Source organism: Streptomyces sp. NRRL S-37 (genome assembly GCF_000721605.1).
GTDB lineage: Bacteria > Actinomycetota > Actinomycetes > Streptomycetales > Streptomycetaceae > Streptomyces.
In genome coordinates this window covers 1-113690 of sequence record NZ_JOIZ01000018.1, presented here as the reverse complement: position 1 = coordinate 113690, position 113690 = coordinate 1, and the positions used below count along the sequence as shown (strand labels likewise).

Sequence of the window (113690 nt, the reverse complement as noted above, 5' to 3'; positions counted from 1 at the left end):
GCGGGCGCCGCCGGTGACCTTCTCGCGCCCTTCGCGGCGTTCGGCCGGAGCGCCCAGCGCGGTACCGGTGCCGGTCATGAGTCCTCCGTGAGGTGTCGGGGGCGCCGGGCCTGCGGTGCGAGCCGGGTCAGGACGTCCACGGCGAGATTGCGGGCGAGGGGCACCTTGTGGCCGTTGTCGCGCAGCGGCCGGGCCGCCTCGAGTTCGAGGTCCACGGCGCGGGCGAAGGAGTCCGGGGTCGCCGGGGCGCCGCGCAGTGCCGTCTCGGCGCGTTCGGCCCGCCACGGCTTGTGGGCGAGCGCGCCGAAGGCGAGCCCCACATGGGCGATCGTGCCGTCGTCCGCCGTGTCCAGGACGGCGGCGACCGACGCCAGGGCGAAGGCGTACGAGGCGCGGTCGCGGGCCTTGCGGTAGGCGGAGGGCAGGGACGCCGTGGCGGCCGGCAGTACCACGCCGGTGATCAGTTCGCCGGGCCGGATCTCGGTGTCCCGCTCCGGGTGGTCGCCGGGGAGCCGGTGGAACCGGTCCGCCGGGACGTCCCGGGCCCCCTGGCCGCCGTACAGTTCCACGCGTGCGTCCAGGGCGGCCAGGGCGACCGCCATGTCCGAGGGGTGGGTGGCGACGCAGTGCTCGGAGTGGCCGAGGACCGCGTGGTCGCGGTGGGTGCCCTCCCGGGCGCCGCAGCCGCTGCCGGGCGCACGCTTGTTGCAGGGTTTGGACAGGTCCTGGAAGTGGGGGCAGCGGGTGCGCTGGAGGAGGTTGCCGCCGGTGGTGGCGGCGTTGCGCAGCTGCCCGGAGGCGCCGGCGAGGAGCGCCTGGGACAGGGCGGGGTAGCGGTCGCGGACCAGAGGGTGGGCCGCGAGGTCGCTGTTGCGGACGGTGGCACCGGCGCGCACGGAGCCGTCGGACAGTTCCTCCACCGTGTCCAGCGGCAGCCGGCTGACGTCGACGAGGACGTCGGGGCGTTCCACGCCCAGCTTCATCAGGTCGACCAGGTTGGTGCCGCCGGCGAGGCAGCGGGCGCCGGGATGCGCGGCGAGCGCCTCGGCCGCCTCCTCGACGGTGCCGGCCCGCACGTATCCGAAGGGCTTCACTCAGATCACGTCCTCGACGGCCTCGACGATGTGCGGGTAGGCGCCGCAGCGGCACAGGTTGCCGCTGAGCCGCTCGCGGATCTCGGCGGCGTCCAGCGCGACGGGCCGCCCGGAGGGGGCGGCGGGGTCGGTGACGTGGGAGGGATGGCCTGCCTCGGCCTCGGCGAGGGCGCCGACGGCGGAGCAGATCTGCCCCGGTGTGCAGTACCCGCACTGGAAGGCGTCCCGGTCGAGGAAGGCCTGCTGCAGGGGGTGCAGACCGTCGCCGCCGTCGGTGAGGCCCTCGACCGTGGTGACGTCGCGGCCGTCCAGGGAGACGGCCAGGAGCAGGCAGCTGTTGACGCGGCGGCCGTCGACCAGGACCGTGCAGGCCCCGCACTGGCCGTGGTCGCAGCCCTTCTTGGCGCCGGTGAGGCCGAGGTCCTCGCGCAGGACGTCCAGCAGGACCCGCCGGTGGTCGAGGCGGAGGGTGTGCGGTGTGCCGTTGACCCTGAGTGCGGTGTCCGAGCGGTGCTCGGGGGCGGGCTCACTGCTCATGGCGGGGTGGCCTTCCGGACGGGGCGGACGGTCAGCCGGCGGCGTTGTCGACACGGAGCCGTACCTGTTCCTCCAGGCGCCGGAGGCTGGAGTCCAGGGCATCGCCGACGGCCTTCTCGCCCGGATCGTGGCTGTCCTCGAAGAAGGAGAGGTGCACCGTGACCTCGCTGGCCCCGCTGCCGATGCCGGCGACCTGCAGCCAGCCGGTGTAACTGCCCTGCTCACGCGTGCCCCATTCGAGCCGCATCTGATCCGGCTGGGCACGGAACAGCGCGGAGGTGTCCTCGTCGGAGCGGTCCTCGTGCACGGTGACGGCGGGCAGCTCCTCGGCGTGCACGTGCAGGGCCTCGGGCAGCCAGTCGCCCATCTGCTCGACGTTGGCGGCCTGGTCGAAGACGTGCTCGGGTGATGCGGGCATCGTGTGCGAACGCTCGTACTCGGTCATCGCGGTACCGTCTCTCGTCTCGGTTGTCCGGCAGGACCGGGGGCCGCCGTGCGGGCAGCCCCCGGATGCGGCGCTATGCGTTGCCGAAGACCGCCTTCTGCACCTCGTCGGGGCCGTCGAACCGCTTGGTTCCGGTCTGCCCCAGCTTCTTGACGAGGGTGTCGTCCGCGCCGTTGCTCTTCGCCACGGAGACGAGGTCGTCCTGGCCGGCGGGGTATTCGGCGCCCTTGAGGGCCTTCTGCAGGTCGATCGGGCTGAGGTCGGCCATGGCAGCCTCCCGTGGTGGAGCGGCGCGGCGTGTCCGCGCGGGGACGGGGCGGGTACCCAGGGCGCGCGAGGATGATTCAGCCCTGGTTCCCGGCCACGGACCGAGTAGGAGGTGCCGCCGGTCCGAGTACGCGTACTCAGGCGCGGGGAGTCCCTCGTGCCCGAAGCTGGCCGGCAGGAATCCCGTCTGCCGGAAGGACGTCCCTTGCTCAGCCGTGCCGCCGCCGTCCTGCTGCCGTTGTTCGGGCGGCTCACCGTCACCCGTGAGACCGACGGGCCGTTCCCCGCGGGCAGTGTCTTCGTCGCCAACCACGACTCGATGGCCGATCCGGCACTCGTACTGGCCGCCCTGCGCGGGGCGGGCGTGACACCGGTCGTCCTGGCGACGGCGGGGCTGTGGCGGGTGCCGGTGCTGGGGCGCGCCCTGTCGAAGGGCGGGCACGTTCCCGTGCACCGGGGCTCGGCCCGCGCGGCGGACGCGCTTCGGGCCGCGGCGGAGGCGGTGCGGTCGGGACGCCACGTGCTCATCTACGCGGAGGGGGGCCTGCCGTCGCGCCGGGACGCGGGGTGTGCCGCGCCCCGGCCGTTCCGTACGGGTCTGGCGCGGCTGTCGGCCGCGACCGGCGCGCCGGTCGTCCCCGTGGGCCAAGTAGGGGCCCGGCGGCTGGCCTCCGGGCCGGCCGTGAAGCAACTGGCCGGTGTGCTCACCGCCCCGGTGCGCCGTCCGCGTCTCCATGTCCACATCGGCCGTCCCGTGCACCTGCCGCCCGGCACGGCGGCCGGGACGGCGACGGCGCACCGGGCGGTGAGTGACGCCTGGCGGCGGGCCGCCCGGGCCGTGGGCGAGCCGGCCCACGAGGGCTGACCGGGCGGCTACCGGTCGCCCGGGTCGGTGCGGCCGGCCAGGCGTTCGTAGCGCTGCCGGGCGGCCTGCGGGCTGCCCAGGCCGAGGCCGAAGGCGATCTCCGGCCAGGTCATGCCGCGTCCACGCGCCATCTCCAGGAGTCCGGCCTCCAGCTCGTCCATCTCCGCGCGGGCACGCGGTACGAGGCTCAGCGCGGCGGTGATGTCCGCGTGGTCCACCTCGGGCTCACCGTCCTCGGGCAGCGCGGCGCCGCTGAGCAGGAAGGCCACGAGCCGGACCGCCTCGTGCGGACCGATCACTCCGGGGTGGATCTGGCGGCGGCGCTGCGCGTCCGTGGCCGCGTGCCGCTCGGCGATGCGGAACAGGGAGGCGTGCACCCGCTGGACGCGCGCCGCGTCGGAACTCGGCGGTGTGAAGGGGTCGTCGGACTGTTCATGAGTCTTCGCAGGCATGACACGAGCATCCCGGAATGAACATTACGTTGTCAACGAAAAATTTTCTCCCGGAGTCCGATGACTTTCCGCACCCCCGCACGTCTGCATCTGTGACAGGCCGCCCACCGACCGGGGCACGGACGAGACGAGAGGACAACACCATGAGCGCCGAGCCGACCACCACGGACAACGCCTTCTCCTACCACCTGACCCGCACACTGGACGCCCCGGTGGGCAGGGTGTGGCAGGCGTGGACCACTCCGGACCGGTACGCCCGGTGGGCGTACGCCGTTCCCGGCTCCGTCGAGATGGACGTACGGCCGGGCGGCGCCTGGAAGGCCACCATGGTCACGCCGGACGGCGGCGAGGTCCCGCTGACCGGGTCCTACCTGGAGGTCACCGAGAACCGCCTGCTGGTGGTGGGGATGGACGTGCCCGGCAGGCCCGAGCCGTCGGTGATGACCGTGGAACTCGCCGAGGACGGCGGCCGGACGCGGATCGCGCTCCGCCAGACGTGCGACACGGCGGAGGAACGCGACATGGCCGAGCAGGGCAGCACCATGCTCCTCGACGGCCTGACCGCCTTCCTGGCCGAGGAGGCCTAGGCCGCGGACCGGGCTCGCGTGGTCGGACTCGCCCGCTGGTGCGAGTCTGGGGTGGACAGGTTCCGAGGACGAGAGCCCTGGAGGGAGACCGATGGGACGGGACGTCCCGGCGCTCACCTTCACCCGCGAGGACCGCCGCCGCTACCGGATCAAGATGCAGGAGTGCCTGGAGACGTTCGCGCAGATGCTGCGCGAGTCGCGCTTCGAGGCCGAGCGGCCCCAGGTGGGGCTGGAGATCGAGCTGAACCTGGTCGACGACCGGGCCGAGCCCGCGATGCGCAACACCGATGTGCTGGAGGCCATCGCGGACCCGGCCTGGGCGACGGAGCTGGGCCGGTTCAACCTGGAGATCAACATCCCGCCGCGGCGGCTCACGGCAGGCGGCCCCGACTCCTGGGAGTCCGAGATCCGCGACGCGCTGAACCACGCGGAGCGGCGCGCCGGGTCGATCGGCACCCGTCTGATCATGACGGGCATCCTTCCCACCCTGCGCCAGGAGGACGTCGGTGAGGGAGCGCTGTCGGAGAACCCGCGCTACCGGCTGCTCAACGACCAGATCTTCGCGGCGCGCGGGGAGGACCTGCACATCGAGGTGACCGGCATCGACCGGCTGCGCACCTACGCGGACACGATCACCCCGGAGGCCGCCTGCACCAGCACGCAGTTCCACCTCCAGGTGTCCCCGGAGCAGTTCGCCGGCTACTGGAACGCGGCGCAGGCGATCGCCGGCGTCCAGGTCGCGCTCGCCGCCAACTCCCCCTTCCTGTTCGGCAAGGAACTGTGGCACGAGACCCGGATCCCGCTGTTCGAGCAGGCCACGGACACCCGCCCGCAGGAGATCAAGGTGCAGGGGGTGCGGCCCCGGGTGTGGTTCGGGGAGCGCTGGATCACCAGCGTCTTCGACCTCTTCGAGGAGAACCTGCGCTACTTCCCGGCCCTGCTCCCGCTGTGCGACGAACAGAACCCGGCGGAGACGCTGGAGCGCGGCGACATCCCCGAACTCGGGGAGCTGACCCTGCACAACGGCACCATCTACCGCTGGAACCGCCCGGTCTACGCCGTCGCCCAGGACAGGCCCCACGTGCGGGTGGAGAACCGGGTGCTGCCCGCGGGACCGACCGTGGCCGACACCCTCGCCAACGGCGCCTTCTACTACGGACTGACCCGCGCCCTGGTGGAGGAGGACCGCCCGGTCTGGTCACGGATGTCCTTCTCCGCCGCCGAGGACAATCTGCGGACGGCGGCGCGGTACGGCATCGACGCCCGGCTGTACTGGCCCGGGATGGGCGAGGTGCCCGCCTCCGAACTGGTCCTGCGGCGGCTGCTGCCGCTGGCGCACCGCGGCCTTGAGCGCTCCGGCATGGACGACGCCTGGCGGGAGCCGCTGCTCGGCGTCATCGAGCAGCGCTGTGTCACCGGCCGCAACGGGGCGGTGTGGCAGAAGGAGATGTTCCACCGCATCGAGGACTCGGCGCACTGCGGCCGGCACGAGGCGCTGCGGCGCATGACGCAGCAGTACATCGACTACATGCACCTCAACGCCCCGGTCCACACCTGGCCCGTGGAGTGATCCGGGCGGGCGCACGGGCCGGGCCCGCGTACCCGCCTGCCCGGCCGGCGGTTGAACGGCGGGCACCGGTGCGCCGCCCGGGTGGCCCGGGGGCGCTTCGGCGCCGACGGCCGGCGTCAGCGGCCGGTGGTGCGGTCCAGGAGCGCGGTCACCTCGCGGCGCACCTCGTCCCGCACCTCGGCGGGCAGTGATCCCAGGTCCGTACGGTCCAGGGCCCGCAGCACCTCCTCGGCTCCGGTGTCGCAGGGCGTGGTCCCGCTGACCACCTCGTAGCCGTCCCGGACGGCGACGAAGAGACGGTGGGCGCCGTCGCCGTCGGTGTGCACGGCGGTGGCGACGACGAGGGGCGGCGGCCCGCCCGCCTCACCGTCCGCCTTGTAGTATCCGCTGGCCACGGGGTCGCGCCAGCGGATACCGAGCAGCAGAGGGCGTTTGGCCACCACTTCGGCCAGGTCGGTCTCGTAGGTGCCGTCCCGGTCCAGCACGGTCGCCCGCGCGTCCAGGACCAGCGCCGCGGGCAGCAGACAGCGCAGGGTGCTGCCCACGATGTTGCCGCCGACGGTGGCCGTACGGCGCACGGCGCCGGTGCCCACGGTGGAGGCCGCTCGGCGCAGCACGTCCGGCACCCGGTCGTCCACCTGGTGCAGCAGGACGGCGGCGCCCAGCGCCTCGCGTTCTATGAGGGTGGCCTGGGGCAGCTTGCGCAGGGACATCGCCTGCTCGGGGAAGCCGTCGCGCTGCCAGAGGGCCCACACGAGGGTGGCTCCGCCGACGGGCACCGCTCCTTCGGCCAGATACCGCTGGGCTTCGGACAGGGATGTGGGAAGACGCAACAGCACGACGGTCGACCTGCTTTCCTGAACGGGGCCGGGAAACCACGGCGTTCCACGGAGTGATCACGAGCACTGCATTGTCCGCACCCGTGCGGGGGCGCATACAGGGCTCACGGGTTCGCCGAGTGCGCCCGCCGGCGGTCACTGGAGCCGGCGGATCTCCCCGCGCACCCGGTAGAAGCCGCCGGCCGCCGGGTGCAGCGCGTCCACGACGTAGCGTGCGCCGGGCACCCGTATCGCCCGCGGGAACTGCACGTTCCAGGAACCGTCGTAGCCGTCGGACACGACATGGACGCGCAGCCGGCCGTTCTGCTGCACGCACTCGACGACGACGGCACCGGTGGGGGCCTGCGCGACGGTCGCCACCGCGGTCGCGGCCGTGGCCGGCGCGTAGGTCGGCAGGGCCGCGGCGAGCTTGACGTCCCGCGCGACCGGCACCGTGCCCTGCTGCGCCGCGGTGACGGCGGCCTCGCTCGCGTCCACGCACACCAGGGAACCGTCCGTGGTCACCAGGTAGAGCCGCTCGTTCCGGTACTGCATGGACAGTGCCGATCCGCCTCCCGTGCCGAGCTTCCACAGGCGCGTGCCGTCCCGGTCGAAGCAGTAGACGGACGACGCGGCGTCACCGGCGAAGACGAACCGTCCGCCCGGGGAGGTGGCGCAGGAGTACACGGCGCTGTCGCAGGCGTAGGTGGCCTCGATGGCGCCGGTCGCCTTCGACAGCCGCTGCACTACGCGGTGTGCCGTGCCGGCGTAGACGGTGTCCTCCTCCTGCCAGCCGAACAGCACCCCGCCGCGGGTGGGGGTGTGCCACAGCTCGCCGCCGCCGTCGGGCGCGTAGGCGGTGACGCCTCTGTGGTGGCCGTGGTAGACGGCCCGGTCGTCGGCGCGGACCATCCAGGCGTGCTCGCCCTGGCTGCGGCGGGTCCACTGGTGCTCGTCCTCGTGGTCGATGACGGTGAGGCGGCCGTCGCGGTCCGAGACGTTCAGCACGCCCTCGTGGATGTCCAGCCAGAAGATGTCGACGTCCGCGGCGATGTCGTAGGCGGCGAACGGCAGCTTCGAGGAGAGGTCGTAGACCCGGCCGTCGTCACAGCCCGCGTAGATCCAGAAGTCGTCCGCGACCAGGCACTTCACCCCGTCCGGCAGGCTGAAGCGGGCCAGCACCTCGCCCTCGTGGTCCAGGGTGAAGACGTCACCGGACTGGTTGCCGACCCAGCAGCGGTCGTCGTCGACGTGGATGCCGAACGCCGAGGAGCCGGTGCCGAACCGCCACAGCACGGGGGCCACGGCGCGCGCCGTGGACGGGGCCGAGGCCACCTGACGGCGGGTCACCGCGCGCGGGGCCCGCTGCCCCCGCACCGCCGGCTCGTAGCCCTTGCGGACCTTCTCCCCCACCTTCTTCGCCGCGGCGGCCTGCGCCTTCGCGACCGTGGGGAACGTCGTCGTCTGGGTCTGCCCCGCCGCGCCGATCCTGCCGTAGCGCACCGTCACCGTCTGCCCGTCGACCGTCACTTCGTAGAACTTGTGCGCGGCGCCGTCCTCCTGCGACAGCTCCAGATACGTCGTCGACACCGTGGAACCAGCGGACATGGCAAACCCCTCCCCAGACGGAACCCGCGGCCGTTCCGCCGGGTCCTACTGATCAAACCGTAGGCGCAGCCACTGACAATGGGGTCGGTCGTCGCCTCCGACCGGCCGCCCCCGCACGAACGAACGGACCCATGAACGCAGTAACGCTGCTGGACGTCCTGCTCGACGCCGCCCGCCGTGCCCCCGACCAGGTGATCGTCCATGTCCGGGGGGACGGCGCGGAGACGCCCGTCACCTTCCGGCGGCTGCTGGAGGACTCCTTGCGGGTCGCGGGCGGTTACCGTGACACGGGAGTCGCGCCGGGCACCTGCGTGCCGGTGGTCGCGGACCGCGGCGAGGACTTCCAGCCCCTGTTCTGGGGCGCGCTCGCGGCCGGTCTGGTGCCGGTGCCGCTGGCGCCCGACGTGCGGCGGGTCCGCCCCGTGTGGGAGCACCTCGGGCGTCCCCCGGTCGCGGTGGACGAGGCCTGCGCGGACATGGCCGGCGAACTCCCGGACGGTGCCCGGGTCCTGCGGCTGGAGGAGTTGCGGACGTCCCGCGCCGTCGGGTCGCCCGCCACCGCCGCCCCGGACGACCTGGCGTTCCTGCAGTTCTCCTCCGGCAGCACCGGGGCGCCCAAGGGCGTGGAGCTGACCCATGCCGCCGTGCTGGCCAACCTGCGCCAGCTGACCAGGGCCGCCGCGCTCACCGACCGGGACGTGGTGGTGAGCTGGATGCCGTACTTCCACGACATGGGGCTCATCGGCACCCATCTGGCGCCGCTCGCCGCGCGGGCCAGACAGGTGCGGATCGCCCCGCTGTCGTTCGCGAAGAACCCCCGGCTGTGGTTCGAGGTGGCCGCCGCGCACCGGGCCACCCTGCTGTCCGCCGCGAACTTCGCCCTGGCGCTGACCGTCCGCCGGGTCCCCGAGGAGGTGTTCGCCGGGCTCGATCTGAGCACGGTGCGGCTGATCCTGGTGGGCGCCGAGCCGATCTCGCCGGCGGTGTGGCGGGACTTCACCGCCCGGACCCGGCCGTCCGGGCTCGACCCCCGGGCGGCGACGCCCGTGTACGGGCTGGCCGAGGCGACCCTGGCCGTCACGTTCCCGCCGCCGGGCGAGGTGGCCGTGCCCGTCGCCCTGGAGCGTGCCGCGCTCAGCCGCGGGCGGGCGGTGGAGCGGGAACCGGGCGGTGACGCCGTGGAGTTGATGGACGTGGGGCTGCCGGTGCCGGGGTGCTCGGTGCGCGTCACCGACGACCGGGGCCGTCCGCTGGGCGACCGGCGGGTGGGGCACGTCGAGGTGCGCGGTCCGCAGGTGGCCCGGGGGTACCACGGTCTGCCGGAGGCGACGGCGGCCTCCTTCGCCGACGGCTGGCTGCGCACCGGTGACCTCGGTTTCCTGCGGGACGGCCGGCTGTGCGTCAGCGGCCGGCACAAGGACGTGCTCTTCGTCAACGGCCGTACGTTCCACGCCCCGGACATGGAGGAGGTCGCGGCGGCCACGCCCGGGGTGCCGCCGGGGACGACGGTGGTGGTCGGGTCGACCGACCCGGTGACCGGCGGGGAGCGGGTGGTGGTGTTCGTGGCCTGGGCCCGGCCGCCGCGTTCGGCGGCCGGGGTGCTGGACCGGGTGGCGGGGCGGGTGCGGGCGGCGCTGGGCCACGACGACGTGCGGGTGTTCGCGCTGCCGCCGTCCGCCTTCCCGCGCACGACCAGCGGCAAGGTGCAGAGGCGGCGGATGCGGTCGCGGTTCGAGGAGGGGGCGTACCGGCCCACGGCCGCCTCCGGGGCAGTCCCGGCGGTCCCGGCGGCTTCGGAGGGCCAGGCGGTCCCGGAGGGCCAGGAGTCGCCGGGCCCGTCCGGGGATCCGGCGCCGGCGCCCCGCTCCCGCGCGCAGGTGCGGGGCGTGGTGCGGGAGGTCTGGGCGAAGGTGCTGGGGATACCGGAGCAGTCGTTCGGGGACCGGGACCGGTTCGCCGAGCTGGGCGGCGGCTCGCTCAAGGCGATGGAGGCGCTCGCCGAGCTGGAACGGGCGCTGGACGTGACGCTCGGGCCGGCCGTGATGCGCGACGACACGGTGGCCGCCCTCACCGACCACCTCCTGGACGCGGCGGGGCGACGGGCGTCCGGGCGGCGGGAGACCGGGGGCGGTACGTCGTCCCGGGGCTCCGGGACCGCCGTGGTGGGGCTGGCCTGCCGGTTCCCCGGCGCGGATGCGCCGGAGGAGTTCTGGGAGCTGCTCACCGCCGGCCGCGACGCCGTGACGGGGGTGCCCGCGGGCCGCTGGGGCACGGTTGGGACGGCGGCGGAGGAGGAGGGGCGGTGGGGTGCCTTCCTGGACGACCCCGCCGCCTTCGACGCCGGGCACTTCGGGATCGGCGCCGAGGAGGCGCGCGCGCTCGACCCGCAGGCCCGGATCTTCCTCGAACTCGCCCACGAGGCGCTGGAACGCGCCGGATACGCCGGGCCGCGCCGCCGCGGCCTGCGGATCGGCGTCTTCGCCGCCGTCGGCGACAGCGGCTACCGGCAGGTCCTCGCCGAGGCCGCCCCCGGCGGTGCGCCGCCGGGGGCGGCCGCCCTGACGGGCAACCTGCCGAACCTCGTCGCCGCCCGCGTGGCGCACTGCCTCGACCTGGACGGCCCGGCGCTGGCCGTGGACACCGCCTGCTCCTCGGGCCTGGTGGCCCTGCACCTGGCCCGGCGCAGCCTCGCGGACGGCGAGTGCGACCTCGCGGTCGTCGGCGGCGTCAACCTGCACCTGACCCCGGCCGCGCACCATTCCCTGGAGGCGGCGCAGGCCCTGTCGCCGACCGGGCGCGGCCGCGCCTTCGGCTCGGCGGCCGACGGGTTCGTACCGGGCGAGGGCGGTGCGGCGCTCGTCGTACGACGGCTGGCTGAGGCCCACCGTGACGGTGACACGGTGCTCGCCGTCGTCCGCGGCACCGCCGTCAACAACGACGGCGCGTCGCTGAGCCTGATGGCGCCCAATCCGCTGCGCCAGCGGGAGGTGATCACCCGGGCGTACGAGGACTGCGGCGTCGACCCGGCGTCGGTGACCTACGTCGAGGCGCACGGCACGGGCACGGCTGTCGGCGACCCGGTCGAACTGCGGTCCCTGGCCCATGCCTTCCCGCCCCGCCCGGACGGCCGGCCCCGGCTGCTCGGCTCGGTGAAGACCAACATCGGGCATCTGCTGAACGCGGCCGCGCTGCCCTCGCTGGTGAAGGTCGTCCTGGCCCTCGGCCACGGCCGGCTGCCCGCCTCGCTGCACCACACCCCGCCCTCGCCCGCGCTGGAACGGTCCGGGTTCGCCCTGGTCACCGGTGAGACGGCCTGGGTGTCGGACGGGCCGCGCAGGGCGGGCGTCAACGCCTTCGGCTTCGGCGGCACCAACGCGCACGCCGTCCTGGAGGAGGCCCCGCCCGCGCCGGCGCGCCCCGAGAGCCGGGCGGCCGACGGGCCCCGTCTGCTGACCCTTTCGGCGGGCAGCGCGGAAGGGCTGGAGGCGTGGACGGCGCGGCTCGCGGAGCATCTGCGCGCGCACCCGGAACTCGACGAGGCCGACGTCTGCGCGACGGCCGGCGCGGCGCGCGACGAGCGGCCCCACCGGTTCGCGCTCGTCGCCGACGGCGACCTGCCGGAACGGCTCGCCACGGGTCGGGACGCGGTGACCGGGACGGTGACGCACCGGCCCCGGACCGTCTTCGTCCTGCCCGGTCAGGGCGGCCTGCGGCCGGGTCCGGGCGCGGCGCTGTACGCCACGGCCCCGGTGTACCGCACCACGCTCGACGAGGCGTCGGCGCTCGTCGGAAGGGTCTGCGGGCGGGAGTTGACGGACTGGTGCGTCGACGCGGACGTGACCGAGGACGACCTGGCCGCGACGGAGGTGGCGCAGCCGCTGCTGGTGGCGCACGGGGTCGCCCTCGCCCGGCAGTTGACCGCCTGGGGCGTAGGGCCCGACGCGGTCGTCGGGCACAGCGTCGGCGAACTCGCGGCCGCCTGCGTGGGCGGAATGCTGTCCCTGCGCGAGGCGGTCACGTTCGCGGCGGAACGGGGCCGGCTCATGGGCGGGTCGACCGCGCCGGGCGCCATGGCGGCCGTACTGGGCGCCGGGGAGCGGGAGGTGGCCGCCCTGGTGGACGCCTCCGGGGGTGAGCTGGCGGTCGCGGCGTACAACGGGCCGGGGCGGCTGGTGATCTCCGGCGTCCCCGGCGCGGTCCGCGAGGCGTCGCGTCGGCTCATCGAACAGGGCGTGGCCGTACGTCCGTTGCGGGTGTCGCGCGCCTTCCACTCCCCGCTGATGGAACCGGTCGCGCAGGCCCTGGCGGACGCGGCGCGCGGGCTGGCGCCGACGGCGCCCACGACGCCGGTGATGAGCACGCTCACCGCCGCGTGGCAGCCCCCGATGACCCCGGACCACCTGCGCGAACACGCCCTGCGTCCGGTGCGGTTCGACCGTGCGGTGGCACGTCTGGTGGAGGAGGGGTACGACACGTTCGTGGACCTCGGCCCGACCCGGACGGTCACGGCGGACGGCGATGTCCTCGTGGTGTCCGCGGTCGGAGCGGCGGGCGGGGCACGGGAGTTGCTGGAGACCGTGGCACGGCTGTGGACCCGGGGCGTACCGGTGGACCGTACGGCACTCGACGAGGGCTGCCGACGGGTCCCGCTCCCGCCGTACCCGTACCGGCGACACACCTACTGGCCCGGGCCCTCCGTGCAGGGCTTGTTGTATGACGTCGTGTGGCAGGACACGCCAACTGCGGGCAGTCGTGCCGCTGGGGCGATGGGGGTCCCCCCGCTCGAGCGAAGCCGAGAGTGGGGGAGGGTGGGCGATGGGGGTACCTCCCAGGCCGTTCAGGCACTGGGGGAGGCACCTCGTGAGCGCCGAGCGGCGCGACCCCACCCCCGGCCCGCCCCGACGCGCCCCGCCGTCGTGGTGACCGGTGCGGACCCGACGGCGGTACGCCGGCTGGCGGACCGGCTCGCCGTCCAAGGGGCGGACGACGCCGAGGCCCCGGACACCGTGATCCTCCTCGCCGGAACGGCCCGGCCGCACACGGTGACGGATCTCGAGCAGCACCAGCACGAGGCGGTCACGGCACTACGGGAAGCCCTCACGCTGCTCGACCGCACCGGCGCCCGCCGCCTGCTGGTGGTGACCCGGGACGCGCACGTCACGGGCCACGGCCCGGAGGCCCCGGACCCCGCCCAGGCGATCCTCGGCGGGCTCGCCCTGGCCGTGCCCCAGGAGTCCACGGGGGTGATCGCGAACTGGATCGACCTCTCCTCCCTCGACGACGAGGAGCAGCACCTGCGGGCCCTGCTCGCCGAGGTGTCCGCGCCGCAGGCGGAAGGAGCCGTCGCCTGGCGGGCCGGGCGGCGCTCGGTACGGGCCGTCGTGCCACGCGCCGAGAGGGAAACGGCCGACGGGGACCGGCTGCCCGCCGACGGCACGTTCCTGATCACGGGCGGCGCCGGAGGCATCGGCTCCGCACTGGCCCGGCACCTCGCGGACCGGGCCCGCCCCGTCCTCGTACTGGCAGGACGCTCCCCCCGCCCGCCCCGGGGCCTGCTGGAGGAACTCACCGCGCTCGGCGCCGACGCCCGCTACGTCAGGGCCGACCTCACCGTCCCCGACGACGTCGAACGGCTCGTCGCCGGGCTGCCCCCGCTGGACGCCGTCTTCCACGCGGCCGGAGTCGCCCGGCCCGGCAGTCTGCGCGGCACGGCCGTGCGGGAGACGGCCGACGCGCTGGGCGCGAAGACGCTCGGCACCGTCCTGCTGGCCGAGGCGCTGGACCGGCACGGTCAGCGCCCCGGGGTGTGCGTCGCGTTCTCGTCGGTGTCGTCGGTGCTGCCCGGCCTGGCCGGCGCCCTGGGCGCGTACGCGGCGGCGAACGCCTTCCTCGACTCCTTCGCCGGCGCCGAGCGGCGGGCGGGCCGCCCGTGGCTGTCGGTGAACCTCGGTCCGTTCGGCGAGACGGGCCTCGCCGCCGGGGGCGCCGGCGGTCTCGCGGCCGGCGCGGGCCGGCCGCTGGCGACGGCGCCCGCGCTGGCGGCCCTGCGGTCGGCCTGCGGCACGGACGTGGCGCAGTTGGTGCTCGCCGATCTGACGCCCGTGGCGCCTTCCGCCGCGCCGGTGCCGCCGCCCACGGCCGACGGGGCGCGCGGGCGGACCCCGGCCTCCTCCGGTACGGCCGCCGTACTGCGGGAGCTGCTGGCGCGGTCCCTCGAGGTCCCGCCGGCGGCGGTCGACGACGACACGCCGTTCCTGACCCTCGGCCTGGACTCGCTGGGCGCCGTCGATCTCGTCAAGCGGCTGGAGCGGGAGCTGGGGCGGTCCCTGCCCACCACGCTCTTCTTCGAGCACCGGACGGTGCGCGAACTCGCCGCCCACCTCGACGGCCAAGCCCCGGACCGCCCGGACGGCGAGCCCTTCGCGCTGACGCCCGTCCAGCTCGCACTGCACACCAGCAGCCTGCTCCACCCGGACGTCCCGGCCCGCGGTCATCTGCGGCTGACGGTCCGCGGCCCGCTCGACACCGGCCTCCTCGGCCGTGCGCTGGCGCACCTGGCGGAGCGGCACGGCATGCTGCGGCTGCGGGTGGACACCTCGGGCGCACGGCCGGCGCAGCGGGTGGCGGCGCCGGTTCCGGTGGCGGACTGGTACGAGGTGCTCGACTGCGCCGCCGAGGACGTGGCCGGCGTCGAGTCCGCCGTGTGCAACCGGCCCTTCGACCTGACGGCGGGCCCGCCGGTGCGCGCCGTACTGCTCCGCCAGGAGCCGGAACTCGCACACCTCCTGCTGGTCGTGCACCACGCGGCCGCCGACGGGTACAGCCTCAACGTCCTCGCCGAGGAACTGTGGACCTCGTACACCGCGCTGTGGCACGGGGAGCCCGCACCGCCGCCGGTGCCGCCTGCGCCGGACTTCGCGCGGTACGCGGCGGGCACGCGGCGCTCCGGTGTGCCGGACGCCGTCCGGCACTACTGGGCGGAGCGTCTCGCCGCGCGCGGCGCGCCCCTGCGGCTGCCCTACGACGGTGATCCCGACGCTCCCGCGACCGGCCCGATCGTGCAGCACCACGGCGCGTTCGACGCGGAGGCGAGTGCCGGTCTCGAACGGCTCGCCGCCGCGCACGGCGTGTCCCTGTTCCACCTGCTCCTCGCCGCGTACGTGCGCTGCCTCGCACGGTGGACGGGGCGCCGGGACGTCGCCGTGAACGTGGCCAGGGCGGGCCGCGACGACCGGTTCGACGGAGTGGAACGGCTCGTCGGTCCGCTCGCCGACACCCTGCCGCTGCTGTGCGAGGTGGACGACGGGGAGCCGGTCGTGGCGCTGGCGGAGCGGCTGCGCCACCGGTGGCTGGAGAGCGAGCGGCACGCCGGGGTGAGCAGCCTGGACCTGGCCGGCCTGCTGCCCGGCGACGGTGCCGGACCCCGCACGGTGAGCCCGGCGGGCTTCAGCTTCGCCCGGTTCCCGGCCGCGGCGGCTCCCGGCTGCCCGGTGGAGGTGCGGGCGACCGCGGCCGGCACCGGGTCGGCGACGACCCGGCTGTCCTTGCTGTGCTGGGCGGACGGTCCGGTGCTGCGCGTGTCGTGGAACTTCCCGGCGCCGCTGTTCGAGCGGGCCACCGTGGCCCGTCTGGACCGGGAGTTCCGCGAAGAGCTGGCGGCCGCCTCGCGCACTCCCGCCGCACCGGTGCCGTCCCCCCGGCCCGGCGGACCCGTTCCCCTGGTCACCCGGCTGCTCGACCGGTTCCGTGCGCACTCCGGCGCGATCGCCGTCGACGCCGGGGAGGCGTCCCTCACGTACGGGGAACTCGACCGCGCCTCCGCCGCTCTCGCGGCACGGCTGCGTGCCGACGGCGTCCGTCCCGGCGACCTGGTCGGGCTGCTCACCGAGCAGGGCGCGGACACGGTGGTGGGTGTGGTGGGCATCCTGCGGGCCGGGGCCGGCTGGGTCCCGCTGGATCCGGAGCACCCCCGGACGCGGCTGGCCGGTCAGCTGACCCGTACGGGCGCCTCCATGGTGGTGTGCCACTCCCCCACCCTGGGCCTCGCCCGGGCCCTGACCGGCGTACGGACGGTGGCGGTCGACCCCCCGCCCGCCGACGCCCCGCCCGCCGACGACGGCCGTCCGGTCGCCGTCACGCCGGATCCCGGGGCGGTCGCGTACGTCATCTTCACCTCCGGGTCGACGGGGCGCCCGAAGGGGGTGCCGGTCACCCACCGGGCGATGGAGAACTACCTCGACTGGGCCGTCGGCACCTTCGGCTACGGCCCCGACGACCGTCTCGCGCAGACCGCGTCGCCGTGTTTCGACGCCTCGGTGCGCCAGTTGCTCGCGCCGCTGATGGTGGGCGGCACCGTGGTGACCGTGCCCCGGCACCTGCTGCGCGACCCCGAGCTGCTGCTGGCGCACGTGGAGCGGGCGCGGGTGACCGTGTGGAGTTCCGTTCCGACGCTGTGGGAGCAGCTGCTGTCCGCCGCCGAGGCACGGGCGGCGCGGGGCGCGGCGCCGGTGGACCTGTCGGCGCTGCGCTGGGTGCACGTCGGCGGTGAGGCGCTGCCCGTGGAGCACGTGCGGCGCTGGTTCGACCTGTTCGGCGGCGGCACGCGCATCGCGAACCTGTACGGGCCGACCGAGGCGACCGTCAACGCCACCTGCCACATCATCGAGGCACGCCCGGACGACGGGGTACGGCGGCTGCCGATCGGGCGGCCCGCGGCCGGTGCCCTGCTGGAGGTGGTCGACGACGGCGGTGCCGTGTGCGGGCCGGGTGAGGCCGGGGAGCTGCTCATCGCGGGCACCGGTCTGACCTCCGGTTATCTGGGCGAACCGGAGCTGACCGCGCGGGCGTTCACGATGCGCGGGGGGCGGCGCTGGTACCGCAGCGGGGACCGGGTGCGCCGGTCGGCGGACGGCGTCCTGGAGTTCCTGGGGCGGCTCGACGACCAGGTGAAGATCCGCGGGAACCGGGTGGAGCCGGGCGAGGTGGAGGCGGCACTGCAGACCTGCCCCGGTGTCGGGCGGGCCGTGGTGCTCGCGCACGAGGGGCGGCTGCTCGCCTTCGTCACCCCCCGGACGGGGGCCGAACCGCCGGTCGCCGGTGAGGTGCGCCGGCATGTTGCCGGGCTGCTGCCCTCGTACATGGTCCCGGCGCGGATCACGTGCGTCGACGCGCTGCCGCTGACCGGAACCGGCAAGGTGGACCGGTCGGCGCTGCCGGCGGCGGACCCCGGTCCGGACGTGTCGTCCGGTGACGGGAGGACTCCCCCGGCCACCGCGACCGAGCGGCGGCTGGCGGCGATCTGGTGCGAGGTGCTGCGGGTGAGTGCCGTGTGCCGGGAGGACGACTTCTTCGAACGGGGCGGTGATTCGCTGCTCGTCCTGCAGGTGTTCGCGCGGCTCGCGGAGCGGGCGGGGCCGCTGCCCCGGCCGACCGTGATCTACCGTCACCGCACCCTCGCCGCCCTGGCGGAGGCCGTGGACGCCGCCGCGGGAGGGACCTCCGAGGTTGCGAACTCCGCTGCGGAAGGGAACTCCGGGGCCGTGAACTCCGCCGCCGGAGGGAACTCCGGGGCCGTGAACTCCGCCGCCGGAGGGGACTCCGGGGCCGCGGACGCCGCGCCCGTCCCGGCCGGTGACCAGGACCCCGGCCCGTTCCCGGTCACTCCCGGTCAGCGCGGGTTCCTCCTCGCCGAGGCGCTCTCGCCGGGCGGCGGAACGTGGCTGGCGCGGCTCCGGCTGTCCGGGCCGCTGGATCCGGACCTCTTCCAGCGGGCGGTGGACGTGCTGGTGGAGCGCCACGGCATGCTGCGCACCGTCTTTCCCGCCGGTGCCCGGCCTCCCGTGCAGCAGGAGCTGCCCCGGTCGCTGCGGCTGCCGGTCGACTTCGAGACAGTCGCCGGGCCCGCCGAGGTGGACGAGCGGGCCGCGACCGAGGCGGAGCGACGCCTGGAACCCTGGGCGTGGCCGTTGATACGCCTGCGGGTGCTCACCCTGGAGCCGCGGGAACACGTCCTGCTGGTGCACGCGCACCATGTCATCGGCGACGGCTACAGCTCGGCCCTGCTGATACGGGAACTCACCGAGGTGTACGACCGGTTGGCGGGAGGTGCCGTGCCCGGACCGTCCGCGCCGCGGGCCGGCTTCCGCGACCACGTCCTGGCGGCGGCCGGGTCCGGCGCCGGCGCACCGGCCACGGCGGAACGCCGGGCCCGGGCCGGCCGGCTGAACGCCCCGTACCGGCCGCCGGTGCTGCGCACCGCCGCCGTGGGCGGCGGCCGGCGTTTCGAGTCGGCCGGGTTCACGCTCGACGCGACACTGACGGCCGCCCTGCGCAAGGTCGCCTCGGCCGCGCGGACCACGCTGTACGCCCCGCTGCTGACCGCCTACTACCAGGAGCTGACGGCGGTGACGGGCCGGCCGGACCTGATCGTGGGCCTGGCGGTCAGCGGCCGGGACGGTGCGCTGCCCGACGCGCACCGGATCTTCGGGCCGTTCGCCGGCGCCGTACCCGTGCGGCCGGCCGGCGCGGCCGACGCTCCCCTGACGGAAGGGGAGTTCGGTGACGCGCTGCGCCGGATCGTGGCGGAGGCGGAGGAGGCGCGCGCCCACGAGGACGTCGTTCCCCGGCACGCCGACGGTCTGCCCGTGACGTCGCAGTTCTTCTTCACCCACCTCGACTTCGCCGCGCTGGCCCCGCGGGGCGACGGTGTGCTGCGGGTGGAGTGGGAGGCGGCGGACAGCATGTTCCTGCCGCCGTCGTCGGCGACGGACCTGTTCATGGCGGTACGGCCGGACGGTGACGGGCTGCGGGTCACGGTACGGGGCAGCGCCGCCGCGTTCTCGCCGGACGCGCTCGACGGCTTCGTCCGCTCGGTGCGCGGCCGTCTGGTGCGGGCGGCCGGGAACCGCCGGGTCGTGGTGCCCCCGCCGGGGAAGCGGCGGGGGACGATGGACGCGGCTCTCGTCGGCTATCTGCCGGCGCCGGAGCACCTCGCCCGGCTGGCCGGCCTGCCCGAGGCGGCGCTGCCCCGGGCCGAGATGCGCGCCCTGCTGTTCCCCGACGGCGGGCCGAGGCTGCTGGAGACGGTGCGCACGCCGCTGGGCCGGTCGGGTTTCGTGTGCGTGCCGCTGTTCGCCGACGAACTCGGGCGGGGGGCCTCTCTGGTGGACCACACCGCTCGCGCGGTGTCGCTGGCCGCCTCCCTCGGCGCACGCTGTGTGTCCCTCGCCGGGATGATCCCGTCGCTGACCGGGTACGGCTTCGACGTGCTGCGGCACCGGCAGTACCCGGCGGCAGTGACGACGGGGCACGCGGCAACGGTGGTGTCGGTGGTCAAGGCGGTGCACGCGGCGCTGGACGCGACCGGCCGGGACCTCGCGGACCTGGAGGTGGCGTTCGCCGGACTGGGTTCGATCGGCGCGTCCTCGCTCGAACTGCTGCTGTCACTGGCCGCCCGCCCGCCCCGGCGTCTGCTGCTGTGCGACGTGCGCGGCAGCGGGCCCCGGCTGCGGGAGCTCGGCCGCCGGCTGCGGGAGCGCGGGCTGGCCGGCGAGGTGGAGGCCGTCGAGGCGCAGCGGATGCTGCCGGACGCCGTGCACGCCGCGGATCTGCTGGTGACGGCGGTGAGCGGGGCGACGGCGGTACTCGACGTCGACCGGCTGCGGCCCGGTGCCGTCGTGGTCGACGACTCCTTCCCGCACTGCTTCGACACCGGACGGGCCCTGGCCCGGATGCGGGAACGGGGCGACGTCCTGGTCGTGGGCGGCGGGCTGCTGCACGTCGGCAGCACCGGCCGGGAGGTCGCCGACGACCTCCCGGCCGCGGCGGCGGCCGGCTACCTCGCCCAGCCCTGGATCGAGGGAACCCTGGCCTCCTGCCGCACCGAGTCCCTGCTGCGCGCCTCGGACGACCGGCTGCCGCTGGTGCACGGCTTGGTGGACGCGGCGGTGGCACGGGCCCACTGGGACGCCATGGAGGAGGCCGGGGTCACGGCGGCACCGCTGCACCTGCTCGGTCACACCGTCGCCCCGGCGCCGGGCGCCGGACTGTCCGAGCCGCCGTCAGATACCGAACTCCGCGGGTGACAGGCCGAGAGCCGAGCAGGCGTCGCGTACGGCGTACTGCTCGGCCGGCTCGAAGCTGCCGTCGGCCCCGGCGACGACCATGCCGGTCTGGACGACGGCCCGGGCCTCGGCCGGCTTCTTCGCCGCCTTGGCGATGTCCTCCAGCGCCCGGGCCTTGCCCAGCTCGAAGTCGGCCGTGAGCCGGTCCACGTGCTCGTTGAACCGCTTGCGGAGCTGGTCCGCGGGGAAGTTCTGCAACACCTCGTTGGAGACGATCAGTTCCTCCACGCGCTGCCGCTCGGCCGGGTCGACGCGTCCGTCGGCCGCGGCGACCAGCGCGCACATCGCCATGCTGGCGTCCCGGTAGGCGCCGCTCTTGAGCTCCGCCTTGGCCGACGCGAGCTGGGACTTGAACAGCCCCATCAGCTGGGCCTTGGAGCCACCGCCCGAGGAGGAGCCGTGCCCGTGCTGCTGTCCGCTCCCCGTCCGTGCGCCCTGGGACTGCTGGAGGGCCCTGGCCTGTTCCTTGAGCCGGTCGAACATCGCCACTTGGTGCCACCTCTTCTGTCGCTGTCACGGTCCGTCCGGTCAAACGGACGCGGCCGCGACCATGTTCCCGGACGGCAAAAGAAAAGCAAAGCAACCCCGGAAGCCGACCGGGTCGCGTACCTCCTTCCGCTGATCGTTCACGGCCGCTCCCCCCGCGTTCATCCGCGCCGCCCAGGATGCGCCATGGGCATGCCCGCATCAGCCGGTGTGCCCTTCATCGTGCGGCGAACAGGGAGGGCGGCTGCTGATGCGGACAGGACAGCGGCGAAGACGGCAGGGCGGCGGATCCGGGGCGCGGCTCATGGGAGTGGTGCTCGCGGCGCTGCTCCTGGCGAGCGGCACCACGGCGGCACAGGCGGCCCCGAAGCCGCCCGCGGAGCAGACGGGTCCGGAAGCGGAGTCGAGCCTGCCGGACCTGGTCCCGCGTGACGGGACCTATCTGGAGGGCACCGAACACCTCGCGGCCACACCGACACTGGCCGGTGACTCCGTGACCAGGCTGGCGGTCGACGGGAAGAAGGTCGGCGCGGAGCGCACGGTCGGGGTGTCCCGGCTCACCTTCGACGTCGGCTCCAACTCGACGGAGGCCCGCTACCACAACCACATCGTGGTCAACGGCGACTACCGGGCCGACATCGGCGACCTCGTCAACGAGCGGGGCACGATCGAGATACCCAACGAGCACCTGGTCAAGGGCGAGAACACGATCGAGGTCGTCGCCGGGACCGTCGAGAGCTCCTGCGGCACCAACCACGACGACTTCGTGCTCTCGGACATCGCCCTGGAGCTGCTCGGCGAGCGGGCCGACGGCGAGGAGAACGAGTACACCTACTCCTTCGGCGACGGCAGCTGCGGCACCAACACCAGCCTGCGGACGAAGGCGACCCTCACCTTCTTCGCCCTGTCCGACCCGCGGGGCACCACCGGGCTGCGCGCCGACCTGGACACCACGAGGCTCCGCAACGGCGCCCACGTCCTCAGCGCGACCACCGCGTCGGGCAAGACGGTCGAGAACGACGTGACCGTCAACAACGCGCCCGCCGGCGCGCCCCGGCTGCTGCCCGAGGACGGCACGCTGGTGGCCGGCCCGCGGACGGTGTCCGCGAGCCTTCCCGCCGGAACCGACGGCGGCGTCAAGTCGCTGACCGTGGACGGTGCGGCGCCCGTCACCGAGGCGCACCTGGGCAGCGGCGCGGCCGTCTTCTCCTTCGACGTCGGGTCGAACTCGATCGACGATAAGTACGACAACCACCTGTTGGTCAACGGCAAGCGGATCGACCTGGGCGGCACCTGGGTGAGCCAGCGGGTGGAGATCGCGATCCCGGCCCGTCATCTGATGCCCGGGGACAACGTCATCAAGGTCGTCACCAGCGCGTACCGGGAGAGCTGCGGCGACAACCGCGACGACTTCGACATCGCGCGCCTCGGACTCGCCCTGGACGGCGGCACCGTCACGGGCCGGGACATCGCGGACTCCTACGCCCTGGGCGACGGTTCCTGCGGCAGCGGTGACACCCGGCTGCGGGAGGCCGAGCTGCACTACTCGATCGACGCCCCGGCCGTGCACGTCAGCGACACCCTCGGCACCGGAACCGCCACCCTCGGCTTCACCGTGGGCGGCAACTCGATCGAGGCCCGCTACGGCAACCACGTCCTGGTGAACGGCCGCAAGCAGGTGCTGGAGAGCGACTTCGCCGGACGCCACGTCGACCTGGCCTTCCCCAACGAGTGGCTCGAACCCGGCTGGAACACCGTCGACTTCGTCGCCGGCACGTTCCCCGCCTCGTGCGGGGACAACCGTGACGACTTCGCCGTCTCCGGCATCACCCTCACCCCGGCGAGCGGCACCGCCGCCGGACGGATGCTCAAGGGCTCGTACAGTCTGGGGGACGGGAACTGCGGGGACAACGTCAACCCGCTGACCGAGATCGACCTCGAGTTCTTCGTCGAGGGCCCGGCCCAGGGGCTGCGCGCCGACCTCGACACCCGGCGGATCGACGACGGCGCGCACACCCTGGCCGCGGTCTCCCGGTCCGGGAAGAAGGCCACGCGCACGCTGGTCACCGACAACTCGGCGCCCGAGGTCACCACCAGTGTCCCGGCCGCCGGGCAGCGGATCACCGCGTCGGTCGTGCTCGACGTACGGCTGGAGGACGCGTCCGGCGTGGTCGAAGGACCGTCGGTGAAGCTCGACGGCAAGCCGGTCGAACCCGGCACGGCCATCGGTCCCGGACTGTCCGCCGGCGCCCACACCCTGTCGGTGTCCGGCACCGACGGCCTCGGCAACACCGGCACCCGCGAGGTGAGGTTCACCTCCGCCGGCATCCCGGACACGCCCAAGGGCCTCACCCCGAAGGCCGGCACGACCGACGCGGGCCGCAGCGTCCGGCTGTCGGCCGAGGTGGCCGAGCCCGACGGGGGCACGGTGAGCGCCACGTTCTCCGAGGCCGAGATCCTCACGCCGCGGCAGGTGTACCAGGGGACCGCGGACGCCGTCCCCACGACGCTGCGGGTGCCGGGCGAGCGCCGGGTGAAGGCCACCGGCCTCGCGCCCGCCGACGGCAGGATCCTCGACGCGCCCGCCGCCCAGGAGGTCACCTACCAGCGCTTCGACGTCCCGGTGAAGGGCCGTACCGACGCGCCGGTGCTGCGCTGGGAGGGTGTCATCGACCCCGAACGGCTCGCCGCGCTGCGCGTGTGGAACACCGCGGCGAAGCGCTGGGACGTGCTGACGAGCGCCCGGGGCGCCGCCGACGGGAACACCGTGCTCACGGCGGTCGTCGACCGCGCGTACGTCGACCGGCAGCGGGTGCATGTCATGGTGACCGGGGAGGACCCGTTCGCCGACGACATCGAGGCCGGTGACCCGGACCGGTTCGCCGACCCGGACTCCTACGACTTCTCGATCGTCCACTTCACCGACACGCAGTACCTCTCCGAGGGCGCGGTGGAGCAGGAGACGGCCGCGGAACGCGCGGTGTGGGAGAAGGCGTACGGGGACGTCACGCGCTGGATCGCCGCCCACAAGGACGAGCGGAAGATCGCGTACGTGGCCCACACCGGCGACATCATCGAGAACAACATCCGCAAGCCCGCCGACGAGGCCACCCAGCGGCAGGTCGTGGGCGAGATGGAGGTGTCCTCCCGGCAGCAGCGGATCCTCGACGACGCCGGCGTCCCGAACGGTGTGATCGCGGGCAACCACGACAACCAGTCGGGCACCGAGAACGGGCCGGACGCCCTCTACAACCGGTACTACGGACCGGACCGCTACCAGGCGCTGTCCGACGGCTGGCGGCACGCCGAGTACGGCGGCCCCTGGAAGCCGGGCGACAACCAGAACCACTACGACCTGTTCTCCGCCGGCGGTGTCGACTTCGTCGTCGTGGGCCTGTCGTACGGGGTGACGAAGGAGGAGGCCGCGTGGGCCGCCTCCGTCTTCGCCCGCTACCCCGACCGCAACGGCATCCTGCTCTCGCACGACTACCTCGCGCCGAGCGACAGCCCGGACGGACGCGGCGCCCGGTTCTCCGCGCCCGACGGAGCGATGCTGTACAAGACGGTGGTGCAGGACAACCCGAACGTGTTCCTGATCCTCGCCGGTCACGAACACGGTGTCGGCACCAACGTGAAGCCCAAGGTGGGCGAGGTGTCCCACGGGGTCGTCGAACTCCTCGCGGACTACCAGTTCTACACCGTGTCCGCCGACCGGCTCGGACTGACCGAAGTGGGCGGCTACCAGCCCGACGACCAGCTCCGGTTCGGTTCGAGCTTCTTCCGGATGCTGCAGTTCGACGTCGACCGGTCCGAGCTGACGGTGGACACCTACTCGCCGCTGCTCGACGAGTTCGGCGCCACCGAGTACGACGCGGACCACCGCTACGACGGCACCGAGGACAACATGGTGCTGCCGGTGGACCTCGACACCCGCACCACGTCGTTCAGGACGGACTCGCTGGCGCTGTACGACCCGGTGCGCGTCATCGGCCGGGACAGGGCCGGCTCCGGTGGGACCGCCTCGGTGACCTGGAGGAACCTCAAGCCGGGCACGGCCCACGCGTGGTTCGTCACGGCGCGTTCGGCGGGCGGCGGCGTGACCGCGTCCGAGCCGAGCGTCTTCGTGACCAAGGACGCGGGCGGCCGACCCGGCGACTGGGGCCCCGGCGTCCCCGGCTACCCGTGGTTCACGTCCGCCGGAACCCGGCGGTGACCGGCTGAGACACACCGCTGCCCCGGACCGGCCGGTCCGGGGCAGCGGTGTGTCCGGCACCGTCGGTTCAGCCGACGGTCCACTTCTGGTTGGCCGCGCCGGTGCAGGTCCAGATCTGCAGCCGGGTGGCGTTGGCGGAGTTGTTGCCGGTCACGTCCAGGCACTTGTCGGCCTGCGGGTTGACGATGTCGCGGGCGGCGGTGACGACCCATTTCTGGGCGGCGGTGCCGTTGCAGTCCCACAGCTGGACGGGCGTACCGTCGGCCGTGCCGCCCGAGGCGACGTCCAGGCACTTGCCGAGGGCGCGGATGGTGCCGTCGGAGCCCACGGTCCAGTTCTGGGCGGAGGTGCCGTTGCAGTCGTAGAGCTGTACGGGGGTGCCGTTGGCGGTGTTCGCCCCGGCGACGTCGACGCACTTGCCGGCCAGACCGCGGATCGCGCCGCCGGTGGACGAGTCGCCGGTCGTCACCGACACGTGGTCCACGACGAGTTGCTGCGGGAAGGCGGTGGAGCCGTCCGGGTCGCCGGGCCAGTAGCCGCCCACCGCCAGGTTGAGGATCAGGAAGTACGGCTTGTTGAACACCCACTGCTTCCCGCCGAGGTCGGCGGGGGTGCGCCGCTGGTAGACGTTGCCGTCCACGGACCAGGTGATCGAGTCCGGTGCCCAGTCGACGGCGAAGGTGTGGAAGGCGTCCGCGAAGGCCTGGCCGCCCGGCAGGGTGTAGCCGGCGCCGATGCCGCCGGAGCCGGAGTAGCCGGGGCCGTGGATCGTGCCGTGGATCGTGGAGGGTTCGAAGCCGACGTTCTCCATGATGTCGATCTCGCCCGAGTCCGGCCAGTTGACCGGCGTGCCCAGCATCCAGAACGCGGGCCACATGCCCTGCCCGCGCGGCACCTTCATCCGCGCCTCGACGTGCCCGTACTGCGCGGTGAACCTGCCGGAGGTGTTGAGCCGGGCCGAGGTGTACTGGCAGGTGCCGTACCAGCACTGGTAGTTGGCCGGGTTCTCCTTGCGGGCGGTGATGACCAGGTGGCCCTGGCCGTCCAGGGCGGCGTTCTTGTTGCCGGACGTGTAGTACTGCCGCTCGTGGTTGTTGACGTTGTCGCCGGTCTCGATCTGCCACTTCGAGGAGTCGACCGCGGCGCCGGCGGGACCGTCGAAGGTGTCCGAGAAGGTCACGGCGGCCGCGGCCGTGGCATCGGCCGGTTCGGCCGTCGCGGTGCCCGCCGCACCGGAGGCGACGAGCGCGGCCGACATCGCGGTGATCAGCCATCTGCGGAGTCTGCGCGGAGAGGACATGGCTCTCCCTTTCCGTACGGCGACCCGGATGTACGGGTGCGCCGACCGTGGTTGTGGGGGTGGAGGTACAACCACTTGATTTAAGAAGTGAGATAAGGCGGCGTCAAGAGTCTGGTCCAGACCAGATGTCGGAGGCGCGCGGGAGACCGCCGCCGGGCCCTGTTCAGGCCGTCGTGCCCCGTTCAGGCCGTCGTGCCCCACGAGGTCCGGTGCGCGCAGGCGGGGTCGTGCTCGGTCGCGCACGACGTCCACCAGCGTTCGCAGCAGGCGGCCTCCACCTCGGCCTGCGCGACCGCGGCGGCCACCGCGTCGCGCCACGCGGCCCGGCGCCCCTGCCGTTCCCGGAGGACGGCGACGGCGCGCCGCTCGTCGGCGATGACCGTCTCCCGCACGATCCCGATCACGGGGGCGAGGGAGGCGACCGCCATCGCGAGGGTGGTCCACAGGGGGACGGTGCCCCAGGTGCGCACGGTGCAGAAGGAGAGCCAGAGGGCGACGGCGACGTACAGGGCGGTGAGGGTGCGGCTGCCGCTGCTCATGGCCGGTTCTCCTTCACGGTCCGTCCGGTGGAACACCGGATGCCCCGGATGCGCGCGGATATGACTCCCTGACGACGAATTCACTCAACTACCTTTCCGTACAGTCGAGTTGTTACCCTGCCGCCCTGCCGTGGGCCACACTGTTCACGTGGGGGCCGGCCGTTGGGGAGCGGGGGCGGGACATGATCGCGCACAGACCGGTTGTGGCCGCGGTGGCGGGGACGCTGATGCTGGTGGGGTGCACCGGTGGCCCCGACGGGGACACCGGCGCCCGGAAGCCGTCACAGGGAGGCGCAAGCACGACGGGTGAACCGGGTTCCGGGCCGTCCTCCTCCGGTCCGTACACCGTGGCGGAGGACCGGGCACCCGCCACCCGGGCCGAGGCGGTCGAGTTCGTGCGCGGACTCCCCGTACGTCCCGACTACTTCGGCGTCGGTTTCCGCAAGGGCGAGCCGTACGAGAGCGATCCGTCCCGGTGGGCGGTGCTCGGCGACGACTGCCTGTGGCGTCGCGAGCCGCTGCCGGACGGGGTGCCGGCCAGTCTCACCCGGGCGTTCGTGCTGCCGGCGACGAAGGACAAGGAGCCCGTGTACGTGTCCCTCACCGTCACGCGGAGGAACCGGTGCTCGGCGGCCGCTTCCTCGCCGAGGCGGAGGGCTGGATGGTGGGCACCGCCTACGCCGACGCCGGCGCGGACCCGCACCTGCGGGCCTTCGCCGCCGCCCACCGCGAACGTCACGGCGACTCCCCCGCGCCCTGGGCGGCCGAGGCCTACGACGCCGTGCGGTTCGCCGTCCACGGCCTGGCCGACGCCGGCGCCGACGGCCCCTCCGCCCTCCGCTCCGAACTGCTGCGCGCCCCTTGGCAGGGCATCACCCGCCGGTTCTCCTACGATCCCGGCGGCCAGTTCTACGCCGCCGACCGGGACGGCGGCGCCTTCCTCTACCGGATCGGCGGCGGCGCCGCGCACTTCGTCGCCCGCGCCGACGACATCGGCGCCGGAGGATGACGGGGGCAGCAGGTCAAGGCGCCGAACGGGTGCGCTACATTTTGCTCGCCCTTGACCGCGATCACTCACCCTACGGAGCCGGCAACCCCATGAGCGACATCGTCAACGGACTCGGCCGGGCCACCGCCTACGGCGCACTCGGACTGGTCCTGCTGGTCCTCGGCATCGTCCTGGTCGACGTGCTGACGCCCGGAAAGCTCGGCCGGCAGATCTGGCAGGAGCGCAACCGCAACGCCGCGCTGGTGCTGAGCTCCGCGCTGCTCGGCATCGGCGGGATCGTGTTCACGTCGATCTGGACGACGTACGAGGACTTCGGCAAGGGGCTGGCGTCGACCGCGGCGTTCGGTGTGCTGGGGCTGGTGATGATGGCCGTGGCGTTCCTGGTGGTGGACCTCATCACCCCGGGGCGCCTGGGTGCCACGCTGGTCGAGCCCGAACCCCACCCGGCGGTCTGGGTGACGGCGTCCTGCAACCTCGCGGTCTCCGCCGTCATTTCGGCGTCCATCGCCTGACCGGGGTGCCCCCGTACCGCCCGGTCTCCGCGTCCCGGGACGCGGAGACCGGGCGGTGGCGTCTCACGGACGGCCACGGGTGAGCGCGGCCGGCGGCGTCGAGGAGCCGCCGGTGACCGTGGAGCCGAAGGTGGTCGTGGAGCCCGGCGCGACTTATCAGGAGCATGCCAATCACATCGGCGGGCTCGCTCCGGACCGATTCTTCCGGACCCCTGTCGGAAGCCGGAGGCGCCCGTGATCTGTGCTGATACCGAAGGCCTCACCTCGAAACACCACGTCGGCGCGGAGTGCGGTGCGTGAGATCTTCTCCCGGCCTACGACCGTACCGTCGCCTCGGTCGGCAGCAGGACACGCATTCGGCCACGGGCGCTCGCCCGTGGCCTGACCGGACCACGGCGCAGCCGCCCCGCACCCCGGTCAGGCCACGCGGGCGCGTTCCCGTACCGGGCGGGCCGGCTCGGGCCGGGTCCGGGGGGCCGGTTCGGCGCGCGTGGCGGACTGGGCGCGGGCGGCCGACTGGGCGCGGGTGGCGGTGCGGACGCGGTACGTCGTGCGGTTGGGGTCCACGACGGGCTCGCCGAGGGTGATCCGCCCGGCCGCGTGCAGCGCGTCGCATTCGGCGGTGGGCAGGGCGGCGTAGCAGCCCCCGGTGCCGGTGGCCGAGTCGAGCGGGCGCCAGTAGCTGTACCTGCGGCGGCCGTTGGCGTACTCGGTGACGTACGTGGGAGTGCGGGGGTCGGAGATGATGCGCAGCACGTCGGTGCGGGGGGTGCCGGCCGGGGGGCGCGGACGGGAAGGGACGGCCGGGAACTCGGTCGTTATCGGTCCGCCGCGACGCTGGTCCGGTCGGCGGCGCGCGGCCGGCAGGGCGACGAGGGCGTGGGGACGGTCGACGGTGGCGAGCATCAGCAAGACCTTTCCGGAGCCGGGATACGAGACCGTCTACCCAGCGCGGCGCCGGAGTTGATCTCCTTTTCCGATCATTGTGCAACCTCACACCGACAACGCGCGGACGCCACGCCCAAGTTCCCCGTCGGCGTGTTCGTCCCGGCCGGTCAGGCGCCCGGTCCCGGGTCCGGGCGGACCGCCGCGTCGATGCCGGCGCGCGCCGCTTCGAGCTGGGCTGCGAACGCGATGCCGAGGAAGAGGGCGACGGCGGTGAGGTTGGCCCACAGCAGCAGTGCGATGAACGCGGTGAGCGGCCCGTACAGGGCGCCGAACGCCCCGCTGCCCTCGACGTACAGGGCGAGCAGCCACGTCGCCGCGACCCACAGCAGCAGGTGCACGGCCGAGCCGAAGGCCAGCCAGGTGTAGCCGGGCTGGGTACGCCGGGGTGACCAGCGGAAGATCACCGCCGAGGCGACCCACGCCAGCGCCAGTCCCACCGGCAGCTCCAGCACGGTCCACCACCCCGAGCCGCCGGATCCCCCGGCCACCTCGGCCACCGCGTCGCCCACCGCGTCACCGGTGACGAGCACGACGAACCCGAGGACCAGCGGCAGGCCCGCGGTGAGCGCGAGGAGGACGGCCCTGCCGTACTTGCGGGGGAAGGGGCGGTCGCGTTCGATCCCGTAGATGCGGTTGGCGCCCCGCTCGATCTGGCCCATGGCGGAGGCGAGGTTCAGCAGGGCGAAGCCCAGGCCGAGCCAGAGCGCCAGCGCGCTCCCGACGTCGTCGTGGGCGCTGCGCCGGGTCCCCTCGAAGGCGTCCTCGACGATGTCGGCACTGGCGCCGGGCACGATCCGGCCGAGGGTGAGCTCGACGACCCGGCCCACGCCCTCGGTGTGCACGGAGGTCGCCAGGCCGACCAGCGCCACGGTGAACGGCACCAGGCCGAGGACGACCTGGAAGGCGAGCGCCCGCGCGTGGGAGAAGCCGTCCGCGTAGCGGAAGCGGGCAAAGGAGTCGGTCAGCAGCCGCAGGCCTCCGTAGTGCCGCAGCGCGGCGAACGCCTCGTCGCCGGAGAGTTCCTCTCCGATCATGTCCCGGGTCTGCGGGACGTGGACGACGGTTCCCATACGTGGACACTCCTCGCGTCGAGTGGCTCTGCTCCTCTCTTTGATGGCCCGTTTCCCCGATGTCACACCCGCGGCGGCGGGTGTCGTGGCGCGTGCGGTGGGGACGGCACGGCGACGGCACACGGTGGTCGTGCCCCCCGGCCGGCCCACCCGGACGGATCCCGTACGGGTGGGCCGGCCCTCGGGGTTTCCCCGGGAGGTCCGTGGGCGGTGGTGTCAGGGCGCGTCGTCGAGCGGGTCGTGGCCCCAGTTCATCAGCGAGTGGCGCCAGCGTGTGTCGCGTACGTCGCCGGACGGGCGCTGGGCGAGGTGGCGGCGGATGTAGCCGACGACCTTGCGCATGTGGGCGTAGTCGTCGTCGGAGAGGTCCTTCCTCGCGGTGCGGAGGATGCCGACGATGCGGCGGCCGGACGCGTGGCCGGTCGACTCGCCGCCGTCCGCGTGCTGACCCGCGCCGCGGGACTCCTCCGTGCCGAGCCACTTCTCGAGGTCGGCCGGCTTCATGTTGACCAGCTCGCGGAACTCGTCCCAGGTCTCGTCCTCGCGGTCCTCCTCCACGGCGCTCACTTCTTCTTCCTGAGCGCGGAGGGCTTGTGGACCGCCGGCTTGCCCGACTTCCCGCTGCGCACCTCGTACTGCGGTTCCTCCTCGGAGGCGGCGACCGTGCGTCCGGCCGCCTCGGTACGCTCGGTGATCTTCTTCTCGACCTTGCCCGTCGCCTCGCTGCCGTGGCTGCTCCAGGCGACCTCGTCGCCCTTGTGGAGATCCTTGCCCCGGCCGGTGCCCTTGCCCATGTCCAGCGCCTCCTTCGGTGGCGGTCGGCTCGCTTCCACCCTGGTGGCACGGCGGACCGCGCGCATCTCGGGGGCGGCACACGTCCGGGCCGGCCCCAAAGGGCCGGCCCGGATCAGCGGGGCGGGGGGATCAGACGAGGTCGAACCGGTCGAGGTTCATGACCTTGTCCCACGCCTTGACGAAGTCCCGCACGAACTTCTCCTTGGCGTCGTCGCTCGCGTAGACCTCCGCGAGCGCGCGCAGCTCGGAGTTCGATCCGAACACCAGGTCGGCACGGGTGCCGGTCCACTTGACCTCGCCGGTGGCCGCGTCGCGGCCCTCGAACACGGTCTGGTCCTCGGACGTCGACTTCCACGTGGTGCCCAGGTCGAGCAGGTTGACGAAGAAGTCGTTGGTCAGGGTGCCGGGGGCCGTGGTGAACACGCCGTGCGACGTCTGCCGGTGGTTGGCGCCCAGCACCCGCAGGCCGCCGACCAGGACGGTCATCTCGGGGGCGCTCAGCGTCAGCAGGTTGGCCTTGTCGAGCAGCAGGAACTCGGCGGGCAGGCGGTTGCCCTTGCCGAGGTAGTTGCGGAAGCCGTCGGCGGTCGGCTCGAGCGCGGCGAAGGACTCCGTGTCCGTCTGCTCCTGCGCGGCGTCCACGCGGCCCGGCGTGAACGGGACCTCGATGTCGACGCCGCCGTCCTTGGCGGCCTTCTCGACGCCCGCGGCGCCGGCCAGCACGATCAGGTCGGCGAGCGAGACCTGCTTGCCGCCGGTCTGCTCGGCGTTGAAGGACTCCTGGACGCCCTCCAGGGTGCGCAGCACCGTCGCCAGCCGGTCGGGGTCGTTGGCCTCCCAGCCGCGCTGCGGCTCCAGGCGGACGCGCGCGCCGTTGGCGCCGCCTCGCTTGTCGCTGCCGCGGAAGGACGAGGCCGACGCCCACGCCGTCGACACCAGCTCGGACACCGGCAGACCCGAGGCGAGGACCCGCTCCTTGAGGGCGGCGACGTCCGCGGCGTCGATCAGGTCGTGGGTGCGCTCCGGCAGCGGGTCCTGCCACAGCAGGGTCTCGGCGGGCACCTCCGGGCCGAGGTACAGCGACTTGGGGCCCATGTCGCGGTGGGTGAGCTTGTACCAGGCGCGGGCGAAGGCGTCCGCGAACTCGTCCGGGTTCTCCAGGAAGCGGCGCGAGATCGGGCCGTAGACCGGGTCGAAGCGGAGCGCGAGGTCCGTGGTCAGCATCGTCGGCTGGTGGCTCTTCGACGGGTCGTGGGCGTCGGGCACGGTGCCGGCCCCCGCGCCGTCCTTCGGCCGCCACTGGTGGGCGCCCGCGGGGCTCCTGAACAGCTCCCACTCGTAGCCGAAGAGGATCTCGAAGAAGCTGTTGTCCCAGGTCGTCGGCGTGTTGGTCCACGTCACCTCGAGACCGCTGGTGATCGTGTCGCCGCCCTTGCCGGTGCCGAAGGTGCTCTTCCAGCCCAGGCCCTGCTCCTCGAGGCCGGCGGCCTCGGGGTCGGCGCCGACGTGGTCGGCGGGGCCCGCGCCGTGGGTCTTGCCGAAGGTGTGGCCGCCCGCGATCAGGGCGACGGTCTCCTCGTCGTTCATCGCCATGCGGCGGAACGTCTCGCGGATGTCGCGGGCCGAGGCGATCGGGTCCGGGTTGCCGTTGGGACCCTCCGGGTTGACGTAGATGAGGCCCATCTGGACGGCGCCGAGCGGGTTCTCCAGCTCGCGGTCGCCGGTGTAGCGCTCGTCGCCGAGCCAGGTGGACTCGGGGCCCCAGTAGACGTCCTCCTCGGGCTCCCAGACGTCCTCGCGGCCGCCGGCGAAGCCGAAGGGGGTGAAGCCCATCGACTCCAGGGCGACGTTGCCGGAGAGGATCAGCAGGTCGGCCCAGGACAGGCTCTTGCCGTACTTCTTCTTGACGGGCCACAGCAGGCGGCGGGCCTTGTCGAGGTTGGCGTTGTCGGGCCAGCTGTTGAGCGGGGCGAAGCGCTGCTGGCCGGCCCCGGCGCCGCCGCGGCCGTCGCTGATGCGGTAGGTGCCGGCGCTGTGCCAGGCCATGCGGACGATGAGAGGGCCGTAGTGGCCGAAGTCGGCGGGCCACCAGTCCTGGGAGGTGGTCAGCACCTCGGCGATGTCCCGCTTCACCGCCGGGAGGTCGAGGGCCTGGAACGCCTCGGCGTAGTCGAAGTCCTCGCCGAGCGGGTTCGCCACGGCCGGGTTCTTGGCGAGTATCTTCAGGTTGAGGCGTTCGGGCCACCACTGGCGGTTTCCGCCGCCCTGGGTGGGGTGCGGGGCGCGCCCGTGCGCGACCGGGCAGCCACCCGCCTCCTCCGTCTTGGGGTCGGTGACGATCGCGTCATGGTTCTCGGTCATGGGAGTCCTTCCGGGCGAAGAGCTTCGCGCAGTTCAGGTACTGCGGGAGGTGGAACAGTCGGGGCACAGGCCCCAGAAGACGACCTCGGCCTCGTCGATCACGAAACCGTGACCGCCGGACGCGGTCAGACAGGGCGCGTCACCGACCGCGCAGTCGACGTCGGCGACGGCACCGCAGGAACGGCACACCACGTGGTGGTGATTGTCCCCGACCCGGCCCTCGTAGCGGGCCGGGCTGCCGGCCGGCTCGACACGGCGCACGAGCCCCGCCCCGGTGAGCGCGTTCAGCGCCTCGTACACCGCCTGCAGGGAGACGTGCCCCGTGCGCCGGCGCACTTCGGAGGCGATCGCCTCGACTCCGAGGTGGCCGCCCTGGCGGACGGTTTCGAGGAGGGCGACGCGGGCCGCCGTCGCACGGAGCCCCGCACCGCGGAGCTCCTCGGCTGCGGTCGACGGCCGGGATGCGGTCATGCGCCGAACCTATAGGCCCAGACACGAATAATTCCAGAGAACGAACCGGTCCAGTCTTGGGGCGTGTCCGGTAACTGCGGGTGGCTCCCGGGTTGCGTGAGCCGTCTACGCCGACGCGGCGGCGTGTCGTCGTAGACGAGCAGCCCGTCGGCGCGCAGGCGTGCGCCCGGCGTGGGGCTGTGCCACGTGTGGCGTCCGTCGTGCATCAGGTGACGCACCGGCACCTGGCGGGCGAGAAGGGCGAAGTCGGCGACGATCCGCCGGTGGCACCGCCACCACACGGATTCGCCGCACATCACCGCGGTCGGCTCGCGGGCGGCCTGATCCAGCAGGGTGTCCATCGCGGTGACGAACTCGGGGGTGCGGGTGTGGGCGGCGTAGCCGCGGAAGGAGGCGTTGCGCCAGACGGTGTCGGGCGAGTCGGGCGGGAGCTTGCGGAAGCCGCCCAGGTCCCGTTCCCAGCGGTAGGCGATGCCGGCCTCGGGGAGCCATGCGGCCAGCCGGGTCCGTGCCAGGTCGGGGTCGCGACGGCTGCCGGGGCCGATCCGCACGTCCACGACGGCGGAGATCCCCGCGTCGCGCAGCAGTGCGGTCAGTGCTTCCCGGTCCGCGGTGCCGTGGCCGAAGGTCGACAACTCGCGCGGGGTCATGGGGCTCCTCCTGGCGGCCGGGTCAGGCGGCGGGCTCCAGGCGGACGCAGCACCGGCCCGGTTCCGGCGCCAGACGGGCCTCGAACCCCGTTTCACCGAGCCCTTCGAGGACTCCGCGCATCAGGTGCAGGTTCATGCCGCACACCGTCTGCGTGTGCGCGCGGGCCAGCGCGTGGAAGGGACAGTTGCCCAGGACGACGGACCCGCCGTCGTGACGCGGCTCGAAGCCGTATCGTTCCAGTACACGGAGGACCTCCCTCCCGTCGCCGTCCGTCCCCAGCCGTACACCCAGTTCCCGCGCCCTGCGGTGCAGTACGTCGCGCACGGGTTCCCCGCCGGCGGCGGATTCCTCCACGGCCTGGGCGAGCAGCCGGCCGGCGAGTTCGTAGCGCCGGTCCGGGAGGCTGACGGCGATCTGCGCGGCCGAGCGGCGGTAGAGCTTGGCCGGGCGGCCCGCGCCCGGACCGCTGCGTCCGCTGCGCCGGACGTGGAGCACGTCGAGCAGGTGCTCCGCGGCCAGCCGGTCCAGGTGGAAGGCCGCGGTCTGCCGGGCCAGTCCGAGCGCCTCGGCCGCCTCGTCCCGGCCGACCGGGTGGCGCCGGCCCACCACGTAGTCGTAGAGCCGCCGACGGGTGGGCTCATCGAGAGCGGCGATGGCCGAGATCGCCGCGATGTCCCTGTCGCGTACTTCTTCCGTGTCATCCACGAACACCAGTGTAAAAGCAACAGCCATTGACTAAAGAGAGGATCGGCGCTTCTATCGTTAATGAGACTTGTCTTTAGAAGAAGGGTGCAGGCCATGGCCTCCACAACCACGAGCGGCACGTCGGTCACGCCTCGGCGGGCCGCCCTCACCGACCCCGGCTACCAGGCGTTCGTCATCCTGCGCACCGGCTTCACCGTGGCGCCGGTCCTGTTCGGACTGGACAAGTTCGCGAACCTCCTCGTCGACTGGCCCGCCTACCTCGCGCCGTGGATCGACGACATCGTCCCGGGCAGCGCGCAGGCGGCGATGTACGCGGTGGGAGTGATCGAGATCGTGGCCGGCGTCGTCGTGGGCATCGCGCCGCGCTTCGGGGGCTGGCTGGTCGCCGGCTGGCTCGCGGGGATCATCGTCAACCTGCTGACGCTGTCCGGTTACTACGACGTCGCGCTGCGCGACTTCGGGCTGCTGCTGGGCGCGGTGGCGCTCGCGCGGCTGGCCCAGCGGTACCACCGCACCGGTCCGACGGCGGCCGGTGGCGGTCAGTAGAGGACGCGCAGGGCTCCGGGCAGCACCCCGACCGTGACGGGGAGGACCGCGTCGACCTCCCCGTCGGTGCCGTAGGGAACGTCGCGGTCGGCCTCGATGCGGATCTCACTGCCCCGCAGGATCCGCACCTGGGGCCGGCGCACGTGGGTGCCGGTCCTGAGCTCGTTCATCAGGGCGAAGAACAGCCTCCGGGGCGCCTCCTCGATCATCACGACGTCCAGCAGACCGTCGTCCACGCGGGCGTCCGGCGCGATGACGCGGCCCGAGCCGTAGTAGCCGGAGTTGGCGGCCACCACCGTGTAGCCGGTGTGCGGGTGCTCCTCGCCGTCGACGGTGACCCGGTAGCGGGCGGGCCGCCAGGCGGTGACGGCCCGCAGGCCACCCGCGTAGTAGGACGCGGAGCCCTTGAGCAGCCGGGACCGGTTGGCGTGGCGGTTGGCGAGCGCGTCCACCCCGGCGTAGACGCTGCCGAGGACGACGGTGCGGTCGTGGACGGCCGAGGTGACCTCGACCGTGTCGACCCGCCGCGGCTCGGCGCGGAGCAGGACGCGGGCCAGGGCCGCCGGGTCCCGGGGCACTCCCAGCGCGCGGGCGAAGTCGTTGCCCCGGCCGGCCGGGACCAGGCCGAGGGTCGCGCCGGTCCCGCTGAGCGCACCGCCGATCCCGCCCGCGATGCCGTCCCCGCCGACGGCGAGGACGATCCGCCCCTCCCGCCCGGCCTCGCGGGCCAGTGCGCGGGCGTGGGCGAGGCTGCGGCTGTACTCGGTCCGCAGGTCGGCGCCCTCCTCGCGGAGGTGCCGGGCCAGGGCGAGCAGGGCCGCCGCCGCGGTGGCCGCGCCCGCGGTGGGGTTGACGACGGCGGTGAACTGGCGCATCGGGGTGCCTCCGGGCGGGCCGACGGGACGGGGAAGGGCGGTCAGGGGTGCGGGTCAGTCGGCGGTCAGGGGTGCGGGTCGGTCGGCGGGCAGCAGGACGCCGGGGTTGAGCAGCCCCGCCGGGTCCAGTCGCCGCTTCACGGCACGCAGGGCGTCGATGCCGAGCGGGCCCGCCTCGCGGACGTACCAGTCCCGGTGGTCGGTGCCCACCCCGTGGTGGTGGCTGATCGTGCCGCCGGCGGCGAGGATCGCCTCGCCCGCGGCGTGCTTGGCGCGGGTCCAGTGCGCCACGGGGTCCTCGCTCCGGGCGCAGACCACGGTGAAGTAGAGCGAGGCGCCGTTCTCGTAGACGTGGGAGATGTGGCACATGACCAGCGGTGGGGTGCCGGCCCCGGTGAGGGTGGCGGTGAGCGCCTCGCGGACGGAGGCGTACAGCCCGGGGAGACGGGACCAGAAGGCCGCCGTCTCCAGTGTCTCCGCGAAGGCCCCGGCGTCCAGGAGCGCGTCGCGCAGGTACGGTGCCGAGTAGCGGCCGTGCGCCCAGCGCCGGCCCGGCTCCTCGCCCAGGGGGCTGCCGCCGCACGCGCGCAGGACGGCCCCGGCGCGCTCCCTGCGGTACTCCGTGTCCTCCTCCGTGCCTTCGTACCCCGCGATCGCCGCGCAGCCGGTGGCCCGTGGTGCGCCGGAGCCGATCGCGTCCGGGTCCGCCAGACCGATCAGCGTCTCGGTCTCGTCGGACAGGCGCAGCACGGTGGGCCGCGGTCCGTCCTGGGCGAGCCGGCGCAGGGCGGTGGTCCCCTGCTCGAACGTGGGGAAGTGCCAGCCCTCGTGGACGCGGGCCCGCGGGACGGGCCGGACGCGTACGGTCACGGAGGTGATGACGCCGAACGCGCCCTCCGAGCCGAGGACGAGCTGGCGCAGGTCGGGTCCCGCGGCCGAGCGCGGGGCGCGGCCGGTGTCGAGGGTGCCCTCGGGGGTGGCGAGGGTGAGGGAGAGCACCATCTCGTCGAAGCGGCCGTAGCCGGCGGACGCCTGGCCGCTGGAGCGGGTGGCGGCGAAGCCGCCGATGGTGGCCCACTCGTAGGACTGGGGGAAGTGGCCGAGGGTGAAGCCGTGTCCGGCGAGCAGTTCCTCGGCCCGCGGGGCACGGAGGCCGGGCCCCAGGGTGGCGGTGCGGGAGACCGGGTCGAGGGCGAGCAGGCCGTCCATGCGCCGCAGGTCCAGGGCGACGAAGGCGCCGCGCGGTTCGGGGGCGAGGCCGCCGACGACGGAGGTGCCGCCGCCGAACGGCACCAGCGGCAGGCCGTGTTCGGCGCACACCCGCAGGACGGCGAGGACCTCGTCGTGGCCGCCGGGCAGGAGTACGGCGGCCGGGACGGCGGCGAGGTCGCCCTCGCGGATGCGCAGCAGGTCGGGGGTGGACTTGCCGCGGGTGTGCCGGATGCGCGTGTCGGCGTCGGTGCGGACGTGGGCCTCGCCGCCCAGGGCCGCGATCAGGGCGCGGCGTGCGGCCGGTGCCAGTGGGCTCTCGGGGACGGCCAGGTCCTCGATGGCCACGGGTCCGGTCTCGCTCGGCTTCACACCGAGCAGATCGCGCAACAGCCCGGTCACCGTGTCGGGCAGCGGCCTCGCCTCGGCCGGGTCCCCCCAGCCGCTCCACAGCATGTCCATGACTGTCGTCCTCACCGGTTGGTCGGAATGAGCGGGGCCGTCGAGGTCGCCCGATGGCCGCCATGGCGTTACACTGTGACACATGACGCCTATTCGTCACAACGGTTCCGGCGGTCCGGACAACGACGCGGTGCTCGACGCGGTGCGGGACTGCGTCCTGGCCGTCGGGGTCCGCCGCACCACGCTCACCGACGTGGCCCGCCGCGCCGGGGTCTCCCGGATGACGCTGTACCGGCGGTGGCCCGATGTGCGGTCGCTGGTCGGCGACCTGATGACCCGGGAGTGGATCGCGGTGGCCACCGGGGCGATCCCGGAGCGCGAGCCCGGTGTGCCCACGCGTGAGGTGATCACCGAGGGGCTGGTGGCGGCGGTCCGCGCCTTCGGTGCCCATCCGCTCTTCCGGAAAATCCTCGACGTGGACCCCGAGCTGCTCCTGCCCTATGTGCTGGACCGTCGCGGGGCGAGTCAGGAGGCCCTGCTGGAACTGCTGGCCGGCTACCTGCGCGAGGGGCACGCCGACGGCTCGGTGCGCGCCGCCCACCCCGGACGGCAGGCGCGGTCGGTGCTGCTGATCGTGCAGTCCTTCACCCTGTCCCTGCGGACCATGACCGACGAGGACGACCCCGAGCTCGCCCCCGAGGCGTTCCTCGGCGAGCTGCGCGACATCCTGGAGAGGACCCTCACGCCATGAACTCCGCCGGGGGCCCCGCCTCCGCCTCCTCCCTGTCCGCCGGCCGGCGCGCGCGTGAACTGGCCGGCTCCGTCGGCGGCCCCGTCGTCGACGTGCTGGTCGTCGGCCTCGGCGCCACGGGCGCCGGGGCGGCGCTGGACGCCGCGGCGCGCGGGCTGGACGTGGTCGCCGTCGACGCCCACGACCTGGCCTTCGGCACGTCCCGGTTCAGCAGCAAGCTCATCCACGGCGGGCTGCGCTACCTCGCCTCCGGACGGCTCGGCGTCGCCCGCGAGAGCGCGGTCGAACGCGGGGTGCTGATGGAGCGCACCGCGCCCCACCTCGTAGCGGCCCAGCCGTTCGTGCTGCCCCTCACGCCGCTGGTCTCGCGCGGTCAGGCCGCCCTGGCACGGGCCGGGTTCAGGGCCGGCGACACACTGCGCCTGGCCGCCCGCACGGCACGGGCCACCCTGCCCCCGCCGCGCCGGCTCTCCGCGGTGGAGACCCTTCACCTCGCGCCCGCGCTGCGGCGCGACGGTCTGCGCGGCGGCCTGCTGTCCTGGGACGGCCGGCTCACCGACGACGCCCGTCTGGTGACCGCCCTCGCCCGTACGGCCGCGGGGCGCGGGGCGCGGATCCTGACCCGGGTCCGGGCCCTGGAGCTGACCTCGACGGGCGCCCGCGTCCGTGACGAACTCACCGGCGAGGAGGGCGGGATCCGCGCCCGCGCGGTGATCAACGCGTCCGGTGTCTGGGCGGGCGGACTCGTCGACGGCGTCCGGATACGGCCCTCCCGGGGCACCCACCTCGTCCTGCGCCCCGAGAGCCTCGGCCCCCTGACCGCGGGGCTGCACATCCCGGTCCCCGGGGAGAGCGACCGCTTCGTCCTCGTGCTGCCCCAGGACGACGGCCGGGTCTACGTCGGTCTCACCGACGAACCCGTGGACGGCGACATCCCCGACGTCCCCGGGGCGCCCGAGACGGACATCGGCTTCCTCCTCGACGTCCTGTGCTCCGTCCTGCACGCGCCGGTCCGCCGTGCCGACGTGGCCGGCGCCTTCGCCGGACTGCGCCCGCTGCTGGACACGGCGGCACACTCCGGTACGGCGCCGAGGACCGCCGACCTCTCACGGCGCCACGCGGTGCTCACCTCGTCCGAGGGCGTCGTCACCGTCGTCGGCGGCAAGCTCACCACGTACCGGCGGATGGCCGAGGACGCCGTCGACACCGCCGTCCGCGTCCGGGGACTGCGGGCCGGCCCGTCTCCCACCGCGTCCCTGCCCCTGGTGGGCGCCGCGCCGCCGCACGTCCTCGCCCGGCTGCCCGCGCCCCGCCGTCTCGTCCGGCGCTACGGCACCGAGGCACCGGCCGTGCACGCGCTCGGCGCGCGGGACGCCCGGCTGGGCGAGCCGGTGCTGCCCGGGTATCCGGTCACCGGCGCCGAACTGCTCTGGTCCCTGCGCCACGAGGGGGCGCTCGACGAGGAGGACGTGCTCGACCGCCGTACCCGCATCGGGCTGGTCCCCGCCGACCGGGCCACGGCGCTCGACGCGGTGCGCGAGATCGTCGACGGGGCTCTGTCACAGGGTGGTTGAGCTTCGCGTCAGCGGCCGTGGACACCGACCTCGCGGATCGAGTACCCCCACTCGGTCCCCCGGTCCAGGAACCGCACACGCAGGTGGCGGGCCGGCGCGGGGGTGAACACGGCCGTATCCAGGCCGCCGTCGCCGGAGGTGGTGGACCAGACGGTGCGCCAGTTCGTGCCGTCGGTGGAGAGGTCGACGCGGTACGACGTGCCGTACGCGCGTTCCCAGTCCAGGGTGACGCGCCCGACCTGGTGGGTGGTGCCGAGGTCGACGCGGAGCCACTGGTCGTCGCTCCAGTCGCTGGCCCAGCGGGTGCCCCGGTCGCCGTCCACGGCCCGGCCGGGCGCGTAGCTGGTGAACGGGTTCCACTCCGCCGAACTGGCCGTGGCCGTCGCGCCGTCGGCGAGGTTCACCCCGGCCCGGTGCCGTTCGGAGGCGCCCCAGGTGCCGAGGTAGGACTCGGCGCCCCTGAAGAGGTCGTCCACCACGTGCTGCCCGCCGACGCGCCGGATGTCCTCGATCCAGTCGGGGACGAGGCCGTAGTGCGCGGCTCCGTCGGTGTTCAGGTCCCAGGTGCGTTCGCCGGTGGTCTGGCGGTCGAGGACGGAGCCGCCGTCGACGCTGCGGAAGGGGTAGGTGACGGGGTTCGGGGCGTCCGCGCCGCGCGGGGCCGGCCAGCCGCCGACGCCGTTCATGTCCGTGCCGTAGCCGTAGCCCACGCCGTACTCGTCGCGCAGCGCCTCGGTGCGGTCCGCCTCGTCGACGAATCCCTCCGAGCCGTGCATGTACTGGGCGACGAACCCGCCGAGGCCGTAGACCCGCTCGGTCCAGTCCAGGTCCATCCAGCTGTGCGACGAGATCACGCCAGGGTAGGACGCGGCCTCGAAGATGTCGAGCACCCGCCCGGTCGCCTTGACGCTCATGTGGTCGATCTCGAGCATCATGTTGCGTTCCATCATGCCGCGCACGGCGTACTCGCCGAGTTCGGTGAGCCCGCGGACGTTGCACCGCGCGTCCTCGTCGTACGACGGGACCTCGACGCCCGCGGGGAGCTTCTCCTCGGCCCGGGGCGCGGACGCCAGACCGATGGGGTTGTCGTGCTGGGGGCCGGCGCACGTCTCGGTCCGCCAGAAGGTGCCGGTGGACAGGAACTGCCCGACGTTGATCGCGGTGCCGAGCGCGCCCTCGTCGAAGCGCACGCCGCACAGCGCGTTGTCGAACTTGTGGCACAGGAACATGCTGCGCACACCGAGCGCGTACAGCTCGTCCAGTCCGGCGTCGATGTCGGCCCGGTCGCACTGCGCGATGTCCAGGACCTGCTTGCACCCGAAGGGTTCGGAGGTCTCGACGCCGAGGACGACCGCGAGCTTGCCCTGCGCGATGACGTCGCGGGCCTGCGCGCTGTCGGTGACGATCCGGAACCAGCCCTTGCCCGGCCCGCCGTACATCCCGTCGACGTAGGCCTGCATGTCGTACGTCAGCTTCGCCTGGAGACGGATGGAGGTCATCTCGTCGCAGCCGCGGTCCTTGAAGAAGTACACGGAGCAGATCACGCCGTTGGTGACGAGGTCGTTGACCATGACGCGCTGTCCGCCGCGCCAGGCGCGTTCGATCCAGGCGTAGTAGTTCTGCTGGTGGGTCAGGGAGTCGTGCGCGGGCCAGTCCTCGAAGGTGGGCCAGCCGACCGGGTCGTGCTTGCCGTCGCCGCCGCCCGTGATGAAGTCGAAGACCGCCAGCGAGCCGTCGGGGTAGTGCTCGGGGCAGTCCTTGAGCGCGTCGGCGATCCCCTTCGCGGAGAAGGGCCTGCCGCAGATGAGCCGGCCGCCGAACGCCTCGTTGGCCATGACGTGGTTGTGCGCGTCGACGAACCCGCGTACCTCACCCGCGGCGTTCGTGCCCTTGAACGGCTCCCCGGTGACGCCGATCCCGGAGTCGGGCGCGGGCCGGGCGACCGGATCCCACCAGTCGCCGGCGGCGGCGGAACTGGACGTGGGCACGAGGGCCGCGGCCAGCACGAGGAGGAGCAGCGATACGACCCCGAGGTGTCGTCGGGTGCGGTACGTGGTCATGACGCACGTCCCTCCGTCGCGGAGTTGTCATGGCCGGTGCAAAGCCATGGGGGGAGAATCGCTACTGGCGCGTACGGCGTCAAGTGCCCGCGCGTCACCCGTCCGCTCCGGACCCTCGCGAGAATCCGCGGACCGCGGCGTCACCCCGTGGCTCCCGCCCCCTTCGCCCCGGGACTACCCCTTGCCGCCCGTCTCGTAGTGCAGGGAGATGGAGCGCAGGACGTCGGCGGAGGAGACGTCGGTGCGGCCCTCGTCGTGGATCTCGGCGAGCTGGACGAAGGCGAAGGTGAGCGCGGAGGTGATCTGCACGATGGCGGGGCCCAGCTTCTCGGTGACGATCTCCGCCACCTCGCGCGCGCTCGCGTCGGCCGGCAGCTGGATCCGCGGCAGCATCTCCTCCAGGAGCTGGGCGACGGCTCCGCTCCCCGACACGTCGGCGTCCGGGTCCGCGCGGAGCCGTCGCCGCATCTCGAGGGCCTCGGTCAGGATCCCCACACCCCGCTGCATGATCTCCCGCTGCTCCATGGGCACAGCCTAGACATGGACTGGCCCGGCCGAACCGCTTCTGACTATCATCCTTTACATATATGAATGAGAGTTTTGTCCATCGAGGGCGGCCACCGCGCGTACGGGTGCCCTCGCCCGAGTGAGTGATCCATGTCCCGCACCGGCTCCACGGACGACGGCGACGAGCTTCTGGTCAGGCTCGGGACGCTGACGGCACAGGCGCGTGCGCTGGCGGAGGTGCAGCGCTCCCGGGTGGAACTGGCCATCGCCCTGCAGCGCGGCATGCTGCCGAGGGGGCTGCCGGTCGCCGACGGTGTGCGGCTGGCCGTGCGGTACTCACCGGCGTACCAGGGTCTCAATGTCGGCGGTGACTGGTACGACGCCTTCACCATGCCCGACGGCCGGATCGGTCTGTCGATCGGCGACGTCCAGGGGCACAACATCGAGGCGGCCGCCTTCATGGGGCAGGTCCGGGTCGGGCTCCGGGCGCTCGCCTCCGTCGACAGCGAACCGGGCGAGCTCCTCGCCCGGACCAACGAACTGCTGCTGTCCCTCAGCTCGGACCTCTTCGCCACCTGCACCTTCATGCGGCTCGATCCGGTCACCCGGCTGCTGGAGAGCGCACGGGCCGGGCATCTGCCGTGCGTGTGGGCCACCGCGGACGGCCGGTCCGGTGTGACCGAGGACGAGGGAGGCCCCCCGCTGGGGATCCTGTCCAAGGCGGCCTATCCCGTCACCCGGTACCGGCTGGACACGGGCGGGGTGTTCGTGATGCTCACCGACGGGGTGGTGGAGGGACCCTCCATGCATCTCGACGAAGGGCTGGACCAGGTGGTGCGGCTGGCGGGCATCGCCGCGGTCGCGCGCATGGACACGGACGCGCTCGCCGCCGCCGTGATCAAGCAGGCGCAGCGGGTGGGGCACGACGACGACGCGGCCGTCATGGTGCTCGGGCACGACGGACCGGCCACTGCGCCATAGGGGCGCAGGCCCGTGCGTCTCGCCTCGCCGACGCGGCGGCCTCGGTGTCTGATGGCGTGTGTGGTGGCTCGCCAGGACCTTCGCACACCGGCTGTCTTCGTGCTCGAGACGCTGGTCGTCGCCGCCTGCTACTACGCGGGGGGACGGCTGGGGCTGCTGCGCGAGCTCCACATCGGCGGTGCGGTGGTCTCACCCATCTGGTCGCCGACGGGAGTGGCCGTCGCCTGTCTGCTGATCTTCGGGCTGCGCTGCTGGGTGGGCATCGCGCTCGGCGCCCTGCTGATCCTCATGCACCTCACCTCGCTGCGACTGTCCTCGCTGGGCGTCCTCGTCGGCAGCACCGCCGCGCCGGTGTGCGGATACCTCCTGCTCCGCAGGGTGGGCTTCCGCAGCGATCTCACCCGATTACGGGACTGTCTTTGTCTGGTGTTCCTCGGCGCCTTCCCGGCGATGCTGATCAGCGCGACCGCCGGCGCCGCTCTTCTCGTGGCCACGGGCGACCTCCCGCTGCGGAACCTCTGGGTGGTGTGGCTGGCGTGGTGGGTGGGTGACGCGATGGGCGTCCTGCTCGTCACCCCGGTACTGCTCACGCTGTACCGGGTGCGTGCGCCGGTGCGCTGGTCGAGGTGGAAGGAGGCGGTGGGGCTGGCGGTGATCGCGGGCGTCCTCGTCCCGCTGGCGACGCGCAGCCCGGCCAGTCTGCTGTTCAGCATCTACCCGCTGCTGGTCTGGGCGGCCCTGCGGTTCCAGCTCGCGGGCAGCATGATGTGCGCCCTGTTCGCGTCCGTCATGGCCACCATCGCGGCGACCGATCACATCGGACCGTTCGAACAGCTGACCGAGGTGGAGGTTCTGGTCAACCTTCAGGCGTTCAACGGGGCGTTGGCGCTGACCGCGCTGTTGCTGTCGGCGGTGATCACCGAGCAGCACAACACGCGGCGCTCCGTGGAGCGGGCCTGTCAGGAGCTGGTCGAGGTGCTGGAGCATCTGACGGCGGGGGAAGCGGCGACCCGGCCCCCGCGGGACGAGGACGGCCGACCGCGGGACGAGGGCTGACTTTTCCTCGCCCCCGCCGCCCCTTCCCCTTCCCGTCCCCGGGGGCGCTGCCCCCGGACCCCCGCTCCTCAAACGCCGGAGAGGCTACATCTCAGCCTCTCCGGCGTTTGAGGAGCGGGGTCTGGGACGGAGCCCCAGGTTCGGGACGGGAAGGGGCGGCGGGGGCGAACACTATGAACGTAAACACCGGCTCCATGGCCCTCCCGGACCGGGGTTCCTAGCATCCTGGCCCATGCGCAACAGATCACGTCATGTCACCCGCGTTCCCCGACCGCCCCGTTCCCGCCGAGGCCGCCGACGGGCGGTGGGCCCGGTCCTCGCCGTCGCCGCCCTCGGCGCACTCGTCCAGGCACCGGCCGCCCAGGCCGAGAGCACCGGCCCGGCCCCCGTCACCTGCCCCGCCGGCCTGGCGGAGAAGGCCACCTGCTACACCGGCCGGGACACGAACGGCGCGTACTACGCGATCGCGGTCCCCGAGCACTGGAACAGGAAACTCGTCGTCCACGCCCACGGCGGCCCCGATCTGGGCGACGGGTCCGACCCCGAGCGCGGTGTCGAGGACCTGGAGCGCTGGCAGGTCATGGTGGACCAGGGCTACGCCTGGGCCGGTTCGTCGTACCGCCGGGGCGGTTACGGCACACGGATGGCCGCGACCGACACCGAGAACCTCCGCCGCCTGTTCACCGAGGAGTTCGGCCGGCCGCGGCGGACGTACCTCCACGGCCAGTCCTGGGGCGGCAACGTGGCCGCCAAGACCATCGAGATGTACGGCGGCGCGAACGGCCCCTACGACGGCGCGCTGCTCACCAACGGCGTCCTCGGCGGCGGCTCACGGGGCTACGACTACCGGGTCGACCTGCGCGTCGTCTACCAGTACTACTGCCAGAACCTGCCGCGGCCGAGCGAGCCGCAGTACCCGCTGTGGCAGGGCCTGCGCCCCACGTCGACGCTGACGACGGCCGGGCTGCGCGCCCGGCTGCAGGAGTGCACCGGATACGCGTCCCCGCCCGAGGAACGCACCGCGCTCCAGCAGCGCAACCTGGACGACATCCTCGCCGTCACGAAGATCCCCGAGCGCACCCTGGAGTCGCATCTGCGGTTCTCGGTCTTCACGTTCCGGGACATCGTGCACAAGCGGCTGGGTGACCGCAACCCGTTCACCAACGAGGGCGTGCGGTACTCCGGTTCGCACGACGACGCGGCGCTCAACGCGGGCGTGGAACGGTTCACCGCCGATCCGACGGCCGAGCGCGACCTGTCCTACGACAGCGACCTCACCGGCAAGGTGAAAATCCCGGTGCTCACCCTGCACGCCGTCGACGACCCCACCGCGTTCGTCGAGCACGAGGCGGCCTACCGTGACACGCTCGCCGGCGCCCACCGGGACCGGCACCTGGTGCAGACGTTCACCGACGAGCACGAGCACAGCGCGCTGAGCACGTCCGAGTACGCCAACTCCATCGCCGCCCTGGACCGCTGGGTACGCACCGGTGACCGGCCGACACCGCGGTCGGTCGCCGCGTCCTGCGCCGCGTTCGACCGTACGTATGACACCGGGTGCTTCTACGAGCCGGAGTACCGGCCGTCGTCGTACGCCTCGCGTGTCGAACCGCGCCCGGGCGGTACGGCGTGGCCGGCCATGACAGCCGCGCGGGAGAAGGCGTGGAGCCGCGTCGAAGGGGTCGGCATCGCGCCCTGACCCGCGCGGCCGGGCGGGCCGCTCACCGGCTCAGCGAGGCGGCGTCGCCCATGACGATCACCGGGTGCCGGTCCGGGTCGAGGGTGCGCAGGAGTTCCTCCATGTGGCGCTCCGAGAGGCTGACGCAGCCCTGGGTGGGCCCCTGGTGGTCGACGTGCAGCCAGATGCCGCCGCCCCGGTCGGCACCGAGCGGACGGGCCGGGTCCAGCGGGGACGTGCCCGGCTCGCGGTTGTAGTCGATGGCGATGACGTAGTCGAAAGAGCCTTCCAGCGGCTCGCCCTCGAAGCCGGTGCCGTCGACCGCGAACCCCTCCGACCGGTCGTACGGCAGCTCGGTGCCGGGATCGGGCAGCAGCCCTCCGGCGTCGGTGAGGGTGAACACGCCGATGGGTGAGCGGAGGTCGCCCGCCCAGTGGACGTCGGTCCAGCCCTTGAGGGCGTTGTGCGCGGGCCATGCCGGGCCGCCCTCCCATCCGGAGCCGGTGTGCTGGTACAGCACGACCTCCGAACGGTTGGCGTCCTTGCCGCGGCCGGTGACGACGACCACCTGGCGGGCGGTCGCGGGGATCCACGCCCGGGTCCGGGGGCCGAGGCCGGGGATCCGGGCGGGCGGCCGTGTCCGCGCCGCGGCGCCGGGCCGGCCCTGGGCGGGGCCGGCGGAGCCCGGCGTGGCGTCGGCGGTGCCGGGCGCGGTGCGGGCCGTGCCCGGTGCGCCGCCCTCCGGTGCGGTGGCCGCCGGGGTGCCCCGCGCCGTGGTCCCGGTGTCCGCCCCGCATCCGCTCAGAACCGCCAGCACGGCGAGGGCGACGGCCGCCGGCACCGCCCGGCCGCGCACACGGACGAGGGCACGGTACGGAGCACGGTGACGCGGACCGGGCGGGCAGTCGATCGATGAAGCCATGTCCTCAGCCTGACTTCGACTTCCCGGAATCGCGTCAGCTCCCCGCGCGAGTCCGCCGAAGTCCCCCATCTGCGCTGCCCGGGAGGAGCGCGGGAGGGGGGCCGTCCGGGTGACGGGCCCGCACTCCGAGTGGAGTACGGGCCCGCCGGACGGAGTGGCGCGCGGGGCCGGCGCTACCGGTTGATCACGAACTGCGAACCGGGTTCGATCAGCACGTCCCCTTCGGCCGAACCGGTGATGGTGACGTCCGTCAGGGTGGCGCTGCCGCGGGCGCCGCTCATGGCGAGGATGCCGGACCCGTTGTTGGACCTGTCGATGGTGACGTCGGTGATCCGGGCGTCCGGCACCGCTCCCCCGCCCGTCTTGAACTGGATGCCGTCGTAGGTGGAGTCGTGGATGTCGGTGTCGCGGATGACCACGCCGGGGATGTCCGGCCCCTGGGCGAACAGGGTGATCGCCCCGAACTCCTGGTCCTCGTTCCAGAAGGCGCCGCCGGCGCGGTACAGGCCGTTGTCGGCGATGAGGGTCCGTCCGGAGAAGGGCAGCGGGTCGTGGTCGGTCGCCAGCATGATGCCGGGGTAGTTCATCGTGTCGTACACGAGGTTGCTCTCGACGGTGTTGCCGTAGCCGCCGTAGACCGCGATGCCGTTGGCGCGCCAGGGCAGTTGGACGGTGTTGTTGCGGAAGTGGTTGTCATGGCCGATGTCGACCGACGGGTCCTTGACGTACTTGCTGGCCCACACCGCGAGCGCGTCGTCGCCGGTGTTGCGGAACGACGAGTTCTCCACCTCGGAATTACGTGTTCCGTTGGCGAGGTTGATGCCGTCCGCGTAGGTGTTGCGGATCCGCATGCCGCTGAATCGCAGTCCGTCGGCCGGACCCCACAGCTCGGGGATGTTGCTGTGGTCGCGGCCCACCCAGACACCGACGTTGGCGTGTTCGATCCACACATTACTGATCTTCGTGTTCTTGCCGAACCGGCCGTTGAGGCCGACCCCGCCCTCGGCTCCGCCGTCGCCGCCGCGGATGGTGCCCGAGCCGAAGATCGCGATGTCCGAGATCGTGGTGTTGTCGTCGATGTCGAAGCCGAAGTTGCCCTCGTGGGGGTGGTTGATGCCGCCCGCCTGGTGCGGGGGTGTCAGCGTGTGGAGCTGGGAGTGCCACATGCCGGCGCCCCTGATGGTGACGTCGCGGATGCCGACCTGGTTGTACTGGCCGCGGTTGAGCGGGTCGTCGGTGAGGATCTTCTGTTCCTGGCGCCACTGGCCCGGCGGGATCCAGACACAGCCGATCTGTCCGTTCTGGTCGGCGGTCACGGCGCGCTGGAGGGCGTCGGTGTCGTCGATGCCGTCGTTGGGCACGGCGCCGTACTCGGTGATGGGGACGCATCCGGCGGGCTTCTCGGCGGGCGGGGCCACCTGCTCCAGGTCGACCAGGTCGACGACGTAGAAGGCGGCGGTGTCGCCGGCGTCGCGCTGGAGCCGGAAGACGGTGCCCGCCGGGTAGGTCGCGTCGAGCAGCGCGTGGGACTCGTCGAACAGGCGGCGGGCGTCGCCGCCGGGGGTGTTGGTGAGTCCCTCGGGGTCGTCGGTGGTGCCGTACAGCCAGCTGTGCTTGGAGCTGAGGCCGATCTTCCGCACGAACTCGCCGTCGGCGTAGAGGCTGAGGGTGGCTTCGGTGCCGCCGCCCGCGGGGGCGTCGGGGACCGAGTTGCGTACGACGACCGAGTTGGTCGGGCCGCTGGAGGTGAACTGGACGTACTGGCCGGTGGAGTCGAGGCGGACCGACTCGCGTCCGGAGGACTCGGTGGCGAAGTTGGTGTGGCCGAAGGTCCGCTTGGCGTCGGCGGTGAGGAGGGTGCCCCGGTAGGTGCCGTCCTCGGCCTCGTACTCGGTGTACGGCACGGCGGCGCCGCGGCCGACCACGATCGGGCGGGTGAGGATGTTGTTGTTCTCGTCGGTCTCGTCGACGGTGTCCATGGCGTCCGCGGTGGCGGTGAGGATGCTCGCGCCGCCGGTGGCGGTCCAGGTGCCGCTGACGCGGACCTCGGCGGTGGCGCCGGCGGCGAGGGTGCCGGCGGTGCCATCGAGGGCCCTGTCGCCGACGGCGAGACGGGTCACGGAGCCGGCAAGGGCCGCGGCGGTGCCCCGGTTGTGCACGGAGACGGTGAAGGAGACCGGCGCGCCCGTGGCGGGGCTCGCCGGGTCGGTTCCGATGCCGGTCACCTCCAGATCGGGGCCCGGGCTCTGCGCGACGGTCAGTTCGCCGGTCGCGGTACGGCTGTTGTTGGTGTCGTCCTGCTCGGGGACGGTGTCCGTGGGGTCGACCACGGCGGACACGGTGTAACTGCCCCGGGCGCGCCGGCCCACGTCCACGGAGACGGTCGTGGAGGCGCCCGCGGCGAGCGCGCCGACGGGGGCGCTGCCCGCGACGGTGCCTTCCAGGCTGACGTCGAGGGTGGCGGCGGCGGACGCGGCCGACCCGGCGTTGCGTACGGTCGCGCGCACGGTGACGGCGTCCGTCTCGGTGGGGGACGCCGGTGTCCAGGTGAGGTCGGAGACGACCAGGTCCGGGTGGGGTGCGGCGGTGCCCATGACCTGCAACTCGGCGACCTGGGCGCCGTATCCGGCGGAGTTGTGGGTGAAGTCCAGCCGTACGTCGGCGTAGCGGCCGGTGACCGGGATGGTGACGGTGTTGCCGCCGGTGCCGGGGTCGAAGGTGTAGTCGGCGCGGGCCTTCAGCGAGGTGAAGCCGTCCGACGCCTGTCGCCTGCCCAGGACTTCGATGCTCTGGGTGCGTTTCGCCCAGGCGGCGTCGGGGTTGAGTTTGACGACGACACCGGTGAGGTCCGCGTCGGCGCCCAGTTCGACCGTGAGGGTGGCGGGGTGGCCGTCGGACTCCCAGTAGGTGCCCACCTGACCGTCGTTGGCGTGGGGCGCCACGAACGAGTGAATCGTGGAGGAGGCTTCGATCGGCTTGCCGAGCGCCAGATCGGTGCCGTCGGCCGGTGGTTCCTCCGGATCGCCGCCGTCGTCGTCGCCGTAGACCTCGATCTCCGACAACTGGGCCGCGTTCCAGCCGGTGTTGGCGCTCACCCGGACGCGGACGTGGCGCACGTCGCGGGCGGGGAAGTCCACGGTGACCGTGTTGCCGCCGTCGGGGTCGAAGCGGTGGGCGGCGGAACCGGACAGCGCGGTGAAGGAGGAGCCGTCGGTGCTGCCCTCGACGGAGAGGGTCTGGGTACGGACCTCCCAGCCGGTGGGCAGCTTGAGGACGACCTGCCCGGCCTCGACGGTGCCGCCCAGGTCGACGCGGATCCACTGCGGGAAGGCCCCCGCCGGGCCCTCCCAGTAGCTCAGTTGGCTGCCGTCGGTCACGTGGGCGGCGGGGTAGCCGGCGTGGGAGCCGCCGGCCGTGGCGCTCTTGCCGAGCGCCATGTTGGGGCCACGGACCGCCGTCGACGCGGCGGCGGCCGTACCGGGCGGGAGGCCGACGGCGACCAGGCCGGCCAGGAGCAGGCCGGTGATCGTCCGCAGGCCGAAACGCTTACGTCTCATGAAGTCCTCGTTCCGCGGCGGGTGCTCGGGCGGGTGGCCGGCCAGGCAGTCGGTGCTCCTGCCATGGATCGCCATGGACAAGTACGGCTTTTGCGTTGAGGAGTTGATTTCTTGCGGCTTCCGGATTGAAGTTTCCGGCTCGCATCTCTCTTGTCAATGGCGTGCGCACCACGTTCCTCAAGTCCGGGCCGTCCCTCGTGCCGCGTGGGAACGTCAACCGGGGACCGCGCAGAAGAAACGGTCAACCGTGCTCGGCCGTACCATGGCTGGCCACCGAGGGAACCAACGGGCAGAAAGGGGCACCGCCATGTCCGAGAACTCGACCGCGGCCACCGACCTCACCTCGCAGTACTCCGCTCAGGTCGCGGGTGATCTGGAGCGCAACGTCAAGGAGCAGGAGCGGGTCACCGCGGAGATCGCCGCGCTGCAGGAGCAGTTGGCCGTGCTTCAGCACGACCACACCGTGCTGGTGAACATGCGGCAGGCACTGGGGCTCGTCCAGACGCCCGCCGAGACCGTGGGCACGTCGCGGCCGGCGGACGTGCCGGAGGGCGTGGGCGCGCCGGAGGCCGCCGCGGTGCCGGACGGTGCGACCGTGCCGGCGCCGCGCGGCAAGGGGGGCGCCACGTCCGGTACCGCGTCGCAGGCCACACCGGTCACCGGGCCGGGCGCGGAGAAGCCGAAGCGGGCGAGGAGGACGGCCGCCGCGCGCGCCGCGTCGGGTAAGCCCGCCGCGTCGGGGAAGTCCGCCACGTCCGGGAAGTCCACCGCGTCGGGGAAGTCCACCGCGTCCGGGAAGTCCACGCGCAAGCCGCCCGCCGCGAAGGCGGACGGGCCCAAGCTGGTCGAGCTCGTCCGCCGGCACCTGGAGGAGCAGCGCGAGCCCCGCTCGGCGGCGGAGATCGCCGGCGCGCTCGGACAGGCCCACCCCGAGCGCGCCGTCAAGACCACGGTCGTGCGCAGCACCCTGGAGGGCCTGGTCGCCCGCAACCAGGCCCAGCGCACCAAGCAGGGTTCGTCGGTCTTCTACACCACGCCCGACAGCACCGGGCAGGCCCCGAAGGCCGGGGACGACGCGCGGTCCTGACGTCGCCTCGGCCGTTCACCGCTCCGTGTGGCGCACCTCCACCGGCTCGAAGGCGATCCGGGTACGGGCCGTGCCGCCGGCCCAGACGACCTCGGCCGTCCCGCCGTCCACCCGGACCTCCTCGACGGCCTCCGACAGGGGCGCGGCGTCCGGGTCCGCCGTGAGGGAGGCCAGGGCGATGTGCACGGAGGTGCCCGCGCACTTGCCGGTGAGGCGCGGGACGTGGGCCCAGCGGGTCCAGGCCGTGCCCTGGGGTGCGCGGACCGGGGCGGGGGACGGGTCGTCCCAGCCGTACAGGCCGTACAGGGCGGAGGTCAGCGGCTCCTCGGGGCCGGTGGCCCAGCCGGTGTGGGTGACACGGGCTCCCTCCGGCGCCCCCACGACGCGGTGCACGCGCAGCTCGTGGCGGCCGCGCGCCACCGTCACGCTCTCCACCCGCAGGCCCGGGACCATCGGCGGACCTCCGGTGAACACGGGGCGGTGCCACGAGGCCGCCCAGCCCCAGCCGTCGCCGTGTCCCGCGCCCAGGGGGTGGATACGGCGGCGCACACTGGGCCGGCCGCCGGTCTCCACCGACAGGTGGTTGTCGGCGACGTTGCCGGGTGCGGTGGGGCCGGTGCGGGTGGAGTAGGCCTGGCGTCCGTAGTGCGGGTCGTCCCCGTCCGCCGTCTCGCCCTCGTGCGGGCGCACGTGGTCGCTGCCGTGGTTGTGCAGCCGTACGATCCCGTCGGCGCGGGTCGCCTGGACGAGCAGTCCCGGCGCCGGCAGCGCCAGCACGCGGTCGGACTCCTCCACCGGTGCCGGCTCCTCGCGGGCCGTCCAGAACGCGTGGCCGGCGGGGGCGAGCAGGGCGACGAAGGCCTTCGACGCCCAGTACGGTGACGCCGGGCCGGAGTAGCCCTGCAGACTGGCCTCGTGCGGGCCGTACCAGCCCAGGCTCAGCAGGCCGTCGGCGGTCAGCGCGCCCCGGTCCAGGAAGTGGCGCAGGCTGCCGCTGGCGATGCGCCGGGAGGCGCCCGGGGCCAGCGGGGTGTGGCCGGTGACGGCGCCCAGCGCGACGGCCGCCGAGGCGGCGAAGCGGTACGTCAGCGACCGGCCGAAGTGCAGCGGCGCCCCGTCCGCGCCGGACATCAGGGCGTAGCCCTCCAGATGGGCGCGCAGCCGTGCGCCGTGGAGGGCCGACGCCTCCTCGTCGCCCGCGAGATGGGCGTCGAGGACCGGGTACAGGTGCAGGGCCCAGCCGTTGTAGTGGTCGAAGGCGCGTCCGTCCCCGTCGGCGTACCAGCCGTCGCCCCGGTACCAGCCCTCCAGCAGGTCCAGCGCCCGCCGCCGGGCCGCCGCCGTCTCGGCGTCGCCGCGTCCGACGGACTCCAGGAACCCGGCGACCGTGTACGGGAAGAGGTACCAGTTGTTGGGTGCCGGGGTGTGCCGCAGCGCGCCCCGCAGCCATTCCTCCGCGCGGTCCTGCACACCGGGGTCGAGCCGCTTCCACAGCCAGGGCGCGGTCAGCCGCAGGCCGAGCGCGACGGACGCCGACTCGACCATGGGCTGGCCCTGCACGTCGTGGTCGAGGATCAGCGGCCAGGACTCGGTGTCGTCACGGCCGGGGGTGCGGGTGCCGGCGGCGAGTCCGCTCGCGTACCGCTCCAGCAGTCCGTGCGGATCGTCCCCGTCCGCGCCCGCGACACGGAAGGCGGCGGCGAGGAACGTCCTGGCGTAGCCCTCGAGTCCGTCGGAACGCACTCCCGAGCGGGAGGGGCGTCCCGGCAGGTCCAGCAGCGCGCAGCCGGGGGTGCTCCAGCGCCAGGCCGCCGCGAGGAGCCCGTCGGCCACGGCCTCCCAGTGGGCGCGGGTGTAGCCGGTACGGGGGCTGAGATCGTGGTCGTCGGCGGGCAGTTCGAAGGGGGTGCTCATGCCAGGAAGGCCAGCCTTTCGCGTCGTACGGGGTGGAGGAAGCCCTCGCCGGAGGTCCAGCGCGCAATCTCGGAGAGGGCGAGATCGGCCAGCCGGCGCCACTCGTTGCCCTGGGAGCCGGCGAGGTGGGGGGTGAGGAGGACGTTGTCGCACTCCCACAACGGGTGCTCGGGCGGCAGGACTTCGGGGTCGGTCACGTCGAGCACGGCGCGGACGCGGCCGGCCAGCGCGGCGTCGGCGAGCGCGTCCTGGTCGACGATCGCGCCGCGCGCGGTGTTGATCAGTACGGCGCCGGGGCGCATGGAGCCGATCAGTTCGCCGCTGACCAGTCCGCGGGTCTCGGGCAGCAGCGGGGTGTGCACGCTCACGGTGTCGCTGCGCCGGAACAGTTCGGTCAGGCCGACGCGTTCCACGCCGAGTTCCCTCGCCCCGGCCTCGTCGACGAACGGGTCGTACAGCAGCACGTCGACGTCGTGCGGGCGCAGCAGGCCGATGACCCGGCGGCCGATGAGGGAGGCGGACAGGATGCCGACGGTACGGCGGTGGTTGCCGACCGAGCGGGAGGTGCGCAGCCAGTCCGGCCGGGTGCGCGAGGCGCGGTAGTCGCGCGCGCTCTCCAGGACCTGTTTCCCGGTGAGCAGGATCATGGCGAGGGTGTACTCGGCGACCGGGACGGCGTTGGCCGCGGCGGCGGAGGACACCTCGATGCCGCGTTCCCAGCAGGCGTCGGTGACATGGCCGCGTACGCTGCCCGCGGTGTGCACGACGGCCCGCAGCCGGGGCGCCGCCCGCAGCACGTCGGCGTCCAGGGGCGGGCAGCCCCAGCCGGTGACCAGCAGCTCGACGCCTTCGAGCACGGTGCGGGCGCGGGGTGTGGTCAGGTCGTCCAGGACCGGGAGCGGTGCGAGGTCGCACAGCGCGGCGAGGGCCGTGAGCGACTCGTCGTCGAGGACGGCCGAGGCGACGTCCGGGGACATGGCCAGTGCGGCGCGGGGGCGGGGGCCGGGCGTGGGCTCGGTCATGGTGACGGCGGAACTCCTTGTGCGGGCGGGGTCACTTCACGGCGCCGGCGGTCAGGCCGCTGCGCCAGAAGCGCTGGAGCAGGGTGAAGGCGAGGATGAGCGGCAGCACGGCGAGCAGGGACCCCATGATGACGACGGGGTAGTACTCCGGCGAGACGGACGCGGAGCTGTTCCACTGGTACAGGCCGAGGCTGACGGGATACAGGTCCTGGTCGGACAGCATCACCATGGGCAGGAAGAAGTTGTTCCAGATCGCGGTGAGCTGGAAGAGGAAGACGGTGACCAGGCCGGGTCCGAGCATCCTGAACGCCACCCGGGCGTAGGTGGTCAGCTCGCCGGCGCCGTCCACCCGCGCCGCCTCCAGCACCTCGTCGGGCACGTATCCCCGCGCGAAGACGCGGCCGAGGTAGACGCCGAAGGGGTTGAACAGCACCGGGACGAACACCGCCCAGAAGGTGTTGACCAGGCCGGCCTCGGAGGCCATCAGGTACAGCGGCAGCGCGAGCACCGTCTGCGGCACCATGACCGCCGCGAGGACCAGGCCGAACAGCTTCTCCTTGTGTCGGAAGCGGTACTTGTCGAAGGCGTAGCCGCAGGCGACGCTCACCAGCGCGCCGAGGGCGGCGCCGAGGACCGCGTACAGCAGGCTGTTGACGTACCAGCGGCCGTACAGCCCGCCGTCCATGGCGAACAGGTCCTTCAGGTTCCGCAGGAAGGAGAAGTCACTCAGGGAGAGCAGGTCGCTGCCGAACAGCGCGTCGCGGTTCTTCGTGGCGGCCAGTACCAGCCACAGCACCGGCAGCAGCGTGTAGAGGACGGAGACGGCGACGACCGCGTTGACGGTGGCGCGGCCCAGCAGCCCCGGGCGGAGCGGGGAGCTGTCGGTGGCGCTCATCGGGCCTCCTCCGGGGCGTCGGCGCGGCTGGTGAAGCGGGTGACGCCGTAGGACAGGGCGATGGTGCAGACGAGCAGGACGACCGAGGCGGCCGCCGCGAGGCTGTAGTTGTTGCGGGTGAAGGCCGCGTCGTAGATGTACATGCTCGGCGAGAACCGCGAGTTGATCATCGGGGAGGACTGGCTGAGCAGCATGGGCTCGGTGAAGAGCTGGAGCGCCCAGATCAGGGTGAAGATCGCGACCATGACGACGGAGGCGCGCACCAGGGGCGTCTTGACCTGGAGCGCGGTGCGCACCGGTCCCGCGCCGTCCACCACGGAGGCCTCGATCACCTCGCGGGGCACGGCCTGCAGGGCGGCGTAGAAGACCACCATGTTGTAGCCGAGGTTGCTCCACAGGGCGATGTTCACGATGGACGGGATCACCGTGTGGATGCCGAGGAAGTCGAGGGTGATGTCGCCCCGGGCGAACAGTTCGATGACCGGGCTGATGCCGGGCGTGTAGAGGTACAGCCAGATCAGGGCCGCGATGATGCCGGGCACCGCGTGCGGCAGGAACAGGCCGAGCTGGGCGAAGGCGCGCAGCCTCACCACTCCGGAGTCCAGCAGCAGGGCGAGCGCGAGCGCGCCGGCGACCATGAGCGGGATGTAGATCAGGCAGTACAGGGCGACGGTGCCGAGCCCGCTCAGGAAGGTGGGGTCGGTCAGGACGGCGGCGTAGGAGCGCAGGCCTACGAAGACGGTGCGCTCGGGGCCGAAGCCGAGGCCGGGCTGGTCGTCGCTGTAGAAGCTGAGGTGGACGGCCGTGCCGACGGGGATCAGGAAGACGGTGACCAGCAGGGCGAAGAACGGTGTCATCAGGACGCCCGCGGCGGTCAGTTGACGGCGCCTGGCCGCTCTGCGGGCACGCCGGCCCGACGCGGAGGGGGCCGGGGCGCCGGCGCGGGAAGCGCCGGCCGGCACCCGGGCGGGGGTGGTCGTGGTCATGGGGTGTCACCTGCCTTTCGTCGGCTCAGGTGCTGTGCTGGGTGGTGGACAGGCCCAGGGCCTTGAGGTCGGGCATGGTGCCCTCCTGGGCGGTGCGCAGGGACTCGACGAGGGTGCCCTGGCCGCCGCCGACGCGGGCGAAGGAGTCCTGCATGACCTTCTGCGTCGCGCTCATCCGCGGTCCCCAGAGCCAGTTCCCGCCGATCTTCCCGGCCTCCTGCTCGAACAGGGTGTAGATGTCCTGCCCGTCGTAGTACGACCGGTCGAAGGCGTCCCGGCCCACGGAGACCAGGCCGGGTGCGGCCGGGTACTGGCTGCTGGTGCCGCTGGAGAGGCGGGCGCGCAGGGCGTCGGGGTGGGAGACCTGCCACTCGATGAACTCCATGGCGGCCTCGGGGTGCCGGCTGTCCTTGGTGATCGCGAAGGTCGAGCCGCCGTGCGTGCCGACGGAGGGGTTGCCGGTGTCCCACTGCGGCAGCGGTGCGATCCGCCACTGCCCCTTCTGGCCGGGCCGCGCGTTCATCTGCGCGCCGGCGTCCCAGGCGCCGCTGAGCCGGGTGAGGACCAGACCGTCTCCGATCTGGGCGTCGGACTGCCGGCTCTCGACGGCGTTGACGAAGACGTCGTCGCGGTCGATGAGTTGCTGCCAGTAGGCGGCGACCTTCCGGGAGGGCGCGTCGGCGAGGGAGACGTTCCAGGCGCCGCCCGAGGTGTCGAACCACCGGGCGCCGGCCTGCCAGGCGTACGCGGCGAACTGGGTCATGCCGTCGGTGGGGAACAGCACCAGCCGCCGGCCGGGGGCTTCGCGGCGGACGGTCGCGGCCTGCTCGGCGAACTCGTCCCAGGTGCGGGCGGCCTTCAGTCCGTACCGGTCGAACAGGTCGGCGCGGTAGTGCATCACCATCGGCTCGACGTCCAGCGGCACGCTGAACACCCGGCCCTCGAAGGTGGTCAGCCCGAGCGCCTGCGGCAGCAGCTTGCGGCGCAGGCGCTCGCCGACCAGGTCGGTGATGTCGCGGGCGACGCCGTCGATGGCGTACCCGGGGACCTGCGGATACTCGATGGTGGCGACGTCGGGCGCGTTGCCGGCCCGGGCGGCGTTGCTGAGCTTGGCGTAGCCGCCCTGCCCGCCGGAGGGGATCTGCTGGAACTCCACCCGGACGGTCCGGTGGGTGCGGTTGAACGCGTCGACCACTTCCTGGCTGCCGCGCAGGGCGGACCAGAAGGTGATGCGCGTGGTGGAGCCCGTGCGCGCCGACGAGGCACCGTTGTCTCCGCTGCAGGCGCTCACGGCTCCTGTCAGGGGTACGGCGGCCGTCGCGGCGAGCACGGACCGGCGGCTGGGTCGTCCGGGCATGGCGCCTCCCGCGGCTCCTGCGTGTCGGGGGACACGGCTGTTCGGGACACGGGAATCCTCAACGCTTCACGGCAAACGGTCAATAGACCGATCAGAAGAAAATGAAACGTTCAAACGCTCATCACGTTCACGCGTCCACCGCACTCAGCGCGTTCACCGCGTTCATCCGGTGACGCCGCTCCACGCCCGGGTGGATCCGCGCACGCTCAGCGTCGGCAGCAGCTCCGTCCGCCGCACCGGTCCCCCGCCGCCGCGCGGGGTGCCGAGCCGCTGGAGCAGCAGCTCGGCCGCGGCCCGTCCGACCTCGGCCTTGGGCGGGGCGACGGCCGTCAGCGGTGTGGTACCGAGTCCGGCCACCACGTCGTCGTACGCCACGACCGAGCAGTCCTCCGGCACCCGTACGCCGTTGTCCGCGAGCCGCTGGACGAGCATCAGCGCGTCCACGTCCCCGTGCAGCACCGCCGCCGTGGCCCCCGTCTTGCGCAGCAGCGCGGACAGGTCCGCCGTCTCCTGTTCCGTGTACGGCCCGTCCTGGCCGGCCTCCGGGGCGCACAGCGTCCACGCCCACTCCTCCACCAGCGGATGCGCGTCGGCGATGCGGGCGCACGCGGCGCGCAGGGTGCGCGCGGTGGGGCTGTCGTCGCGGGTGGCGAACACGATCCGCCGGTGGCCGAGCCCCACCAGGTGCTGCACGGCGAGGTGGACGCCGTAGGCGTGGTCGGAGCAGACCGAGTCCATCGCGTGCAGCGCGCCGCCCGGCCGGGGGCGCCGCTCCATCAGCACCGCGGGCACGTCCAGCGCGGCGAGCCAGCCGTAGTCGCCCTCCTCGTCGGCCCGGGTGCGCCAGCGCGGGGCGAGCAGCAGGCCCGTGGCGCCGTCCGCGAGGGCCCGCTCCACCAGCGGCCGTTCGGCGCCCGCCACCTGCGGCGCGATGTGCAGCGCGATCCGCTTCCCGGCCGTCTCCAGCACCGAGCGGGCGCCGTGCAGCGACTCGTACAGGTAGCTGTGGCGCTCCGGGACGACGACGGCCACCGTGTCGCCGTCCGGCACCGGGGCCGCCGGCAGGTCCTGGGCGGCGAGGGCGGAACGCACCACGCCGTGACCGCGCCGCAGCCGGCCCTCCCGGGCCAGCTCCTCCACGTCCCGCCGCACCGTCACCACCGACACCTGGAGTTCGGCGGCGAGGTCGCTCACCCGCGCCGAACCCCGCGACTCGACGGCGGCCAGGATCCGCTGCCTCCTGAGTTCGACCGGCTCCCGCATGAGGCCCCTCCCCGTACCAGGATGTTCGTTTGAACGATACGGGCATCATAACGATCGTCACAGGCGCGGGAGTCCGCCGAGCCGCCCTCCGCGTCGGGGACGAGGACAGCGGTCCGTCGGCTGTGCGGCCCGCGGGCACTTCCGGGGCGGGACCTCGGACGGTGAGGGGGTGCGGCCGTTCAGCCGAGGGCGGTCACCTCGACGGCGAGGTCGTTGTCGACGGTGTAGTAGGGGCGCACCGCGGACCCGCCCGCCGTGACCCGCGGGTAGACGAACACCGTCTTGCGGTCCGCCACGTCGTCGAGGAGGCGGCCGACCCTGGTGAGCGGCGCGTCGGCGGCGGGGCGGAGGAAGACGTCCCAGATCCGGCTGTCGGAGGCCACGAGGTCCTCGCAGGCGATCGTGAAGGCGAAGCCGCCGTCCTCGGCCGGCCGTACGGGGACGCCGTGCAAGGTGTCCTTGGTGCCCCGCAACCGCAGCACCGCCCGGGCCCCTTCGGAGAGTTCGGCTCCGTGCAGACGGGCGCGGACCGTCATCGTCCCGTCGGTGATCTCCACGGGGCCCGCCTCCGCGTGGGCGGTGCGCAGCCAGGTCCGTATCGCGAGGAAGCCGTCCTTGGTGGTGTACGGCACCCGGACGGCCACCGGTGAGGGCCACCGGCGCGAACCGCCGTCGACGAGCGCCCGCAGGTCCCGCGGGCCGGGGCGCAGCCGCTCCCGTGCGGCGTCCGGACCGGGCAGCAGATATGTGTCCCAGCGGCCCTCCGCGAGCCGGGGCAGCGCCTCCAGCACGGCCCGGAACTCGCCGTCGGTGCCGTGGGGTTCGAGGTCGAGGGCGCGGGTCGTCTCCTCGGGCCGGCCCTTCCTGGGGCGCAGCACCAGCAGCAGCCGGGGGCGCGTGGCCGCCGGTGGCCGCAGGCGGAAGGTGATCCGGCCGTCGGCGTCGACGGAACAGTGGGTGCGCGGGGCCGTGTTCATCGGCGTCCCTTCCGTACGGTGCGCAGCGCGTTCGACGCGGCGGCGCGGGCGAGGTCGCGGGCGGCGTGGCCCCGGCTGACGAGGGTGTGCTGTCTTCCGCCGTACTCCGCCGTACCGCGCCGTCCGCCGCCGCGGGCCTCGATCGCATCCTGGAAGAGGCGCTCGGCGTGGGCGACGACCGGGCCGGGGGCGAACCGGTGCGCGTTGGCCACGGCCGCCTCGCCCATGCGGCGGCGGCGCTCGTCGTCGCGTACCAGGTCGAGGAGGGCGGCGGCGAAGGCCGCGCTGTCCCCGACCGGCACCAGCCGGCCGTCCTCGCCGTCCTTGATGATCTCGCCGGGCCCGTAGGGGCAGTCGGTGCTGACGAAGGGCAGTCCGCAGCGCATCGCCTCGACGAGGGTCATGCCGAACGGCTCGAAGTTCGAGGCCGCCACGCCGATCGAGCCCTTGACCCACTCGGCCTCCATGGGGATCGCCGCGCCCATCAGGAAGACGTTGTTCCACAGGCCGAGGCTCTCGATCAGGGCGCGCAGCCGGTCCTGTTCCTCGCCCTTGCCGTAGATGCGCAGCTGCCAGTCGGGGTGTTCGGCGGCCACCCGGGCGAACGCCTCGATGATCAGGTCGAACCGCTTGACGGGGACCAGCCGGCCGGCCGCCACCACGACCTTGGCGGTGCCGTCGGCGATGGGGAGCGTGGGGTCGGGGACGCTGTTGGGGAGGGCCTCCACCCGCACGCCGGGCAGCCGCATCTTGCGCCGGTAGGAGCCGGCGTCGGCCTCCGTGACGGTGGTGAGCACGTCGAGCCGGCGGTAGGCGCGGCGCAGCGCGGTGCGCAGCGCGGGCGGATGGTTGTCGAGGGTGAGGTGCTCCTGGCCGACGCGTACGACGCGCTCCGGGGCCTGGAGGGCGAGGTGCACGTTGAGTCCCGGCCGGGTGCCGACGACGACGTCGGCGTCGATGTCCGCCAGGCACTCGGCGATCCGCTGGTCCGTCAGTTCGCTGTACTGGTGGTGGCGGTACTCGGCGGCGGGGAACACCTTGGCGGGTCTGCCGTGCAGCGGGTGGTCCTTCTCCTTCCGCAGATCCACCAGCGCCCGCAGCCGTACCCCGGGGTGCGGGGTGAGATTGGGGTGCTCCCGGTGCCGCAACACCGAGACGATCTCCACGTCGTGCCGTTCGGCCAGTGCGGCCGCCAGGTTGAACGTGGTGGTGATCGTGCCTCCGATCCCATAGGCGTTGTGGATCAGAAAAGAGATCTTCATAGCGGTCTAGACCGCATGAGACGTTCAGGAGTTGTCTGCTGTTATCAGTTTGTTGCTTCGATGATCACTGTTGTTGAACTGCCGGATTCCCGCGCTGGATCCGCATGCCGGGCCGGCGGCGGTGGACGGTGAGGTAGGTCAGTCCCTCGGGGCCGGCGGTGAGGCTTCGGGTGGACCCGTGCGGGAGCCAGGTCAGCGCACCGGCGGAAAGGGCGCGGGGGCCGTCGGGGGCGGTGAGGGTGCCGTGGCCGGCGAGGACCAGCAGGAGGACGTCGAGGTCGGGCTCGCGGTGGGTGTCGACCCCGCGCCCGGGCGGGATGCGGACGACGTTGGCGTCGAGTTGGCGGCCCGGCTCGGCGAGCCGCCACAGGGCGCCGGCGGACGCGTCGTCGAGGGCGGCCAGGGCGGCCGTGTCGCACAGGACCCGCGGGAGCGGGAGGTCCTCGCCGGGGGTGTCGCTGCTGTCCGACGTCATGGGATGTCACCGTTCCGGGTGCGTGGACGCGCCGGCCGTCCCGGCCGCCCTTCAAATGCGAACCTAGCATGCGTATTTGGGTGGTGCCGGTCACGGCCCGCCGTCCACCGCCCACCCGAGCGGGTACGGCTGCGGTTCGCCGGCGGGGGGCTCGCCGCCGGCCTCGTTGAACGCGGTGAGGGCGCCGACCAGCGCCGCCCGCTGCGGCGGGGCCAGCCGCTCGACGATCGCGGCGATCTCGGCGCGGCGCCGCGCGGTGACGTCCTCGACCGTGTGCCGGCCCTCCTCGGTGAGCCGCAGCAGGGTCTCCCGGCGGTTGGCGGGGTTGGTCTGCCGGTCGGCCAGGCCGGCCGCGATCAGCCGGTCGACCATGCGCATCGCGGTGGACGGGGCGACGTGGAGCAGGTCGGCGAGCGTGACCAGCTTGGTGGCGCCGCGGGTGGAGAGCACCATCAGCATCCGGAACTGCGGCAGCGTCACCCGGTCCTCGACCGCGGCGAGGGAGCGCGCGGACACCGCCACCAGCAGCCGTGAGGCGGTCAGCACCGCCCGGGTGACCGCCTCGACGTCGTCCCTGGCCCCGCCGGAGGGTTCGTCCCGATGCATGGGTCCTTTGTACCTCGCGGTGCCCACCGGCCGTTCACCCGGTGGGGGCGGGCTCCTCGTCCTGGTGACGGTGGTAGCGCAGGAGGAGCATCGCGGCGTCGTCTCCGGGCGGTCCTCCCGCGTGCTGGACCAGATCCTCGCGCAGGGCCTCCAGGGCGCGGTGCGCGTCGGGTTCCTTCAGCAGGTGCGCGCGCTCGCCCAGCGGGTAGAAGCGCCCGTCCCGGTCGCGGGCCTCGGTGACGCCGTCGGTGTAGAGCAGCAGTTGCTCACCCGGGGAGAACGCCACCCGGTAGGGCTCCGGTCTCGCGGCACCGTGCGCGGACAGGCCCAGCGGCAGCGCGAACGACGGCGGCTCCGGGAAGTCGGTGCCGCCGTCACGGCGCAGCAGCATCGGGGCCGGATGGCCGTAGTTGAGGAGGACGACCTCCTGGCCGGCGCCGATCTCCGCGAGGATCGCGGTGACGAACCGCTCGTCCTCCAGCTCCCGGGCCACGCTGCGCTCCACCCGCTCGCCCAGCTTGACGAGGTCCGGCTCGTCGTAGGCGGCCTCCCGGAAGGCGCCGAGGACCACGGCGGCCGTCTCCACGGCGGCCAGGCCCTTGCCCTGCACGTCGCCGAGGATGACCCGGACGCCGTGCGGCGAGGCCACCACCTCGTAGAGGTCACCGCCGATCCGCGCCTCGGCGACGGCGGACGTGTAGGACACGGCCGCCTGCACGGGGCCGACGGTCAGCGGCACCGGCCGCAGCAGCACCCGCTGGGCGACCTCGGCGATCGACCGCACGCCGGCCAGTTCCGCCTCCCGGCGCGAGCGCATCACCGCGGCGGTGACACCGACGCCGGTGACCCCGGCGACCGACGCCATGGCGGTGTAGCCGCGGCGCGCCGGGAACAGCTCGTTGTACAGGCCCAGCCCGGCACAGAGCAGCAGCGCCAGGACGCCGATCACCGCCGTGCGGCGCCAGCCCCCGACCAGGCCCGCGAAGGCGGGACCCAGCGACACCAGGGGAAGCAGTCCGACTCCCGGACCGGCCACCACGTCGACGACCGCGATCACCGCCATCACCACGAACGGCATCCAGGCCAGCGCGGACGGCGCCCGCCGGTCCGATGGCGGTTTCTCGTCGGTCATGTCCTGCTCCAGCGGTGTCGAGGGCACTCGAGAGCCGCCCGGTTCCTCCGCAGACGCCCCTCCCCCATCTTTAGACTATGCAAAGGTCGGCCGCTCCGTGTTCCTCCCGGGCGGACCTTTATCCGATCGAGTCCGCACCCGGGCCGCACCGTCTCAGCCATGTGTTCGGTTCCGCGGGCCGCTGTTCCTTCGTTTTTGCGCTGTGCAATGATCCTGGCGGGATCCCCGAAAGGAATGAACGGACGTGACCGCGCAGAGGCCGGACGACGGCGGGACGCCGGAGGAGCGGGACGGTACGCCGGCGCTGCCCGAGGACGTCTGGCAGCGGTTCCTCACCGACAACGAGCGCGCCATCCGGGCCACCGCCCCCAGGGAGCCCTCCGCGCTGCAGCGGACACGGCCGCACACCGGCGGCGGCGTGCCGCGGGAGGACGCCGGCGTCGAGGCGGTCGGTGATCTGTGGCAGCCCGACGATCCGTGGGACGGACCGTCCTGGCGGGAGATGGACCGGCGCGCCAGGCTGCGCCGCGCCGGCCGCGTGGCGGGCACCGCCGCCGCGATCGCCCTGGCGCTGGGCGCGTGGTCGCAGCTGTCCACCGGTGCGGGCACCCCGGCCGAGGCGCCCGGCGACACCGTTCTGCAGCAGTCGGAGGAACTGCCTCAGGAGCTGCCCACGGCGACGTCCCGGTCGCCGGAACCCGCCTCCCCGGCCCCGTCCGCCCCCGGCGTCCGAACCGGCTGACGCGCCCCGGCCACCGCGGCGGGTGACCGGGGCGTGCCCGTCCGGGTGCGGCTCAGTCGCTCAGTGCCGCGAGGACCACGGCCTTGGCCTCCTCCTGCACCCGACGGAGGTGCCCGGGCCCCTGGAACGACTCGGCGTAGATCTTGTACACGTCCTCGGTGCCGGAGGGGCGGGCGGCGAACCAGGCGCTGTCCGTGGCCACCTTGATGCCCCCGATGGACGCGCCGTTGCCCGGCGCCTCGGTGAGCACCGCGGTGACCGCCTCCCCGGCCAGGGTGTCCGCGGTGACCTGGGCGGGGGACAGCTTCGCCAGACGGGCCTTCTCCTCACGGGTCGCCGGGGCGTCGATCCGCTCGTAGGCGGGCTCGCCGAAGCGGGAGGTGAGCGCGGCGTAGTGCGCGGAGGGCGTCTTCCCGGTGACGGCCGTGATCTCGGACGCGAGCAGCGCCAGGATGATGCCGTCCTTGTCGGTGGTCCACACCGAGCCGTCCCGGCGCAGGAAGGAGGCCCCGGCCGACTCCTCACCGCCGAAGCCGAGGGTGCCGCCGGCCAGTCCGTCCACGAACCACTTGAAGCCGACGGGCACCTCGACGAGTTCGCGCTTCAGGTCGGCGGCGACCCGGTCGATCATCGCGGAGGAGACCAGGGTCTTGCCGACGCCGGCGGCGGACGGCCACCGCTCGCGGTGCGCGTAGAGGTAGCCGATCGCCGTGGCGAGGTAGTGGTTGGGGTTCATCAGCCCGGCGTCCGGGGTGACGATGCCGTGCCGGTCGGCGTCGGCGTCGTTGCCGGTGGCGATGTCGAAGCGGTCGCGCTGCCCGATGAGGGACGCCATCGCGTGCGGCGAGGAGCAGTCCATCCGGATCTTCCCGTCCCAGTCCAGCGTCATGAACCGCCAGGTCGGGTCGGTGAGCGGGTTGACCACGGTGAGGTCGAGCCGGTGCTGTTCGGCGATCCGGCCCCAGTACGCGACGGACGCCCCGCCCAGCGGGTCGGCGCCGATCCGTACGCCGGCCGCGCGGATCGCGTCCAGGTCCAGCACGCTGGGCAGGTCCGCGACATAGGTGCCGAGGAAGTCGTACCGGCCGGTCCCGGTGGCGGCGAGGGCACGGGCGTACGGGATGCGGCGGACGTCCTTGAGGCCGCCGCGGATGATGTCGTTGGCCCGGTCCTGGATCCAGCCGGTGGCGTCCGAGCCCGCGGGGCCGCCGCTGGGCGGGTTGTACTTGAACCCGCCGTCGGCGGGCGGGTTGTGGGACGGGGTGACCACGACACCGTCCGCGAGGCCCGTGGCGCGGCCCCGGTTGTGGGTGAGGATCGCGTGCGAGACCGCCGGGGTCGGGGTGTAGCCGTCGGCGCTGTCGATGAGCACCGTGACCCCGTTGGCCGCGAACACCTCCAGGGCGGTGACCCGGGCGGGCTCGGACAGCGCGTGGGTGTCGGCGCCGAGGAAGAGCGGCCCGTCGGTGCCCTGGCCGGCGCGGTACTCGCAGATGGCCTGGCTGGTCGCGGCGATGTGGTCCTCGTTGAACGCGGCCGTCAGGGACGAGCCGCGGTGCCCCGACGTCCCGAAGGTGACGCGCTGCCCCGGATCGTCGGGGTCGGGGCGCAGTGCGTAGTACGCCGTGACCAGCCGAGCGACGTCGACGAGATCCTCGGGGCCGGCCGGGCCGCCGGCTCGCTCGTGCTGCATGTGCCCACTCCTCCGCATGGGTCGATTCTTCGCTTGCGGAGACATCTTTCCTCTTCGGGGCCGCACCGCGCGAGCGGGGTCCGGCTCCGCGCCGTCCCGTCCCGCCGCCCCGGTGTCAGATCCGGCCGCCGGTCAGCCGGGTGAGGGGGCCGTGGGTGTGGCGTTCGGCGCGCCGGCCCACCGCGTAGGAGGCGGCGGTCAGCGCGGTCAGGCCGGCCGCGGCACCGGCGGCGACGAGCCTGCGGTTGGCTATCACCGTCCAGGCGGTCTTGGCGCCGGCGGCGACCTGGCCCGAGGTGGCGACGACCGCGCGGCGGCCCGCCTCGACCCCCTTGGCCGCGGTCTGCGCGGCGCCGCTCGCCGCCCGGGCCGCGCGCCCGGCGCCCGACGCGGCCGCTGACGCCGCGTCACCCGCCTTGCCGGCGGCGGGGGCGGTCGCCTTGCCCGCGGTCTCCTTGGCCTTGTCCGCGGCCTCCCGCGTCTTGGTCGCGGCGGACCGGGCGGACGTGGTCTTCTGCTGCGCGTTCTTGTTCTGTTCACTCATGGACACCGACTTGCCGCTGGTTTCCGCGGCAAACACGTCACCTGGGGTGGGCGGCTATCCGGCCGGGGCCGGTATCCGTTCCAGCACACCTCCGGCGAACACGTCGTACAGCGGCAGCGTTTCGAGGTGGACGTAGCCGATGTGGCAGTCGCAGGCGGCGAGGGGGCAGGGGCGGGGGCGCAGCGCCTCGCGGTAGCTGCCGTCGTAGAGGTTGCCGAGTTCGGCGCGGACGAAGTGGCAGCGGCGGACCGTGCCCTCGCCGTCGACCGAGATCACGGACTCCCCCGTGCGGCAGGGCAGGCCCGCGCTGGCGTGGGGGCGGCGGCTGTAGGGGAAGAGGGGGTCCAGCGCGGTCCACACGCCGGCCTCGGTGTCGTCGTAGGTGTGTCCCTCGGCGGCGTTGACCCACAGGTACACCTTCTCGGGCAGCTCGGCGCGCAGCCGCCGGGCCGCCTCCAGGTGGTCGGGCAGTCCGACGACGCCGACGCTGAACCGGACGCCGAGCCGGTCCAGTTCGCGGCACTTGGCCAGGAAGCGGTCGTAGGGGGTCTGGCCCGGGTGGTACGTGCACCACAGGGCGAGGGTGTCCAGGTCGGCGCCGGCGAGCCAGTCGGTGCGGCAGCTGAGGTTGGTCTGGATGGCGACGCGGCGGATGTGGGGGTGGTGGGAGAGCCGGGTCAGGGTGTCGCGGTACCAGGAGCGGACCAGGCCCTCGCCCCAGGGGGTGAAGAGCAGGGAGAGCCGGTCGGTGGTCTGCGCCTCGGCCCAGTCGGCGAACCTCTCCAGGCAGGCGCGGTCGGTACGGAGTTGCTCGCGGCTGTCGCGCCGCTTGGCGAACGGGCAGTAGGGGCAGTCGTAGTCGCAGGAGGCCAGCGGGCCGCGGTAGAGGAGGGTCAGGTCCATCGGGCGGGTCTCACTTCCGCTCGTAGGCGGCCATGGCGGCCCGTACGGCCGGGGAGAACAGCTCCGGGCCGATGGCGTCGGAGTGGGCCAGGCCCTCGGGGGTCAGGCGCAGCAGCGCGGTGTCCTGCGTCAGCCAGCCGCGGCCGGCGAAGCGGGAGAGTTCCTCCGGGAAGTCGTCCGCCGGGGTGCGGCCGTCGAACCGGGCGCGGTAGCCGTCGAGGTCGAGACCGTCCGCCTGGAGCAGGGACTGCAGCAGATGTCTGCGGCGCGCCTCGTCGGTGTCGATGCGGCGGCCGTACTCGGCGTGGGCGAAGTCGGCGGCCGGGCGGGAGACGTAGTCGTCGACGATGCCGCGGATCTCGTGCATGCCGACGGCGTAGTCGAAGGAGTAGTGCAGGCCCGCGGTGTAGGAGCGGGCGCCGCAGCCGAGTCCGATCATGCCGTCGGTCTGGCAGGCGTAGTCGTCCGCGCCCTGCGGCGGGGCGTCCGCGCGGCGGAACATGCGCATGGACCGCTGCTCGTAGCCGTGGGCGAGGAGGTGGTCGCGGCCCAGGCGGTACAGGCGCAGCCGTTGTCCGTCCCAGGCCGGGTCGGGGTCGCCGGCGCGGCGGCCGAGGCCGGTGAGGGGGCGTATGTAGAGGGGGTAGAGGTAGAGCTCCTCGGGGTGCCAGGCGAGGGCGGCGTCCAGGGAGCGCAGCCAGGTGTGCTCCGTCTGGCCGTCGATGCCGTAGATGAGGTCGATGTTGAGGACGGGGATCCGGGCGTCGCGGACACGGCCGAGGGCGGCTTCGACGTCGGCGCGGCGCTGGGGGCGTACGGCGGCGCGGGCCTCGGTGTCGTCGAAGCTCTGCACGCCCAGGCTGAGGCGGGTGGTGCCGCGCGCGGCCAGTACCTCGAGCCGGTCGGCGGTGGCCGTGGCGGGCGAGGCCTCCACGGACAGCGGGACCGCGCGCAGGTCGGCGCCCATGCGGTGTTCCGCGATGTCGCACAGCCGCTCGAGTTCGGCGGCGGTGAGGAAGGTGGGGGTGCCGCCGCCGAAGGCCGCGGTGGCGAACCGTACAAATGCGCGCTCTCCCAGGGCCTCGCGCACCGTCGTCGCCTGTCGTTCCAGGGCGTCCAGGTAGGCGCCGGTCAGGCCGTCGGGGGCGCCGATGCGGGTGAACAGGTTGCAGAAGCCGCAGCGGATTTCGCAGAACGGGATGTGCAGGTAGAGGGAGAGGGCATCCTTGGGTTCGCCGGCCCACAGGGTGTCGAGGCGGGGGCGGTCGGCGAGCCGCCGGTAGGCGGTCTTGTGCGGGTAGGCGTAGACGTAGCTCTGGTACGGGCTCGCGGGCGTGTCGGTGCCGGTCGTCCGGGCGGGCGTGGCGGTGGTCATCGGGCGGCCTCGGCGGGGGTGGGGTCCAGGAAGAAGTGGGCGTAGGGCACGGTCCACACGGACTCGTGGCCGATGCGGTGGCCGGTGTAGCCGTCGTCGCCGTAGGCGGTGCCGTGGTCGGAGCAGACGACGGCGAAGCAGCGGCGCCGGCTGCTCGCGGCGGCGAACAGCCGGCCGATGTGGCGGTCCACGTACTCCAGGGCGGCGGCGTGGGTGGCGCGGGTGTCGCCGTCCTCGCGGGTCGCGCCGGGCCGGTGGAACCAGTTGGGCTGGTGCAGTGCGGCGACGTTGACGAAGAGGAACAGGCGCTTTTCTTGGGGGAGTTCGCGGACGACGTGTTCCGCGCGGGTCACCTGGGCCTCGAACGACGTGGGCGAGGTGACGCCGAACTCCGGCTCCCAGTGGGACTCCTGGAACAGGCCGGGCAGCACCGAGCCGAGCGGGCCCCGCTTGTTGAAGAAGCCGGTCCCGCCGACGCACACCGTGCGGTAGCCCTCCTTCGCGAGGCCGGACACCAGGTCCGGGGTGTCGTACACGAAGGTGCGCGCGGCCGTGGTCTCGCTGCCGGCGAACCGGGCGGCGAACAGGCGTGGATGCGGGCCGGGTGCGGCGGGTGTCGGCAGGAATCCGGCGAAGATCGCCTGGTGGGAGGCGTAGGTGAAGCTGCCGGGGGCGTGCCGCCGCTCCCAGCGGCCGCCGGGCAGGTGGCGGGCCAGGTTCGGGATGCGTCCCTGGGCGGCGAGTTCGGCGGCGACGTCGTGGCGGAGGGTGTCGAGGGTGACGAGGAGGATGTCGTGGCTGCCGACGATCTCGTTCATGTCCGGGTGGTCCGGTGCGGCGGCCCCGTGGGGGCCGGGCACGGGCGTCGGTTCAGGCGCTGACATGGGTGGTTCCCGTTCTGTACTGGTGGTGCGGGTGGGACGGGCCGGTGGTGCGGCGCAGGACCGCCGCGACCTGGGCCGCGTAGGTGTCGAGGCCCTCCGCCCCGCTGCCCGGCAGTCCGGTGAGGCGGGGCAGCAGGTCGCCGAAGGCGTTGACCTCGCCGACGGCGAACCGGCGCCAGCCGACGGCCGGGAGCAGGTCGACGCCGACGCACAGGGTGCGCGGGAAGCAGGCCGCCGCGCGCTCGCACACGGCGAGGACGTCCGCCCACCGGCCGCCGGCCGCCGCGACGGCGTCGCGCACCGCGTCGAGGTCGCCGCGGGTGCCGCCGAGATGGAGGTTGGTCAGGGGTGAGGTGCTGGTGCGCACGACGGCGTGGGTGGCGCGGCCGGCCACCACCACGACCCGCAGATCGGCGGCGCGGCCCCGCTGGGAGGCCTTGGGCAGCCAGCGCTCCAGGTGGAGGCCGTCGGGGGCGAGGGCGTCCACGACGGCGGCGATGTCCTGCTCCCGCTCGTAGCGGCGCACCCTCAGGGAGTTGAACAGCCTTCCGTCCTCGGTGAGTTCGACGGAGGTGGTGGCCCTGACGCGTCCGCTGCCCGACGCCTCGACGGCGAGCACCCCGGAGGCCGAGGAGCCGTGCGCGAGCTTGACGAAGAGCCTCGGCATGCGGTGCTCGCGCATGACGGTGCGTACGTCGTCCCAGCCGGTCACCCGTACGGCGTCCGGGCCGGAGGTGGGTGACCCGGGCACGGGGACGCCCGCCGCGTCGAGGACGGTGTGGCAGCGCCGTTTGTCGAACAGGACGGCCAGTTCGTCCACATCGTCGAGGCGGGCCCCGCCCCGCAGTCCTCGGACGGCCCCGGTGAACCGCTCGTACCAGCGTGCCGAGCCCTCCACGCGGGTGGGGTCGTCGACTCCTCTCAGCAACCGGTCGACCTCGGGATTCTCGCCGGGCGAATCGAGCCGGACGGTCTCGTCGGCCGCGAAGTCGGCCCCGCCCTCGCGCAGCACCCGCTCCCAGGGCACGACGCGTGGTGCGGGCAGTCCGGCGGCGCGGGCGGCGTCGGTGAAGAGGGCCGTCCTGCGGTTCTCGGGGTTGCCCACGACGGCGAGGCGCACGGGTGCGCCGCCCCGCCCCGGGTCACTCCCCGACCGCGACATACCGGTCCTCCGGGCGGCGTGCCCTGCGGCGGGCGGGGGTGAGGCCGAGGACCGGGATGTGCGGCCCCAGTGCTTCGCGGACCCGGAGGGTCATCTCCTCGCTCATGAAGTGGTGCCCGAGGTCGAGCGCCCGCAGATGGGTCAGCGGCTGCCCCGAGAGCAGCGCGGCTCCCCCGTCGTCGCTGAGCGTGCCCATGCTCAGGTCGAGGGAGTCCAGCCCCGCGACCACGGGCGCGGCGGCCACGGCGGCGGCGATCTCGTCCTGGATGTCGCTGTCGCACAGGCCCAGGTGGCGCAGCGCCCGGCCGCGGCCCAGCATGTCCAGGAGCGCCCGTACGTCGTCGGCGGTGCAGTCACCGCCGTACCAGGCGGTGCCCAGCCACAGCTCCAGGTGCTGGAGGGCGGGGAGGTCACAGGCGGCGAGGCCGCGTACCGGCTCGGGCGGCAGCCCGCCGGACTCGACGCGCAGTGTGCGCAGTTCGGCGTGGCGCAGCGGCTCGATCACCAGGTTCTCGGCGCCGCGCAGGCCCAGTTCGCGCAGGCCGGGCCAGGCGTGCAGCACCCGGCCGATGTCGCCCTGTTTGATCCAGGAGATCTCCGATTCCTCGGACTCCACGTCGCCGAGGAAGACCGCCCGCAGCCGGGGCAGCCGGTGCGCGTCGGCGGTGATCAGGTCCAGGACGGGGCCGATGCCGTGCTCGTCCCACTCCTGCCACCAGGGGCCGATGACCAGGGCCACGACCTCGTCGGTGTCGACCCGGTCCATGAAGGAGCCCCACCGCTCCTCGAACGGGACGTCCCAGTCGGCGGCGAGCCGCCAGGCGACGGAGGCGGGCGGGGGCAGCCCCGGGCCGGGGCCCGGCTCGCCCTCGGGGCCGTCGACGCGGTGCACGGGCAGGCCGTGGAAGTGCTTCAGGTGGGAGGGGTAGTAGCCCATGCGGGTGCTCACTCCCCCACGGAGACGAAGCGGTCGCCCTCGTCCTCGTCCTCGCCCGCGTCGTCCGGGTCCAGGTCCACCTCGACGCCCGCCGCTTCCAGCGTGTGCTGTACGCGTTGCCGGACGGGCTCGCTCAGGTAGTTGTGGTGCAGGTCCAGCTTCTTGAGGTGGGTGAGCGGCTGGCCGCCGAGGAGGGCGGTGGCACCGTCGTCGCCGAGGGTGCCCATGGACAGGTCGAGCACCTCCAGCCGGGCGACGACCGGCGCGGACGCCATGGCGGCGGCGATCTCGTCCTGGATGTCGCTGTTGCGCAAGGCCAGGTGCCGCAGCCGGGGCAGCCGGGCGCCGGAGAGGATCGGCTCCAGGTCGGCGACCTCGGTGTCGGCGCCGTACCAGGAGGTGCCGAGCCACAGGTCGAGGTGTTCCAGCGCGGGCAGTTCACTGGCCGCGGCACCGCGGACGACGTCCACCGGGAGACCGCCGCTCTCCACGACCAGTTTCCGCAGCTTGTCGTGGCGCAGGGCGGTGAACGCCAGGTCCTTGCCTCCGCGCACACCGAACTCCTCCAGGTCCGGGAAGGCCGCCGGCAGGGGTGTCACGTCGGTCTGGGTGATCCAGGAGATCTCGCACTCCTCGAAGTGCATGTCCCCGAGGAACAGCGCCCGCAGGCCGGGCATCCGGTCACGCGCCGCCACCAGCGCCTCGACGATGTCGGCGGAACTCCTCTCGTACGCGTCCTCCCAGGCGCCGACGATCAGGGCGCGGACCCGGGTGGTGTCGACCGCGGAGCGGAAACGGGCGAAGGCCTCGGTCCACTGCTCCTCGGCGTCGTAGGAGTCGACGGTGATCCGCCAGGCCACGGCCTCGGGTCCGGGCAGCTCACTCGGTGTCTCGCCGGGCCCGGGAAAGGTGAAGGCGGGAAGGCCGTACAGCTCCTCGAGGTGGCCACCGATGGTCATACGGGCTGCTCCTGTCGTGCGACGCGGGAAGGAAGGCGGTGCGTGGGCGAGGCCGTCACGGGGCACGGGGTGCGGGCCCTTCGGCGGTGCGTGCAGCAGTTCTACCAACAGGGACTGACAACGCCCGGCGGCGGGTCCGGTGACGGTCCGTTGTCAGTGCCGGCCCCTACTGTCCGTACATGGGCTCCGGAGCACCGTGTGCCGCCGGCGACCCGGACGGCCCGGGAGGGGGTGGCGTGGACGTTCGGTCTCGGAGCCGAGGCGTACGAGCCGCTGGAGGAGACGTGAGCCCGTCCGGCCGCCCGAGGGCTGACTCCGCCCGCAGGGGGTAGGCGGAGAACGGCAAGGACGACCCGGACCACGGAAGGGAGCAGCCATGCCGAGCATGGTGGAGCGCATCAAACAGTTCGCCAGGAGCCCTCAGGGGCGGCGCACGGCCGAGCAGGTGCGGCGGGCGGCGGCCGACCCCCGGCGCCGGGCCCAGGCACAGCGTCTGCTGGGCCGGCTCCGCGGCGGCCACCGCTGAGCCGTTCCTCCTTTTTCCGCTTCCGCGCGGTCCGGCACCTCCCCGTCCGGGCCGCGTGGCGACGACCTGGAAGGATCTGATGGACGAGTCGTCGGTCCGGACGGTGGGCTGGGCGCGCTCACTGCCGATGGACCACGAGGTGAAGGCGGCCCGCGAGTGGGCACGCGAGCACCTCGTCGCGCTGGGCTGGGACACGGCCGCCCCCGAGACGGCGGACGACGTGCTGCTGACCGTTTCGGAACTGGTCACCAACGCGCACGTCCACGCCCGCAGCAGCGCGCAGCTGGTCATGTCGTGGGACGGCCGTTGTCTGCACATCTCGGTGCACGACAGGTCCGCCACCCTGCCGACGCCCCGCGGGCCGAGCGCCGAACGTGTCGGCGGACGCGGCATGCTGCTGGTCGACGCCCTGGCCGACACCTGGGAGGCCCGCCCCTGCCCCCACGGCAAGACCGTCACGGCCTGCTTCCGGCTGCCGGAGGGGACGGGGCACTGACCCGCCCCGTGCGCGGCGGGCGACAGGCCCTGGGACCGGCCGGTCCGCCCGGAAGCGTGCCGGGAACGGGGGCGGGCGAAGAACAGGGGTGAGAGATCCGCCTCGGGGTACGCGGCCGCCCGGCGGGCACGTCGTCACCCGGCCGGGTTGATTTCGGGGATACGGATGGGAGACCGTGGCAACGAATCCGGTTTCCCGGCAGAGAGGTGGTGGGGTGCGCACGACGCGTGCCTGCGCTTGTGATTCCTTCCCCCGGTTCACCCGCCCGCCCGCATGACACGGAGGTCCGTACCGGTCCGACGTGGAAGGACGCCCCCTACCCGGTCGTGGTCCTCGACGCGAGGGGCACGGTCGTCGACCTGAACCCGCCCGCCCGGCTGCTCCTGGCGGACCATCACGACGGAGACGGTCCACGGGACGTGGTGCCGTCCTGGCTGGCGGACGCGCACCGCCGCCTCACCGACGAGACGGACATCACGCCGGCGGCCACGCCCGCCACCGGGGAGATCGGCGACCGGTTCTTCGAGGCGCGTCCCGGCCCGCTCGCGGACGAGGGCGTCATGTGGTGGCTGGTGGACCGCACCGGCCACCGCCGCGCGGAGACGTCCCTGCGCAGCGCCCGGGAGCAGGCGGAGATCCGCGCCATGGTCTCCAGCACCCTGCTGGCGTCGTTGAACGTGCCGCGCTGCGCGGAGGTCGCGGCGCAGCTGGCGGCCGAGCACCTCGCCGACGCCGCGCTGATCGTCCTGCCGCCCGTCGGCCGCCGCCACAGCGTCACCCACGCCCTGCGCGGCGGGCCCGCGGAGCACACCTCGCGTCAGTTCGACGCCCGTGACGTCCCGGGCCTGGACGAGGCCCTTCAGGGTTTCCCGCCGGTGCCCGCGCGCTGGATCGACCCCGGCGCCCTCCCCGACTGGGTCGTCCCGGAGGGCTTCGGCGGGCCCGTCGGCTCCGTCATCGTCACACCGCTCCCCGGGCACGGGGTGTCCGCCGGCGCGCTGATCCTGCTCCGCGTCGGCACGGAGCGGGCCTTCACCCCGGACGAGGAGGCGTTCGCCCGGCTCTTCGCCGCACGCGCGGGCACCGCGCTGTCGGCCGCGCGCCTGTACGGCGAGCAGAGCGCGATCACCACCACGCTCATGCGGGAACTGCTGCCGCCGGTCCTGGAGAACCTGCACGGGGTGGACTACGCGGGACGCTACCGCGCCGCCAGCGACCACGAACGGATCGGCGGTGACTTCTACGACGTCCACCCCGGGGCGGACGCCTCGCGGGAGACGTTCGTCGTGCTGGGCGACGTGGCCGGCAAGGGACTGGACGCGGCGGTCCTGACCGGGAAGATCCGCAACACGCTGCACGCGCTGCTGCCCCTGGCCTCCGACCACCAGCAGGTCCTCACCCTGCTCAACGGGGCCCTGCTCACCTCGCACCACACCCGCTTCGCCACCATGGTGCTGGCCTCCGTCAAGCGCGAGGGCCGCCGGGTGCGGCTGAGGCTGACCAGCGCCGGGCACATGCCCCCGCTCATCGTCCGCGCCGACGGCCGGGTCGAGGAGGCGGCCACCCACGGCACCCTCGTCGGCGCGCTCCCCTCCGTCACGGTGCGGACGGCCGAGGAGGTGCTCGCGCCCGGGGAGACGTGTCTGCTCTACACCGACGGCATCACCGAGGCCCGCGGCGGGCCGCTGGGGGACGAACTGTTCGGGGAACGCCGTCTGCGGCAGGCGCTGGTGGAATGCGCCGGCCTGCCGGGGGAAGCGGTCGTGGAGCGGGTGCAGATGCTGGCCGCCCAGTGGCTGGGCGGCGGCGGCCACGACGACATGGCCGTCCTCGCCATCAGCGCACCGCGCACGGCGCCGCCCACGGGCACCGGCGAGACTCCTGGGAGAGACACGTGAGCACGGACCGCCCGTCGACCGCCGTTCTGCGCGACGAACTCTGGCGGGCGGTGCTCGAGGGCACCGAGTACGACGCCGTCGACGTGGTGCGTGCCGGGCTCGACGCGGGGTGGGAGGAGGAGACCCTGCTGCTCGACGTCGTCGCGGCGGTGCAGAGGAAGATCGGTACCGAATGGGCCGCCGACCGCATCACCGTCGCCCAGGAGCACGCCGCCACGGCCGTCAACGAGCGTGTGATCGCCACCCTCGTCCACCGTCCGGCGGCGGGCAGGCCCGTCCCCCCGCACCGCGGGCGGGTGACGGTCACCTGCGTCGACGGCGAGTGGCACGCCTTCCCTGCCCGGCTCGTCGCCGAGGTCCTGCGGCTGCGGGGCTGGCAGGTGGACTACCTGGGCGCCCAGACGCCCACGCCCCACCTCGTCGCCCACCAGCACCACACCGGATCCGACGCCGTCCTGCTCTCCGGATCGATCCCCACCCACCTGCCGGCCGCGCACGCGGCCATCACCGCCTGCCAGGCCGTCGGAGTGCCCGTGCTCGCCGGGGGCAGGGCCTTCGGCGAGGACGGCCGGTTCGCCCGGGCCCTGGGGGCCGACGGGTGGGCCCCGGACGCCCGCGGCGCGGCCGCCGCGCTGGAGGCCGGTCTGCCGCGCCCCACGGCGGTCCGGCAGGCGGTCGACGACCTGCCGCACCTGGCGGACCAGGAGTACACGATGGTGGTCCGATCCCGCAGCCGCCTGGTCAAACAGGTGCTGGCGGACCTGGAGAGCCGGTTCCCGGCCATGCGCGGGTACGACGACGCGCAGCGGGAGCGGACCGCGGAGGACCTGGTCCACATCCTCGACTTCCTGGCCACCGCCCTGTACATGGACGACGCGGAGGTGTTCACCGAATTCCTGGGGTGGACCTCCGAGGTGCTCGCGGCACGAAGTGTTCCGGTGCACTCCCTGGTCACCGGGCTGGACATCCTCGCGGAGCAGTTGCACGACTTCCCCCGCGGCCTGCGCATCGTCCGCGAGGGCGCGGCCGGGCTCCGCGACCGGTCCGCCGGGCCGGTGGTCCGCGGCACCCCCGTATGAGCGCGCCGCGCCCCACCGGTGTCCGCCCCTCGGCGGACCCGCGGACCGCGACGCTGACCGTGCGCGTCGGGGGCGAACTCGACGACGCCTGCGGGGCGGAGCTGACCGCCGTCGTGGTGGCGCACCTGACCGGGCCGGCCCCGCCGCGTGCCGTGCGGCTGGACTTCCGCGACCTGACGGGCGTCGACCGGCTGGGCCTGGCCGCGCTGCTCATGGTCGGCCGGCACAGCAGTGCCGCCCGCGCCGTCCTGCACCTGGACCACCGGCCTCCCTTCCTGGAACGCCTGCTGCGGCAGACCGACGTCCTCGGACACCTCACCTCGGCGGGGACGGGAGCCGAGTAGTCCGGTCCCGGCCGCCGGTTCCCCGCCGGTCCGCGGGCCGCCGGCCCAGTGCGGCCAGGGACCGCAGCAGGGCGCCGCGTCCCCGGTCGGGCACCGTCCACAGGGTCTGTCCGCGCACCCCCCAGCGTTCCAGCAGCGCGTTGGCGGCGAGGAACCCGGTCGTCGCCGCGCGTTCCATCAGCGCGACGGGCAGGTCGGTGCGGACCAGGTCGCCGGCCATCGTCACACCGGGCTCCGGGGTGCGTACCGTCGGCCGGCCCGTGTGGCCGCCCACGGGGAACAGGGGGCAGTCGGCCCGCCACTCGTGCCGGGCGTCGACGACCGTGGCCGCCCGGGTCTCCGGGTAGACGCGGTGCAGTTGTGCGGTCAGCCGCTTCCGCTCGACGTCCCGGGAGGCGTCCGGGTCCAGGGCGTACGCGTGGAGTTCGACCACGGAGCCCCCGGTGCGGGCGGCCCAGCGGGCCGCTTCGTCCTCGTAGCGCTCCAGCACGCTGATGTTGTCGAGGCCGGCGTATCCGCTCGTGCCCAGGAACGCGGGCCGGCCGGGTGCGACGGGCCGGTCCAGCCACAGCCGGCTGACCAGGAACGGCGGGGCGGTGCGCAGGCCGGCGATGCGTTCCCGCCACGGGCCGTCGCCCAGCCGCCCGGAGCGGGCGACCAGGGCGCGCAGTCCCGCGGTGTCGAGGGCGAGGACGACGGTGTCGTGACGGCTCTCCTCCCCGGTGGTGGCGACCTCGTAACCGCCGTCGCCGGTGGGGGCGATGTGCTCGACGGCCGTGGCGGTGCGGATCCGGGCGCCGTGCCGGCGCAGGTAGCCGGCCAGGGGGTCCCACAGGGCGGCGGGGAAGGGCGCGTCGGGCACGTCGAACAGCAGCCCTTCGGCGGAGCCGAGGAAGTAGATGTGGAACATCAGGACCATCTCGGCGGCCGACAGCCCCCGGGGGTCGGCGAAGAAGCTGCGGGAGAACACCTCGAAGGCCAGGTGGCGGGCGCTGTGCGGGAAGCGCACGGCGTCGAGGAAGTCGTGGGCGCTGACGCCGTCCAGGCGCTCGTACACCTCGGGCACGCGCACGTCGAGCAGGTCGAGGGCCGCGAGCGGTCTCATGCGGCGCAGGTCGCGCGCGCGGAAGGACGGGCTGAGGGCGACGAAGCCGAGCGCGCTCCACGGCGGGGTGCGCGGGACGTGGCGGAAGCCGTCCCGCAGTCCGTCGGCATGCCGCAGCGGGTAGTCCGGCAGGCCGGTGAGCCGCTCCAGGCCGGGGTCGGTACGGCGCAGCAGGCCGCGCAGGTTGTAGTACTGGCGGAAGAAGGCGTGGAAGCCCCGGCTCATGGTCGCCGGGGTGCCGTCCGCCAGGCGGGTGGGCCAGCCGCCGACCCGTCCGCCCAGGAAGGGTTCGCGCTCGTAGAGCGTCACGGCCACGCCGCGTTCGGCCAGCGCGGTCGCCGCGGCCAGGCCGGCGATGCCGCCGCCGACGACGGCGGTCGTCGGGCGGGCGCCCTCGATCCGGCGTGTCCCGGGCGGGGGCGTGAGCACCCGGGCGCGGCGGTCCCGGCCGTGCCGGGTGGCGTCAGGGCGGCGGAAGGGGGTCATCCCTCGTCCTCGCTCTCCGTGCGGGGCCGTCGGCCGACGAAGGTGTGGGTGATGCCCGTCTGCCATCCCGGCAGGGGCAGCGTGCGCACCGCCTCGAAGCCGGCCGCGCGCAGCCGGCCGGCGAAACGGCCGGCGGTGTCGAACTCCACGACGCTGCGCCGCAGATGGCGGTAGAGCTCGGCGTCCCCGAGCACGCCGGCCGCCGGCTGGACGATGCCGCGGCACACCAGGTTCCACACCACGCGGTCCGCGCGGCGTCCGCCGAGCGTGTACTCGTGCACGCCCAGTCTCCCGCCGGGGGCCAGCAGACCGCGCACGGTGGCGAGCACGGCGTCGGGATCGGAGACGTTGCGGAAGAGGTAGGCCGCGAACACCGCGTCGAACGGTCCTTCCACCCCGGCCTCCGCCAGCCCTTCCGCCGGCGCCCGGACGAAACTCACCCCGTCCGGCCAGTTCTTGGCGGCGGCCCGTCCGAGCATGCCGGCGGAGGCGTCCACGGCCACGATCCGCGCGCCCGGCAGCACCGTGGAGAGCGCGGCGGTCGACGCGCCGGTGCCGCAGCCGAGGTCCAGGACGCGCAGTCCCTCGCCCCGCCGCGGCAGTCCCAGCCGGCGTGCCGAGCGGCGGAGGTGGGCGTGGTAGCCGGGGTTGGCGGCCACCAGGGTGTCGTAGCCGCGGGCGGCGTGGTCGAAGGCGGCGGCGAGCTTCTCGTCGCGCAGCAGGGTCATGCGGTCTCCTGGTACAGAGGGGCCGGGTCAGGGGCCGTCGAAGGGGCGGCGGGGCAGGGCGGGCAGTTCCAGCGCCGAGCGGAGCATGGGGCCGATGGGGGCGCGCAGGCCGACGGCGAGGTCCTCGTGGAGCCGGGTGCGGCCGTCCAGGAAGCGCAGCAGGCGCCGCATGGGCACCCGGGTGAAGAGGCGGGAGAACAGCGCGGGTCCGTCGGCCCGGCCGCTGTCCAGGGCGCGCAGCAGGACGGCGTCCATGGCCCGGGAGCGGGCCGAGTGGGCAGGGGGCGGTACGGGGACGCGGCCCTGGCGGAGGGCGGTGGCGACCGCCCTGGTCTGCCGTTGGATCCCGGCGAAGGTGTAGCCGGTCGAGGGACGGGTGGCGCCGCCCGCGGCACCGATGCGGAAGACGGAGGCACCGACCCGGCGGGGGATCGGGGCGTCGGTCATCGGGATGACGCCCGTCTCGGTGGACAGGATCCGCAGGCCCCCCAGCCGGAGGACGTCCTCGGTGTACCGCCGTACCGCCGACTCGTAGCCGTCGGCGGTGAGGGGGCGCCGGGAGAACTCGGTGTACTCCACCAGCGCCTCGCGGGGGCCGACGGGCAGGACGTAGCCGAAGGACAGCCCGTCGGCGGGCTGGGGGGTGCGGAAGTCCATCAGGTCGGCGGTCCGGGGGTCGAAGACCGGGTGGGCGGTGCGGACGTACCAGCCGTGGAAGTGCTGCAGCAGGGTGGTGCGGGCGGCCGGCAGGCTGCCCGGGGGGCGCGAGTCGAACACCCAGCGGACCCGCAGAGTGCGGGCGCCGGCGTCCCGCAGCCGGACCAGGGCTCCCCCGGGCACGTCCTCCACGGTCTCAACGGCCGCCTCCAGCCGGCGGACCGCCGGGCTGGAGGCCAGGTCGTGGCCGACCAGGTGCTCGAAGTCGTCGGAGCGGATCATCTTGTAGCGCAGCGGCGCGATGTCCCCCTCGGCCGCCCGGCCGGAGGGGGGACGCACCCGCAGATGCCGCCAGGCCGCCGTGACGGCGGCGTCGAAACGGCCCTCGCCCGCTTCCCAGAAGCACCAGGTGCGGCGCGGGGGACGCAGCGGGCCGGGCGGGGCGTCCACCAGGACGACCGACGGCGCAAGGGTCCCCGGCACGGTCCGTGACAGGCGGTGGGCCAGGGACAGTCCGGCGGCTCCCGCCCCGACGATCGCCACGTCGGCGTCCAGCACGACGGCACGCTCCTCCCGCTCATCGGCACCCATGTCCAGCATTCCTGCCTGTGTGCCCGTTCGGATGCGGGTCACTCGAAGGTGTGAGGAACCGCTTCCGGTGAGACAGGGCGCGCAGGGGGAAGGCATGCGGCGGCGGTTCGCCGGACCGTTTTTGTCCGTACCGCGTCCGCACGCGGTACGCGGGCGGAAAGGCACCGGGCACGGAACGATCGGCGTTCAGGACGAGAGGAACCGGGATGGGCCGTACACAGGCGCAGGATCACGACCCGGCAGGGCCGCGGCTCGTCGGGGGGCCGGTGCCGGTGTCGGCACCCGGCCCGCCGTACGGCACGGAGCACCCCCTGCCGCCGCCGGACACCGAGGACGCGTCCGCCGTGGACCGGGACGTGTCCGGCGCGGTCGGCCGTGTGCTCGATCACGTGCTGGCCGACCGGGTGGCCCGCGCACATGACGTGGACCCGTTGTTCGGCGACGACGTGGCCGGACGCGTCGCGCACTTCACCCGTACGGGCGGCAAGCGCACCCGCTCGCGTTTCCTGTGGTGGGCGCTGCGCGCCTGTGGCGGCGAGGGCGCCGCCACGGTCGGGGCGGCCCTGCGGATCGGCGCGGCGCTCGAACTCCTGCAGACCTGCGCGCTGGTCCACGACGACGTGATGGACGGCTCCGCGCTGCGCCGTGCGCGGCCCACACTCCACGTCGACGTCGCCGCCCAGTACGCGGACGCGGCACCGGCCGGACGGGCCGGACGCCTCGGCGACGGGACCGCGATCCTCGCCGGCGATCTGGCGCTCGTATGGGCCGACGACCTCCTGGCCGAGACGCCGCTCGAAGGGGACGCCGGGCGGGCGGTGCGCCGGCTCTGGAGCGACATGCGCACGGAGATGGTGGCCGGCCAGTACCTGGACCTGCACGGCCAGGCGACGGGGGCGCGGTCCCTGCCGCGCGCGCTGCGCGCCGCCCGGATCAAGAGCGCCCTGTACTCGGTCGAACGGCCGATCGCCCTCGGTGCCGCGCTCGCGGGCGCGGACGACGGCACCGCGGCGGCCCTGTGCGCGGCCGGGCGCTGTGTGGGCACGGCGTTCCAGCTCCGCGACGATCTCGACGACGTCTTCGGTGATCCGCGGCGCACCGGCAAGCCGACGGGCGGGGACATCGGCGAGGGGAAGCAGACCTGTCTGGTGGCGGTCGCCCACGCGCGGGCCGAGGCGGCCGGCGACCGCCGGGCCCTGGACGTACTGGACCGCTCGCTCGGCCGCGGCACGCTCACCGAGGAGGGGCTGGAGGAGGTGCGGGAGGTGCTGACGGGCACCGGGGCGCGGAGCGCGGTCGAGGCGATGATCGGCCGGCTGGTGGCCCGGGGGCTGCGGCACATCGACGGTGCCCTCCTCGATCCGCACGGCGGGGAGCGGCTGCGGCTGCTGCTGGCCTCCGCGGCCGGTGAGGGGCCACCGCGGGACGCGCACCCCCGCGGCACCCGGCCGGGGCCCGCGCGGGCGGCCGGCGGCCGGAAGACCGGCCGGTGACCCGCACCGTGACGGGCCGCACGGATCATGTCGTCGTGGTGGGGGCCGGCCTGGCCGGACTGTCGGCGGCGCTGCACCTGCTGGGCGCGGGCCGCCGCGTCACCGTCGTCGAACGGGACGCGCTGCCCGGCGGACGGGCCGGGCGGACGGTGCTCGACGGGTACCGGCTCGACACCGGGCCCACCGTGCTGACCATGCCCGACCTGGCCGACGAGCCGTTCGCCGCGGTCGGCGACAGTCTGCGGAAGCGGGTGGAGCTGGTCCCGCTGCACCCGGCGTACCGGGCCCGCTTCGCCGACGGCAGCAGCCTCGACGTGCACACCGGGGCCGAGGCGATGGCCATGGAGGTCGAGCGGTTCGCCGGCGCCCGTGAGGCCGCCGGCTATCTGCGGCTGCGCGACTGGCTGGAGCGGCTGTACCGCGTCCAGACGCACCGCTTCATCGACGCCAACTTCGACTCCCCGCTCGGCCTGCTGAACGCCGACCTCGTACGGCTGGCGGCGCTGGGCGGTTTCGGGCGGCTGGACGCGCGCATCGGGCGGTTCCTGCGGGACGAGCGGCTGCGCCGGGTCTTCTCCTTCCAGGCCCTGTACGCGGGCGTCCCGCCGGCCCGGGCGCTGGCCGCGTACGCGGTCATCGCCTACATGGACACCGTCGCCGGCGTGTACTTCCCGCGCGGCGGGATGCACGCGCTGCCGCGCGCCATGACGGACGCCGCCGCCGACGCGGGCGCCGGCCTGCGGTTCGGCCACGAGGTGACCCGGCTGGAACGCTCCGGCGGGCGGATCACCGCCGTCGTCACCGACCAGGGCCGCATCCCCTGCGACGCGGTGGTCCTCACCCCCGACCTGCCCGTCGCCTACGCGCTCCTCGGCCGCGCGCCGCGGCGCCCTGTACGGCTGCGGCACTCCCCCTCCGCGGTCGTGCTGCACCTCGGCACCGACCGGACCTGGCCGCAGCTGGCGCACCACACCCTCTCCTTCGGCGCCGCCTGGCGCACCACCTTCGACGAGCTCACCCGCACCGGCCGGCTGATGAGCGACCCGTCGCTGCTCATCACCCGGCCCACCGCGACCGACCCGTCCCTCGCCCCGCCGGGACGCCATCTGCACTACGTCCTCGCCCCGTGCCCCAACACCGACATCGGTCCTGGCCCGGCCGCCTGGACGGACCTGGCGCCGGGCTACCGGGACGCGCTGCTGCGGGAGCTGGAGCGGCGCGGGCTGGCCGGGCTCGGGGCCGCCGTGGAGGCGGAGTGCGTGGTGACGCCCGCGGACTGGCACGCGCGGGGGCATGCGGCCGGCACGCCGTTCGCCACGGCCCACACCTTCGCCCAGACGGGCCCGTTCCGGCCCCGCAACCTGGTCCGCGGCACCGAGAACGCCGTACTGGCCGGCTGCGGTACCACCCCCGGTGTCGGCGTGCCGACCGTGCTGCTGTCCGGGAAGCTGGCCGCGGCACGGATCACCGGCGGCCCGCGGCCGCCGCGTCGCCCCCTCACCCCCACGCAGGAGGTCCCCGTATGACCGACCGTGAACTCGACGCGGCCGGCGTCACCGATCCGGTGCTGCGCGAGGCCTACCGCCACTGCCGCGCGCTCAACGCCCGGCACGGCAGGACATACTTCCTCGCCACCCGGCTGCTGCCCGTCGAGCGGCGCCCCGCCGTGCACGCCCTGTACGGCTTCGCCCGCTGGGCCGACGACATCGTCGACGCGCTCGGCACGGGGGCGGACACCGCACGCCGGGACGCCGGACTCTCCGCGCTCCAGCGGGAACTCGACAAGGGCCTGCGGGACGGGAACAGCACCGAACCGGTGGTGCGGGCGGTCGCCGACACGGCGCGCCGGTACGGCATCGACCACGGGCACTTCGCCGACTTCATGACCGCCATGCGCTCCGACCTGGTGGTCACCGACTACGCCGACTACGCGGCCCTGCGCCGGTACACGCACGGTTCGGCGGCGGTCATCGGACTGCAGATGCTGCCCGTGCTCGGCACGGTCGTCCCGCGCGAGGCGGCCGCGCCGCACGCCGCGGCCCTCGGGGTCGCCTTCCAGCTCACCAACTTCCTGCGGGACGTGGGCGAGGACCTCGACCGGGGGCGGGTGTACCTGCCCGCGGACCTGCTCGCCGCGCACGGCGTCCACCGGGCGCTGCTGCGCTGGTGCCGGGAGACCGGCCGCCACGACCGGCGGGTCACCGCCGCGCTGAGGGAGTTCGAGGCGCTGACGCGGGGCGTGTACCGGGAGGCGGCACCGGGGCTCGCGATGCTGGAACCGGTGTCCCGGCCGTGTATCCGCGCGGCGTTCGTGCTGTACGGCGGGATTCTGGAGGCGGTGGCGCGGGACGGCTGGTCGGTGCTGCACCGGCGGGCGGTGGTGCCGCGCCGGCGCCGTGCCGTGGTGGCCGCGGACGGGCTCGCCCGGGTGGCCGCCGCCCGGCTGCGGGCCCGCGGCGGCGCCCGGCGCCCGGACGCCCGCCCGCTCACCCCGTGCCCGCCGGTTCCCGGGGAGGCCGCGTGAGCACCGGATCCAGGAGGGAGCGCCGCCGCCTGCCGCTGTCCCTGCGCCGGCGCCCGGTGCCGTGGGAGCGGCAGCGTCCCACCTGGCGCGAGGCCCGGCCCACCGTCATCGCCGGGGCGCTGAAGCGGGCGCAGGCGCGTCCGTCCGGCAACTGGTACGTCGTCGGCGCCTCCCGCGACATGGGCGGTGACCGTCCGCTGGCGCGGACCGTGGCGGGGCAGGAGGTGGTGGTGTGGCGGGACACGGCCGGCCGTCCGGTCGCCGGGCCCGGGATCTGCCCGCATCTGGGCGCTCCGCTGCGGGACAGTCCGGTGCGCTGCGGCACGCTGGTGTGCCACTGGCACGGACTCGCCCTGGACGGCGGGCCCTTCGCGGGCTGGGAGCCGTTCCCGGCGTACGACGACGGCGTCCTGCTGTGGGTCCGGCTGGACGCGGTGGGCGGCGAGGCGCCGCTGGACGCGCCGGTGGTGCCGCCGCGGCCGGACCCGGCACGCGCCCTGACGGCGGTGTACACCGGTGCGGGGGTCTGCGAGCCCGAGGACGTCGTGGCCAACCGTCTGGACCCCTGGCACGGGGCCTGGTTCCACCCCTACTCGTTCGTCGACCTCACCGTGGCCGGCGCGCCGGACGGGAGCGGGGACGGGGACGGCTTCACCGTGGACGTGTCCTTCAAGGTGGCGGGGCGGCTGGTGGTCCCGGTGCGGGCGGTGTTCACCGCCCCCGAACCGCGCACGGTCGTCATGCGCATCACCGAGGGCGAGGGGGTGGGGTCCGTGGTGGAGACACACGCCACTCCCCTGGGGTCCGACGACCGCGGGCGGCCCCGGACTGCGGTCGTCGAGGCGGTGGTGGCGGCGTCCGGCCGTCCGGGATTCGCCCTGGCGCGCGGTGCGGCGCCGCTGCTGCGTCCGCTGGTACGGGCCGCCGCCGGGCGGCTGTGGCGCGACGACCTGGCCTACGCGGAGCGCCGCTGGTCGTTGCGTTCCTCGGGGCGTTTCCCGGGCTGAGCGGACGCACCCGGTCAGGTGCGTGTCCGGGCCCGGTCGGCCTCGCCGCCGGCGCCGAGGAGCCCGGTGTGCCGCATCGGGTCCTCGGCCTCCAGCCGGGCCAGTTCCCGGCGGGCCACCCGCAGCACGACCGGGGGCAGCGCGGCACGCGCCGCCTGGGCCAGGCGCAGCCAGCGGGGCACGTAGACGGCCGTGCTGCGGTGTTCCACCGCGTCGGCGAGCCGGGCGGCGACCTGGTCCGCCGGGTACAGGCGCCGGGCCGGCGGCGGCATGTGGCCGCGCAGCTCCCGCAGCACGGGGTGGCGGTCCGCGTCGCGGATCATGTCGGTGTCGGTCCAGTTCACGTAGCCGATGCCGACGGCGACGCCGTGGTGCGCCACCTCGGCGCGCAGGGAGTGGGCGAAGGCCTCCACGCCCGCCTTGGAGGCGCAGTAGGCGCTCATCATCGGGGCGGCGCCGATCGAGGCCAGCGAGGCGACCTGGAGGTGGTAGCCCTTCGTCGCCAGCAGGTCCGGCAGGAAGGCGCGGGCGGTGGCCGCGCTGCCGGTGAGGTTGACGTCGATCACGCGGCGCCACAGGGCCGGGTCCGAGGTGACGAACGGGCCGCCCTCCGCGACGCCGGCGTTGGCGACGACGGCGGAGGGGGTGCCGAGGTGCGTCCTGACCTGTTCGGCGGCCCGCTCCAGCGCGGCGTCGTCGGTGATGTCGAGCTCGCCCGCCCACGTCCGCGTGGGCAGGCTCTCCGCCACCGCCTCCAGCCCGGACCGCTCGTGGCCGAGCAGCGCGATCCGGGCGCCGCGCCCGGCGAGGTCGCGGGCCAGGGCGGCGCCGATCCCGCGTGCGGCGCCCGTGACCACGACGGTACGGTCGCGCAGCGGGCCGCCGCCGCTCACCGGTCGTCCCCTTCGCCGGGCCGCGGGCCGGTGCCGGGGCGGGCGGTGTGGTCGGGGTGGCCGGCGGTCCGGCGGGCCTCCTTCATCTCGGCCTCGTAGAGGTGGTCCCGGCCGTCGGCCAGTTCCTCGACGGCGGCCTGCTCGAGCTCCTTGAACGGGCGGTAGTACGTGGTGTCGTAGGCCTCGACGATCTGGAACGTCCAGTGTCCGGGGATCACGTTGCGGCCCAGCACCTGGGTGCGCACCGTCTCCGCCCAGTCCGGGTGCCCGGCCTTGCGCAGCAGTTCGACCGCCCGGTCGAGTTCGAGGTCGGCGGTGCCGGTGAGCTGGTGGAAGCTGTAGAGGTGGCCGCGGGCCCGCTCGGTCGTCTCCAGTGCCTTCGACAGTGAGCCGAGCGCCTCCACCGTCTCGTCGCTCACCCCTTCGGGGCGCCGGTGGGCGAGGTCGGGGCCGTCGTCGTGTGAGGTCATCGTCCCGTCTCCGTCGGTCGTGGTCGTGGGGGTCGTGCGCGCCGGTCATCCACCGCCGCTGCCGCCCGCGCCGGGTTGCCGGCGGCCGGTGCGGTCACGGCGGGCCAGCAGCCGCTGCGCCCCGGCCAGTCCCGGCGCGAGGGACCGGCGCAGCGCGGCGCGTGCGGCGTTGGCGCCCGGCGCGCCGTGCACGCCGCCGCCCGGGTGGGCGCCGGCGGACGCCAGGTACAGGCCCTTGACGTGGGTCTCGGGGCGCCCGGTGCCGGGGGTCGGGCGGAAGAAGAGCTGCTGGTGCATGGCCGTGGTGCCGCCGTTGATGGCGCCGCCGCGCAGGTTCCGGTCGAGGGCCTGGAGGGTGGGCGGGGCGAGGACGCGCCGGGCCCTGATCGTGGACCGGAAGCCGGGCGCGAAGCGTTCCACCTGGCGCTCCACGCGGTCGGCCATGAGCTCCTGCTCCTTGGGGTCCCAGGCTCCCGTGAGCGAGTCCCCGCCCGCGTCGCCGGTGACGTCGTGGGGCACGTGGGTGTAGGCCCACGCGGACTCGGTGCCCCGCGGGGAGCGGGACGGGTCGGCGGTCGTCATCTGGCCGAACAGGCAGAAGGGGCGGTCCGGGACGGTGCCGGTGGCGAGCTGGGCGGCGAAGCGGGTGAGTTCGTCGAGGCCGTCCGCGAGGTGGACGGTGCCGGCGCCCGCGGCCTGCTCGCAGCTCCAGGGCACCGGGCCGTCCAGCGCCCAGTCGACCTTGAAGGTGGCGAAGTCCCACTGGAAGCGCCGCAGGTCGTCCAGTGTCTGGGCGGGAACGTCCTCGGGGCCGAGGAGTTCGCGGTACAGGGCGGGCACGGCGACGTCCGCGAGGACGGCGCGGCCTGCCGCGAACGTCTCGCCGTCGGCCGTGCGCACCCCCGTCGCCCGGCCGTCGCGTACGAGGATCCGGTCGACGTGTCTGCCGCAGCGCAGCACCCCGCCGCGCGACTCCAGCCGGCGTACCAGGGCCTCGGTGAGGGCTCCGGCGCCGCCGGCCGGCACGGGGAAGCCGTAGGTCTGTCCGAGCATCGTCATCAGCCAGCCGAAGCCGCCGCTGCCCGCGGCCTCCGGTGCCAGGTCGGCGTGGAGGGCGTTCCCGGCCAGCAGCAGCCCTCCGCCCTCGCCCCGGAACTCCTCCTCCGCCATCCGGCGCACCGGCAGGACCAGGGTGCGCGCCATGCGCAGCCCGCCCGTGCCGCGCAGTTTGACGGCCAGCCGGAGCCCGGAACGGACGGGCGGGAAGGGGGTGAACAGGGCGTCCAGGAGGTCCGGCCTGAGGTTCTCCCACATGTCGTGCAGACGGTGCCAGGCGGCCCCGTCGCCCGGTGCGAAGGCCTCCAGCGAGTCGGCGGTGACGTCGACGCGACGGTCGAGGACCGCGCACCGGCCGTCGCTCAGGGGGTGCGCGACCACGTGCGGGGCGTGGCTCCAGCGCAGCCCGTGACGCTCCAGGCGCAGTCCGGAGACGACCGGGGAGGCGGCGGCGAGCGGGTAGAAGGAGCTGCAGAGGTCGCTGACGAACTCGGGGTCGGTGCCCCGGTCGTGGCGTACGGCCCCGCCGGGCTCCGGCTGTTCCTCCAGCACCTCGACGCTCCAGCCGGCGTCGGCGAGCAGGTTGGCCGCGACCAGTCCGTTGGGGCCGGCCCCGATCACCACGGCGTCAGGCACGGGCGCCTCCCTCGCCGGGGGCCGGTGACACCACCTGGCCGAGGGGGCGGCGCCGCTCGGTCTCGGCCGCGTCGGTCTCACAGATCTTCGCCAGTCTGGCGAGCATGGCGCGGTGGCGGATCTGGATCAGGGCCTCCACGGCCACGTTGTGCACCGTGCCGCCGGCGCCCCGCAGGGGGTGTTCGTCCACGATGACCAGGCAGTGGTCGCCCCAGGGGCGCAGTTCGATGGCGATGCGGGCGGTGCCGAGGGGGCCGGCCTTGGCCTCGAGTTCCAGTACCTCGCCGGGCGCACAGCGCCGGACGACGGTCTCGTTGGTCAGGTGCAGGGGGCCGAGGCGGACCTCGTAGCCGATCGCCGAGCCGAGGCGCGGCCACTGTCCGCGTACCGGTTTCGACGAGGAGGTGCCCACGACCCAGTCCGCGTACCGGGTGCCGTCCTCCAGGACGGACCAGACGGACTGCGGGCTCGTCCTGATCAGGTGATGGCGGACCGCCACTTCGGCCTCCCGTGTCCGTGAGTGATGTCGGTCTGCACTGAGTGCCCCTCCTCGGTGAGGTCAACCGGGGGCGTGGCCGGTGCTTGCGGGTGTCCCGTGCTGGTGGGCCGGGGGGCGCGCGGCCCGGCGTTTGCGAGGTGCCCCTTGTCGGTGTGGGCCGGGGGCGGGGTTGCGCGGCCCGGCGTTTGCGGGGTGCCGTCGCGCCCACCCGTGCCGCCCTGCGGCACGACTGCCCGCGGCTGGCGCGGTCGGCGCGGCTGACGCGGCTGACGCGGCTGGCGCGGTCGGCGCGGCTGGCGTGGTCGGCGTGGTGAGTGTGTTCGGGGTCAGGGGGGCGTGTCGTGGGGCGGGGTCAGGGCCCAGCGGATGACCGCGGTGACGGTGGTGCCGAGGGGGCGTACGCAGACGCCCTCGGCCGGGGGTATGCGGGGCAGCCACAGCGCGCGGGAGGCCCAGACGGGGAGCAGGGAGACCGAGTTGGCGGCGAGGGCGCCGTACGGCAGTCTGGCCAGCAGGGGGACGGGCGGGCGGAGCAGCAGGAAGCGGGCGGTGGAGCGGGCCTCGGGGGTGGCGCGCAGCTCGCCGCGGTAGGCGGCCAGCCGCTCGGCGAGTCCGGCCCGGTCGACCGGCGGGTCGGGCACGCCGAGCGCGGTGGCGATCCTCGCCATGTCGGCGACGTACGCGTCGCAGCCCTCCTCGTCCAGGGGACGGGCTCCGTAGCGCTGGTGGGCGCGCAGGAACATGTCGACCTCGGCGATGTGCACCCAGCACAGCAGGCGGGGGTCGGACGCCCGGTACTCCTCGCCGTCGGCGGTGGTGCCGCGCACCGTCTCGTGGACCGCCCGCACCCGGTCGACGGCCCGCTGGGCGCTGTCGGCGGTGCCGTACGTGGTGACGGCGAGGAAGGTGCTGGTCCGCTGGAGGCGCCCCCAGGGGTCACCGCGGAACCCGGAGTGCCCGGCGACGGCGGCCATGGCCAGCGGGTGGAGCGACTGCAGCAGCAGGGCCGACAGCCCGCCGATGAACATCGACGCGTCCCCGTGCACCCTCCTGACCGGCCGGTCGGGGCCGAACCAGCGCGGGCCGGGCGTGTCGTGGATGCGTGTGCGGTTGTCCGGGCCGTCCGGTCCGGCGACCCGGGAGAAGATCGCGTGACCGATCCGGTCGCGCAGCAGCGAGCCGCCTTCCGTCAGCAGTCCCATGGCCCGCTCCGTCTCCTCGCGTCCGGGACGCCCCGGGTACCCGGCCGGACGGTCAGGGAACGTCGCCCCTCCAGTCGTACACCCGGGCGCCGGTGTCGCGGGGCGCGTACACCGCGCGTCCGCCCGCGCCGTAGCGGCCCATCTCGGTGGGCAGGCCGACGCCGTGCCTCAGTTCCGTCTCGCTGCGGCCGGTGACGTCCAGCAGCAGACCGTCCAGCGGGCCCCCGGCCAGCTCCACGTACGACCTCCCGTCGCGCGGGCCCGGATCGTCGTGGTCCGCGCCGTAGACCCTGCCGCGCATGAACTCCCGTTCGTCCATACCGGCAGGATGGCATCCGGCACTGACAGCAGCCGGGCCTACGCCTCGTACACGCCCGCCGCCCAGGGTTCCGGCGCCCGTCCCCCGCTCCAGGCGAGCAGGGCGTCGCGGTTCACGCACACGATGCCGCACTGCTCGGCGTACTCGACGGCCGGCGCGGTGAAGTCGCTGGTGGTGACGACGAGGGCGACGTCCGCCTCGTGGACGGTGAAGCAGGTGCCGCCGAAGCGCTGGAGGTCCTGCGAGCCCACCTTGTTGTCGTCGCCGTAGCGCTTGCACTGGACGACGAGGCGACGGCCGTCGGGGGTCAGGGCCGTCACGTCGGCGCCCAGGTCCCCCGCTCCCCCGACGACCTCCACCCGCGTACAGCCGTCCCGCACGCACAGCTCGGCTATCGCCGCCTCGAACTCATCGGGGTCCAGGAGGGCGTAGTCGTACGTCTCCCCGGGGGCCTGGACGCCGTCGTCGTACGCGCGGGCCGGCGCCGGTGCCGGTGTGTCCAGGGCGTCGAGCGCCGTCGTCGTGGCCTGTTCCAGGGCCTCGCCCGCCCGGCGGGCGATCCTCGCCGCGGACAGCCGCCGCCGTCTGCGTCCGTGGGCCAGCAGAGTCGCGACGGCCACGCACAGCAGGACGACGACCCACACCGGGCGCCGCTGCACGGCCGGGGCCAGCGCGCGCGCCGCGAAGCCGGCGGCGATCAGGGCGGTGGCGAGCAGGCCGAAGAACACGGCCGTGGCCCGCAGGTCGAAGCGCCGCCCGCAGTGTGTCGGACGCGTACGGCGCTGGGGCATGGTCACCATGGTGGTTCCTCTCTCTGGCGGCCGGTACGGAGTGCGCCCGGGGTCCCGCGGACCCGCGAAGATCACGTACGCCGTCTGCCCCGGATCGGGCCGTTCACCGGCGTGCCGCACAACGGCGCGGGGTAGGGGCGGTGTGTGCTGACCGCAAGAACCAGGGAGGCGGACGGTGGACTGGCGGAATTTCGCCCGGCAGATGGCCTCCATGGCGCGTGATCTCCTGGCCGAGCACACCCTCGACTCGACCCTGGAGCGGATCTCGCGCACAGCGGTGGAGCTCGTCGACGGCTGCGACGCCTCCGGGATCCTCGTCCTGCGGGGGGACCGGGTGAGTTCGCTGGCGCCGACCGAGCAGCTCGTGGCCGACAGCGACCGCCTCCAGGAGCGTCTGCGCGAAGGCCCCTGCTTCGACGCGGCCCGGCCCGACCGGGCCGAACGCGTCTTCCGCATCCCCGACTTCACCGCGGTCCCCGAACGCTGGACGTCCTTCGTGCCGCGCTGCCGGGAGCTCGGGGTGGGCAGCATGATGGGTTTCCTGCTGTACACGCGGGAGGAGGAGCTGGGGGCCCTCAACATGTACTCCCGCAGGCCGGGCATGTTCACCGAGGACAGCGAGACGGCCGGCTGGCTGCTGGCCTCCCACGCGGCGGTCGCCTTCTCCACCGCCAGGGCCGACGCCCAGCTGCAGGACGCCATCGCCACGCGGCATCTGATCGGCGAGGCGATGGGCATCCTGATGGGCCGCCACCGGGTCACGGAGGACCAGGCCTTCGACATCCTGCGCACCCGGTCCCAGCGCACCAACACCAAACTGCGCGAGGTGGCGCGCCAGGTCTGCGAGACGGGCGGCCCGCGGCGGTGACCGTCCGACGGCAGGCGCTCAGCGGCCGCCGGTCCAGTCGTGGGCGACGTCGATCACGAGACGGCCGTCGAACCGCAGTACCCGGAACGGCAGCCGCGCCCGCACACCAAGCCCGATCTGGGTCTCGCCCTCGAAGCTGCCGGCGAACCGCGCGTCCCTGAACGTGCGGTACCCGGTGAGGTCCACGCCCGGCAGAGGACGTCCGGCGCGCGCGGGGTAGGTGGGCTCGCCGGTCTCGGGGGCGTACGCGGGCGCGGCCACCCGCACCTCGAGGACGGCGCCGCCGGAGACGGGGACGTGCCGGCCCGATCCGTCCTGGTGAAGGCGGTCGACGTACCGGACCGAGTAGCCGATGCCGCCGAGGGGGGCGCCGGGCAGGTCGACGACCATGCGGTCGTAGCAGGCGTGCCGTCCGGTCCTGACGTCCCGTACCGGTGTGGCCGTGCTGTCGGAGCCGGCCTTGGGCAGGCTGCCCCAGTCGGCCTGGCACGCCGTGGCCCGGGCCGCCGTCGGCTGGCCGGCGACGGCCGGGACGGCCGCCGTGGTCAGCGCGGCGCCCACGAGCACGAGAGTCGCACAGATTGTTCTCTTTCGAAGCATTTTCTGCCCCCTGGGCTCATATCCTTCTGGTATCGGGTGAGACGACCGGGATGACCCAAAGGTTGCGGCTCCGCCGCGCCGGACCGTCCGGCATGACACATCCTGGTGGGAAGCGAACGGATGTCCCGTGCGTCCACGCCGGGAGGACGCGACATGGATGATGCAGCCGCCGCACCGCGTGGGGAGCGGCCGGCGGGCGTGCCCGGCCGCGGCGCCGGGAAGGGGCCGGACGCGGAGGAGCCCCGGACGGCGCGTCCGGCGGCCCGGATCGAGGACGCGCTCGCGGAGCCCGTGGTGGCGGCGGTCCAGGACATCGGCGGATACGGCGGACTGGTGTACCTGCGCTCGCGGGACCGGCGCTCGCTGGTGCTGTGCGTGGTCGCCGGCGTTCCGCGGTCGCTGCTGAGGACCTGGTGGCGGGTGCCCGTGGGCGGCGCACTGCCCATGTCCGAGGCGTACCGCAGGAACGAGAGCCTGTGGCTGCCGGACGAGCGGGCCACGATGCTGCGCTTCCCGCAGTTCACCGCCGCGCTGCCGTACGCGTTCGGCTCCGCCTTCCACCCGGTGCACGTCGACGGCGAACCCGTGGGCGTCCTGTCCGTCCTGCGGTCGGCCGCCGGGGAACCGCCGGCCGAGCGGGTGGTGCGGGCGGCACTGCACGACGCCGGGCGGGACATGGAGGAGCGCCTCACCGAGTTCGCCCGCCGGATGCCCGGCAGGGAGGGCGCGGACGCCGTCGCGTACGGCATCGACTACGACGACCAGCCGGTCAGTGTGAAGCTGCCCGCCCCCTCCCTCGGGGCCGTGTCGGTCGGCATGATCGAGTGGGACCTGGACAGCGACCGCTGGTCGGGGGACGACGACGCGCTGTCCCTCCTGGGCGTCGCCCGGGAGGAGTTCGGCGGCACCACGGCGGAGGTCGAGGGCCGGGTCTCCCCCGACGACCTGTACGAACTGCGGGCGGGCCGGCGGGAGGCGGCGGACACCGGGCAGATCAGGGGCCGGCACTTCAGGGTCCTGGACGAGGCCGGGGACGACGGACGGATCCGCTACCGGCCGGTCGAACTGTGGGGGCACGTCGTACAGGCGGAGGGGGCCGCCCGGCTCCTGGTGGGCGCCCTCGTCGACGCGGTCGGCGGGGTCACCGCGGCGGAGGCCGCCGAGCGGCTGCCCGACGGGGTGTTCTCCCTGGACCAGGACGGCCGGGTCGTCTACGCCAACCGCCGTTGCCAGGAACTGCTGGGCTACGACCTGGAACACATGCTCGGCCACTATCCGTGGGAAGTGCTCACCTGGCTGCGCGATCCGGCGTACGAGGACCGCTACCGGGCGGCGATGCTGTCGCAGGAGCCGGTGTCGTACCTGGTGCAGGACCCGGACGGCGTCTGGCTGGGGTTCGTGCTCTATCCCGGGGTGCACGGGCTGACCGGCCGCGTCTTCCGCACCAGCGCCCCCGCCGGGGCCGAGCCGGGCCGGTTCCTGACACCGGCCGGCGGGAACGCGACGGCCCCGGAGCCGGTCGCGACGGCCCGCGCGGGAGCCCTCTACCACGTCGTGCAGATGGCCAGTGTGCTGACCGAGGCCGTCACCGTCCGGGACGTCTGCCTGGCCGTCGCCGAGCAGCTGCTGCCCGCGTTCGGCGCGCAGGAGATCGCCCTGTACACGATCCGGGACAACCGGATGCACCTGCTGTGGGAGTCCGGTTATCCGGAGCACTTCCTCGACGGTTTCGAAGGGGTGCCGCTCAACGCGAACCTGCCCGGTGTGCATGCCCTGACCACCCGGCTGCCGCTCTTCTTCGAGTCGCCGGAGGCACTGGTCAACGCCTACCCCCAGCTCCTCCTGGACCCGATGAGCGCCTGGGCGTTCCTGCCGCTGATCGCCTCCGGCCATCCGGTCGGCTCCTGCATCCTCGGCTGGAGCACGCCGCACCGGTTCACGCCCGAGGAGCGCACCGCGCTGACCGCGCTGGGCGGGCTGACCGCGCAGGCGATGGAGCGGGCCCGGCTGTACGACGCCGAGTCCGCCGTGGCGCGGGGGCTGCAGGAGGGGCTGCTGCCGCACCGGCTGCCCGCCATCGACGGGCTGCTCACCACCGGCCGCTATCTGCCGGGCACCCAGGGCATGGCCATCGGGGGCGACTGGTACGACGTGATCAGGACCGGGCGGGGGGTGGCGCTGGTCATCGGTGACGTCGAGGGGCACAGTGTCGGGGCCGCCGCCGTCATGGGGCAGCTGCGCAGCGCGGTGCACGCCTTCGCCGCCAGCGGCCGGCCGCCGCAGGAGGTCATCACCCACACCAACCGGCTGCTGGCGGAGCTGGAGACGGACGTCTTCGCCACCTGCTGCTACATGGAGCTCGACCCGGTCACCGGCCGTGTCCTGGCCGTCCGGGCGGGCCATCCGCCGCCCCTGCTGCGCCACCCCGACGGGCACACGGAGAGCCTGGACCTGCCCGGTGGGGTGCTGCTCGGGGTGCAGCCGGAGGCCGTCTACCCGGTCACGGAACTCACCCTGGCGCCCGGCAGTGTTCTCGCGCTGTACACGGACGGGCTGGTGGAGGTCCCCGGCGGTGACATCGAGACGGGCATCGAGGTGGTCCGCCGCTGTCTGGCGCGCAGCCGCGCCGACTCGGTCGAGGAGCTCGCCGACCGGCTGGTCAGGACGGCCCGCCGGACCGAGGACCGCCCGGACGACGTGGCGCTGCTGCTGACGGCGTACGACCGGCGGCCCGGCCCCTGACCGCCGCCCGGCCGCCGATCGCCGGACGGGTGTGCGCGGGGCGCGAAACGGGAGGACGGTGATGCCGGCGGCCTGCCGCGCCCGGCGGCGGGCCCCGCCGAGGGGTACGCGCACGCCTCCCGTACCGGCGGAGGCGTACGGCGCTCCTCCCGCGTACGGGGACGCGGCGGCGGCCTCACAGGCAGTACCGCACCAGCCACTCGTCCGCGTCGTAGGCGTTGCGGGCCGGGTCCGGCGCGACGGCCGGGCGCTCCTCGACCATGTCCTCCGCCCTGACCGGCTCCGGGAGGCGGCCGAAGCGGGCGTGGCGCGCGGTCGCCGCCCCGTCCGTCTCCTCGTGCGTGCCCACTGTCCCCTCGTCCACGGCGACTCCCCTCTCGCGGCCTCGGCGTCAAGTGTCACACACCGGCGGCAGGAAGCGTGGCTTCCGTCACAGCCGACCGCGACCGGCACCGGGCCGGACGGCCGGCCGGGGCGCGGTCGCTCCCGTCCCGGCCCGGGGCTCCGCCTCCGGGAACGGGAAGGGGGCCGGCGGAGGCGAGAACGGTCGAGGTGCCGGGGCGACGGTGCACGCCTGTAATGGAGGAGGGACCGGGAATCGCCCGGCCGGGCGGAGGGGACATGCCCATGCCTTCCAGGCGCGGCACGGCAGGTGCGCGGGCGGGTGTCCTGCGACGGCTGGGTGAGTGGTGCGCGCACCACTTCGTCGTGGTGATCGTGGCATGGCTCGTGGCCCTGGTGGCCCTGCAGGTCGCGAGCCGCTCGGCCGGCGGATCCTACTCCGACGACTTCACTCTGCCGGACACCCAGTCCCAGCAGGGCGTCGAGGTCCTCCAGCGGCACGATCCACAGGCCGGGGGCTACAGCAGCCAGATCGTCCTCCACGACGACCAGCGGCAACTGACCGCCCTCGGCGGTCAGATGTCCACCGCGGTCGGCGACCTGGAGAAGCTGCCGCACGTCCTGTCCGCGCAGAATCCGCTGTCCGCACCCTCCTCCGGCCCGTCGGGACCGGACGTCGGACCGCTGTCGTCCGACGGGAGGACGGGCTACATCACGGTCCGTTTCGACGTACAGCCCTCGACCCTCGGCGACGGCTACCTGCACGGGGTGGACGACGCCGTACAGCCGCTGCGGGAGGCCGGCGCGCAGGTCGAGTACGGCGGGCCGCTCGGCGAACTGGCCCGGCCCGCCGCGGACGACCGGGTGAGCGAGCTGATCGGCTTCGCGGTGGCGATCGTCGTGCTGCTGGTCGGCTTCGGGAGTGTGCTCGCCGCCGGGATCCCCCTGCTGACGGCGCTGATCGGGGTGGTCGGCGGGCTCGCCGTCCTCGGACTGCTGGCCGCCGCGTTCACCTTCGCCACGGTCTCGCCGACGCTGGCCACGATGATCGGCCTCGGCGTCGGCATCGACTACGCGCTCTTCCTGATCACCCGGTACCGGCAGGACGTCATGGACGGCGAGGATCCGGTACGGGCCGCCGGGCACGCCACCGCCACCAGCGGGCGTGCCGTGCTCGTCTCCGGCTGTACGGTGATCATCGCGCTGGCCGGTCTCTCCGTGTCCGGCGTCTCCTTCATCTCCAAGCTCGGGCTGGCCGCCGCCGTCACCGTCGTCTCCGCCGTCGCCGGCGCGCTCACCCTGGTGCCGGCCCTGCTGGGCCTGATCGGCGGGCGCATCGACCGCTACCGGGTGCGCCGGCCGGTGGCCGAGACCGGCGCCGGGCCCGGTGCGGAGCCCGGCGGCACCTGGCACCGGTACGCGCAGCGTGTGGAGCGCCGGCCGTGGTGGTTCCTGGCGGCGGGCGTCGCCACGATCGCCGTGCTCGCGGTCCCGGTGTTCTCGATCCAGCTCGGTCACATCGGTGACGGCGCCGACCCCACGTCCTTCACCGACCGCCGTGCCTACGACCTGATGACCGACGCCTTCGGTCCCGGTTCCAACGGCCCGCTCACCGTCGTCATCGACCAGTCGTCCGTACCGGACTCCCAGCGGTCCGATCTCGCCTCGCAGGCGCAGAAGACACTGGACGGCGTCGCGGGGGCGGCCGCCGTCACCCCCCTGACGCCCACCCAGGACGGCGACGTGCTGGTCGGCACGGTGTACTCGACGGCCTCCCCGCAGAGCGCCACGACCACCGGCCTGACCAACCGCCTGGTGGACGACACCCTGCCGGACGCCGTACGGGGCACGGACGCCGCCACCTACGTCACCGGGACGACGGCGGCGCAGATCGACTTCCGGGACATCGTCGCCGAGCGGCTGCCGCTGATCATCGCCGTGGTGGTCGCCCTGGCCTTCCTGATCATCCTCGCGGTGTTCCGCGGTCTGCTCGTCGCCGTCAAGGCGGCCGTCCTCAACGTGCTCTCCATCACCGCCTCGTACGGCGTCGTCGTCGCCGTCTTCCAGTGGGGCTGGGGCGGGCCCGCGCTCGGGGTCTCCGGCACGGTGCCGATCGAGAGCTATGTGCCGATGATGATGTTCGCCATCATCTTCGGCCTCAGCATGGACTACGAGATCTTCCTGCTCTCCCGCGTCCACGAGGCCTGGCTGCGCACCGGGGACGCGAAGGCGTCGGTCGCCCATGCCCTGGAGATCACCGCGCGGGTCATCACCTGCGCCGCGCTGATCATGGTGAGCGTGTTCGCGGCGTTCGTCGTCAGCGATGACGTCGTGGTCAAGATGCTCGGCCTGGGCCTGGCGGTCAGCGTCCTCATCGACGCCACCGTCGTACGGCTGCTGCTGGTGCCGGCCGTGATGACCCTGCTGGGGCGGCACGCCTGGTGGACACCGCGGTGGCTGGACCGGGTGATGCCGCACATCGACGCGGAGGGGGAGGGAAACGCGAGACGGCAGGCCCCGTGAGGGGTCCTGCCGCCGTTCACGTGTCGCGGGGGACCGGGCCCCCGCCGCGGGGGATCAGGCCGCGCCGCGCCGCACGCTGCGCAGGACGAAGAATCCGAAGATCACCAGCACTCCGCCGATCGCGGCCGGCCAGAGCTGGGCCCCGGTCTCGGCGAGGCTGCCGCTCTCGCCCTGTGCCTCGGCCTGGTTCTCGGCCTCGAGCTCGGGGAGGCTGCCGGGCACCTCGGCGGCCTGGGCCGCCTGACCGCCGTCGTCCTGGCCGCCCTCGTCGCCGCCGTCCTGGTTCCCGGCGCCGGCGCCGTCGGCGTTCCCGGCCGGGGTCGAGGCCTTGACGTCCGGCTGCTCGGTGGCCGGGTCCCGCGACGGCTCCTCCTGCGCGCCGTCGTCCTGGTTGCCGCCGTCGGCCTGGTCGCCGCCGTTGTTCTGGTCACCGCCGTTGTTCTGGTTTCCGTCGTCGTTCTTGCCGTCGTCCTGGTTGTCGTCGCCGCCCTGGGCCGGGTCGTCGGGCGTGGCCGTGGGCTCCTCGGGCTGCTGCGGCTCCTCCGGCTGCTGAGGCTCCTCGCCCTGGTCGCCGCCGTTGTCACCGCCGTTGCCGTTGTCGCCACCGTTGCCGTTGTCGCCACCGTCGCCGTTGTCGCCGCCGGCGCCCGCGCCGCAGGTGCGGCCCTCGTTGATGCAGGCGACGACCTCGTTCATCAGGTCCTCGTCGAAGACATTGATGAAGTCACCGTGGTCCGTGATCGGCTTGTGCAGCTGCTCCGGGAAGGAGTCCACCGCGAACAGCGGAGTGGTCTTGCCCCCGTCGTCGAGGCTCGGCGCGTCGACGTCGTAGACGATGCGCTGCACCAGCTGCGGCACGGCCTTGAAGCCGGCCGGGCAGTTGCCGGCCTCGTCCGCGAACGCCATGTGCGTACGGTGGTTGGCGCTGTCGATGTTGCGGCCGTCCCAGCAGCTCTGGAAGTCGAAGCTGCGCACCACGTCACTGCCCTGCGGGCACAGCGGGTACTTGTCCGTCATCTGCCGGTCCTCGAAACCGGTGCAGCTCCAGGAGGCGTTGGCGTTGGCGGGGCCGTTGACGAACGACTTGGCGTCGCCGGTGATGATGCGCAGCAGCCGGGGCATGGCGGTGACCTCGCCCTGCGGGTTGCCCTCGAAGGTCAGCGTGACCTCCTTGGGCGTGACGATCTCACCGGCGTTGCCCTCGATGCCGCCACCCGGGGACTGGGCGTCCTGCTCCTGGGTGCCGTTCTGCAGCCGCAGCACGGGCCAGTAGTACGCCGACTTGTCGCCCTGGTCGGCGCAGCTCGTCTCCGCCTGCGCCAGGTCCTCGTCGCTGGAGAAGGCGTTGGTGGCCTGGTTGCCGATGTAGTCGTGGAAGTGGTGGGCGCCGTTGCTGACACCCGGTGCGGCGATCACGTTGTCCGAGTTGAACAGGCCGTTCTCGTTGACACCGCACTCGCTGGTGAAGGTGCCGCGGGAGGCGTTCTCCGTCTGCTCCGGCTCGGTGACGTTGGGCTGGACGCTCTCGATGTCGACGTAGTCGCCGGCGACCGGCCCGTTGCCGGCCTGACCGCCGTTCCCGCCCTGGTCCTGGTCCTGCTGGTCCTGCTGGTCCTGCTGGTTCTGGTCCTGCTGGTCCTGGCCGTCGCCTTCGCCGCCCGCCTGCTCGCCCTCGTCGCCGGCGCCCTCCTGCCCGGCGTCCGGCTGTGCGGCGTTGCCGGACTCGCGCACGGCGCAGTCGGCGAGCTCCTCGAGGCCCTCGGGCCGGTCCCCGACCCGGTCGATGGCGGTCCCGATGCGGGCGAGGGCCGCGGCACGCTTCTCCTCGAGCGGCTTGGCGATCGCGTTCTTCGCGAAGCCCGGGTCCTGGCGGAGCGCCTCGGCCGACTCCCCGATCCGCTTGTACGCCTCCGCGATCTGCGCGTCCAGGCCGGCGAGTTCCTTGTCCACCTCCGCCCGTGCCTCCTCCGGCACCGACGTCAGTTCGGTGGCCACGTCCGGGCAGTCGATCGTGGCGCCCGAGAAGACCTGCGCCTGGCCGCCCTGCCCGCCCTCCTCCGTCGCGGAGGCGTAGACGTTGGCCGCCATCATCCCGCCGCCGCCCAGGATCAGGGCGAACGCGGCGAGAGTCGCGCGCTGTTTGGGGCGTCTGCGTGTGTTGCGTGCCAAGGCAGTACTCCTACGCTTTCGTTGCGGGGGGTGGGCAAGGGATTCCCACGCCCCATACGTAGGCGGGCCACAGCGTGTTCAAAGGACTCGCGGTTTCTTCGCGGAATCCGGGAAAGCCCCGGTGCCGTACGCACCGGTCCCCGCCGGACTCACGTGGTTCGGCGGGGACTTGGGGACGGGAGCGGTGAAGTGCCGCTGATTCAGCCGAAGTTCACGTCACTGCACAGGAAGTACGTCTGGTCCATGTGCGAGGCCTGCCAGATCGTGTAGACGATGTGGCGGCCGCTGAGGCCGGAGGTGCTCACCGGGACCGAGTAGTTCTGGCCGGGCGTGTACGAGCCGGTGCGGGCCACCTGCCGGAGGTCGTCCCAGCCCAGCTGCTCGGTGGTGGGGTCGAAGCCCTGCCGGGTGACGTAGACGAGGAGGTAGTCCGCGCCGTGACTGGCCTGGTCGTGCAGCCTGACGGTGAAGTCGTCGGCCACGTCCGTCGTCTTCCAGGCGCCCACCGCGTCGAGGGAGTCGTAGCGCCCGCCCTCGGTGTGCCCGCCGCTGCAGAGTTGGCCGTCGGGGATCACGGCCTGGAAGTTGCCGGCGGAGCCGTTGCGGTAGAGGCCGTTCCAGTTCCACATGGCGTTGGGGTCGTCCTGCCACGCCTGCCAGCACATCGGGTCTTCCTGCGCCATCGCCGGGTTCTGGAAGTCGCTCCCCCAGCGCTGCCAGCAGCCGTAGTTGCGGGACGCGGGGTCGATCACCGAGCCGTGGGCGACGGCGGTACCGCTCCAGGGGACCAGACAGAGCAGCGCGGCGACGATCACGGTCAGGGCGAGCGGCAGACGGGACCGGAGCGGCAATTTAGCATGACCATGCCAAGTCATGGACTCCCTCTTTCCACTGTGGGGGCCGTGGGGGTGCGGGTACGCGCCCCCGCAGCGACCATGGGAGCGCTCCCACTGCACAGGCTGCGCCCGTCCGGGCGGAGCGGCAACGCGCATTCGCGCCACTTCCGTACGGGCGGTGGCGTGTTCGACGCGTTCGACGCGGACGGGCGCCGGCCCCTCAGTGGGCGGTTCGTGAGTCTTTGAGTGGATCTGCTGTCGCCTGATGGTGTGGTGGTGGGGCGGAATCTGCCGGTCCACGGTTGTTGATCTGGTGATGTGACCGGGTGAGTGAACGCAAGCCGTATCCGAGTGACTTATCGGACGAGCAGTGGTCGTTGATCGAGCCGGTGATCACCGCGTGGAAGGACCGGCATCGCTCGGTCAGCGGCCATCAGGGCGCCTACGACATGCGGGAGATCGTGAACGCGATCCTCTACCAGGGGCGGACCGGCTGCCAGTGGGCCTATCTCCCGCACGACCTTCCGCCCAAGAGCGCGACGTACTACTACTTCGCCGCCTGGCGGGACGACGGCACCGACCAGGTCATCCACGAGCTCCTGCGCTGCCAGGTCCGTGAACGCGCCCGCCGATTAGAGGACCCGACCCTGGTGGTGCTGGACACCCAGAGTATCCATGCAGCCGCCGGGGTCCCCGCCTCCACGACCGGCCATGATCCGGCCAAGCGGGTGCCCGGCCGCAAACGCGGCCTGGCCGTGGACGTCCTCGGCCTGGTCATCGCGGTCGTCGTCCTCGCCGCGAACACCCATGACAACGCCGCGGGCATCGTCCTGCTGGACCAGGTCGCCGAGCACACCGGCGGCACCGTCCGCAAAGCCCTGGTCGACCAGGGCTTCAAGAACCAGGTCGTCGTGCACGGCGCCGGCCTGGGAATCGACGTCGAGATCGTCCAACGCAACCCGCAGGTCAAGGGGTTCGTGCCGCAGCCGAAGCGGTGGAGGGTCGAGCAGACCTACGGAATCCTGATACTGCACCGGCGCCTGGTCCGCGACTACGAGCACCGCCCCTCCTCCTCCGCCTCCCGCGTCTACTGGGCGATGACCCACGCCATGACCCGACGCCTCACCGGCACGAACGCCCCCACCTGGCGCGCGGAGCAGGCGGCGGCGTGAACATCCGGCCCCTGCTCGACGCCCTGGACCTCCAGGAAGACGCCGCCCAGGCCCTGGCCGACGGCCTCCGCGCATAGATCGACGACCTGCAGACCCGGCTGCGGGAGGCCGAGACACACCTGGAGCACCTCGCGATCACCCGCACGACCGTCACCGGCCTCGCCGACCGGCTCCCGGCCGGCCCGCCGGAGCTGCCCGAGCACCCGGACTACCCCCGCATCCTCGCCGCCTTCAACCACGCGACCGGACCGCTACGGGCCAAGGACGTCTGCGAAGCCCTCGGCCACGAACTGCTGCCGAAGAACGTCGAAGGCACCCGCGCCAAGCTGAAACGCCTGGTCAAACTCGGGATCCTCACCGAGGCCGACACCGGCAACTTCGCCAGGAAGCAATAGTCACCGCCACGACCAGCACCCCTGACACAACCCTCACCCGGAAACGGGCATCACCTCACGAACCGCCCACTAAGAGGTAGTCCCCGCAGGGGGCTTGGACCACGAGCATCATCGGTGATCAAGTGATCGCTCTTGACGTCGACTGCGAGCGTCAGCACACGTCAGTCTTCTTTGAGGGCTCAAGGCCCGGATCGTCGGCAGACGTTGTGCTGACGCCGGCGGCCGACGTCGAGGAGGCGCCTTCAGCGCCTCAGCTATCGCCCATTACTGACTTCGGCTCGTCAGGGTGAGGCTGGTTCGTCGAGGGTCAGGCCGGTTCCTGCTATGAAGCCGTCGAGGGTGTCGGGCCGGTACTGAAGGCGTTTGAGCCGGTTGCGTACGAGTGCTTCGAGCCGGTCCAGGGCGACGACGGCGAGGTTGGCCAGGCTGCGTTTGACGTGTGCCCAGACCCACTCGACGGGGTTGAGGTCGGGTGAGTAGGCGGGCAGCAGGAACACCGTCAGCCACTTCCGCTCGGCGATCAGCTTGCGCATGGCGTGGGAGACGTGGGTGTTCAGGCGGTCCCAGACCAGCACGATGGGCGCCTTGACGAGCTGGTGGACGCCGTCGATCAGTGCGATGAAGTCCCGCTCGCCCATGCTGCGGCGCGTGCTTTTGCCTGCTCGATGGGTGCGTAGGCGGTGGCAGAGCCGGGTGCGGGAATCCGGCCGCATGGCGATCAGCCCGGCCACCGACAGGCGTCCCGAGCGTCGGCCGCTGACGGTCACGACCGGGGTGCGGCCGCGCCGGCCCCAGGTGCGTCCTTTGGGCGGCCGGCGGGTGAAGCCTGCCTCGTCCTCGAAGCAGATGTAGCCTCCGCAGGCCGCCCGGGCTCTTTTACCTCCGCCCAGGTCGCCTCCTTCCAGACGGTGACGGCCTGCTCGTCGCGCTCGGCGACCCTGCGTGCGGGGACCTGCGGGCTGAAGCCGAGCCGGTGCATCAGCCTCGTCGCCCCGGAGACGCTGTAGGAGACGTGGAACTTCCGGCCGATCAGCGTGGCCACCCGCGCCGCGGTCCACACCTGGTCCTCCGCCCAGCCGTGCGCGGCCGGACCCTGCTCCAGATACCCGGCGAGCTTCTCCAGGCAGCGCGGGGACAGACGGCACCGCGACCCGCTCGGGCCACGGGAGGCCAGAGCCTGTACACCGCCGTCCCGCCACAACTGGTGCCACTGATAGGCCGATTTCAGGCTCACCCGCAGCCGCCGTGCCACCTCCGGCGGCTTGATCTCCTGCTCGAACAGCTCGGCCGCCTGCATCCGCACTGTCTCACGGCGCTGCCGACCCGCAGGGGTCAGCCCGCCCCCATCCGCATACCTCACACACCACGAAGTACAGCCACCACACCGATCCCGTCAGGGACTTCGAGGTGATTCACCCTAACGAGCCGAAGTCAGTAGATCGTCGGCCGGAAGCGCGGCATCCTCACCGACACGATCGGCCTCATACTCGCCGTGACTGTCACCGCCGCCGGCCTGTCGGAGAACGCCCTGGGAATTCGCCTCCTCGACCAGGCAAAGGAGACGTACCCCACCATCTCCAAGAGCTGGGTCGACACCGGCTTCAAGAACGCCGTCGTCGAGCACGGCGCCCGCCTCGGAATCGACGTCGAAGTCGTCAACAGGAACCCAGAGGCCCGCGGCTTTCAGGTCGTGAAAAGGCGCTGGGTGGTCGAGCGGAGTATCGGTTGGATCATGATGCACCGCCGCCTTGCCCGCGACTACGAGACCCTCACCGCCAGCTCCGAGGCCATGATCCACATCGCCTCGCTCGACAACCTCACCAGACGCATAACGGACGAGACGACACCCACCTGGCGAGGAACGTACTAGGACGTAAACGGCAAGTTGCCCACTTCAAACGCCCTCTCAGATGCCCGAGACGGACCCGACCGCGGCCGCCGCACTCGCGCGCCTGATCGTCACCGGTCTGCGGGCCCGCGGCACCGTGTGCCCGGACGAAGTGACCGCCTGGGACATCGGCGCCGGCGACGCCGGCGACCTGTGGGTGCACGGCATCGGGGTGGACGTGCATCCGCGCCGTGGAGAGCACTTCCAGTAGGGCTTGGTCAGGTTTGTATGGGTGTGGGGATGTCGTGGTGGCAGGTGGGGCCGGCGCCGCGTCTTTTGGGTCTCGGGCCAGTCGTTGCAGGGTGCGGAAGGCATGGGCGGCGGAGACGAGGGTGACGTGGTGGCGCCGGCCGTTCCAGGTGCGGCCTTCGAACTGGCCCAGTTCCAGGCTTGTTTCATCTCGCGGTAGTCGTGTCCGGTGTGCCGGCGGAGTTTGGCCGGCCGTACCAGCGTGGCCAGGGGCATGCCGGAAGGCAGGTTCGACAGCCAGAACTGCACCGGTTCGCTCTCACCGGCGGGCCATTCGGCCAGCAGTCACCGCTCGGGCGGCTCCGGACCGCCGGTGGCCCGGCGGATGCCGCGTCCGGCCGGGCGGATGCGCAGGGCGACGAGCCGCGAGTACATGCGCTTGAAGCCGCTTTGGCCCTTGCCCGGCCAGGATCCCTCCGGCCAGGACACCGGGCGTGCGGCCGCCTTCCAGGCCACGATGACCAGCTCCTTCACGGTCTGCGCGGGCTCGGGGTACTGCATTTTCGGCGGACGTCCGGTGCCCGCACAGGCTGGCTGGACGGGCTGGGCCTCGGCCGGATGAGCGGTGGGGCGTGCTCTCCTCACACTCGGCACTCGCCCACCTGCGCAACGGGCGTACCGATGTCCAGCTCGCCACCGGATTCGGCGTCGGCACGATCACCGCTGCATCACCGAGGCCATCGGCCTCCTGGCCGATCTCACGCCCACCTGTCGGCGTACAGGCGAACGTGCACCACCGCAGGCCGTGTCCGCGGTCACCCGGGCCATGGGCAACGGTGAGGCGATCGCCCGCAGGGTCATGGACCTGGTCAGGCCGGCTCTGGTGGTGAAGGTCCGCTCGTCTCCATCGAGTCGGTGGAGACGAAGTCCGACCGCCTCGCCTTCCTGGGCGAGGCCTGGACCGTCGGCCGGGAATTCAGGGGAACCTTCCGCATGGACGCCGGTCCGTTCCGCCCGGAGGAGGGGCCGACGGTCAGGTGTCGAGGGCTTCGGTCATGGCGTCGAGGTCGGCCAGGAGGGCGGTCAGCCGACGTGCAGGGATGCTTTTGATCATGCGTTCCTCGATGGCGTATACGGCATTGCGGGCGGTGTGCAAACGCCGCTGCCCGGCCGCGGTGAGGTGGATGGGCAGGGCGCGGCCGTGATCGGTGCTGGCCGCTCGGGTGATCAGGCCGGCGTCCTTGAGGCCGCGCAGGACGACGTTGGCGGACTGCCGGGTGACGAAGGTACCTCGGGCGAGGTCGGCGTTGGACAAGCCGGGATGTTCGTCGAGGAGTTCCAGGCAGGAGTACTGGGGGACGGTGAGGTCGTGTTCGCGCAGGGCCTTGTCCATGGCGCTGCGCAAGGCGGCCGAGGCCTTCTTGAGGCGGTATCCCACGTGCTCGGTGACGTCCTCGGCTGGATGCGGCGGTGGGACAGGCGCACGGTCTTCCATGTCAGCATTTTGACATGCCGTGCGGTCGGCGTCTACGTTCGCCTATGTCAAAGTTCTGACATGCAAGTTCCGGAAACCACCCTTGGAGGCACCATGACCGCCACCGTCGAAGGCCCCGATTTCGTCGCCCTGCAGGTGAGGGACGTACCGGCTGCGGCCGCGTTCTTCGAGGAGCGACTCGGGCTGCGGCGGGCCCCCGGTGGGCCGGCCCACGCGGTCGTCTTCGCCACCACCCCGATCCCGTTCGCCGTCCGCGAGCCGCTGCCCGGCGTCGACCTGGACGATGTCGTACGTCCCGGCCTGGGCGTAGCGCTGTGGCTGCGCACCACCGACGCCCCGGCACTGCGCGAACAGCTCCTCGCCGCCGGCACACAGGACGTCACCCCGCTGCAGGACAGTCCCTTCGGGCCGACATTCTCCTTCACCGGCCCCGAGGGCTACCGGCTCACCGTGCACGGAGGCTGACCGTGAAGGCCGTCGTCCCTGCCGCCCGGGGCCCGTTCTCGCTCGCGGCGAGCCCGTGCTTCCCGGAAGGCTTCACCCCGGCCCTCTGCCGGCAGGCACGCGACGGGGTGCTGTGCCTGGCCTTGCGGTCCAGGAACTCGGTGTAGGCGCGGGGCAGAAGCCAGGTCGAACCGGACCGGGCCAGCAGCTGGAGGGGCCGGGTGCCTGCGATGTTCCGCAGGTGCCGGGCCTGGCTGCTGGAGGCGACGAACTCGTCCCACGTCAGGCCCCCGGGCAGTCCGTGGCCGCCGATGACTCGCCAGTCGCCCCACTCGTCGTGGGGACGGCTCTCCTGGACCAGCTTGTGACGGGCCCGGTCTACCATCCACGAGCTCAGCGTGCGCCATCAGTCGGGCCGGCGGCGTTCCTCCGGGGCGCGCTGCGGGAGGTCGCGGTACGCGGCAGCTGCACGTCGACGACGTCACCCAGGTCCACGTGCAGGCCCGCCAGGGCCTGGTCGGCGGAACGGACGTCCCGCTCGTCGTACATCCAGCGCATCGTGTGCTTGCAGCAGCGCACTGCTGTGTCGCCGAAGAGGACGCGGACGTGCTGCCGCAGGCCAGGCATGTGGAGGAGCTCGTCGGGGTCCAGCGGCACCGTGGCGTCCCGTGTCAGGTCCGCGAAGAGGGAGCGTGCGCATTCCCGGTCGACCTGTTGGACGCGGGTGAGCGTGGTGTGCAGTCCCTGCCGGTTCCCGGCCGCGTGTTCGAGCCGGCACCAGTCGCGGTGGAGGAGTTCGGCGGCGTTGTCGACGTCGAGGCCGGTCGCGAGGGCCTGGCGGGCGGCGCTGAGGTCGTGGTGGGGACCGGGGGCGGTGCGGTGGATGGCCACGGTGTGCGCCACGTCGACGATCCGGGGGCATCTCCTGCTGGTAGGGCTCGGCCCACGGCAGCGGGGTGCCACCGAACGGTTTGCCGCGTACCGGTGAGAGTGCCCGCTCGAGGTCGGGTAGGCCGCGGCCGGGCCCGAGGGCAGGGCGCGTTCGACGAGCTGCAGGAAGCGGGTCCAGGCGCATCGGACGGCGGGGGAGAGGCGGTAGGGGTCTTGGCCGCTCTTGCGGCACGGCACGTAGGGATTGCGTCGGGATCGTTGCCCAGCGAGCGGCACAGGCCCTGCATACGGGCGTTGAGGGTATCCAGGTGCCAGGGGTGGGCGGGGTCCATGTCGGCACACGGGGTCTCGGAGCTGCGCCCGGGCCGGAAAAGGAGCAGGACGGCGAGCTGGGCCAGCCGGGGGCCGTGGCCCCCGGCACGATCCGCGGGTTCAACGGTCCGTCGGTCTGGGCCGACGTCGGCGCGGCCGTGGTGGGGTCGGTGGCGGTGGCTGAGGTGTCGGGCGTCTGAGCCGGCGAGGCGGAGGGGGCGTTGCTCCTGGTCTGCGGTGCCGTCGGAGCTGTCGCGTAGGGGGAGCGCTCTTGGCTGGGCTGTTCGGCAGGCGGACTGCTCGGCGGCGCGGGGGCCGCGAGGTGGCGGGGCCGGGGTGCGGTCTGGAGGACGAACAGCACGCGGGGGAAGACCGGATACCAGCGCACCCGGCCGGGCTCCGCGGCGACGCGCCGGCCGGCGGGCTGGGCCTCGTACTGATGCAGCCGCGCGTACTCGATCAGCTTCACCGCCAGCCGCTCACCGCTCATGGTGGCGCGGCCGACCTCCACGAACGCGCGCAGCTTACGCCGCTGCTCGCCCTTGACGAGCGTGTAGTGCAGGACGGCGTCGGCCACCACCCGTTGTCCTTCACCGGCGGGTATCGGATGCGAAGGCCAGATGGGCGCGCACCACGGTCAGGGTGTGCGCCGTCTTCAGCGACGCCGCCGTGGTGGAGGCGATCGGGCAGGGCGGCCGCCCCCCGCAGGACCGGCAGGTCCCTCGTCGGACGCGCGCCGTCGGGCGTGAGGTACCGGGCATGGGCGGGGGAGCGGTCCGAGCCGGGCAGCACCGTGTGGTCGACGAAGCCGTCGGAGCGCAACTTGTTCAGGGCGCGGGAGATCAGCTGCCATGTGCCGTCCGGGCGCAGCACCCGGCGCAGCTGGCCGGTGGTGGCGATGCGGTGCTGAGCGAGGGCAATCATGAGCTGATCGCACAAAGCTGCCCCCGTCACCGTGCGCCGGACCGGTGATCATCCAGCTGCCTCACCTACGGAATTGCGAGAGGTGCAGTCCGCCGGCGCTACCGCCATGAAAAGGTTGATCTTTAAACCGTGAATGACTTCGTAAAGAATTCACTGCTGAAGCGTGGCTGAAAATGTTGAACGATGCGATGTGACGCACATCACAGGTCGAGGCCACGCCCCCGTTGGGTGGCGACGCCGGCACTCCCGGGTCGTAATAAAACTGGCGAGTAGGAAATTTCTCGCATAGTGCGCGAAAGTGGCTGGGATTGCGACAGTTTCAGTCGATTTCCGTCCCGGCGGGCTTGGGTTGATGAATTTCGGGGATTCGGGGTCCCGTATTTCGGGTGCTGCGGCGACGGCTTGACAGTGCAAATGCGTGCACAGATCATGTTGTTGGTCGGCGGCAACTGGCCGGCTCGAAGGGAAAAGCCAGGGAAGGATTGCTTCCTCGATGAGCGGCTCTTACTTGCTTCGTCCGCCAGAAGTGGGCGATGCGTCACGTATGTGGCATCTTGTGAATCGCAGTGAAAATCTCGACCGGAACAGCCTTTACAGCTACTTGATGTGGTGTCGTGACTTTTCTGAGAGCTCTGTCGTCGCGGAGCGAGAAGACGGCGAAGTCATCGGCTTCATCACGGGCTATCGCAGGCAGGAAGTGCCTGACGTGCTGTTCGCCTGGCAGACGGCTGCGGACCCGGAAGATCGTCGTCCCGGCCTTCCCGGGGCGATGCTGGAGACTCTGCTGCGGCGGGCGGGAACTCACGGCGTGACCCACCTGGAAACCACGGTGAACCCTGGCAACCGCCCCGTCATCATGATGCTGGAAAAGTTCGCGAGCGATACGGGCGCCTCCGTGGAGCGGTCCACACTCTTCGACGCGTCCCAGTTCCCGGACGGGCATCCCAGTGAAGTTCTCTACCGAATAGGCCCGATCCGGTTTTCCAGTCTGTGATAGCAGCTGATAACTCTGACGAGAGAGGTCATTCGATTGGGTAGTCGAGGCGATGGAGAAGTCGAACTGCTCGCACTCGTTCGCCGTCGGCCGGTGCCAGATATGTCAGCGGACCGCCTCCTTGAGGCGAATTTGGAACAAGACCTCGGTATGGATTCGATGAAAATCATCGAGCTGCTTGAGGAGGTCGAAGAACACTTCGGCTTTTCGATCGCGGACGAGGACCTCGCGCACCTCCGCACGGTGCGCGACTTATGGTCCGCAATCGATAAGAGCGCGGCGACGTCACAGGCGTAGGGAGAAAAGCACGTGATAGTGAAGAATGTCGACGACATCACCGGAAGCGACCAGGACGTCCGCACCACCCAATGGCGCAGTCGACGGCTGCTCCTGGCCGGCGATGGTCTGGGCTACTCCCTGCACGACACCATCGCCTACGCCGGAGCCGAGTACACGCTGGAGTACCTGCACCACCTGGAATCCGTGTATTGCATCGCCGGAGCAGGAGAGATCGAGGACCACGCCACCGGCCGGGTCCACCCGCTCCGCGAAGGCTCCCTCTATGTTCTGAACGAGCACGACCGGCACACCCTGAGGGCCTCCACCGAGATGCGGTTCCTCTGCGTGTTCACGCCGGCAGTGACAGGCGCGGAGGTCCACGACGAAAACGGGGCTTACCCACCGCCAGCCACCCAGGACACGCCGAGCACCACGGTCATCACTGCCGAGAACGCACCCTCATGAGTCGGTGGCAGCCGATCATCGAGGGCATTGATGCGACCGCCTTCGACTGCATACAGGCGAACATCGCCGTGCTGGCCGACAGCGTGCACAGCAGCGGAACCCACCGCCTGCTCGGCGCCCCGCTACGCTTTCACACGACTGCGTCGCCGGTCACGTCGCTGCCCACGGTCGAGCCATCGATCGACCAGCACGTGTCAGACGCGCACGTCCTGGCGGGGATACGGTTGCGGAACATCAGCCGGCCGAGTTCCGTCAGCGGCGCCTTCCGCCTGCTCGATGCGCCGACCTCGCCACAGCACGCCATCTACGTGGTGGCAGACGCCTACGCGCTGCCCTGGTGTCCCTACGCCGGTCACGCCCACATGGACCACAGCTTCCTGCTCCTGCGCCGGGACGAGGAGAGTGTGGAAGTGGTCGACGCGTACCACAACGACACCCCCTACGGTCCTGCCAGGCCATCGGCATGGGTGATCAGCCGCGGGGAGTTCGAGGAACGACTGGCAGGGCAGAGCCTACGCGTCGGCGAGGTCGAGGCGACGGCACCGCAGCGACCCGGCATAGCGCACACGCTTCAGCGCAACGCCTCCAGCCTGAGCGAAGCGAGCCACCTCATGCGCGTCTACGTGCAGAAGTACCAGGACTACGACGACCCCTCGACCGCCGCCGAGGCGCTGCTGCTGGAGGGCTGGCTCCTTGCGCGTTCACGCCGCCTGCACGCGCAGTGGCTGACGCACACCGTCCCTCACGAGGTGTGTGAACCGTTCATCCGCCACACCGATGCCTGGGCCAGGTTCGCCGGCCAGTGCTATCTGGCCGTGCGCCGCCTGCGACGCGGCAACACACCTCCTGAGGGCTTGCACGAGGTGCTGCTGTCCCTCCTGTACGAGGACGTGGACCAGGCCCAGCGCCTGTCAGAGACCTCCTCCGCGTCAACCACCGCTGCTTGACGACCCTCCGGGAGTACGCATGACCATCATGCCGCCCGCCTTAAGCGTCTTCGAGACCTTGGAATCCGAGGTGCGTAGCTACTGCCGCGACTGGCCGGCGGTGTTCGACCGCGCGCACGGGCCCTACCTCACCGACGAGGACGGCCACACCTATCTCGACTTCTTCGCCGGGGCCGGTTCGCTGAACTACGGGCACAACAACCCCGTGCTGAAACGGGCCCTGCTCGACTACCTGGAGCGCGACGGCGTCACCCACGGCCTCGACATGGCCACCACGGCCAAGCGCCGTTTCCTGGAGACCTTCCAGAACCTGGTACTGCGCCCGCGTGACCTGCCGTACAAGGTCATGTTCCCGGGCCCGACGGGCACCAACGCCGTGGAGTCCGCGCTGAAGCTGGCCCGGAAGGTGAAGGGGCGCGAGGCCATCGTGTCGTTCACCAACGCCTTCCACGGCATGTCGCTGGGCTCGCTCGCCGTGACCGGCAACGCCTTCAAGCGGGCCGGCGCCGGCATCCCGCTGGTGCACGGCACGCCGATGCCGTTCGACAACTACTTCGACGGCCGGGTCCCGGACTTCCTGTGGTTCGAGCGACTCCTCGAGGACCAGGGCTCCGGCCTCAACAAGCCCGCCGCCGTGATCGTCGAGACCGTGCAGGGCGAGGGCGGCATCAACGTCGCCCGGCCCGAGTGGCTGCGC

At 73.3% G+C, this 113690-nt stretch carries 97 protein-coding genes and 5 pseudogenes (1 of these 102 running past the window's edge); 38 read left to right on the top strand and 64 right to left on the bottom strand.

Going from position 1 to position 113690, the window contains the following annotated elements:
- From IH50_RS0125670 to IH50_RS0125650, 5 genes are all read right to left on the bottom strand, one after another.
- Window positions 1-78: the start of a xanthine dehydrogenase family protein molybdopterin-binding subunit gene (locus IH50_RS0125670; RefSeq protein ID WP_030866864.1), read on the bottom strand. It extends 2052 nt beyond the left edge of the window; the window shows 78 of its 2130 coding nt (coding positions 1-78); the start codon lies at window positions 76-78; its stop codon lies off the left edge, out of view.
- On the bottom strand, window positions 75-1094 hold the full coding sequence (locus IH50_RS0125665; RefSeq protein WP_030866862.1) for an FAD binding domain-containing protein: 1020 nt from the start codon (window positions 1092-1094) through the stop codon (window positions 75-77). The genes IH50_RS0125670 and IH50_RS0125665 overlap by 4 nt, the downstream gene beginning before the upstream one ends.
- Window positions 1095-1631 (bottom strand): (2Fe-2S)-binding protein, encoded by a 537-nt coding sequence (locus IH50_RS0125660; protein ID WP_030866859.1) that lies wholly within the window; start codon window positions 1629-1631, stop codon window positions 1095-1097. It lies immediately after the preceding gene.
- Between the two features lie 31 nt (window positions 1632-1662).
- A complete protein-coding gene (locus tag IH50_RS0125655; RefSeq protein WP_030866856.1) occupies window positions 1663-2076 on the bottom strand; it encodes an SRPBCC family protein in 414 nt (137 codons plus the stop codon).
- Window positions 2077-2149: 73 nt separating this feature from the next.
- Window positions 2150-2344 carry a DUF2795 domain-containing protein gene (locus IH50_RS0125650; protein ID WP_030866854.1) on the bottom strand — a complete coding sequence of 65 codons (195 nt, stop codon included), beginning with the start codon at window positions 2342-2344 and terminating at the stop codon, window positions 2150-2152.
- Between the two features lie 204 nt (window positions 2345-2548).
- Between IH50_RS0125650 and IH50_RS0125645 the strand changes: the two genes are divergently transcribed.
- Entirely contained in the window at window positions 2549-3208 is a 660-nt protein-coding gene (locus IH50_RS0125645) for a lysophospholipid acyltransferase family protein (RefSeq protein ID WP_030866851.1), read from the top strand.
- An 8-nt stretch (window positions 3209-3216) separates the two neighbouring features.
- Here the strand turns inward: IH50_RS0125645 and IH50_RS0125640 are convergent, their stop codons facing one another.
- Window positions 3217-3660, bottom strand: coding sequence for a hypothetical protein (locus IH50_RS0125640; protein ID WP_030866850.1), 444 nt, complete (start codon window positions 3658-3660; stop codon window positions 3217-3219).
- A gap of 143 nt (window positions 3661-3803) precedes the next feature.
- Between IH50_RS0125640 and IH50_RS0125635 the strand changes: the two genes are divergently transcribed.
- A complete protein-coding gene (locus tag IH50_RS0125635; protein WP_030866848.1) occupies window positions 3804-4247 on the top strand; it encodes an SRPBCC family protein in 444 nt (147 codons plus the stop codon).
- A 91-nt stretch (window positions 4248-4338) separates the two neighbouring features.
- Entirely contained in the window at window positions 4339-5817 is a 1479-nt protein-coding gene (locus IH50_RS0125630) for a glutamate-cysteine ligase family protein (protein WP_030866844.1), read from the top strand.
- A 116-nt stretch (window positions 5818-5933) separates the two neighbouring features.
- Here IH50_RS0125630 and IH50_RS0125625 read toward each other — a convergent pair whose 3' ends face one another.
- The gene (locus IH50_RS0125625; protein ID WP_030866841.1) at window positions 5934-6656 is read right to left on the bottom strand and encodes an FAD binding domain-containing protein; all 723 of its coding nucleotides are present in this window, start codon (window positions 6654-6656) and stop codon (window positions 5934-5936) included.
- A 135-nt stretch (window positions 6657-6791) separates the two neighbouring features.
- Window positions 6792-8243: a WGR domain-containing protein gene (locus IH50_RS0125620; protein ID WP_030866837.1), complete on the bottom strand. Its 1452-nt coding sequence runs from the start codon at window positions 8241-8243 to the stop codon at window positions 6792-6794.
- A 131-nt stretch (window positions 8244-8374) separates the two neighbouring features.
- Here IH50_RS0125620 and IH50_RS0125615 point away from each other — a divergent pair, with 131 nt between their 5' ends.
- Window positions 8375-20326 carry a hybrid non-ribosomal peptide synthetase/type I polyketide synthase gene (locus IH50_RS0125615; RefSeq protein WP_030866835.1) on the top strand — a complete coding sequence of 3984 codons (11952 nt, stop codon included), beginning with the start codon at window positions 8375-8377 and terminating at the stop codon, window positions 20324-20326.
- On the opposite strand, the gene IH50_RS0125610 is transcribed toward IH50_RS0125615, so the two are convergent.
- Window positions 20303-20854, bottom strand: coding sequence for a tellurite resistance TerB family protein (locus IH50_RS0125610; protein ID WP_030866831.1), 552 nt, complete (start codon window positions 20852-20854; stop codon window positions 20303-20305). The genes IH50_RS0125615 and IH50_RS0125610 overlap by 24 nt on opposite strands.
- A 247-nt stretch (window positions 20855-21101) precedes the next feature.
- On the opposite strand from IH50_RS0125610, the gene IH50_RS38890 reads away from it, so the two are divergent.
- Window positions 21102-25064: a metallophosphoesterase gene (locus IH50_RS38890; RefSeq protein ID WP_078914096.1), complete on the top strand. Its 3963-nt coding sequence runs from the start codon at window positions 21102-21104 to the stop codon at window positions 25062-25064.
- 67 nt (window positions 25065-25131) lie between these two features.
- Here IH50_RS38890 and IH50_RS0125600 read toward each other — a convergent pair whose 3' ends face one another.
- Complete coding sequence (locus IH50_RS0125600) at window positions 25132-26364, bottom strand: glycoside hydrolase family 16 protein (protein ID WP_030866825.1); 1233 nt, start codon at window positions 26362-26364, stop codon at window positions 25132-25134.
- 182 nt (window positions 26365-26546) lie between these two features.
- A complete protein-coding gene (locus tag IH50_RS0125595; RefSeq protein ID WP_030866824.1) occupies window positions 26547-26903 on the bottom strand; it encodes a hypothetical protein in 357 nt (118 codons plus the stop codon).
- 622 nt (window positions 26904-27525) lie between these two features.
- On the opposite strand from IH50_RS0125595, the gene IH50_RS41125 reads away from it, so the two are divergent.
- Window positions 27526-27912: an ABC transporter substrate-binding protein gene (locus IH50_RS41125; RefSeq protein WP_030866819.1), complete on the top strand. Its 387-nt coding sequence runs from the start codon at window positions 27526-27528 to the stop codon at window positions 27910-27912.
- Window positions 27913-28001: 89 nt separating this feature from the next.
- A complete protein-coding gene (locus tag IH50_RS0125580) occupies window positions 28002-28424 on the top strand; it encodes a DUF350 domain-containing protein (protein ID WP_030866814.1) in 423 nt (140 codons plus the stop codon).
- 417 nt (window positions 28425-28841) lie between these two features.
- Here IH50_RS0125580 and IH50_RS0125570 read toward each other — a convergent pair whose 3' ends face one another.
- The 8 genes from IH50_RS0125570 to IH50_RS0125535 all read right to left on the bottom strand — a co-directional run bounded on the left by IH50_RS0125570 (window position 28842) and on the right by IH50_RS0125535 (window position 35431).
- Complete coding sequence (locus IH50_RS0125570; RefSeq protein WP_030866811.1) at window positions 28842-29330, bottom strand: hypothetical protein; 489 nt, start codon at window positions 29328-29330, stop codon at window positions 28842-28844.
- 149 nt (window positions 29331-29479) lie between these two features.
- Window positions 29480-30442: a YihY/virulence factor BrkB family protein gene (locus IH50_RS0125565; RefSeq protein ID WP_030866807.1), complete on the bottom strand. Its 963-nt coding sequence runs from the start codon at window positions 30440-30442 to the stop codon at window positions 29480-29482.
- A 216-nt stretch (window positions 30443-30658) separates the two neighbouring features.
- Window positions 30659-31009, bottom strand: coding sequence for a DUF3140 domain-containing protein (locus tag IH50_RS0125560; RefSeq protein WP_420709114.1), 351 nt, complete (start codon window positions 31007-31009; stop codon window positions 30659-30661).
- Window positions 31006-31236 (bottom strand): DUF2945 domain-containing protein, encoded by a 231-nt coding sequence (locus tag IH50_RS0125555; protein WP_030866801.1) that lies wholly within the window; start codon window positions 31234-31236, stop codon window positions 31006-31008. The genes IH50_RS0125560 and IH50_RS0125555 overlap by 4 nt, the downstream gene beginning before the upstream one ends.
- A 130-nt stretch (window positions 31237-31366) precedes the next feature.
- Window positions 31367-33598, bottom strand: a complete 2232-nt coding sequence (gene katG, locus IH50_RS0125550) for a catalase/peroxidase HPI (RefSeq protein ID WP_030866797.1) — start codon at window positions 33596-33598, stop codon at window positions 31367-31369.
- Window positions 33599-33631: 33 nt separating this feature from the next.
- Complete coding sequence (locus IH50_RS0125545) at window positions 33632-34069, bottom strand: Fur family transcriptional regulator (RefSeq protein ID WP_030866795.1); 438 nt, start codon at window positions 34067-34069, stop codon at window positions 33632-33634.
- Window positions 34066-34719, bottom strand: a complete 654-nt coding sequence (locus IH50_RS0125540) for a DUF488 family protein (protein WP_078914095.1) — start codon at window positions 34717-34719, stop codon at window positions 34066-34068. Before IH50_RS0125540 ends, IH50_RS0125545 begins: the two co-directional genes overlap by 4 nt.
- Before the next feature lie 22 nt (window positions 34720-34741).
- Window positions 34742-35431: a helix-turn-helix transcriptional regulator gene (locus tag IH50_RS0125535; protein ID WP_030866790.1), complete on the bottom strand. Its 690-nt coding sequence runs from the start codon at window positions 35429-35431 to the stop codon at window positions 34742-34744.
- An 87-nt stretch (window positions 35432-35518) separates the two neighbouring features.
- On the opposite strand from IH50_RS0125535, the gene IH50_RS0125530 reads away from it, so the two are divergent.
- Window positions 35519-35971 carry a hypothetical protein gene (locus IH50_RS0125530; RefSeq protein ID WP_030866788.1) on the top strand — a complete coding sequence of 151 codons (453 nt, stop codon included), beginning with the start codon at window positions 35519-35521 and terminating at the stop codon, window positions 35969-35971.
- Here the strand turns inward: IH50_RS0125530 and IH50_RS0125525 are convergent.
- Both IH50_RS0125525 and IH50_RS0125520 read right to left on the bottom strand, forming a co-directional pair.
- Window positions 35965-36846, bottom strand: a complete 882-nt coding sequence (locus IH50_RS0125525) for a YegS/Rv2252/BmrU family lipid kinase (RefSeq protein ID WP_030866785.1) — start codon at window positions 36844-36846, stop codon at window positions 35965-35967. The genes IH50_RS0125530 and IH50_RS0125525 overlap by 7 nt on opposite strands.
- 54 nt (window positions 36847-36900) lie before the next feature.
- On the bottom strand, window positions 36901-38517 hold the full coding sequence (locus IH50_RS0125520) for an FAD-binding oxidoreductase (protein WP_030866782.1): 1617 nt from the start codon (window positions 38515-38517) through the stop codon (window positions 36901-36903).
- Window positions 38518-38599: 82 nt separating this feature from the next.
- Here IH50_RS0125520 and IH50_RS0125515 point away from each other — a divergent pair, with 82 nt between their 5' ends.
- Both IH50_RS0125515 and IH50_RS0125510 read left to right on the top strand, forming a co-directional pair.
- Window positions 38600-39208 carry a TetR/AcrR family transcriptional regulator gene (locus tag IH50_RS0125515; protein WP_078914094.1) on the top strand — a complete coding sequence of 203 codons (609 nt, stop codon included), beginning with the start codon at window positions 38600-38602 and terminating at the stop codon, window positions 39206-39208.
- The gene (locus tag IH50_RS0125510; protein ID WP_030866776.1) at window positions 39205-40782 is read left to right on the top strand and encodes a glycerol-3-phosphate dehydrogenase/oxidase; all 1578 of its coding nucleotides are present in this window, start codon (window positions 39205-39207) and stop codon (window positions 40780-40782) included. The genes IH50_RS0125515 and IH50_RS0125510 overlap by 4 nt, the downstream gene beginning before the upstream one ends.
- Before the next feature lie 8 nt (window positions 40783-40790).
- Here the strand turns inward: IH50_RS0125510 and IH50_RS0125505 are convergent, their stop codons facing one another.
- Window positions 40791-42842, bottom strand: a complete 2052-nt coding sequence (locus tag IH50_RS0125505) for a discoidin domain-containing protein (RefSeq protein ID WP_030866774.1) — start codon at window positions 42840-42842, stop codon at window positions 40791-40793.
- Window positions 42843-43016: 174 nt separating this feature from the next.
- A complete protein-coding gene (locus tag IH50_RS0125500) occupies window positions 43017-43367 on the bottom strand; it encodes a hypothetical protein (protein WP_030866771.1) in 351 nt (116 codons plus the stop codon).
- 132 nt (window positions 43368-43499) lie between these two features.
- Between IH50_RS0125500 and IH50_RS0125495 the strand changes: the two genes are divergently transcribed.
- From IH50_RS0125495 to IH50_RS0125485, 3 genes are all read left to right on the top strand, one after another.
- Complete coding sequence (locus tag IH50_RS0125495; protein WP_030866768.1) at window positions 43500-44330, top strand: PP2C family protein-serine/threonine phosphatase; 831 nt, start codon at window positions 43500-43502, stop codon at window positions 44328-44330.
- Between the two features lie 51 nt (window positions 44331-44381).
- Window positions 44382-45386, top strand: a complete 1005-nt coding sequence (locus tag IH50_RS0125490; protein WP_037872881.1) for an MASE1 domain-containing protein — start codon at window positions 44382-44384, stop codon at window positions 45384-45386.
- A gap of 232 nt (window positions 45387-45618) precedes the next feature.
- Window positions 45619-47085 carry a hypothetical protein gene (locus IH50_RS0125485; RefSeq protein ID WP_051767453.1) on the top strand — a complete coding sequence of 489 codons (1467 nt, stop codon included), beginning with the start codon at window positions 45619-45621 and terminating at the stop codon, window positions 47083-47085.
- A 22-nt stretch (window positions 47086-47107) separates the two neighbouring features.
- Here the strand turns inward: IH50_RS0125485 and IH50_RS0125480 are convergent, their stop codons facing one another.
- Window positions 47108-47986 (bottom strand): L,D-transpeptidase family protein, encoded by an 879-nt coding sequence (locus IH50_RS0125480; RefSeq protein WP_030866761.1) that lies wholly within the window; start codon window positions 47984-47986, stop codon window positions 47108-47110.
- A 173-nt stretch (window positions 47987-48159) separates the two neighbouring features.
- On the bottom strand, window positions 48160-51543 hold the full coding sequence (locus tag IH50_RS0125475) for a CARDB domain-containing protein (protein ID WP_030866758.1): 3384 nt from the start codon (window positions 51541-51543) through the stop codon (window positions 48160-48162).
- A gap of 307 nt (window positions 51544-51850) precedes the next feature.
- On the opposite strand from IH50_RS0125475, the gene IH50_RS0125470 reads away from it, so the two are divergent.
- Window positions 51851-52630: a hypothetical protein gene (locus IH50_RS0125470; RefSeq protein ID WP_030866756.1), complete on the top strand. Its 780-nt coding sequence runs from the start codon at window positions 51851-51853 to the stop codon at window positions 52628-52630.
- A gap of 15 nt (window positions 52631-52645) precedes the next feature.
- Here IH50_RS0125470 and IH50_RS0125465 read toward each other — a convergent pair whose 3' ends face one another.
- The 11 genes from IH50_RS0125465 to IH50_RS0125415 form a co-directional block, all read right to left on the bottom strand.
- Window positions 52646-54544, bottom strand: coding sequence for a DUF2264 domain-containing protein (locus tag IH50_RS0125465; protein WP_030866754.1), 1899 nt, complete (start codon window positions 54542-54544; stop codon window positions 52646-52648).
- A complete protein-coding gene (locus IH50_RS0125460) occupies window positions 54541-55566 on the bottom strand; it encodes a hydroxyacid dehydrogenase (protein WP_030866752.1) in 1026 nt (341 codons plus the stop codon). The genes IH50_RS0125465 and IH50_RS0125460 overlap by 4 nt, the downstream gene beginning before the upstream one ends.
- A 31-nt stretch (window positions 55567-55597) precedes the next feature.
- A complete protein-coding gene (locus IH50_RS0125455; protein ID WP_030866749.1) occupies window positions 55598-56461 on the bottom strand; it encodes a carbohydrate ABC transporter permease in 864 nt (287 codons plus the stop codon).
- A complete protein-coding gene (locus tag IH50_RS0125450) occupies window positions 56458-57447 on the bottom strand; it encodes a carbohydrate ABC transporter permease (RefSeq protein WP_030866747.1) in 990 nt (329 codons plus the stop codon). The genes IH50_RS0125455 and IH50_RS0125450 overlap by 4 nt, the downstream gene beginning before the upstream one ends.
- A 25-nt stretch (window positions 57448-57472) precedes the next feature.
- The gene (locus tag IH50_RS0125445) at window positions 57473-58804 is read right to left on the bottom strand and encodes an ABC transporter substrate-binding protein (protein ID WP_030866744.1); all 1332 of its coding nucleotides are present in this window, start codon (window positions 58802-58804) and stop codon (window positions 57473-57475) included.
- Between the two features lie 162 nt (window positions 58805-58966).
- Window positions 58967-60067 (bottom strand): substrate-binding domain-containing protein, encoded by a 1101-nt coding sequence (locus IH50_RS0125440; RefSeq protein ID WP_030866742.1) that lies wholly within the window; start codon window positions 60065-60067, stop codon window positions 58967-58969.
- Window positions 60068-60246: 179 nt separating this feature from the next.
- A complete protein-coding gene (locus tag IH50_RS0125435) occupies window positions 60247-61044 on the bottom strand; it encodes a hypothetical protein (protein ID WP_030866740.1) in 798 nt (265 codons plus the stop codon).
- Window positions 61041-62306, bottom strand: a complete 1266-nt coding sequence (locus IH50_RS0125430; protein ID WP_030866737.1) for a glycosyltransferase family 4 protein — start codon at window positions 62304-62306, stop codon at window positions 61041-61043. Before IH50_RS0125430 ends, IH50_RS0125435 begins: the two co-directional genes overlap by 4 nt.
- A 64-nt stretch (window positions 62307-62370) precedes the next feature.
- Entirely contained in the window at window positions 62371-62781 is a 411-nt protein-coding gene (locus tag IH50_RS0125425) for a hypothetical protein (RefSeq protein WP_030866735.1), read from the bottom strand.
- 90 nt (window positions 62782-62871) lie between these two features.
- Window positions 62872-63387, bottom strand: a complete 516-nt coding sequence (locus tag IH50_RS0125420; RefSeq protein WP_030866732.1) for a MarR family winged helix-turn-helix transcriptional regulator — start codon at window positions 63385-63387, stop codon at window positions 62872-62874.
- A 34-nt stretch (window positions 63388-63421) separates the two neighbouring features.
- Window positions 63422-64519, bottom strand: coding sequence for a PP2C family protein-serine/threonine phosphatase (locus IH50_RS0125415; protein ID WP_030866730.1), 1098 nt, complete (start codon window positions 64517-64519; stop codon window positions 63422-63424).
- A gap of 244 nt (window positions 64520-64763) precedes the next feature.
- Between IH50_RS0125415 and IH50_RS0125410 the strand changes: the two genes are divergently transcribed.
- Window positions 64764-65261 carry a hypothetical protein gene (locus IH50_RS0125410; protein WP_030866727.1) on the top strand — a complete coding sequence of 166 codons (498 nt, stop codon included), beginning with the start codon at window positions 64764-64766 and terminating at the stop codon, window positions 65259-65261.
- A 52-nt stretch (window positions 65262-65313) separates the two neighbouring features.
- On the opposite strand, the gene pgm is transcribed toward IH50_RS0125410, so the two are convergent.
- From pgm to IH50_RS0125370, 8 genes are all read right to left on the bottom strand, one after another.
- Entirely contained in the window at window positions 65314-66954 is a 1641-nt protein-coding gene (gene pgm, locus IH50_RS0125405) for a phosphoglucomutase (alpha-D-glucose-1,6-bisphosphate-dependent) (protein WP_030866724.1), read from the bottom strand.
- A 115-nt stretch (window positions 66955-67069) separates the two neighbouring features.
- On the bottom strand, window positions 67070-67498 hold the full coding sequence (locus IH50_RS0125400) for a hypothetical protein (RefSeq protein ID WP_107062142.1): 429 nt from the start codon (window positions 67496-67498) through the stop codon (window positions 67070-67072).
- Between the two features lie 54 nt (window positions 67499-67552).
- A complete protein-coding gene (locus IH50_RS0125395) occupies window positions 67553-68401 on the bottom strand; it encodes an STM4011 family radical SAM protein (RefSeq protein WP_030866719.1) in 849 nt (282 codons plus the stop codon).
- 10 nt (window positions 68402-68411) lie between these two features.
- Window positions 68412-69776 carry an STM4012 family radical SAM protein gene (locus IH50_RS0125390; RefSeq protein ID WP_030866714.1) on the bottom strand — a complete coding sequence of 455 codons (1365 nt, stop codon included), beginning with the start codon at window positions 69774-69776 and terminating at the stop codon, window positions 68412-68414.
- On the bottom strand, window positions 69773-70594 hold the full coding sequence (locus tag IH50_RS0125385; protein WP_030866701.1) for an STM4013/SEN3800 family hydrolase: 822 nt from the start codon (window positions 70592-70594) through the stop codon (window positions 69773-69775). The genes IH50_RS0125390 and IH50_RS0125385 overlap by 4 nt, the downstream gene beginning before the upstream one ends.
- A 52-nt stretch (window positions 70595-70646) precedes the next feature.
- Window positions 70647-71822 (bottom strand): STM4014 family protein, encoded by a 1176-nt coding sequence (locus tag IH50_RS0125380; RefSeq protein WP_030866699.1) that lies wholly within the window; start codon window positions 71820-71822, stop codon window positions 70647-70649.
- A complete protein-coding gene (locus IH50_RS0125375) occupies window positions 71803-72759 on the bottom strand; it encodes an STM4015 family protein (RefSeq protein WP_030866696.1) in 957 nt (318 codons plus the stop codon). Before IH50_RS0125375 ends, IH50_RS0125380 begins: the two co-directional genes overlap by 20 nt.
- Before the next feature lie 8 nt (window positions 72760-72767).
- Window positions 72768-73718 (bottom strand): STM4015 family protein, encoded by a 951-nt coding sequence (locus IH50_RS0125370; RefSeq protein WP_030866693.1) that lies wholly within the window; start codon window positions 73716-73718, stop codon window positions 72768-72770.
- Between the two features lie 135 nt (window positions 73719-73853).
- Between IH50_RS0125370 and IH50_RS43605 the strand changes: the two are divergent.
- From IH50_RS43605 to IH50_RS0125340, 6 genes and pseudogenes are all read left to right on the top strand, one after another.
- Window positions 73854-74006: pseudogene (locus IH50_RS43605) on the top strand (DUF6745 domain-containing protein); the annotation flags it as partial.
- Window positions 74007-74094: 88 nt separating this feature from the next.
- On the top strand, window positions 74095-74244 hold the full coding sequence (locus IH50_RS42120) for a hypothetical protein (RefSeq protein WP_179167355.1): 150 nt from the start codon (window positions 74095-74097) through the stop codon (window positions 74242-74244).
- A 79-nt stretch (window positions 74245-74323) separates the two neighbouring features.
- Complete coding sequence (locus IH50_RS0125355) at window positions 74324-74740, top strand: ATP-binding protein (protein WP_030866689.1); 417 nt, start codon at window positions 74324-74326, stop codon at window positions 74738-74740.
- Window positions 74741-74967: 227 nt separating this feature from the next.
- Window positions 74968-76638, top strand: coding sequence for a PP2C family protein-serine/threonine phosphatase (locus IH50_RS0125350; protein ID WP_420709113.1), 1671 nt, complete (start codon window positions 74968-74970; stop codon window positions 76636-76638).
- Window positions 76635-77717, top strand: coding sequence for a cobalamin B12-binding domain-containing protein (locus IH50_RS0125345; protein ID WP_030866669.1), 1083 nt, complete (start codon window positions 76635-76637; stop codon window positions 77715-77717). Before IH50_RS0125350 ends, IH50_RS0125345 begins: the two co-directional genes overlap by 4 nt.
- Window positions 77714-78061, top strand: a complete 348-nt coding sequence (locus tag IH50_RS0125340) for an STAS domain-containing protein (RefSeq protein ID WP_030866666.1) — start codon at window positions 77714-77716, stop codon at window positions 78059-78061. The genes IH50_RS0125345 and IH50_RS0125340 overlap by 4 nt, the downstream gene beginning before the upstream one ends.
- Here IH50_RS0125340 and IH50_RS0125335 read toward each other — a convergent pair.
- From IH50_RS0125335 to IH50_RS0125325, 3 genes are read right to left on the bottom strand one after another with little or no spacing between them, the layout of a single operon-like run.
- Window positions 78033-79652 (bottom strand): FAD-dependent oxidoreductase, encoded by a 1620-nt coding sequence (locus IH50_RS0125335; protein ID WP_078914092.1) that lies wholly within the window; start codon window positions 79650-79652, stop codon window positions 78033-78035. The two genes, IH50_RS0125340 and IH50_RS0125335, sit on opposite strands and share 29 nt — an antisense overlap.
- Complete coding sequence (locus IH50_RS0125330; RefSeq protein ID WP_030866661.1) at window positions 79649-80380, bottom strand: class I SAM-dependent methyltransferase; 732 nt, start codon at window positions 80378-80380, stop codon at window positions 79649-79651. The genes IH50_RS0125335 and IH50_RS0125330 overlap by 4 nt, the downstream gene beginning before the upstream one ends.
- Before the next feature lie 27 nt (window positions 80381-80407).
- Complete coding sequence (locus tag IH50_RS0125325; RefSeq protein WP_199822132.1) at window positions 80408-81628, bottom strand: lycopene cyclase family protein; 1221 nt, start codon at window positions 81626-81628, stop codon at window positions 80408-80410.
- Window positions 81629-81834: 206 nt separating this feature from the next.
- Between IH50_RS0125325 and IH50_RS0125320 the strand changes: the two genes are divergently transcribed.
- From IH50_RS0125320 to IH50_RS0125305, 4 genes are read left to right on the top strand one after another with little or no spacing between them, the layout of a single operon-like run.
- Complete coding sequence (locus IH50_RS0125320) at window positions 81835-83121, top strand: polyprenyl synthetase family protein (protein ID WP_030866656.1); 1287 nt, start codon at window positions 81835-81837, stop codon at window positions 83119-83121.
- Window positions 83118-84647 carry a phytoene desaturase gene (locus IH50_RS0125315; RefSeq protein ID WP_030866652.1) on the top strand — a complete coding sequence of 510 codons (1530 nt, stop codon included), beginning with the start codon at window positions 83118-83120 and terminating at the stop codon, window positions 84645-84647. The genes IH50_RS0125320 and IH50_RS0125315 overlap by 4 nt, the downstream gene beginning before the upstream one ends.
- The gene (locus tag IH50_RS0125310) at window positions 84644-85645 is read left to right on the top strand and encodes a phytoene/squalene synthase family protein (RefSeq protein WP_030866648.1); all 1002 of its coding nucleotides are present in this window, start codon (window positions 84644-84646) and stop codon (window positions 85643-85645) included. The genes IH50_RS0125315 and IH50_RS0125310 overlap by 4 nt, the downstream gene beginning before the upstream one ends.
- Entirely contained in the window at window positions 85642-86652 is a 1011-nt protein-coding gene (locus IH50_RS0125305) for a DUF5914 domain-containing protein (RefSeq protein WP_030866645.1), read from the top strand. Before IH50_RS0125310 ends, IH50_RS0125305 begins: the two co-directional genes overlap by 4 nt.
- A 14-nt stretch (window positions 86653-86666) precedes the next feature.
- On the opposite strand, the gene IH50_RS0125300 is transcribed toward IH50_RS0125305, so the two are convergent.
- The 7 genes from IH50_RS0125300 to IH50_RS0125270 form a co-directional block, all read right to left on the bottom strand.
- The gene (locus IH50_RS0125300; RefSeq protein WP_037872877.1) at window positions 86667-87545 is read right to left on the bottom strand and encodes an SDR family oxidoreductase; all 879 of its coding nucleotides are present in this window, start codon (window positions 87543-87545) and stop codon (window positions 86667-86669) included.
- Window positions 87542-88015, bottom strand: coding sequence for a hypothetical protein (locus tag IH50_RS0125295; RefSeq protein WP_030866640.1), 474 nt, complete (start codon window positions 88013-88015; stop codon window positions 87542-87544). Before IH50_RS0125295 ends, IH50_RS0125300 begins: the two co-directional genes overlap by 4 nt.
- Window positions 88016-88060: 45 nt before the next feature.
- On the bottom strand, window positions 88061-89707 hold the full coding sequence (locus IH50_RS0125290; protein ID WP_030866637.1) for a phytoene desaturase family protein: 1647 nt from the start codon (window positions 89705-89707) through the stop codon (window positions 88061-88063).
- Window positions 89700-90206 (bottom strand): SRPBCC family protein, encoded by a 507-nt coding sequence (locus IH50_RS0125285; RefSeq protein WP_030866634.1) that lies wholly within the window; start codon window positions 90204-90206, stop codon window positions 89700-89702. The genes IH50_RS0125290 and IH50_RS0125285 overlap by 8 nt, the downstream gene beginning before the upstream one ends.
- Window positions 90207-90532: 326 nt before the next feature.
- A complete protein-coding gene (locus tag IH50_RS0125280; RefSeq protein WP_030866631.1) occupies window positions 90533-91408 on the bottom strand; it encodes an oxygenase MpaB family protein in 876 nt (291 codons plus the stop codon).
- Between the two features lie 52 nt (window positions 91409-91460).
- Window positions 91461-91727: a hypothetical protein gene (locus tag IH50_RS0125275; RefSeq protein WP_030866629.1), complete on the bottom strand. Its 267-nt coding sequence runs from the start codon at window positions 91725-91727 to the stop codon at window positions 91461-91463.
- Window positions 91728-91765: 38 nt separating this feature from the next.
- Window positions 91766-92524, bottom strand: a complete 759-nt coding sequence (locus IH50_RS0125270) for a restriction endonuclease (protein WP_037872888.1) — start codon at window positions 92522-92524, stop codon at window positions 91766-91768.
- 169 nt (window positions 92525-92693) lie between these two features.
- On the opposite strand from IH50_RS0125270, the gene IH50_RS0125265 reads away from it, so the two are divergent.
- Window positions 92694-93386 (top strand): GAF and ANTAR domain-containing protein, encoded by a 693-nt coding sequence (locus IH50_RS0125265; protein ID WP_037872875.1) that lies wholly within the window; start codon window positions 92694-92696, stop codon window positions 93384-93386.
- An 18-nt stretch (window positions 93387-93404) separates the two neighbouring features.
- Here IH50_RS0125265 and IH50_RS0125260 read toward each other — a convergent pair whose 3' ends face one another.
- Entirely contained in the window at window positions 93405-93986 is a 582-nt protein-coding gene (locus IH50_RS0125260; RefSeq protein ID WP_030866622.1) for an AMIN-like domain-containing (lipo)protein, read from the bottom strand.
- 153 nt (window positions 93987-94139) lie between these two features.
- On the opposite strand from IH50_RS0125260, the gene IH50_RS0125255 reads away from it, so the two are divergent.
- Window positions 94140-96728, top strand: coding sequence for a SpoIIE family protein phosphatase (locus IH50_RS0125255; protein ID WP_051767452.1), 2589 nt, complete (start codon window positions 94140-94142; stop codon window positions 96726-96728).
- Between the two features lie 175 nt (window positions 96729-96903).
- On the opposite strand, the gene IH50_RS0125250 is transcribed toward IH50_RS0125255, so the two are convergent.
- Window positions 96904-97092 carry a hypothetical protein gene (locus tag IH50_RS0125250; RefSeq protein ID WP_030866615.1) on the bottom strand — a complete coding sequence of 63 codons (189 nt, stop codon included), beginning with the start codon at window positions 97090-97092 and terminating at the stop codon, window positions 96904-96906.
- Window positions 97093-97355: 263 nt separating this feature from the next.
- Here IH50_RS0125250 and IH50_RS0125245 point away from each other — a divergent pair, with 263 nt between their 5' ends.
- Entirely contained in the window at window positions 97356-99593 is a 2238-nt protein-coding gene (locus IH50_RS0125245) for an MMPL family transporter (protein WP_030866612.1), read from the top strand.
- Window positions 99594-99647: 54 nt separating this feature from the next.
- Here IH50_RS0125245 and IH50_RS0125240 read toward each other — a convergent pair whose 3' ends face one another.
- Both IH50_RS0125240 and IH50_RS0125235 read right to left on the bottom strand, forming a co-directional pair.
- Window positions 99648-101684 (bottom strand): DUF1996 domain-containing protein, encoded by a 2037-nt coding sequence (locus IH50_RS0125240; RefSeq protein WP_107062144.1) that lies wholly within the window; start codon window positions 101682-101684, stop codon window positions 99648-99650.
- A gap of 278 nt (window positions 101685-101962) precedes the next feature.
- Window positions 101963-102637, bottom strand: a complete 675-nt coding sequence (locus IH50_RS0125235; RefSeq protein WP_030866605.1) for a lytic polysaccharide monooxygenase auxiliary activity family 9 protein — start codon at window positions 102635-102637, stop codon at window positions 101963-101965.
- Between the two features lie 287 nt (window positions 102638-102924).
- Here IH50_RS0125235 and IH50_RS0125230 point away from each other — a divergent pair, with 287 nt between their 5' ends.
- Window positions 102925-103770: an IS5 family transposase gene (locus IH50_RS0125230; RefSeq protein ID WP_030866603.1), complete on the top strand. Its 846-nt coding sequence runs from the start codon at window positions 102925-102927 to the stop codon at window positions 103768-103770.
- 676 nt (window positions 103771-104446) lie between these two features.
- Here the strand turns inward: IH50_RS0125230 and IH50_RS43600 are convergent.
- A protein-coding gene (locus IH50_RS43600) for an IS630 family transposase (protein WP_420709112.1) occupies window positions 104447-105525 on the bottom strand; the annotation gives its coding sequence in 2 pieces (ribosomal slippage) (window positions 104447-105024 and window positions 105024-105525; 1080 coding nt in all).
- 78 nt (window positions 105526-105603) lie between these two features.
- On the opposite strand from IH50_RS43600, the pseudogene IH50_RS37995 reads away from it, so the two are divergent.
- Window positions 105604-106035, top strand: a pseudogene (locus IH50_RS37995) (transposase); the annotation flags it as partial.
- A gap of 40 nt (window positions 106036-106075) precedes the next feature.
- The gene (locus tag IH50_RS42115; RefSeq protein WP_199822133.1) at window positions 106076-106264 is read left to right on the top strand and encodes a hypothetical protein; all 189 of its coding nucleotides are present in this window, start codon (window positions 106076-106078) and stop codon (window positions 106262-106264) included.
- A gap of 48 nt (window positions 106265-106312) precedes the next feature.
- On the opposite strand, the pseudogene IH50_RS37990 reads toward IH50_RS42115, so the two are convergent.
- Window positions 106313-106872 (bottom strand): annotated as a pseudogene (locus tag IH50_RS37990) (IS701 family transposase); the annotation flags it as partial.
- Here IH50_RS37990 and IH50_RS42110 point away from each other — a divergent pair.
- Window positions 106866-107011 (top strand): annotated as a pseudogene (locus tag IH50_RS42110) (IS5/IS1182 family transposase); the annotation flags it as partial. The pseudogenes IH50_RS37990 and IH50_RS42110 sit on opposite strands and share 7 nt — an antisense overlap.
- Before the next feature lie 264 nt (window positions 107012-107275).
- Here IH50_RS42110 and IH50_RS0125200 read toward each other — a convergent pair.
- Complete coding sequence (locus IH50_RS0125200; RefSeq protein WP_030866594.1) at window positions 107276-107737, bottom strand: MarR family winged helix-turn-helix transcriptional regulator; 462 nt, start codon at window positions 107735-107737, stop codon at window positions 107276-107278.
- Between the two features lie 93 nt (window positions 107738-107830).
- Between IH50_RS0125200 and IH50_RS0125195 the strand changes: the two genes are divergently transcribed.
- On the top strand, window positions 107831-108202 hold the full coding sequence (locus tag IH50_RS0125195; protein WP_030866591.1) for a VOC family protein: 372 nt from the start codon (window positions 107831-107833) through the stop codon (window positions 108200-108202).
- Here the strand turns inward: IH50_RS0125195 and IH50_RS38885 are convergent.
- The 3 genes and pseudogenes from IH50_RS38885 to IH50_RS42740 all read right to left on the bottom strand — a co-directional run.
- On the bottom strand, window positions 108183-108566 hold the full coding sequence (locus tag IH50_RS38885; protein WP_030866587.1) for a hypothetical protein: 384 nt from the start codon (window positions 108564-108566) through the stop codon (window positions 108183-108185). The two genes, IH50_RS0125195 and IH50_RS38885, sit on opposite strands and share 20 nt — an antisense overlap.
- An 8-nt stretch (window positions 108567-108574) precedes the next feature.
- A complete protein-coding gene (locus IH50_RS42745; protein ID WP_051767451.1) occupies window positions 108575-109084 on the bottom strand; it encodes a hypothetical protein in 510 nt (169 codons plus the stop codon).
- Window positions 109085-109709: 625 nt separating this feature from the next.
- Window positions 109710-110308: pseudogene (locus IH50_RS42740) on the bottom strand (replication-relaxation family protein); the annotation flags it as partial.
- 493 nt (window positions 110309-110801) lie between these two features.
- Between IH50_RS42740 and ectA the strand changes: the two are divergent.
- The 5 genes from ectA to IH50_RS0125150 all read left to right on the top strand — a co-directional run.
- Window positions 110802-111302, top strand: coding sequence for a diaminobutyrate acetyltransferase (gene ectA / locus IH50_RS0125170; RefSeq protein ID WP_051767450.1), 501 nt, complete (start codon window positions 110802-110804; stop codon window positions 111300-111302).
- Window positions 111303-111404: 102 nt separating this feature from the next.
- Window positions 111405-111599: an acyl carrier protein gene (locus IH50_RS43595; protein ID WP_030866580.1), complete on the top strand. Its 195-nt coding sequence runs from the start codon at window positions 111405-111407 to the stop codon at window positions 111597-111599.
- A 12-nt stretch (window positions 111600-111611) separates the two neighbouring features.
- Window positions 111612-112046 carry an ectoine synthase gene (locus tag IH50_RS0125160; RefSeq protein WP_051767449.1) on the top strand — a complete coding sequence of 145 codons (435 nt, stop codon included), beginning with the start codon at window positions 111612-111614 and terminating at the stop codon, window positions 112044-112046.
- Complete coding sequence (locus tag IH50_RS38875) at window positions 112043-112993, top strand: hypothetical protein (RefSeq protein WP_051767448.1); 951 nt, start codon at window positions 112043-112045, stop codon at window positions 112991-112993. Before IH50_RS0125160 ends, IH50_RS38875 begins: the two co-directional genes overlap by 4 nt.
- A gap of 19 nt (window positions 112994-113012) precedes the next feature.
- Window positions 113013-113690, top strand: a 678-nt coding sequence (locus tag IH50_RS0125150) for an aminotransferase class III-fold pyridoxal phosphate-dependent enzyme (RefSeq protein ID WP_030866573.1), incomplete at its 3' end; no start/stop codon positions are given.

Coding starts and splice junctions, on each gene's coding strand:
- IH50_RS0125580 (WP_030866814.1), top strand. CDS start 28,002: ATGAGCGACATCGTCAACGGACTCGGCCGGGCCACCGCCTACGGCGCA.
- IH50_RS0125465 (WP_030866754.1), bottom strand. CDS start 54,544: ATGAGCACCCCCTTCGAACTGCCCGCCGACGACCACGATCTCAGCCCC.
- IH50_RS0125275 (WP_030866629.1), bottom strand. CDS start 91,727: ATGGACGAACGGGAGTTCATGCGCGGCAGGGTCTACGGCGCGGACCAC.
- IH50_RS0125430 (WP_030866737.1), bottom strand. CDS start 62,306: ATGAAGATCTCTTTTCTGATCCACAACGCCTATGGGATCGGAGGCACG.
- IH50_RS0125355 (WP_030866689.1), top strand. CDS start 74,324: ATGGACGAGTCGTCGGTCCGGACGGTGGGCTGGGCGCGCTCACTGCCG.
- IH50_RS0125455 (WP_030866749.1), bottom strand. CDS start 56,461: ATGAGCGCCACCGACAGCTCCCCGCTCCGCCCGGGGCTGCTGGGCCGC.
- IH50_RS38875 (WP_051767448.1), top strand. CDS start 112,043: ATGAGTCGGTGGCAGCCGATCATCGAGGGCATTGATGCGACCGCCTTC.
- IH50_RS0125440 (WP_030866742.1), bottom strand. CDS start 60,067: ATGCGGGAGCCGGTCGAACTCAGGAGGCAGCGGATCCTGGCCGCCGTC.
- IH50_RS0125240 (WP_107062144.1), bottom strand. CDS start 101,684: ATGATGGCGGCCAACGTCTACGCCTCCGCGACGGAGGAGGGCGGGCAG.
- IH50_RS0125655 (WP_030866856.1), bottom strand. CDS start 2,076: ATGACCGAGTACGAGCGTTCGCACACGATGCCCGCATCACCCGAGCAC.
- IH50_RS0125635 (WP_030866848.1), top strand. CDS start 3,804: ATGAGCGCCGAGCCGACCACCACGGACAACGCCTTCTCCTACCACCTG.
- IH50_RS0125385 (WP_030866701.1), bottom strand. CDS start 70,594: ATGAACGAGATCGTCGGCAGCCACGACATCCTCCTCGTCACCCTCGAC.
- IH50_RS0125340 (WP_030866666.1), top strand. CDS start 77,714: ATGAGCGCGCCGCGCCCCACCGGTGTCCGCCCCTCGGCGGACCCGCGG.
- IH50_RS0125280 (WP_030866631.1), bottom strand. CDS start 91,408: ATGGGACTGCTGACGGAAGGCGGCTCGCTGCTGCGCGACCGGATCGGT.
- IH50_RS0125245 (WP_030866612.1), top strand. CDS start 97,356: ATGCCTTCCAGGCGCGGCACGGCAGGTGCGCGGGCGGGTGTCCTGCGA.
- IH50_RS0125330 (WP_030866661.1), bottom strand. CDS start 80,380: ATGACCCTGCTGCGCGACGAGAAGCTCGCCGCCGCCTTCGACCACGCC.
- ectA (WP_051767450.1), top strand. CDS start 110,802: ATGAGCGGCTCTTACTTGCTTCGTCCGCCAGAAGTGGGCGATGCGTCA.
- IH50_RS0125435 (WP_030866740.1), bottom strand. CDS start 61,044: ATGAACACGGCCCCGCGCACCCACTGTTCCGTCGACGCCGACGGCCGG.
- IH50_RS0125445 (WP_030866744.1), bottom strand. CDS start 58,804: ATGCCCGGACGACCCAGCCGCCGGTCCGTGCTCGCCGCGACGGCCGCC.
- IH50_RS38885 (WP_030866587.1), bottom strand. CDS start 108,566: ATGGTAGACCGGGCCCGTCACAAGCTGGTCCAGGAGAGCCGTCCCCAC.
- IH50_RS0125510 (WP_030866776.1), top strand. CDS start 39,205: ATGAACTCCGCCGGGGGCCCCGCCTCCGCCTCCTCCCTGTCCGCCGGC.
- IH50_RS0125260 (WP_030866622.1), bottom strand. CDS start 93,986: ATGCTTCGAAAGAGAACAATCTGTGCGACTCTCGTGCTCGTGGGCGCC.
- IH50_RS0125370 (WP_030866693.1), bottom strand. CDS start 73,718: ATGACCATCGGTGGCCACCTCGAGGAGCTGTACGGCCTTCCCGCCTTC.
- IH50_RS0125600 (WP_030866825.1), bottom strand. CDS start 26,364: ATGTCCTCTCCGCGCAGACTCCGCAGATGGCTGATCACCGCGATGTCG.
- IH50_RS42115 (WP_199822133.1), top strand. CDS start 106,076: ATGCCCGAGACGGACCCGACCGCGGCCGCCGCACTCGCGCGCCTGATC.
- IH50_RS0125325 (WP_199822132.1), bottom strand. CDS start 81,628: ATGGGTGCCGATGAGCGGGAGGAGCGTGCCGTCGTGCTGGACGCCGAC.
- IH50_RS0125480 (WP_030866761.1), bottom strand. CDS start 47,986: ATGGCTTCATCGATCGACTGCCCGCCCGGTCCGCGTCACCGTGCTCCG.
- IH50_RS0125515 (WP_078914094.1), top strand. CDS start 38,600: ATGACGCCTATTCGTCACAACGGTTCCGGCGGTCCGGACAACGACGCG.
- IH50_RS0125375 (WP_030866696.1), bottom strand. CDS start 72,759: ATGGGCTACTACCCCTCCCACCTGAAGCACTTCCACGGCCTGCCCGTG.
- IH50_RS0125335 (WP_078914092.1), bottom strand. CDS start 79,652: ATGACCCCCTTCCGCCGCCCTGACGCCACCCGGCACGGCCGGGACCGC.
- IH50_RS0125520 (WP_030866782.1), bottom strand. CDS start 38,517: ATGGACATGCTGTGGAGCGGCTGGGGGGACCCGGCCGAGGCGAGGCCG.
- IH50_RS0125450 (WP_030866747.1), bottom strand. CDS start 57,447: ATGACCACGACCACCCCCGCCCGGGTGCCGGCCGGCGCTTCCCGCGCC.
- IH50_RS0125570 (WP_030866811.1), bottom strand. CDS start 29,330: ATGCTCGCCACCGTCGACCGTCCCCACGCCCTCGTCGCCCTGCCGGCC.
- IH50_RS43595 (WP_030866580.1), top strand. CDS start 111,405: ATGTCAGCGGACCGCCTCCTTGAGGCGAATTTGGAACAAGACCTCGGT.
- IH50_RS0125310 (WP_030866648.1), top strand. CDS start 84,644: ATGACCGACCGTGAACTCGACGCGGCCGGCGTCACCGATCCGGTGCTG.
- IH50_RS0125630 (WP_030866844.1), top strand. CDS start 4,339: ATGGGACGGGACGTCCCGGCGCTCACCTTCACCCGCGAGGACCGCCGC.
- IH50_RS0125490 (WP_037872881.1), top strand. CDS start 44,382: ATGGCGTGTGTGGTGGCTCGCCAGGACCTTCGCACACCGGCTGTCTTC.
- IH50_RS0125255 (WP_051767452.1), top strand. CDS start 94,140: ATGGATGATGCAGCCGCCGCACCGCGTGGGGAGCGGCCGGCGGGCGTG.
- IH50_RS0125380 (WP_030866699.1), bottom strand. CDS start 71,822: ATGTCGCGGTCGGGGAGTGACCCGGGGCGGGGCGGCGCACCCGTGCGC.
- IH50_RS0125545 (WP_030866795.1), bottom strand. CDS start 34,069: ATGACCGCATCCCGGCCGTCGACCGCAGCCGAGGAGCTCCGCGGTGCG.
- IH50_RS0125565 (WP_030866807.1), bottom strand. CDS start 30,442: ATGGGAACCGTCGTCCACGTCCCGCAGACCCGGGACATGATCGGAGAG.
- IH50_RS0125200 (WP_030866594.1), bottom strand. CDS start 107,737: ATGGAAGACCGTGCGCCTGTCCCACCGCCGCATCCAGCCGAGGACGTC.
- IH50_RS0125615 (WP_030866835.1), top strand. CDS start 8,375: ATGAACGCAGTAACGCTGCTGGACGTCCTGCTCGACGCCGCCCGCCGT.
- IH50_RS42120 (WP_179167355.1), top strand. CDS start 74,095: ATGCCGAGCATGGTGGAGCGCATCAAACAGTTCGCCAGGAGCCCTCAG.
- IH50_RS0125460 (WP_030866752.1), bottom strand. CDS start 55,566: ATGACCGAGCCCACGCCCGGCCCCCGCCCCCGCGCCGCACTGGCCATG.
- IH50_RS0125505 (WP_030866774.1), bottom strand. CDS start 42,842: ATGACCACGTACCGCACCCGACGACACCTCGGGGTCGTATCGCTGCTC.
- IH50_RS38890 (WP_078914096.1), top strand. CDS start 21,102: ATGCGGACAGGACAGCGGCGAAGACGGCAGGGCGGCGGATCCGGGGCG.
- IH50_RS0125660 (WP_030866859.1), bottom strand. CDS start 1,631: ATGAGCAGTGAGCCCGCCCCCGAGCACCGCTCGGACACCGCACTCAGG.
- IH50_RS0125495 (WP_030866768.1), top strand. CDS start 43,500: ATGTCCCGCACCGGCTCCACGGACGACGGCGACGAGCTTCTGGTCAGG.
- IH50_RS0125650 (WP_030866854.1), bottom strand. CDS start 2,344: ATGGCCGACCTCAGCCCGATCGACCTGCAGAAGGCCCTCAAGGGCGCC.
- pgm (WP_030866724.1), bottom strand. CDS start 66,954: ATGCAGCACGAGCGAGCCGGCGGCCCGGCCGGCCCCGAGGATCTCGTC.
- IH50_RS0125420 (WP_030866732.1), bottom strand. CDS start 63,387: ATGCATCGGGACGAACCCTCCGGCGGGGCCAGGGACGACGTCGAGGCG.
- IH50_RS0125195 (WP_030866591.1), top strand. CDS start 107,831: ATGACCGCCACCGTCGAAGGCCCCGATTTCGTCGCCCTGCAGGTGAGG.
- IH50_RS0125595 (WP_030866824.1), bottom strand. CDS start 26,903: ATGAGCAGCGGCAGCCGCACCCTCACCGCCCTGTACGTCGCCGTCGCC.
- IH50_RS0125530 (WP_030866788.1), top strand. CDS start 35,519: ATGGCCTCCACAACCACGAGCGGCACGTCGGTCACGCCTCGGCGGGCC.
- IH50_RS0125390 (WP_030866714.1), bottom strand. CDS start 69,776: ATGACCACCGCCACGCCCGCCCGGACGACCGGCACCGACACGCCCGCG.
- IH50_RS0125500 (WP_030866771.1), bottom strand. CDS start 43,367: ATGGAGCAGCGGGAGATCATGCAGCGGGGTGTGGGGATCCTGACCGAG.
- IH50_RS0125415 (WP_030866730.1), bottom strand. CDS start 64,519: ATGACCGACGAGAAACCGCCATCGGACCGGCGGGCGCCGTCCGCGCTG.
- IH50_RS0125525 (WP_030866785.1), bottom strand. CDS start 36,846: ATGCGCCAGTTCACCGCCGTCGTCAACCCCACCGCGGGCGCGGCCACC.
- IH50_RS0125295 (WP_030866640.1), bottom strand. CDS start 88,015: ATGACCTCACACGACGACGGCCCCGACCTCGCCCACCGGCGCCCCGAA.
- IH50_RS0125540 (WP_078914095.1), bottom strand. CDS start 34,719: ATGACCCCGCGCGAGTTGTCGACCTTCGGCCACGGCACCGCGGACCGG.
- IH50_RS0125400 (WP_107062142.1), bottom strand. CDS start 67,498: ATGAGTGAACAGAACAAGAACGCGCAGCAGAAGACCACGTCCGCCCGG.
- IH50_RS0125475 (WP_030866758.1), bottom strand. CDS start 51,543: ATGAGACGTAAGCGTTTCGGCCTGCGGACGATCACCGGCCTGCTCCTG.
- IH50_RS0125395 (WP_030866719.1), bottom strand. CDS start 68,401: ATGGACCTGACCCTCCTCTACCGCGGCCCGCTGGCCTCCTGCGACTAC.
- IH50_RS0125555 (WP_030866801.1), bottom strand. CDS start 31,236: ATGGGCAAGGGCACCGGCCGGGGCAAGGATCTCCACAAGGGCGACGAG.
- IH50_RS0125470 (WP_030866756.1), top strand. CDS start 51,851: ATGTCCGAGAACTCGACCGCGGCCACCGACCTCACCTCGCAGTACTCC.
- katG (WP_030866797.1), bottom strand. CDS start 33,598: ATGACCGAGAACCATGACGCGATCGTCACCGACCCCAAGACGGAGGAG.
- IH50_RS0125485 (WP_051767453.1), top strand. CDS start 45,619: ATGCGCAACAGATCACGTCATGTCACCCGCGTTCCCCGACCGCCCCGT.
- IH50_RS0125620 (WP_030866837.1), bottom strand. CDS start 8,243: ATGTCCGCTGGTTCCACGGTGTCGACGACGTATCTGGAGCTGTCGCAG.
- IH50_RS0125320 (WP_030866656.1), top strand. CDS start 81,835: ATGGGCCGTACACAGGCGCAGGATCACGACCCGGCAGGGCCGCGGCTC.
- IH50_RS0125640 (WP_030866850.1), bottom strand. CDS start 3,660: ATGCCTGCGAAGACTCATGAACAGTCCGACGACCCCTTCACACCGCCG.
- IH50_RS0125235 (WP_030866605.1), bottom strand. CDS start 102,637: ATGACTTGGCATGGTCATGCTAAATTGCCGCTCCGGTCCCGTCTGCCG.
- IH50_RS0125425 (WP_030866735.1), bottom strand. CDS start 62,781: ATGACGTCGGACAGCAGCGACACCCCCGGCGAGGACCTCCCGCTCCCG.